Origin of the sequence: Burkholderia alba (assembly GCF_034721475.1) — a bacterium.
Classification (GTDB): Bacteria; Pseudomonadota; Gammaproteobacteria; order Burkholderiales; family Burkholderiaceae; genus Burkholderia; species Burkholderia alba.
In genome coordinates, this window is record NZ_JAWJWL010000025.1 from 1 (window position 1) to 98,758 (window position 98,758).

General features: G+C 61.7%; 116 protein-coding genes and 1 pseudogene. 71 read left to right on the forward strand and 46 right to left on the reverse strand.

Translation table 11 applies throughout. From position 1 onward, the window contains the following. The 12 genes and pseudogenes from RZR99_RS24925 to RZR99_RS24980 all read right to left on the reverse strand — a co-directional run. Positions 1-124: type II toxin-antitoxin system RelE/ParE family toxin (locus RZR99_RS24925; RefSeq protein WP_323122551.1), on the reverse strand; the 124-nt coding region annotated here is incomplete at its 3' end. Further along, on the reverse strand, positions 114-359 hold the full coding sequence (locus tag RZR99_RS24930; protein WP_323122445.1) for a type II toxin-antitoxin system ParD family antitoxin: 246 nt from the start codon (positions 357-359) through the stop codon (positions 114-116). The genes RZR99_RS24930 and RZR99_RS24925, both read right to left, overlap by 11 nt. A 433-nt stretch (positions 360-792) precedes the next feature. Next, the gene (locus RZR99_RS24935) at positions 793-1,089 is read right to left on the reverse strand and encodes a type II toxin-antitoxin system RelE/ParE family toxin (RefSeq protein WP_323122446.1); all 297 of its coding nucleotides are present in this window, start codon (positions 1,087-1,089) and stop codon (positions 793-795) included. Beyond that, positions 1,077-1,349 carry a CopG family ribbon-helix-helix protein gene (locus tag RZR99_RS24940; RefSeq protein WP_323122447.1) on the reverse strand — a complete coding sequence of 91 codons (273 nt, stop codon included), beginning with the start codon at positions 1,347-1,349 and terminating at the stop codon, positions 1,077-1,079. Before RZR99_RS24940 ends, RZR99_RS24935 begins: the two co-directional genes overlap by 13 nt. 390 nt (positions 1,350-1,739) lie before the next feature. Further along, positions 1,740-1,964, reverse strand: a complete 225-nt coding sequence (locus RZR99_RS24945) for a hypothetical protein (RefSeq protein ID WP_323122448.1) — start codon at positions 1,962-1,964, stop codon at positions 1,740-1,742. Positions 1,965-1,982: 18 nt separating this feature from the next. After that, positions 1,983-2,366 (reverse strand): hypothetical protein, encoded by a 384-nt coding sequence (locus RZR99_RS24950; RefSeq protein ID WP_323122449.1) that lies wholly within the window; start codon positions 2,364-2,366, stop codon positions 1,983-1,985. Positions 2,367-2,406: 40 nt separating this feature from the next. Further along, positions 2,407-2,571 (reverse strand): hypothetical protein, encoded by a 165-nt coding sequence (locus RZR99_RS24955; protein WP_323122555.1) that lies wholly within the window; start codon positions 2,569-2,571, stop codon positions 2,407-2,409. A gap of 13 nt (positions 2,572-2,584) precedes the next feature. Next, positions 2,585-2,842: a hypothetical protein gene (locus tag RZR99_RS24960; RefSeq protein WP_323122556.1), complete on the reverse strand. Its 258-nt coding sequence runs from the start codon at positions 2,840-2,842 to the stop codon at positions 2,585-2,587. Positions 2,843-3,096: 254 nt separating this feature from the next. Further along, positions 3,097-3,318 (reverse strand): annotated as a pseudogene (locus tag RZR99_RS24965) (FRG domain-containing protein); the annotation flags it as partial. A gap of 203 nt (positions 3,319-3,521) precedes the next feature. Then, positions 3,522-3,851: an abortive infection family protein gene (locus tag RZR99_RS24970; protein WP_323122450.1), complete on the reverse strand. Its 330-nt coding sequence runs from the start codon at positions 3,849-3,851 to the stop codon at positions 3,522-3,524. A 73-nt stretch (positions 3,852-3,924) separates the two neighbouring features. Further along, complete coding sequence (locus tag RZR99_RS24975; protein WP_323122451.1) at positions 3,925-4,065, reverse strand: hypothetical protein; 141 nt, start codon at positions 4,063-4,065, stop codon at positions 3,925-3,927. A gap of 157 nt (positions 4,066-4,222) precedes the next feature. Then, positions 4,223-4,477, reverse strand: a complete 255-nt coding sequence (locus tag RZR99_RS24980; protein ID WP_323122452.1) for a hypothetical protein — start codon at positions 4,475-4,477, stop codon at positions 4,223-4,225. Between the two features lie 865 nt (positions 4,478-5,342). Here RZR99_RS24980 and RZR99_RS24985 point away from each other — a divergent pair. Both RZR99_RS24985 and RZR99_RS24990 read left to right on the forward strand, forming a co-directional pair. Next, positions 5,343-5,606, forward strand: coding sequence for a hypothetical protein (locus RZR99_RS24985; RefSeq protein WP_323122453.1), 264 nt, complete (start codon positions 5,343-5,345; stop codon positions 5,604-5,606). 3 nt (positions 5,607-5,609) lie between these two features. Next, positions 5,610-7,337 carry a phage integrase family protein gene (locus RZR99_RS24990; RefSeq protein ID WP_323122454.1) on the forward strand — a complete coding sequence of 576 codons (1,728 nt, stop codon included), beginning with the start codon at positions 5,610-5,612 and terminating at the stop codon, positions 7,335-7,337. 506 nt (positions 7,338-7,843) lie between these two features. Here the strand turns inward: RZR99_RS24990 and RZR99_RS24995 are convergent. Then, positions 7,844-8,818 (reverse strand): ParB/RepB/Spo0J family partition protein, encoded by a 975-nt coding sequence (locus tag RZR99_RS24995; protein ID WP_323122455.1) that lies wholly within the window; start codon positions 8,816-8,818, stop codon positions 7,844-7,846. After that, positions 8,815-10,023: an AAA family ATPase gene (locus tag RZR99_RS25000; protein ID WP_323122456.1), complete on the reverse strand. Its 1,209-nt coding sequence runs from the start codon at positions 10,021-10,023 to the stop codon at positions 8,815-8,817. Before RZR99_RS25000 ends, RZR99_RS24995 begins: the two co-directional genes overlap by 4 nt. An 809-nt stretch (positions 10,024-10,832) precedes the next feature. On the opposite strand from RZR99_RS25000, the gene RZR99_RS25005 reads away from it, so the two are divergent. Further along, entirely contained in the window at positions 10,833-12,230 is a 1,398-nt protein-coding gene (locus RZR99_RS25005; RefSeq protein WP_323122457.1) for a replication initiation protein, read from the forward strand. A gap of 20 nt (positions 12,231-12,250) precedes the next feature. Here the strand turns inward: RZR99_RS25005 and RZR99_RS25010 are convergent, their stop codons facing one another. The 3 genes from RZR99_RS25010 to RZR99_RS25020 all read right to left on the reverse strand — a co-directional run bounded on the left by RZR99_RS25010 (position 12,251) and on the right by RZR99_RS25020 (position 13,915). Next, positions 12,251-12,607: a hypothetical protein gene (locus tag RZR99_RS25010; RefSeq protein ID WP_323122458.1), complete on the reverse strand. Its 357-nt coding sequence runs from the start codon at positions 12,605-12,607 to the stop codon at positions 12,251-12,253. 309 nt (positions 12,608-12,916) lie between these two features. Continuing rightward, on the reverse strand, positions 12,917-13,249 hold the full coding sequence (locus tag RZR99_RS25015) for a hypothetical protein (RefSeq protein ID WP_323122459.1): 333 nt from the start codon (positions 13,247-13,249) through the stop codon (positions 12,917-12,919). A gap of 138 nt (positions 13,250-13,387) precedes the next feature. Further along, positions 13,388-13,915: a hypothetical protein gene (locus RZR99_RS25020; RefSeq protein WP_323122460.1), complete on the reverse strand. Its 528-nt coding sequence runs from the start codon at positions 13,913-13,915 to the stop codon at positions 13,388-13,390. Positions 13,916-13,928: 13 nt separating this feature from the next. Here RZR99_RS25020 and RZR99_RS25025 point away from each other — a divergent pair, with 13 nt between their 5' ends. Genes RZR99_RS25025 through RZR99_RS25090 form a run of 14 tightly spaced genes read left to right on the forward strand, consistent with a single transcriptional unit; the run spans position 13,929 to position 28,606 of the window. Continuing rightward, positions 13,929-14,645 (forward strand): type IV secretion system protein, encoded by a 717-nt coding sequence (locus RZR99_RS25025; RefSeq protein ID WP_323122461.1) that lies wholly within the window; start codon positions 13,929-13,931, stop codon positions 14,643-14,645. Continuing rightward, positions 14,642-15,517, forward strand: coding sequence for a TrbG/VirB9 family P-type conjugative transfer protein (locus RZR99_RS25030; protein WP_323122462.1), 876 nt, complete (start codon positions 14,642-14,644; stop codon positions 15,515-15,517). Before RZR99_RS25025 ends, RZR99_RS25030 begins: the two co-directional genes overlap by 4 nt. A gap of 7 nt (positions 15,518-15,524) precedes the next feature. Further along, positions 15,525-16,799: a TrbI/VirB10 family protein gene (locus RZR99_RS25035; protein WP_323122463.1), complete on the forward strand. Its 1,275-nt coding sequence runs from the start codon at positions 15,525-15,527 to the stop codon at positions 16,797-16,799. Further along, positions 16,796-17,602 (forward strand): transglycosylase SLT domain-containing protein, encoded by an 807-nt coding sequence (locus RZR99_RS25040; protein ID WP_323122464.1) that lies wholly within the window; start codon positions 16,796-16,798, stop codon positions 17,600-17,602. The genes RZR99_RS25035 and RZR99_RS25040 overlap by 4 nt, the downstream gene beginning before the upstream one ends. After that, a complete protein-coding gene (locus RZR99_RS25045; protein WP_323122465.1) occupies positions 17,599-18,864 on the forward strand; it encodes a TrbG/VirB9 family P-type conjugative transfer protein in 1,266 nt (421 codons plus the stop codon). Before RZR99_RS25040 ends, RZR99_RS25045 begins: the two co-directional genes overlap by 4 nt. Before the next feature lie 29 nt (positions 18,865-18,893). Continuing rightward, positions 18,894-19,286 (forward strand): lytic transglycosylase domain-containing protein, encoded by a 393-nt coding sequence (locus tag RZR99_RS25050; RefSeq protein ID WP_323122552.1) that lies wholly within the window; start codon positions 18,894-18,896, stop codon positions 19,284-19,286. Between the two features lie 2 nt (positions 19,287-19,288). Beyond that, a complete protein-coding gene (locus RZR99_RS25055; protein WP_323122466.1) occupies positions 19,289-19,849 on the forward strand; it encodes a toxin co-regulated pilus biosynthesis Q family protein in 561 nt (186 codons plus the stop codon). Between the two features lie 5 nt (positions 19,850-19,854). Further along, positions 19,855-21,459 carry a secretin N-terminal domain-containing protein gene (locus tag RZR99_RS25060; RefSeq protein ID WP_323122467.1) on the forward strand — a complete coding sequence of 535 codons (1,605 nt, stop codon included), beginning with the start codon at positions 19,855-19,857 and terminating at the stop codon, positions 21,457-21,459. Between the two features lie 2 nt (positions 21,460-21,461). Continuing rightward, a complete protein-coding gene (locus RZR99_RS25065) occupies positions 21,462-22,790 on the forward strand; it encodes a hypothetical protein (RefSeq protein ID WP_323122468.1) in 1,329 nt (442 codons plus the stop codon). Then, on the forward strand, positions 22,777-23,355 hold the full coding sequence (locus RZR99_RS25070) for a hypothetical protein (protein WP_323122469.1): 579 nt from the start codon (positions 22,777-22,779) through the stop codon (positions 23,353-23,355). The genes RZR99_RS25065 and RZR99_RS25070 overlap by 14 nt, the downstream gene beginning before the upstream one ends. Continuing rightward, positions 23,352-25,658, forward strand: coding sequence for an ATPase, T2SS/T4P/T4SS family (locus tag RZR99_RS25075; protein ID WP_323122470.1), 2,307 nt, complete (start codon positions 23,352-23,354; stop codon positions 25,656-25,658). Before RZR99_RS25070 ends, RZR99_RS25075 begins: the two co-directional genes overlap by 4 nt. Continuing rightward, positions 25,655-26,788, forward strand: coding sequence for a type II secretion system protein (locus RZR99_RS25080; RefSeq protein WP_323122471.1), 1,134 nt, complete (start codon positions 25,655-25,657; stop codon positions 26,786-26,788). Before RZR99_RS25075 ends, RZR99_RS25080 begins: the two co-directional genes overlap by 4 nt. An 11-nt stretch (positions 26,789-26,799) precedes the next feature. Then, positions 26,800-27,393, forward strand: coding sequence for a type 4 pilus major pilin (locus tag RZR99_RS25085; protein ID WP_323122472.1), 594 nt, complete (start codon positions 26,800-26,802; stop codon positions 27,391-27,393). 10 nt (positions 27,394-27,403) lie between these two features. After that, positions 27,404-28,606: a hypothetical protein gene (locus tag RZR99_RS25090; RefSeq protein WP_323122473.1), complete on the forward strand. Its 1,203-nt coding sequence runs from the start codon at positions 27,404-27,406 to the stop codon at positions 28,604-28,606. Positions 28,607-29,361: 755 nt separating this feature from the next. On the opposite strand, the gene RZR99_RS25095 is transcribed toward RZR99_RS25090, so the two are convergent. From RZR99_RS25095 to RZR99_RS25120, 6 genes are all read right to left on the reverse strand, one after another. Then, positions 29,362-30,384, reverse strand: a complete 1,023-nt coding sequence (locus RZR99_RS25095; RefSeq protein ID WP_323122474.1) for a CAP domain-containing protein — start codon at positions 30,382-30,384, stop codon at positions 29,362-29,364. Positions 30,385-30,607: 223 nt separating this feature from the next. Continuing rightward, positions 30,608-30,973 (reverse strand): hypothetical protein, encoded by a 366-nt coding sequence (locus tag RZR99_RS25100; protein WP_323122475.1) that lies wholly within the window; start codon positions 30,971-30,973, stop codon positions 30,608-30,610. Between the two features lie 7 nt (positions 30,974-30,980). Next, positions 30,981-31,127, reverse strand: a complete 147-nt coding sequence (locus RZR99_RS25105; protein ID WP_323122476.1) for a hypothetical protein — start codon at positions 31,125-31,127, stop codon at positions 30,981-30,983. A gap of 40 nt (positions 31,128-31,167) precedes the next feature. Then, on the reverse strand, positions 31,168-32,367 hold the full coding sequence (locus tag RZR99_RS25110) for a FlhC family transcriptional regulator (RefSeq protein WP_323122477.1): 1,200 nt from the start codon (positions 32,365-32,367) through the stop codon (positions 31,168-31,170). Between the two features lie 50 nt (positions 32,368-32,417). Then, a complete protein-coding gene (locus tag RZR99_RS25115) occupies positions 32,418-33,653 on the reverse strand; it encodes a hypothetical protein (protein ID WP_323122478.1) in 1,236 nt (411 codons plus the stop codon). 226 nt (positions 33,654-33,879) lie between these two features. Then, a complete protein-coding gene (locus RZR99_RS25120) occupies positions 33,880-34,581 on the reverse strand; it encodes a nuclease-related domain-containing protein (protein ID WP_323122479.1) in 702 nt (233 codons plus the stop codon). A 425-nt stretch (positions 34,582-35,006) separates the two neighbouring features. Between RZR99_RS25120 and RZR99_RS25125 the strand changes: the two genes are divergently transcribed. From RZR99_RS25125 to RZR99_RS25150, 6 genes are all read left to right on the forward strand, one after another. Beyond that, the gene (locus RZR99_RS25125; RefSeq protein ID WP_323122480.1) at positions 35,007-35,345 is read left to right on the forward strand and encodes a hypothetical protein; all 339 of its coding nucleotides are present in this window, start codon (positions 35,007-35,009) and stop codon (positions 35,343-35,345) included. 136 nt (positions 35,346-35,481) lie between these two features. Further along, positions 35,482-35,931 carry a hypothetical protein gene (locus RZR99_RS25130; RefSeq protein ID WP_323122481.1) on the forward strand — a complete coding sequence of 150 codons (450 nt, stop codon included), beginning with the start codon at positions 35,482-35,484 and terminating at the stop codon, positions 35,929-35,931. After that, entirely contained in the window at positions 35,919-36,761 is an 843-nt protein-coding gene (locus tag RZR99_RS25135) for a hypothetical protein (RefSeq protein ID WP_323122482.1), read from the forward strand. The genes RZR99_RS25130 and RZR99_RS25135 overlap by 13 nt, the downstream gene beginning before the upstream one ends. 11 nt (positions 36,762-36,772) lie before the next feature. Further along, complete coding sequence (locus RZR99_RS25140) at positions 36,773-37,327, forward strand: single-stranded DNA-binding protein (protein ID WP_323122483.1); 555 nt, start codon at positions 36,773-36,775, stop codon at positions 37,325-37,327. Between the two features lie 429 nt (positions 37,328-37,756). Next, positions 37,757-38,899, forward strand: a complete 1,143-nt coding sequence (locus RZR99_RS25145) for a DUF7146 domain-containing protein (RefSeq protein WP_323122484.1) — start codon at positions 37,757-37,759, stop codon at positions 38,897-38,899. 93 nt (positions 38,900-38,992) lie between these two features. Beyond that, the gene (locus tag RZR99_RS25150; protein WP_323122485.1) at positions 38,993-39,220 is read left to right on the forward strand and encodes a hypothetical protein; all 228 of its coding nucleotides are present in this window, start codon (positions 38,993-38,995) and stop codon (positions 39,218-39,220) included. A 44-nt stretch (positions 39,221-39,264) separates the two neighbouring features. Here the strand turns inward: RZR99_RS25150 and RZR99_RS25155 are convergent, their stop codons facing one another. From RZR99_RS25155 to RZR99_RS25170, 4 genes are all read right to left on the reverse strand, one after another. Then, positions 39,265-39,519 carry a hypothetical protein gene (locus RZR99_RS25155; protein ID WP_226237397.1) on the reverse strand — a complete coding sequence of 85 codons (255 nt, stop codon included), beginning with the start codon at positions 39,517-39,519 and terminating at the stop codon, positions 39,265-39,267. Further along, positions 39,516-39,665, reverse strand: a complete 150-nt coding sequence (locus tag RZR99_RS25160) for a hypothetical protein (protein WP_323122486.1) — start codon at positions 39,663-39,665, stop codon at positions 39,516-39,518. The genes RZR99_RS25155 and RZR99_RS25160 overlap by 4 nt, the downstream gene beginning before the upstream one ends. Before the next feature lie 118 nt (positions 39,666-39,783). Further along, the gene (locus RZR99_RS25165; RefSeq protein ID WP_323122487.1) at positions 39,784-40,116 is read right to left on the reverse strand and encodes a hypothetical protein; all 333 of its coding nucleotides are present in this window, start codon (positions 40,114-40,116) and stop codon (positions 39,784-39,786) included. Between the two features lie 9 nt (positions 40,117-40,125). Next, on the reverse strand, positions 40,126-41,130 hold the full coding sequence (locus RZR99_RS25170) for a PRTRC system protein D (protein ID WP_323122488.1): 1,005 nt from the start codon (positions 41,128-41,130) through the stop codon (positions 40,126-40,128). 1,518 nt (positions 41,131-42,648) lie between these two features. Between RZR99_RS25170 and RZR99_RS25175 the strand changes: the two genes are divergently transcribed. After that, the gene (locus RZR99_RS25175; RefSeq protein ID WP_323122489.1) at positions 42,649-43,791 is read left to right on the forward strand and encodes a helix-turn-helix domain-containing protein; all 1,143 of its coding nucleotides are present in this window, start codon (positions 42,649-42,651) and stop codon (positions 43,789-43,791) included. A 90-nt stretch (positions 43,792-43,881) separates the two neighbouring features. On the opposite strand, the gene RZR99_RS25180 is transcribed toward RZR99_RS25175, so the two are convergent. From RZR99_RS25180 to RZR99_RS25220, 9 genes are all read right to left on the reverse strand, one after another. Further along, a complete protein-coding gene (locus tag RZR99_RS25180) occupies positions 43,882-44,328 on the reverse strand; it encodes a hypothetical protein (protein WP_323122490.1) in 447 nt (148 codons plus the stop codon). Next, the gene (locus tag RZR99_RS25185) at positions 44,312-44,677 is read right to left on the reverse strand and encodes a hypothetical protein (protein WP_323122491.1); all 366 of its coding nucleotides are present in this window, start codon (positions 44,675-44,677) and stop codon (positions 44,312-44,314) included. The genes RZR99_RS25180 and RZR99_RS25185 overlap by 17 nt, the downstream gene beginning before the upstream one ends. Before the next feature lie 24 nt (positions 44,678-44,701). After that, on the reverse strand, positions 44,702-45,649 hold the full coding sequence (locus tag RZR99_RS25190; protein ID WP_323122492.1) for a hypothetical protein: 948 nt from the start codon (positions 45,647-45,649) through the stop codon (positions 44,702-44,704). An 858-nt stretch (positions 45,650-46,507) separates the two neighbouring features. Then, positions 46,508-47,179, reverse strand: coding sequence for a Lar family restriction alleviation protein (locus tag RZR99_RS25195; protein ID WP_323122493.1), 672 nt, complete (start codon positions 47,177-47,179; stop codon positions 46,508-46,510). 110 nt (positions 47,180-47,289) lie between these two features. Then, positions 47,290-47,709: a hypothetical protein gene (locus RZR99_RS25200; RefSeq protein ID WP_323122494.1), complete on the reverse strand. Its 420-nt coding sequence runs from the start codon at positions 47,707-47,709 to the stop codon at positions 47,290-47,292. A gap of 53 nt (positions 47,710-47,762) precedes the next feature. Further along, the gene (locus RZR99_RS25205; RefSeq protein WP_323122495.1) at positions 47,763-49,010 is read right to left on the reverse strand and encodes a DUF1173 family protein; all 1,248 of its coding nucleotides are present in this window, start codon (positions 49,008-49,010) and stop codon (positions 47,763-47,765) included. Continuing rightward, positions 49,007-49,414: a hypothetical protein gene (locus tag RZR99_RS25210; RefSeq protein WP_323122496.1), complete on the reverse strand. Its 408-nt coding sequence runs from the start codon at positions 49,412-49,414 to the stop codon at positions 49,007-49,009. The genes RZR99_RS25205 and RZR99_RS25210 overlap by 4 nt, the downstream gene beginning before the upstream one ends. 112 nt (positions 49,415-49,526) lie before the next feature. After that, positions 49,527-49,847, reverse strand: coding sequence for a hypothetical protein (locus tag RZR99_RS25215; RefSeq protein ID WP_323122497.1), 321 nt, complete (start codon positions 49,845-49,847; stop codon positions 49,527-49,529). Positions 49,848-49,871: 24 nt separating this feature from the next. Continuing rightward, entirely contained in the window at positions 49,872-50,327 is a 456-nt protein-coding gene (locus RZR99_RS25220) for a hypothetical protein (protein ID WP_323122498.1), read from the reverse strand. Positions 50,328-50,776: 449 nt separating this feature from the next. On the opposite strand from RZR99_RS25220, the gene RZR99_RS25225 reads away from it, so the two are divergent. The 36 genes from RZR99_RS25225 to RZR99_RS25400 all read left to right on the forward strand — a co-directional run bounded on the left by RZR99_RS25225 (position 50,777) and on the right by RZR99_RS25400 (position 83,424). Beyond that, positions 50,777-51,565, forward strand: coding sequence for a hypothetical protein (locus RZR99_RS25225; protein ID WP_323122499.1), 789 nt, complete (start codon positions 50,777-50,779; stop codon positions 51,563-51,565). Between the two features lie 70 nt (positions 51,566-51,635). Then, on the forward strand, positions 51,636-54,767 hold the full coding sequence (locus tag RZR99_RS25230; RefSeq protein ID WP_323122500.1) for an SNF2-related protein: 3,132 nt from the start codon (positions 51,636-51,638) through the stop codon (positions 54,765-54,767). Further along, entirely contained in the window at positions 54,767-55,009 is a 243-nt protein-coding gene (locus RZR99_RS25235) for a hypothetical protein (protein ID WP_323122501.1), read from the forward strand. The genes RZR99_RS25230 and RZR99_RS25235 overlap by 1 nt, the downstream gene beginning before the upstream one ends. Positions 55,010-55,281: 272 nt before the next feature. Then, positions 55,282-56,961 carry a PRTRC system ParB family protein gene (locus RZR99_RS25240; RefSeq protein WP_323122502.1) on the forward strand — a complete coding sequence of 560 codons (1,680 nt, stop codon included), beginning with the start codon at positions 55,282-55,284 and terminating at the stop codon, positions 56,959-56,961. 75 nt (positions 56,962-57,036) lie between these two features. Beyond that, positions 57,037-57,483: a PRTRC system protein E gene (locus RZR99_RS25245; RefSeq protein ID WP_323122503.1), complete on the forward strand. Its 447-nt coding sequence runs from the start codon at positions 57,037-57,039 to the stop codon at positions 57,481-57,483. Positions 57,484-57,491: 8 nt separating this feature from the next. Then, positions 57,492-57,710, forward strand: coding sequence for a PRTRC system protein C (locus RZR99_RS25250; protein ID WP_323122504.1), 219 nt, complete (start codon positions 57,492-57,494; stop codon positions 57,708-57,710). Beyond that, positions 57,703-57,921, forward strand: a complete 219-nt coding sequence (locus RZR99_RS25255; RefSeq protein WP_323122505.1) for a hypothetical protein — start codon at positions 57,703-57,705, stop codon at positions 57,919-57,921. Before RZR99_RS25250 ends, RZR99_RS25255 begins: the two co-directional genes overlap by 8 nt. Beyond that, positions 57,843-58,952, forward strand: coding sequence for a PRTRC system protein F (locus RZR99_RS25260; RefSeq protein WP_323122553.1), 1,110 nt, complete (start codon positions 57,843-57,845; stop codon positions 58,950-58,952). Before RZR99_RS25255 ends, RZR99_RS25260 begins: the two co-directional genes overlap by 79 nt. 11 nt (positions 58,953-58,963) lie before the next feature. Then, a complete protein-coding gene (locus tag RZR99_RS25265; protein WP_323122506.1) occupies positions 58,964-59,692 on the forward strand; it encodes a PRTRC system protein B in 729 nt (242 codons plus the stop codon). After that, positions 59,689-60,324, forward strand: a complete 636-nt coding sequence (locus RZR99_RS25270) for a PRTRC system protein A (protein WP_323122507.1) — start codon at positions 59,689-59,691, stop codon at positions 60,322-60,324. The genes RZR99_RS25265 and RZR99_RS25270 overlap by 4 nt, the downstream gene beginning before the upstream one ends. After that, positions 60,324-61,151: a PRTRC system ThiF family protein gene (locus RZR99_RS25275; protein WP_323122508.1), complete on the forward strand. Its 828-nt coding sequence runs from the start codon at positions 60,324-60,326 to the stop codon at positions 61,149-61,151. Before RZR99_RS25270 ends, RZR99_RS25275 begins: the two co-directional genes overlap by 1 nt. Positions 61,152-61,418: 267 nt before the next feature. Further along, positions 61,419-61,880, forward strand: coding sequence for an outer membrane lipoprotein (locus tag RZR99_RS25280; protein ID WP_323122509.1), 462 nt, complete (start codon positions 61,419-61,421; stop codon positions 61,878-61,880). 85 nt (positions 61,881-61,965) lie between these two features. Then, complete coding sequence (locus tag RZR99_RS25285) at positions 61,966-62,358, forward strand: hypothetical protein (RefSeq protein WP_323122510.1); 393 nt, start codon at positions 61,966-61,968, stop codon at positions 62,356-62,358. Positions 62,359-62,366: 8 nt separating this feature from the next. Further along, the gene (locus tag RZR99_RS25290) at positions 62,367-62,840 is read left to right on the forward strand and encodes a hypothetical protein (RefSeq protein ID WP_323122511.1); all 474 of its coding nucleotides are present in this window, start codon (positions 62,367-62,369) and stop codon (positions 62,838-62,840) included. Then, positions 62,837-62,968, forward strand: coding sequence for a hypothetical protein (locus RZR99_RS25295; protein ID WP_257737063.1), 132 nt, complete (start codon positions 62,837-62,839; stop codon positions 62,966-62,968). Before RZR99_RS25290 ends, RZR99_RS25295 begins: the two co-directional genes overlap by 4 nt. A gap of 88 nt (positions 62,969-63,056) precedes the next feature. Next, positions 63,057-63,467: a hypothetical protein gene (locus RZR99_RS25300; protein ID WP_323122512.1), complete on the forward strand. Its 411-nt coding sequence runs from the start codon at positions 63,057-63,059 to the stop codon at positions 63,465-63,467. 79 nt (positions 63,468-63,546) lie between these two features. Next, on the forward strand, positions 63,547-65,067 hold the full coding sequence (locus RZR99_RS25305; protein WP_323122513.1) for a hypothetical protein: 1,521 nt from the start codon (positions 63,547-63,549) through the stop codon (positions 65,065-65,067). 13 nt (positions 65,068-65,080) lie between these two features. Beyond that, positions 65,081-65,545 (forward strand): hypothetical protein, encoded by a 465-nt coding sequence (locus RZR99_RS25310; RefSeq protein ID WP_323122514.1) that lies wholly within the window; start codon positions 65,081-65,083, stop codon positions 65,543-65,545. 255 nt (positions 65,546-65,800) lie between these two features. After that, a complete protein-coding gene (locus tag RZR99_RS25315) occupies positions 65,801-66,052 on the forward strand; it encodes a DUF3717 domain-containing protein (protein ID WP_323122515.1) in 252 nt (83 codons plus the stop codon). 117 nt (positions 66,053-66,169) lie between these two features. After that, a complete protein-coding gene (locus RZR99_RS25320) occupies positions 66,170-67,195 on the forward strand; it encodes an ATP-binding protein (protein ID WP_323122516.1) in 1,026 nt (341 codons plus the stop codon). Positions 67,196-67,294: 99 nt separating this feature from the next. Further along, a complete protein-coding gene (locus tag RZR99_RS25325; protein WP_323122517.1) occupies positions 67,295-68,224 on the forward strand; it encodes a hypothetical protein in 930 nt (309 codons plus the stop codon). Between the two features lie 7 nt (positions 68,225-68,231). Continuing rightward, entirely contained in the window at positions 68,232-69,449 is a 1,218-nt protein-coding gene (locus tag RZR99_RS25330; protein WP_323122518.1) for a vWA domain-containing protein, read from the forward strand. A 275-nt stretch (positions 69,450-69,724) separates the two neighbouring features. Beyond that, positions 69,725-70,771 carry a CpaF family protein gene (locus RZR99_RS25335; RefSeq protein WP_323122519.1) on the forward strand — a complete coding sequence of 349 codons (1,047 nt, stop codon included), beginning with the start codon at positions 69,725-69,727 and terminating at the stop codon, positions 70,769-70,771. Between the two features lie 17 nt (positions 70,772-70,788). Continuing rightward, positions 70,789-71,169 carry a TrbC/VirB2 family protein gene (locus RZR99_RS25340; RefSeq protein WP_323122520.1) on the forward strand — a complete coding sequence of 127 codons (381 nt, stop codon included), beginning with the start codon at positions 70,789-70,791 and terminating at the stop codon, positions 71,167-71,169. Continuing rightward, positions 71,162-71,473 carry a VirB3 family type IV secretion system protein gene (locus RZR99_RS25345; RefSeq protein WP_080467020.1) on the forward strand — a complete coding sequence of 104 codons (312 nt, stop codon included), beginning with the start codon at positions 71,162-71,164 and terminating at the stop codon, positions 71,471-71,473. The genes RZR99_RS25340 and RZR99_RS25345 overlap by 8 nt, the downstream gene beginning before the upstream one ends. Continuing rightward, entirely contained in the window at positions 71,470-73,947 is a 2,478-nt protein-coding gene (locus RZR99_RS25350) for a VirB4 family type IV secretion system protein (RefSeq protein ID WP_323122521.1), read from the forward strand. Before RZR99_RS25345 ends, RZR99_RS25350 begins: the two co-directional genes overlap by 4 nt. A 10-nt stretch (positions 73,948-73,957) precedes the next feature. Continuing rightward, positions 73,958-74,149 carry a hypothetical protein gene (locus tag RZR99_RS25355; RefSeq protein WP_323122522.1) on the forward strand — a complete coding sequence of 64 codons (192 nt, stop codon included), beginning with the start codon at positions 73,958-73,960 and terminating at the stop codon, positions 74,147-74,149. 11 nt (positions 74,150-74,160) lie between these two features. Then, positions 74,161-74,901 carry a type VI secretion protein gene (locus tag RZR99_RS25360; RefSeq protein ID WP_323122523.1) on the forward strand — a complete coding sequence of 247 codons (741 nt, stop codon included), beginning with the start codon at positions 74,161-74,163 and terminating at the stop codon, positions 74,899-74,901. Beyond that, positions 74,898-75,908: a type IV secretion system protein gene (locus RZR99_RS25365; protein ID WP_323122524.1), complete on the forward strand. Its 1,011-nt coding sequence runs from the start codon at positions 74,898-74,900 to the stop codon at positions 75,906-75,908. The genes RZR99_RS25360 and RZR99_RS25365 overlap by 4 nt, the downstream gene beginning before the upstream one ends. Next, positions 75,908-77,242 (forward strand): TraI domain-containing protein, encoded by a 1,335-nt coding sequence (locus RZR99_RS25370; protein WP_323122554.1) that lies wholly within the window; start codon positions 75,908-75,910, stop codon positions 77,240-77,242. The genes RZR99_RS25365 and RZR99_RS25370 overlap by 1 nt, the downstream gene beginning before the upstream one ends. Then, entirely contained in the window at positions 77,239-79,107 is a 1,869-nt protein-coding gene (gene traD / locus RZR99_RS25375) for a conjugative transfer system coupling protein TraD (protein ID WP_323122525.1), read from the forward strand. Before RZR99_RS25370 ends, traD begins: the two co-directional genes overlap by 4 nt. A gap of 10 nt (positions 79,108-79,117) precedes the next feature. Further along, positions 79,118-79,636: a hypothetical protein gene (locus RZR99_RS25380; protein ID WP_060321659.1), complete on the forward strand. Its 519-nt coding sequence runs from the start codon at positions 79,118-79,120 to the stop codon at positions 79,634-79,636. Then, positions 79,590-79,853 carry a hypothetical protein gene (locus RZR99_RS25385; protein WP_323122526.1) on the forward strand — a complete coding sequence of 88 codons (264 nt, stop codon included), beginning with the start codon at positions 79,590-79,592 and terminating at the stop codon, positions 79,851-79,853. Before RZR99_RS25380 ends, RZR99_RS25385 begins: the two co-directional genes overlap by 47 nt. Further along, on the forward strand, positions 79,843-80,448 hold the full coding sequence (locus tag RZR99_RS25390) for a DUF4400 domain-containing protein (protein ID WP_323122527.1): 606 nt from the start codon (positions 79,843-79,845) through the stop codon (positions 80,446-80,448). Before RZR99_RS25385 ends, RZR99_RS25390 begins: the two co-directional genes overlap by 11 nt. 343 nt (positions 80,449-80,791) lie before the next feature. Continuing rightward, positions 80,792-81,685, forward strand: a complete 894-nt coding sequence (locus RZR99_RS25395) for an ATPase (RefSeq protein ID WP_323122528.1) — start codon at positions 80,792-80,794, stop codon at positions 81,683-81,685. A gap of 17 nt (positions 81,686-81,702) precedes the next feature. Continuing rightward, positions 81,703-83,424 (forward strand): ATP-dependent helicase, encoded by a 1,722-nt coding sequence (locus RZR99_RS25400; RefSeq protein WP_323122529.1) that lies wholly within the window; start codon positions 81,703-81,705, stop codon positions 83,422-83,424. A 326-nt stretch (positions 83,425-83,750) separates the two neighbouring features. Here the strand turns inward: RZR99_RS25400 and RZR99_RS25405 are convergent, their stop codons facing one another. From RZR99_RS25405 to RZR99_RS25420, 4 genes are all read right to left on the reverse strand, one after another. After that, positions 83,751-84,272, reverse strand: coding sequence for a hypothetical protein (locus tag RZR99_RS25405; protein WP_323122530.1), 522 nt, complete (start codon positions 84,270-84,272; stop codon positions 83,751-83,753). A 386-nt stretch (positions 84,273-84,658) separates the two neighbouring features. Then, positions 84,659-85,066: a bactofilin family protein gene (locus RZR99_RS25410; RefSeq protein WP_323122531.1), complete on the reverse strand. Its 408-nt coding sequence runs from the start codon at positions 85,064-85,066 to the stop codon at positions 84,659-84,661. A gap of 10 nt (positions 85,067-85,076) precedes the next feature. After that, positions 85,077-85,892, reverse strand: a complete 816-nt coding sequence (locus RZR99_RS25415; protein WP_323122532.1) for a hypothetical protein — start codon at positions 85,890-85,892, stop codon at positions 85,077-85,079. Between the two features lie 122 nt (positions 85,893-86,014). Next, positions 86,015-86,623, reverse strand: coding sequence for a DUF1845 domain-containing protein (locus tag RZR99_RS25420; protein WP_323122533.1), 609 nt, complete (start codon positions 86,621-86,623; stop codon positions 86,015-86,017). A gap of 616 nt (positions 86,624-87,239) precedes the next feature. Between RZR99_RS25420 and RZR99_RS25425 the strand changes: the two genes are divergently transcribed. The 10 genes from RZR99_RS25425 (at position 87,240) to RZR99_RS25470 (ending at position 95,423) form a co-directional block, all read left to right on the forward strand. Next, positions 87,240-87,506, forward strand: a complete 267-nt coding sequence (locus tag RZR99_RS25425) for a DUF7696 family protein (protein ID WP_323122534.1) — start codon at positions 87,240-87,242, stop codon at positions 87,504-87,506. Further along, positions 87,503-88,777: a recombination directionality factor gene (locus tag RZR99_RS25430; protein WP_323122535.1), complete on the forward strand. Its 1,275-nt coding sequence runs from the start codon at positions 87,503-87,505 to the stop codon at positions 88,775-88,777. The genes RZR99_RS25425 and RZR99_RS25430 overlap by 4 nt, the downstream gene beginning before the upstream one ends. 167 nt (positions 88,778-88,944) lie before the next feature. Beyond that, on the forward strand, positions 88,945-89,430 hold the full coding sequence (locus RZR99_RS25435) for an NADAR family protein (RefSeq protein WP_323122536.1): 486 nt from the start codon (positions 88,945-88,947) through the stop codon (positions 89,428-89,430). Between the two features lie 80 nt (positions 89,431-89,510). Next, positions 89,511-90,866, forward strand: a complete 1,356-nt coding sequence (locus RZR99_RS25440; protein WP_323122537.1) for a metallophosphoesterase family protein — start codon at positions 89,511-89,513, stop codon at positions 90,864-90,866. A 198-nt stretch (positions 90,867-91,064) separates the two neighbouring features. Then, positions 91,065-91,586: a hypothetical protein gene (locus tag RZR99_RS25445; protein WP_323122538.1), complete on the forward strand. Its 522-nt coding sequence runs from the start codon at positions 91,065-91,067 to the stop codon at positions 91,584-91,586. Continuing rightward, on the forward strand, positions 91,574-93,895 hold the full coding sequence (locus tag RZR99_RS25450; protein ID WP_323122539.1) for an AAA family ATPase: 2,322 nt from the start codon (positions 91,574-91,576) through the stop codon (positions 93,893-93,895). The genes RZR99_RS25445 and RZR99_RS25450 overlap by 13 nt, the downstream gene beginning before the upstream one ends. A 78-nt stretch (positions 93,896-93,973) precedes the next feature. Next, entirely contained in the window at positions 93,974-94,150 is a 177-nt protein-coding gene (locus RZR99_RS25455) for a hypothetical protein (protein WP_323122540.1), read from the forward strand. A gap of 31 nt (positions 94,151-94,181) precedes the next feature. Further along, positions 94,182-94,367 (forward strand): hypothetical protein, encoded by a 186-nt coding sequence (locus RZR99_RS25460; RefSeq protein ID WP_323122541.1) that lies wholly within the window; start codon positions 94,182-94,184, stop codon positions 94,365-94,367. Positions 94,368-94,425: 58 nt separating this feature from the next. Then, positions 94,426-94,833, forward strand: a complete 408-nt coding sequence (locus RZR99_RS25465) for a hypothetical protein (protein ID WP_323122542.1) — start codon at positions 94,426-94,428, stop codon at positions 94,831-94,833. 86 nt (positions 94,834-94,919) lie between these two features. Beyond that, the gene (locus RZR99_RS25470) at positions 94,920-95,423 is read left to right on the forward strand and encodes a phospholipase D-like domain-containing protein (RefSeq protein ID WP_323122543.1); all 504 of its coding nucleotides are present in this window, start codon (positions 94,920-94,922) and stop codon (positions 95,421-95,423) included. Here the strand turns inward: RZR99_RS25470 and RZR99_RS25475 are convergent. The 6 genes from RZR99_RS25475 to RZR99_RS25500 all read right to left on the reverse strand — a co-directional run bounded on the left by RZR99_RS25475 (position 95,407) and on the right by RZR99_RS25500 (position 98,203). Further along, entirely contained in the window at positions 95,407-96,336 is a 930-nt protein-coding gene (locus RZR99_RS25475; protein ID WP_323122544.1) for a tyrosine-type recombinase/integrase, read from the reverse strand. The genes RZR99_RS25470 and RZR99_RS25475 overlap by 17 nt on opposite strands. A gap of 92 nt (positions 96,337-96,428) precedes the next feature. Further along, entirely contained in the window at positions 96,429-96,632 is a 204-nt protein-coding gene (locus tag RZR99_RS25480; RefSeq protein WP_323122545.1) for a hypothetical protein, read from the reverse strand. Next, positions 96,629-97,015 (reverse strand): DUF2471 family protein, encoded by a 387-nt coding sequence (locus RZR99_RS25485; RefSeq protein ID WP_323122546.1) that lies wholly within the window; start codon positions 97,013-97,015, stop codon positions 96,629-96,631. Before RZR99_RS25485 ends, RZR99_RS25480 begins: the two co-directional genes overlap by 4 nt. Positions 97,016-97,172: 157 nt before the next feature. Further along, complete coding sequence (locus tag RZR99_RS25490; protein WP_323122547.1) at positions 97,173-97,403, reverse strand: hypothetical protein; 231 nt, start codon at positions 97,401-97,403, stop codon at positions 97,173-97,175. Positions 97,404-97,505: 102 nt separating this feature from the next. Beyond that, on the reverse strand, positions 97,506-97,799 hold the full coding sequence (locus tag RZR99_RS25495) for an H-NS histone family protein (protein ID WP_323122548.1): 294 nt from the start codon (positions 97,797-97,799) through the stop codon (positions 97,506-97,508). 47 nt (positions 97,800-97,846) lie between these two features. After that, positions 97,847-98,203: a hypothetical protein gene (locus RZR99_RS25500; protein WP_323122549.1), complete on the reverse strand. Its 357-nt coding sequence runs from the start codon at positions 98,201-98,203 to the stop codon at positions 97,847-97,849. Positions 98,204-98,266: 63 nt separating this feature from the next. Between RZR99_RS25500 and RZR99_RS25505 the strand changes: the two genes are divergently transcribed. Next, on the forward strand, positions 98,267-98,524 hold the full coding sequence (locus RZR99_RS25505; protein ID WP_323122550.1) for a helix-turn-helix domain-containing protein: 258 nt from the start codon (positions 98,267-98,269) through the stop codon (positions 98,522-98,524). The last annotated feature ends 234 nt before the right edge of the window (positions 98,525-98,758 follow it).

Below are 98,758 nucleotides of genomic sequence, written 5' to 3' on the forward strand. Positions count from 1 at the left end.
CCAGGTCGCCGACGTAGCGCTCGGCCTGTTCGAGTGACCACTGCTCGAACGTATAGGTCCAGATGTCCTCGAGATCGGCCTCGGCCAACGGCGTTAGCCTGACCGCCCGGGCCTTAGCCCGCATGCTTGGCACGCATGCGCGCGAGGAACCCCTGACCGTCGAAAGCCGCCGGCTCGCCGGAGGCCTCGCCGGCGCGGAGCGCTTCCTGCAGGGCCCGCAGCTCGGTTTCCTGGGTCTCGAGCAGGCGCAGGCCCGCCCGAACCACGTCGCTGGCCGAGCCGTAGCGGCCAGACGCGACCTGGGTGTCCACAAACTGGGTCAGATGATCCCCCAGAGAGATCGATGTATTCCGCGGCATCGCGCACCTCCTCATGATGCGTCGATCATATACCAAAATTTGGTATCGCTTGCGACGATGCCACCGACAGTACTCGCGATAAGCATGGTTATCAGATGGGAAAGTTTTGGTAAGACGTCCATCGAACGGCGGGTGCCGGGCAATAAAAACCCGGCCGGGGCCGGGTGGCATGAGCGAAATCCACGGTGTGAGCGGCTTCAACGTGACGGGCCGCTCAAATCTGCTTGAGCGGATGAGCCGACTAGGAAGCGCGCTCAAAAAGACAGACGTCGCCACGGCGAGCTCCCACAAACCCGTCATGACCGCGCCGGATCCGCCCAGACCTGCCCCGCCACAAGAACAGACTCCGCGTGTTGGCCCGGATCCGAAAGATGCCCGCCGGCCTCATTCGCCAAGGAACTCGCTCCGTCAACTGGCCACGGCGGCCCGCTGTTTAGTACCCCGCCTCCCGCAGGTGACGGATCGTCAGGATCGCCACACCGTCGTCATCAACACGGTACAACACCACGTAACCACTATCTCCGAAATCGATCAACCACTCACGGAATTCTGCATCCATCTCGTCCATCGGGCGGCCCAGCCGTGGCTGGTCGACCAGGACGTTCACGCCGGCGCGGATCGCCTTCACCGCACGCTGCGCTGCAGCTGCATCCTGAACCGCCAGAAATCGGTGTAGGCGCTGTACGGCCCGCTGCGCATGACGCGTCCAGATCAGCTTCAGTTGTGGCACTCAGGCGGCTCCACGTCGTCGCCCGCCCCAAGTTTTGCGAGATATGCGTCCATTTCTTGGTGCGTGACGTGCAACCCTGTGGTCTGGTAGTCCTGCCAGGCCTGCATCGCTTCTTGTTTGAACGACTCGCGTTTTTCTTCGCGCTCGACATACTGGGCAATCGCTTCCCGCATGATCCAGTGCGGCGTGCGGCGCCGCTGTTCAGCCAGGTACCGCACTCGGTCTTGCAGACCGGCATCGAGTTTGATCGAGGTAGCCATAACGGTGGATATCCAAAGGTATTACCTAGTATCAGATTACGCCCGCGCGGGAATTGGCACAAGTACCTCGCGGACAAGTACGCCGAAGGAGCGGTGACGACGCGGTGTACGGCACCGACAAGTCAGCGCACCCGATACAGATGACTGATGCGCAAATTGAGGCATGCTGGCAGAGACCTGTCGAACATCCTCCGTCCCATGCCACCCTACCTTGCCCATCTACCAACGCACACCATGCGACTGACTTGTCCGGTTTCTACGTAGAAATCACCTCGAGTACTTTCGGTCGCCGACCGATTTCTACGTAGAAACCGCTGTTTAATAGGGCTCGCGGGTCACGAAGCCCGGACTGATCTCCCCAATCTTGAGGCAGGCGGGCGCAGGCTGAGCCTACAGATCACGCACTATCGGAAGTTCATCCTGTGGGACGGCGACAAGAATTTTCATTTCGACGAGGCGCAGCAGGCGCGCCTCGCGAATTTGGTCAAGGCCACGCGCGAGCACCCGGATTTCGCTCCCTACGAAAAGGCTGCTCGGTTGACGTGGGGGGCTATCTAAGGTTGCTTCGCGGACGCTGTCACGGCCGGCCGTCTCGGCGCAATCGACGACGTGCATCGTTCGTCGCGTCGGCGGCTATTCCACAGGAGTACCAAGTTTCCGACAAGCCAAAATCATGGCAGTGTACGCATTGTTGGTCATCGGATCCCCCCACCGTTCTGGATTGTCATTCATATATTTTTCGACGATGGCCGCCATCTGCACGTTGGTCATTCCATGATTGACAGCGCAATCATGCAGCTTTACGGCATGCGGCAAATCCTTCATCGCGATAGCCGGCGCGTAGAAGATTCCATCGAAAACTCCTTCCAGATAGCGCTGCTTTTCCAGCGTGCTGAACTGTCGATACGCGTTCCCGTCAACGAATTCTCCGGGTAGGAAGATACGTGGGGGCATGTTCTGCGCTCCGCACGCCACCGATGCAGCTGTCAGGACGAGGCCGATGCCAAGATTTTTCATGGAGTCCTCTTCGATGCTATTGGAGTAGGACGCGAGTTCGTCATGCGCCGGTGTGACCGTATGCGGAGGCATTGGAATACGCGCGCTCGTCCGAGTCGAAATTCAGGCACGCGATCGGCAGGCCTTTCGCGCGCGGCGCCGTGAACTCGGTGCGCGTGCAGGTGCGCGGCGGCGGCAGCTCCAGCTGCTGGGAACGGTTTGCCACGGAATCGGGTTCCTCAAATATTGCCGATGCCCGGAACGGGCTGATCGTCGGGATACAGGATGGCGTCCGTGATCCGCCCGGCGACGCCATCGAGATCGGGGAACAGCACGCCGCGGTTAATGCCGGCCGTCTGCAGCTGGGCGCGGATCCGGCCGAATTCTTTGCCTGGAATGCGGATGTAGCGCAGACGGTCGCGAAATTCAGGGTTGGTGTCGAGCGCGAAGTACGTCGTGTCAGCCCATTCTGCTTCCCGCGATGCATCGTGAACCAACCATCCTGAGCAGCGATGCGGCGGGATACGTGACGCGGCTTGAGCAGGTGTGTTTGGCCAAGACTGAGAGGATTTTTTCTCTCCTCGAGCGAGATCAGATCGCCATGCGTGCCTGGCAACATCCAGACCGCGCCCGGTAACACACCGCCTCCGTCCGGTGCCTCGCACGAGCAGTTCTTGCACGGGCTCTCGACGGCGGGCTTTTTCACGGCGAACCAGAGGGCCGCCAACGCACTCCCCGACCAATCTAGCAAGCGGGTCGGCATGGCGTGGTGTTGTGCGATCGCGAACCAGTCAGCATCTGTCAGCTCCACCGTCGATTCCACATGAGGAAGGGCACGCTGCTTGAACTCGTTGAGCATGCGGTCCTCGGTGTTGGGCCGCCGACGTTTGCGGTACGGCGATCGTCCGATGGCTGGCACAAGCCGCCACGCCTCGACCTCCTGGCCGCGAAATAGTGGGAAATCGAGATTCATCACGGGGACGCCGGCGAGCCATTCGTCAACGAGCTGTAGAAAGCTGGCGAGGTCAGCAGCCTCGCCGACACATTGGGCTTCGCGTCAAGATCGGACGAGGGGCTCATCGGTGAATCCTTCGTTAGTGGGTCACGGTATAGCCCTGGGACTGCGTTGTCTACGGCGCGCGGACACACTACGTTGCCAGCGCGCACCGAGCCGGCCTAGCGGGGCTCCGGGTCAGCAGCTGGGGTGGGCGCACTCACCTGGTGACGATTCAGCAGAAAGTGCGCCGCAGCCACCGTCGCATGCTTCACGAAAACTGCGTAACCGGGGTCGAGCGGCGGCAGATGGCTCGACGTTCCATGCGCGGTGCCGAAGTGCGTACGCAGCGCGCCGATTCCGCCGCAGATCGAGCGGATACCGCTGAGCAGTTGCTCGACGTCGTCTTTCAGTTCGCGCTCGGCCGGCCAATCCAGACTATTCTGGCACGCCTTGACGAGCGGCCCCATCGATTTGTCGTCCGGCAACTCGATGCCGCGCTCACGCAGCACCTTCGCGCACACCGCCTCAAGAAATCGGCTGCAGCGCGTCTGCGGTGTCGTTGTGCGTCGCCTCGACCGCTTCTTACGAGAGCCGCCCCAAGTTTTCGTCACCGATGGCGGCGAGGTTCGCGCTCATCTCGGCATCGATCAGCGTCGATTCGGTTTCGATGATCCTCTTCACCGCCCCCAACGATCCGTCGATGCTGGCCTCCCTTGCGGCCAACTATTCTCCGATCCGTTTGAACAGCGAAGCCAAAACCACGTCATCCATCAGCCGTTCGCGCCACACCGGCTCGCATTCGGGGAGGTGCATGCTCCGCCACGGCCGCTCATCCTCGGCGACCTCGTGATGGTCGGCTTGGGTTAAGACTCTGTGGAAATCAACAGGCGTCAAACCGTTGTTCCAGTTCAGCAAGCGTCAAGCCGCCATCGCACGCGGTCGAGATGGCACGGGAAAATTCGTCTCCGACTGCTGCGGTGTTCGCCGCGAGGTAATGCAACATCGTGAGCCTGTTCTGGCACAGCGACTCGGGATCGTCGAGTTGATTCGGGAGGATTGTGTGCACCGTCATCGCGTTCGCCCGGCACCACGCGTCGAGCGCCGGGTACACGCGAAGCCCCTTTGCAGCGATCATCGCTTCGGATGATCACAAAACCAGATGCAGCTGCTCGCCGTAGTCCGTGCAAACCCAGAAGTCCGCAGCCCGACTCCCTCTCGCCTCCGGGGCGAGCAGCGGTCGCTCGCAATAGGTAACCACTTGTGGGCGGATTCCAGCCGCAGCCAGAGCTGAAGCGCGCTTCGCGCCAAACAACGTTAGCCTCCTGCCGACCTTGGGACCGAACACGTCGAATCGATGCGCGCCGTACGGACGCACGTCGGTGGCCGCCTTTCGGAAACGTGGTGAACGCATCGCGCGCTCCATGCAATCTATGCACACGTTTTACTACACGAAAGGTGGGAGTGACGGATAGGGAAACCGCTAGGGCTAGAAGGCGCGTTGGTGGATCCATCAAATACTACGAAACACGTACCAAACGATACGAATTGAATCCCAACTGATGTTGAACAGGAAGAGCGGCCTTTTCAGTAGGCTTTCCGGCACTAAAAACGCGCCTCATTCAAGAAGTTCGTGAAACATCAACACATGAAACGCGAAATGCCTTTTCGAAACAATCCGTTAGGCGAAGCGCCTCTTATTTTACGATGTTCCACGAGATTGCGATATCCAGGCCGTCGAGCGACTGAGATTTCCAACATTTCCTTCTCCACAACGAGATTTCCGACTCTTCTTTCCGAAATTGGAGAAGCGAATCTTGTTCATCTGAGGCCCGCCGACCACGTTCCACATGGATCGGCTCCGTCGAGCCGGTAGAAGTTTTACTTCATCGGACGCCAGCGATCGGTTCGGCGTCATCGCCCTACCCTCGCCCCGTCGTCGCCGGTCAGCGCGCGGGACTGTATCGAACAACACGGTTTTCGTATCCCTCTCGCAATCGCCCATGCCGATCGCCAACGACCCTGACGTGCTCGATGTCGAGTTTCGCGAACTGCCGGCCGCCCCGCGCCGAGCGACCACACCGGCAGCCCGGCGCAAGTCGCGTTCGCGCCAGGCGCGGCGCGAGGCAACCGCGCAGCGTCGGATCGGCCTGCAGCACCTCTCGTTCTTTCGTGGTTACCTGGAAGGACTGGATCTCGCCGAGCTGGCCGACCAGTACCTGGAGTTCGGGCGCGACGCCCGCAAAGCCGCCGCGACGCGCAGCTAGCTGGTGACCTCGTTCGTCGCAGCGGCCCGCAAGCGCCAGGACTTCGCGACCGCCCGCCTGCTCTCGATCCGGCCAGCAGCACTCGCCGCAACGGCGGCGGCCGACACCGCGGTGTCGGCCGCGCCATCGCTGGAGGACTTCGCCGCCACCCACGATCCGGACGGCTTCTATACCGAGAAGGGGCTGCTCGACCTGTTCGCCGCGCAACACGCCGGCGCGGACACCGACGCCGGCGCGACTTTGCGTCGACAGCAGCGCAACGCGCGCCTGCGCGCCCGGCAGATGGCCGCCCTCGAGGACCCGAAACCCGACCATCACGAGCTCGGCTGGTTCGACACTGCCGTCGCGCTGCGCCTGTCCGACGTCGGCCTCACGACGATCGGCAAGCTGGTCGAGACCATCAACGCGGTCGGTTACCGCTGGTATCGACGCGTCCCGCGCCTCGGCGAGGTCGGCGCACGGCGCATCACCGCCTGGCTCGCCCACTACGAGGATCTGGCCGGCCTGCGGCTGAGCGCCGGCGTGCTGATCCACCCGTCCGAGCGCACCCTGCCGCGCCCGACGCTCACGGCCGGCCCCGTCACCGCGATCGTGCCGCTCGAGCGATTTTTGCTGCCGCCCGAGCTCGACGGATTACACGGCACGCATCGGAATCTGGTCAAGAACAACAGCCGCGCCAACGACGACCGCGAGGCGATCGACTTCTGGCTCGCCGACTACGAGAACCCGAACACCCGGCAACGCTACCTCACCGAAGCCAAACGGCTGCTGTTGTGGGTGATCTTCGTGAAGCGCAAGGCGCTATCGAGCATCGACACCGGCGATGCGCGCGACTACATCAACGGTTTCCTGGTCGATCCGCAGCCAGCTGCCCAATGGGTGATGACCGGCACCGCGCCGCGCGATGCCCTCGGCTGGCGTCCGTTCCGCGGCCCGTTGTCGCTCAAGAGCCGTCAGGACGCGCTGTCCGCGCTCAAGAAATTCTTCAGCGAGCTGGTCGAGGCGCAGTATCTGGATCACAACGCTTTCGCGAAGGTTCGCGTGTTCAGCGGAACCACACTCGGTTCTGCCGGCAACGAGCGGCGCGTCGCCGCGAAGTCCCGCCTCCAGATCGAGCACGGCCTGACCACGGACGCTTGGCGCTTCGCCCTGGGCTTTGCATACAGCACCGGCCTGCGCCGAGCCGAGTTGTGCGGAGCCTTCACGGACGACGTGCAAGAGCGCTTCGTGCCGCTGGGGCCGGCCGTACTGGAGTTGATGGGTGACTATCTGGAATCTCGAGAGCTACCGCGCGATCCACTCGCCTGTCCGGCCGCGACGCCGCTGATACCGGCACTGCTGTCCAACGTGGAGGTCAGCCAGATTCGGCGAAACGCGAAAACGAGCGGCACCGACACGGCGCCCGAACTCGCGGAGCGCGCACGTCGAACCGGGCCCATACATCCGGTGCAGCTCTATAAGGCGATCAAACAGTTTTTCGGTACAGCGGCCATCGCGGCGCTTCGCGAGGACTCGCCCCATGCGCGCGCCTTCAGCGCAGCCAGTCCGCACTGGCTGCGCCATACGTTTGTGTCGCATGCGCTCATCAATGGGATGAGCCTCGAGAGCGCACGGAATTTGGCAGGGCACGACTCGCTCGACACAACTTCGATCTATGCCACGGCGGAACTCGGCCGGCAGTACCGGAAGGCAGAGACCTTCCTCCGGCTGACTTCAACCCAACGGACGTGATCTAGATGGGCCGTGGCAATTGCCCCCTAGGCGCGATCGACGCTGATTGCGGGCGTCATTTCCGCAGGGAAACTGCCGTGCATCAGAGCACTCGTGGTGGTCGAGCTACGTAGCCGCTCAAAGGTGCCGAGGCAGGGGTTGGACAAGCTACTCCCAGATTAAGTCCGGGATACTTTTCTCGATGCCGTCAAACTCCCAGATAATCTACGACTTCAGCCTCGGTGGCTGGGTATCTCCCAGATAATCTCGGACTTCGGCACATCCGCCTGCGCATCGCACTATGCGGTGGGCGGCGAAAACTCAGTATATAAGGCTGCTGGCGTCGGGGGCTTCGCTAGACAGCTGCTGCAACACCACCGCACTCGTGTCCCAAGTTGGGACAAACAGGACAGGATGTGGCGCCAAAGTCATACTGTCCCAACTTGGGACAGCGGGGGACCGTTCGGCATCGCCCGATACGCCAGAACAAAAAAAGCCCGCATCTCGCGGGCTCATGACACCGGGGCTTACCCCGTAGTACCGAATAGCTCGGCAAGTAGGCTTCGGATCCGCTCCTCCTGCTGAGCGTCCAACATCCCTGGCCTGATCTTTACCGTGAAGCCGCTCGAATCCTTGGTAATCGACCCAGCCTGATTCTTGCCCGCGAAAATCTTTTCGATACTACGATCGCGAACCGATGCGGGTTTGCCACCGCTCTCTACGGTCAATTTGATGTTCCGACCGAATCTCGTCTGGTCCAATTCACCAGAGACGACATCAGGCCAGTGGGTCTTGGCCGCATCAACAGCGATCTCGCCATGCTTCTTTAAGACAGATACGACGGCCTCCGCAGCCGTCGCGCCAAGAAGGCTAGGCTGCAGGTCGAGGTCCTTGATGATGAAGTCTGGAAGATCCGCAAACGACAAGAGGCGATACAGATCCGATCGTGCCATACCAAGCGCGGAAGCCATCTGGCTTCGATTCGGAAACTCTTTCTCCGTCTGTCGAATCGACAACGAGATCTCGTAGTCACTCAGGCCATCTCGAACGATATTCTCGGCCAACGCCAGCATGGCCATGTCTTGATCTGAAATCTCGACCTGGACGACCCGAATCGACTCCTTCCCAATGAGTCGGTGAGCACGCCATCGCCGTTCACCAGCAACGATCTCGTATCCATCCGAAACAGGACGGACAACGATCGGTTGAATAAGTCCGCTCGCACGAATGCTAGAGGCAAGCTCATTCAATTTTCCTTCGTTGAAAACTCGACGAGGTTGCCATGGGTTCGGGCGAATGTCTGCAACTGGTACCTCGGCAGTCGCGGCGCCGGCCGCAGCCTTCTCCAACTCAGCAATTCGCTCTTGCGCGTTGGCGAGCGCGCTTGCCATTCCTGGCCCAGTCCGTGGAGCCGTTGGCTTCCGGTCCGGATCCAGGTCAATGTCTTTTGCGGAACGCAGCTCCGCAGTCTTGGCCATCATTTTTTCGCGGATGCTGCTCATTTCCTCTTCCTCCATTCCTCCACGTACGAATCATCAATCCAACGGCAGTAGTCCATCAACGGCTGCCGAACTCTCGCAACCGTCTTCGCCACGCTGTCCGAGCGACTAAGATCGAACACTGTAGAGAACGCGAGCGCCCCATTAGACATTACCGAACTGGCAGGAATCTCTGTCGTGTGCAACCAGTCACCGTACGCACGCTGTGCCCAAGACCGTACAACTGGAGCGGATGAGGTGACACCGTAGTCGACCTTCGAGAGCACAACCGAGATGAAGTCATATGTCTTCTCAACCTCATGCGCGGCAAAGCCTTGTGCAACGTCCGCGAACAGCGACCAGAAGGACACTGACGAAATAAAGTCGAGGCTCTCCGGAACGAGAGGCATCACCATGGAGTCCGCCGCCATTAACCCATTCAAGGTCATGTACGACAGCGACGGAGCCGTATCGAGCACGATGTAGTCGTAGTGCTTCCGGAGAGGCTCTAGGCCTTGCCGAAGAACTGACCAGAACTGATAGTTCGCCTTTGTCTTTTGCATCGCCGGAAGGAAGTACTCCGCGTGATGCAGAAAGTTATGCGCCGGAATGAGATCAATACCATCCCAATAGGTCGACTGGATAACGGCTCCGAGACCACCCTCGACGTTCTGGTCGAAGATGTACGGAAGAACGGTATCGTCTTCAGAGACATCCTTTTCGGCATAAAGGCCGCAGAGTTCCGAAAGGGAGGCCTGAGGATCCAGATCGATCACAAGCACCTTGCGACCACGAAGACTCAAACCTTGTGCAATGCACATAGTCATCGTCGTCTTGGTCGACCCGCCCTTAAAGTTCGCAATGGTCAAGACTTTCCCTTCATGATCCCGAGTTCCGGTTACGAGGGGCGTCTGATAGATGTCCGATACCTGTTGGACCCAAGTTCGAACTTCGGCGAGAGAGAAGAGTCTGGTACGTCCCGTCCCATTTGCAATGCCCGGCGGCAAGGTTCCGCCTTCCTTCGACGCTTCATAGTGGACCTTTGCGCGATCGATACCGCAAAGATCCGCTAGTTCCGAAGTTGTGAAGACCGGTGCGGTTTTCCGCGGCCGCGGTGCAAGAATTTGATCCCGCAGCTCATTGGTCATTACGGCCAATCGATCGGCAAACTCGCCGAGCCTTGGGAGATTCACACGGCGGTCAATTTCAGGCAGCTCACTCAATTTCATTGTGTCTAGAACCTCCGCGATAATCGGCAAGAGAGTGTTTCTACGGTTTTGATGGTGATTCGCACAAAACCGTAGAATACGCGGTGCCTCTAGCAATAGCCAGTGAATTTGTGCCTGAGTACGACAAAAAGGCTGAACCTACGGCAGCCGCGCAACACAAGGAATCTGTGCTGGCGCCCATCCGGCGGTCCTCCCGACCTCCAACCGCAGCAGGGTGTAAGGCTCCAATCGATCCATCGACCATCGTTTGATTGCACAAAACACCTCACCTTTGGAAAGAGGCCATGGGGCGAGATCGCAATGTTTTGCAAGAGCTACACAAAACACCTCACCTTTCGGACCATAGATCCGAGGTCGTTCTACAGTCAATTCGGCAGAAATTGCGCTCCGCATGAGCCTGGATGCCTAATTTTCCATCCATAGCAAAGGCTATTATGTAGATTTGTCCCTGATTTTTCGTTCGCGCCTGCAGCACCAGTGGTCTGTTTTTATCTAAAACATAAACCAACTCACAAACCACAGGCACAGCGGAATCGTTTGAAAACAATGCTTTAACCATCGAAAGGTGAGGCGAAATGTGCTGACGGTGCTGTGAATTGCTCCAAAAGGTGTGATTTTTCCCCCGGGAAGGTGAGGTAAAACAGCGCCCAAGGTGAGGTGTTTGGGCGGAAGGGTGAGGTGATTTGGTACTTGAGGTGAGAAGGTTTGTGGTCGGGTGATCGCCAAGGTGAGGTAGTCTGTGTTGACAGGTCACTATAGCGCGCATATTCTACCGGCCATATGCACAAACGACATGGAGTGGTGACCGAATGGCCGAGGCTGGGCAACTTGCGACGTCGAGGCAACTCGCGTTGGCGCTATTCGAAGATGCCACTGCCGAAGGACTAGCGGTTGATGCCGCCCGCTCCGATGTTGGATTCGCGCGAAAGAATATTCTCATTCGGATCGTGGACCTTGGAGTTGCGGCGCGGCGGTTGATCGATGCTGCGTACTTCATCGTCGCACAGGAAGATCGTGTTCACGACCTGTATGACGTCGAACTCGATTACTTCAAATGGCTGATGCGGTATTCAAGTCGGAACAATGCGCATTTGGAGCAGGTCATCACCGAGGCCCAAAAGGCACTGATTCAAGCCACTACCGCGCCGACACCGGATGGTGACAAGCCGTTTGGATCAGTGCAGCTGATCGGGCGAGTTTCGTTCCAAGGTGGGCGTTTCCAGTTTCGCATTCCCACTGACCTGATCTCAATCATCCGGGGCCCCGGCAAGTCCCATTGGTTGAGCTTGCGGATCACATCGATTTTCACTCTTAGCTACGCGCGGGTCATGTATGACCATCTGCTTCCATTTGCTGACGACGGGAGCACGGACTGGCTCACTCTCGACGAACTTCGAGGCTGGCAAGGGGAGATGGGCGCTAACGCGCTAGTTTTCAAATACTTCAAGCGGGATTGGCTTGAGCCCGCCGTCAAACAGATTAACGAGCTTTCCGACATTACATTGGAGTACGAAACAAGGAACGAACCGGGGTCACGCAAGATTGGGAGACTGCGATTTCGGATCTCTCGGAAGGACGTCGCTGAGCGGGTTCTCCACACATATGAGGAAGCCCAAGAGATCTATCGCGTCTTGAAGCAAGAGTTCGGCCTGTCAAGTGACCAGCTGAACCAGATTGGTGCCAATCGCGGCACATATACTGACGATCGGCTCCATTTAGCGATCGAGCGAACCCGGTTTAGCCTGAAACTCGGAAAGGTATCAAAGAGCCCTGCAGGTTTCTTCATGAAGGCGTTGAAGGAGGGGTGGGTCGTATCGGACGCCGAGCGGGAAATGGTTACTGTTCAACAGACGCTCGCCCTGGCTGAGCAGCGCGAGCAAGACGATAGGGCCAAGACCCAATCCATTGCGGCGCTTCAAACGGCTGCTCAGGAATCGAGCGCTCAAGACCGTATGCGAGAAGAGGCGCGCTCTGGCCGCGCGCAGTACGATGCCGCCGAGCAGAGGCAGAAAGATGAATGGCTTCGCACATACCTCTCGTCATCGGGCGGAAAGATCATGCTGCGTCGCTTGAAATTGAATCCTGACGACGTTGATGAGGCAACGGTACTCGGAGATGTCGACCTCGTTGGGGATTTCGCGCGGTTCGTTTTCAACAAAACGAAGTCGAAAGCAAAAGGCCCGGGGCCACGAGCGCGAGCCGGATAGCGAGCTGCTTGCGACTGTACCTATACCTCCAGGCGGTATTGGATGCCGGCCCGATAGGCGATTCGAACCACCGTCAGAATTTTACAGTTCCCAACAATGAACAGTCCAGCCTCCAGTAGGCGCGTCGGAGCAAGTTGGGAAACGAAGGTCTTCGCTCGGGCGTCCAGCGCATCCCGGCCGTCTCTATCTGACAGCGGCTCAATACGCTTAAGGTCTGCCGGCAGGACTTTGGCAAGAGTCAGGACGCATCCCATCACATACGCCGGCAGAGACGCGAACGCCACCGCCACCGCCAGCTTTGCCTCTTCGATCGACAACTCGCTATTTTTAGCGATGGATGCGAGCGAAGGCGCACACCCCATCGATAGCGCGCGCAATTTCAGTTCCGATAGCAACGAAGCAAAGTGAATCGCGCTTCGCTCTGTATTGCGCTACTCGCTCGGTCAGTTTCCGCGAGGAGAACTTAGCCGATCCTCTGTATGCGTCGATAGTATGCCGTACTGTCGGCTCGGGTACCCCGATCTCGCCCGCAATCTCAGCGCTCGACTGCCAAACCTCTTCCGCAACGACCTGGCAGAATATTTCCCCGACGAGCATGGCTGGTTGCTTCGATCGTACAGCCATTGTGTACCTGCTGAGGTACCGGATTCTGTCGTCGAGCCGCTTCGAAATAGAAAAGGTTGGAATCATTTGGCGCGCAGGATGGCATTGATGAGCTCGGCGATGTCCGGAGCTTCGCGAAGTACGGAGGGCGGCCTGTCGGACTCGACGACGAGGTGCCTCCTGTTTGCTGATACCGACACCGTGACCTCGTCCGGTCGTGGCGGGGCGCCGGTTAGCAACGCGTGTTCGATCTCCTTGATGGACAAACCACGCGGTTGTTTGCTGGCACGTTCAGCGACGATCGTGTCTCCCAATTGCCCGGAAAGGAAATCAAAGCTGTCTGCTACCGAAAACGTAATCCGCGCTTCGCCGCCGGCAGCATCGATGAGAGCTTTCGGAAGCCGAGCAGCAGTCATGGACCGGGATACGTTCGATGCGGACACTGTGAGATCTGCCGCCATCGTCGCTTGGCTCGACCAGAGACCCTGCTGGAGCATCGCGGTGTAAAACTGGCCTAGGCGCAATATCGAGGCTCCGTTGGCGCGCAATCGACTCTATGTGTCGAAATGGCCGTTCTCCTGTCCGGCTCGTTGTGAGCCGAAAAATCGTGTGTCATGGCGTGTGTGCTGATTGATGCGAAATTCAGGATGAATCTGGATAATATTCAGGAAAATTTCAAATATTATTGCAAATTCCGAAATAATACCCTCAACCGGTTGAGGGGTGGGAGCGACGTCGCCGCCCTTTCGAAATCCTCGGTCGAAGCGGCATAAGCATGTGTTTTTAAAGGGGGTATTTCCTCCGTTGTGATCGATCGCCGCGCTGCGGGAAGGGCAAAAGGCGCACGCAATTTTTGCAAACTGAGCGCGTGAAGGAACGTAAAACGGTACCCCACAAATGCATTGGCGTTCCTGGCAAAAGCTCACGATTTTCATAGGGCTTTTTGCCGAATGCCCGTCAACCGGTTGAGCGCTCCCGCCGTTCGACGCGGCGCGATCCCGTGTCGCGAAAAGGTCCCCGAAATGACGGCTCTTTTCCCACGTGCCGTTGTCGCCTCGGCTGTTCCAATTGATCCGTCCCAATTGGAACTCCGTGATGCGACTCCCCAGACTCTTTCCCCGTAGCAAGAAGCAGGTCGCCCTGTCGCCGGCGCCCGGCCACTACTCGAACGAAGATCCCGAAAAGATTATCTTCGATCAGGGGACGCGTCTGCGGATCGAAGCCAATCACTGGAAGACTTTCTGTTTCGTCCTCGCCATCATCGCCGGCGGTGCGGTGTACACCCGGCGGCCGCCGCCGTCGGTCGTGAAGGCCTATGGCGTTTCGTCGGATGCCGGCGGCAATCCATTGGTCAGGCAGCTGGCCGCGTTTAACCCCGACGACCAGGCGAAACGTACGGCGATCAAACAGGACGTTGAGCACTGGTTCACGATCGAGCCGGTGCTCACCGACGATATCCGCACCTCCCGCCTCGCCAAGAACATCAACGCCGTCAAAGCCAAGATGGTTGGCAACGCGAAGAACCAGTTCGCGGCGTGGATCAGCGACGACAAGCCGTTCGACCAGATCACGACCAATCCGAAGCTGGTCCGCGAACCGAAGGTGACCAACGTCTCGCTGCTGGAGGATTCGACGGTCGTCGTCGAATTCACGACCTCGACCCGGCAATCGCCCACTGACAAGCCTGTCGACGTCCGCTTCGCGCTGACGATGCGCTACCAGATCATTCCTCCGACCGCGGAAGACGTACTGGGCACGAATCCGTACGGCCTCTACTACCCGTTCTTCACTCTGCAAAAAACCGGCGCATGAAACGACTACGTTCCTTCCTGACCTGGGGCACGCTCGCGTTGATCGCAGCGTCGGCCAATGCGTTCGCTGCAAAGAATGCCGCGAGTCCTGTGTCGCCAATTCCCGGTTTCGATGTCGGCAGCATCATCGGCGACGCGATGAGCCCGGTGAACCCATACAACTCCGGCGCTGATCCCATCACCATGCCGGGCGACGCGCGCATGGCTGTGTTCCCCTACAGCCGCGACCAGATCTACCGCGTGATGACGGCACCGCTGAAGCTCACGACGATCGAGCTGGAGCGTGGCGAGAGCCTGATAAGCGAGCCGGCGATGGGCGACTCGGTGCAGTGGGTCATCGATACGGACGGCGCAAATCACGTGTACGTCAAGCCGACAAAGCCCGGCCTCGTCAACACGCTGCACCTGAGCACGAACAAGCGCGAGTACGAGCTGACGCTTGTGTCGTCGCCGCTCGGCGGATTGTTCTATCAGAACGTCCGCTTCAATTATCCGAATTCGCTGATGGTGAAAGTACGCACGCTCGGGAATGCCGCCGGCGACGATCGCGATGCCGACCACGCTGGTCAATCGGATTCCGGCCCGATCGGCGTGCCGCCGGAGAAGCTGAACTTCGAATACACCGTTTCCGGCACGAACTCGCTCAAACCGGAGACGGTCTTCGACGATGGCACGTTCATCTGGATCCGGATGCCGCCGCGTACGCCGTTTGCCGTCCCGACCATCAAGGATGGCGGCGACATCGTCAGCCCGAACTTCATCCGCCGTGGGCCGTACATCGTCATCCAGCGACTGGCGGACGAAATGACGCTCACGCGACCGGGCGAAGAGGTCACGATCACTCGCGGCCGTCGCGGTCTGTTCGGCTTCTGAGGTCGTTATGGCAAAGCAGATCGATCCGAGCAGCCCGGAAGAGAAAGCCTTGTTCAAGGGAAAGGTGCCGCGCAACGTCATGATTGCCATCGGCGCGATTGCTGCCCTTGGTATCGGCTCGCTGGGCTTCTACACGCAGACCGTTCAAGCAAACAAGGCGGAGGCAGAAGCGCTGAAGGCCAAGCGTGAACGTGCGGCCGAAGCAGTCGACAAAAGCAACGCTGACAAAGCCGACGTCGACAAGATCATCGAGCAGCAACAGGCCGAAGCCCGACGGCGCGCTGCAGAAGCTGCAGCCGCCGCAAGCGCCGCTGCGGCCGCGAATGCGAAGAAGCCGACCCTGTCGGCAGACGCGGTCCTGCCGAGTGCAAGCACCGGCGAGCTCAAGGCGGCGAACGACCAGGACACGATCTACGTCTCGCCGATCTTCCGCCCGGGCGTCAAGGTCAAGGACGCGCAGCCGCAGCAGCCGCAACTACCGAACGGCATGATCTCGCCGCAACAGATGCTGCTCCAGCAGGCGGCCGCTCAAGACGCTGCCATGAAAGAGGCGACGGCGCAGGCTGCACTCGCATCACGCGGTGGGTCGACGGCAGGACCAATGACGACGCAACAACGCGACAACGCGTTCATGCACGACGTCGCGCAGCTGAGCGACGGCGACAAGGACTTTGCGCGGACCGGCTTTGTCGGCCAATCGCACGGCTGCACGCTGTCGCCGCCGGCGAAGATTCCGGTTTTCTCGAACGAAGCGCTCAATTCAGATCGCCCGGGTACCGCGTCGCTGATCGTCGAAAGCGATGTGTACGCGAACAACGGTGATGGGCGTTGCCTCGTGATTCCGTGGGGCACCACCATCGTCGCGCCGTACAGCTCGGATATCCAACCGGGGCAGGAGTCCATTCTCGTCGCCGGCGCGGAGATGCGCCTGCCGAACGGCAAGCACGTCCCGCTGTACGGCGCACAAGGTGCTGACGGCGATGGCACGGCCGGCTTCAGTGGCGACGTGAACAACCACTTCCTGAAGATCTACTCGACCTCGTTCCTGACGGCGATTCTGGTTCGCGCCTTCAGCAATAGCGATCAGAGTACGACGACGGGCCCGCTTGGTGTCACCCAAGTAGGTAGCACGGGTGGGCAAATCGCGGCGCAAACCACGCAGTCGGTGCTCGACCGCTACAAAAACATCCCGCCGACGATCAAGTCGAAGCCGGGCGAACGGCACTTCATGATGAAGATCAATCGCGACATGGTGCTCGAACCGTATCGGGGGCCGCGATGATCAAGCGTATGGCTTTCGCGGCTGCAGTGGCATTGGCGAGTGCATACGCGCATTCGACGGTGATCGCGCAGGTGATCAGCCCGGTGAGCGTCGTCATTCAGGATGGCGCGGTGCGCCGCGTCGCGATGCTGCCGGGCAAGCCGGTCTATTACTGCGGCCTCGACGCGTTCGTCGAATGGGCGTCACCGCTGATCGGCCAGCCCGTGCGCAGCTCGAGCGAGGCGGGAATCACGGTCGCGATCGATGGGCGCGACGTCGCCCTGGACGACCTGTTTATCGACCGCGGTTGGCTCCAACCGCTCGTACTGGATGACGGCGCGCAGGCGGCGCTCGCCGAGCGTCGAGGTGGATGGGCGTGCTCGCGCGCGGTTGTCCCGTTCGAGCTGCTGCATACCAACGTCGATCCCAAAATCCTCGCCGGCATCGCGCTGAATGAATCGAACTACCGCGGCCGTGCGTGGCCATGGACGCTGAACGTTGCGGGTCAGGGCTTCTTCTTCAAGTCGCGCGAGGAAGCCTACAGGGCGATCGAGACGCTGCTCGCTGGCGGTCGGCTGGATTTCGACGTTGGCCTCATGCAGGTGAATTGGCGGTATCACGGCAAGCGTTTCGCGTCGGCGTGGGACGCACTCGCGCCCGCCACCAATGTCGCGGTCGCCGAGGCGATTCTGACCGAGAACTTTGCGCGGACCGACTCGGTGGCGAAGGCGGTCGCCTATTACCACAGCGCGAATCCAAACCCCGGTCGCTCGTACCTTGCGCGGTTCGTTCGACACCTTTCCCTGATCGAGGCAGGCCTGTGAAGCACACGACCAAGTTTCTCGCGTGCGCCGCGTCGGCGATCGTGTGCGCGGCCGCATCGGCGGCGAACACCGATCCGTTCGACTTCGACTACGACATCCTCGGAGGCATCTCCGAGCGGCCGGCGCTGATCTTCAACGACGGGGCGAAGACCTATATCCAGCCGCGCGCGGGGCAGGTCATCGTCGCCGAAGGTGGGCATACCGAAGGCCCGTACGTCGTCGTCGAAGGCACGCCGGCGTCGATCACGTACAAGGTCGGCGCCCATTCGGCCACGGCTCGATGGAAGAAGGCGAACACGTTCATCGGCGGCACCGGCGCACTGGCTGCGATGAAGGACGATCAACCGGCCGGATTCGATGGATTCACGAACCGTTTGGTGCTGATCGGCACGCGCTCCGCACTTGCGCCGGTTCGCGCGCTTCATGCGTCGATGCCGGTCGGTAACGTGGTCAAGTCGCTCGTTCCGCAGGGGTGGACGGGGTCCGCACAGAAGGATGTCGACCTGACGACCTCGGAGCTGTTCGCGACACGCGACGGCGAGAACTGGATGCAGGCGCTGGATCGCTTGATGGCGCAAACCGGGCTGTACGCGGATGTCGATTTCGGTGGGCGTCACGTGCGGCTGCATCGCGATGCGCCGAAGTCGGCTGCGTTGAACTATGCGTCGTCCGGCGGTGATGCCGACGAAGCAGGCCTGAATCGCGTCGTCGCGCGTGTGACGGCTGAACCGCCACCGGTGTCCCGGCTGGCCGAGCGCTTTGGTGCGCAGGCGATCCGTGATGGCGACGACACGCATATGCAGATCCGCTTCACGGCGAAACCGGCGAAGACCGTCGCGTTCAAGACGCCGGACGGGAAGCCGTTGCGCACCAGCTGGGATGAGGTCAAGAGCGTGATGACGATCGACCGCGCAGAACGTTTCATCGTGGCCGACGCGACAAACCGCGTCGAGGTATCGCGCGACGCGAAGACGGTCTACGACTTCGATCAGCCGAACGCGGCAAAGCTCGAAGCCGTGTTCGATCGCGAGGGCCGCACGTACTTCAAGTTCGCGGAATCGGTTGTGCGGGTCGGCGTGACGGATGCGCGGAACCTGGGTATCGGCGAGCAGAAAGGCCGCTACTTCATGTTCGAGGGAACCTCCGACCTGTTCACCGTGACCGCCGACGGCAACACGATCCACGTCAAGCGTCGCAAGGAAGTCACCTATCGCGAAACGCCGGACGCGACGCTGCAAGCGAGCGGAGGGCCGACGTCGTGAAGCACATCGTATCGATCGTCGCCGCCTTGATGTCGGTCACCGTGTTACCTGCCCGCGCTGACTGTCTTGACGACGCGGCCGCATTTCACCGCGTCAATCCGCGGCTGCTGCGCGTCATTGCGCAACACGAGTCGGGTATGCGGCCCAATGCCGTGAACCGGAACACGAACGGCAGCGAAGACATCGGGCTCATGCAGATCAACACGTCGTGGCTCCCGACGCTGTCGCGCTACGGCATCCGTCGCGAGCACCTCTTCAACGGCTGCGTGAGCGCGTATGTCGGGGCGTGGATTCTTGCCTCGAACGTGCGCCGTTTCGGGCCGAACTGGAAGGCAGTCGGTGCCTATAACGCGGTGACGCCGTCCAAGCAGCTCGTCTACGCCAGCGCGATCTATCGCCGCTTTATGCAACAGGGTCGGTAACCATGCAGAAGACACATTCGAATCAGGCGCGAGCACGCGCGATCGTAGCGGTAGCGCTGGCCGCCCTGAGCGCCGCGGCGACTGCGGCACCCCAAGCGGTAACGAGCTCGATTGATGCGGACGGCTGGCAGGTACTTGCCTCGGTACCGAAAGCGGCACCGGTATCGGCACCGGCAGCGGCCGACATCACGAAGCGGGAGCAGTCGCTGCAACCGCCGGTGAGCACCAGCGCGCCCGCGCTGTCGACCGACGTCGCGGCTGTCGAGTTGCCGGGCGCCGGTGCATCAGCTGCGAGCGGAACGCTGACGTTCTCGGTGACGCCGGCAGACGTGAATTTGCGCGACGCCCTCGACCGTTGGCTGCAGCAGCAGGGCTGGCAACTCGCGTGGAAGATCGACGACGACCTGCCGCTTGAATTCAACGCGTCTTTCACTGGCGACTTCACATCCGTCCTGCAGCAAGTGATGAAGGCGACGAACCACATGCGCACGCCGACGCGCGCGTGCCGCCACTCGAACAACGTCATCCGCGTGATCGCACGCGCGGGCAACTGCCAGGACTGAGAACCATGCGCGTTCACCTTTTGAAATCCACGGTCGCGATCGCAGCCGCTCTGATGGCCGCCGGTTGCGCCGTGACGCAGCAGGACGTCAACGACAGCTACGACGCGGCACACCGCACGATCTCCAACGCGCTTGGCAAGGGTCCGGCGCCGATGGCGCTCGTCGAGGATGTGCCGACCGCGTTCCTGGGGGACCGGCTGGTTCCGCTTGCCTACGAGGCGACGCTGCCGGCCGTGTTCCGCGACAAGACGGTCACGCTTCCGGCGAACCTCGGCATCAAGCAGATCGCCACGCTGATTTCGACCGCGACGGGCTATCCAGTTCACCTGAGCCCGGATGTGTTCGTGCCGCGCGACTCGCTGGTGCCCGGCCAAACGGAGTCGAAGGGGCAGAACAACGCCGCGCGAACCGAAGAGCCGATCTACCGGCAGGCGTTCACGGGCCGGTCCGGTACGTACATGAAGAACATGACGACCGACCTGGGCCTCGACTGGTCGTTCGACGGCAGCACGATCAACGTCAGTCGCTTCGTCACGCGCATGTACCAGATCGCTGCGATCCCGGGCAAGGTGTCGATCAAATCGACGATGAGCAAGGGCATGGACACGTCGACCGGCAATCAGTCGGGTAGCGGCGGTGGCGGTAGCTCCGGCGGCAACACGGGTTCGTTCTCGGCGCAGACATCGACGGGGCGCGAAGGCGAATTCGATCAGATCGCGGCGATCACGGCAGAAATCGAGAAGCTGAAGTCGCCGATGGGCCGGGTGAGCGTGAACCCGCAGAGCCGACTCGTGATGGTGTACGACACCAAGGAAGCGGCGGACAACATCGGGAAGCTGCTGAAGCACGAAAACGCGATCTCGACGCGTCAGGTGGCCATCACGGTCCGCACGATCCAGATCGCGCTGAACCGGGGCAGCCAGGCAGGCATGAACGCGGACGTTGTGTTCAATGCGATGCATGCCGGCCTCGCGCGCTACGCGATCAGCTTTGCCTCGCCGACGTCGCTTGCTACGGGCGGCGGCTCGGTCGGTGTGTCGGTGTTGCGCCCGGACGCGCCGTTCTCCGGCACGAACGCAGTCGTGAATGCGCTGAACCAGTACGGTCGCACGGTGCAGGACAACACGATGACAAAGATGACGCTCAACGGCCTGCCGGTCTCGGTGGCGTCGTTTAAGAGCGACGACTACTTGCGCTCGACCACGCCGTCGTCCGGCTCGCTGACGGCGACGTCCGGCGGTGTGCCGGGCCTGACGCCGGGCACCATCACGACTGGCGATTTCGTGAACGTCCTGCCCGCGGTCAACGATCACAACCAGATCGTCCTCGCGTACTGGGCGGACAGCTCGAAACTCAACGGCCCGTTCACCAGCGTGGGCGCCGGGTCCGGTCAGACCCAGCAGCAGATCCAGCTCGCGCACACGATCGGCACGAAGGACGACCAGATGATCGCACTGTCGGATGGGCAGACCATCGTGCTGTATGGCGCGATCACGGATCAGGCCGACAGCACGACGAATACCGGCATCGCCGGCATCACGGGTAGCTGGAACAAGGCGAAGACGTTCCAGATCATCATGCTGAAGGCGACGGTCGTCCCGTCGATGTGATCATGATGCACATCACGGAACCCCTGCCGACCGACAAGCGCGCACGCCTTGTGTTCGGCATCGATTGGCGGGCCTACCCGGCAAAGGGCGGGAAGGCCGAGCGCCGGCGCTATGCCGATGCCTTCGGCGCGACGCATTACGTCGAGTTCAAGGTCGGCACCGACCTGATCGGCGGCTTTGCGATGCCGGATGCACCGGAAGTGAAAGGCGCCCGCCTGTACTCGGGCGCGGCGCGCGTCGCCCTTCACGAGCGCATCAAGAGCCTGCCCGCCGCGTTGGTCCTGCTGCAGGACGGACCGCGCATCTACCTGGTGTTCGTGGTGCGCGGCGCGGTGCGCAACGACGAAGTGCTGTCCCCCGAGGCGGCGCAATCGCGGCGTTTGGAGATCGAGCAGGAATGCCAGAGGGGCAATCTGAAGCTCGACACGCTTGGTACGGGCGATCGGATCGGCGACGTCGACGAACCGTTTCAGGCGAGCGAGCTGCTCGCGAACGGCAAGGTCGGTCGCATCACGAAGCTCCCGATGTCGGTGCCGACCCTGGTTCCGGTCATCGCGATCGTGGTCGGCGCGTTGTTCGGCGTTCCCAAGCTGATGGAGGTGCTGTCCCCGCCTCCGCCGCCTCCTCGTGCTCCAACGTTCGCTGAACAGTATGCGACGGCCGTTCAAGAGGCGTTCGCGCGCGTGCAACCGCGAGCATCTGACCTCGCGCCTGCATTGCTCGCGGCCGTTGGCGGTAAGGAAACGGTCATCAAGGGTTGGTTGTTCCAGGAGGCGAACTGTCCGTCGTCTGGGTTCTGCACGATGAAATTCCGTCGGAACGGGGGGACCTTCGCTGGGTTCGCGCTGGCAGCGACTGCGGACATGCGCCCGGTGACTTTCGCGCGTGACGGTCTATCGCTCGAGTGGCGAGGCCCGGCTGTTCCTAAGGTCGCGTCCCTGAAGGAAAGCGAGTCGACGAGTTGGCCGACTTTGCAGGCGTTCATCGACATGCTCCAGACGCCACCGCAACGCATGTCGGCCAAGGTCCTGGAGCTTCGAGCCTACGGCTACGTGGTCACGCTCGATGAACCGCGGTCGCTGATTGCTGCGCCTGGCGCCGTTGAAGGGGGGCGCGTGGGGCCGTTGCTCAAACAGGGTGGCTGGACGATCGAAGGCTTTCGCTGGCAATCACCGCTGCTCACCAAGCTGCCCCCGAACATGACGATCGATTCGCTGAAGGTCGACCTGCGCCTCAATGAAGGTGCATCTGCGATCCCCAACAGGGAGACGGGCGAATCGTCGTATGGCGTTCACTTCACCGCGAAGGGTAAATACTATGTTTTCGATTAAGCACGCACTCGTCGCGGCGGGCGTTGGTATTGCCGCGTCCGCCCATGCCGGACCCGTCGGCGCCAGCCTGTCGATCGACGATATCGACCAACTGGCGCGCGCGAATCTCGCCCGCCAACTGGGTGGGGGTGCGCCCGGCGTTGGCATGTTGCCGCCCGGTGCCATGTCGCAGCCGCAGCCTGGAATCGTCGCGAGCGCCGTGACAGCTGACGCTCAGCCGAAGCCGGTAGAAAAACCACGCCGCCAGCCGCGCGCGCATGCCGAGCCGGTCTCGTTCTTGGGCGCGTTTAACGACGAGACCGGTGCCCATGTCCTGTACTCGTTCCGCGATGCGATCTACCCGGCGCGCGTCGGCGCAACCTTGCTCAACGGCTGGAGCGTCAAGGGCGTCGACGGCTACGCGGTAACGGTGGCCGAAGGCAAGCGGTCGTGGAAAGAGCCGATCCGCGGCGCTGCGCCGATCCAGTCGCCGGCGACGAATGCCGTTCGCTCGCTGGTGGATCTGGGGGCGCCGCTGCCCACCGGCGCCCCGTTGCCGGGCGTACCGCTGGGAGGTACGCAATGAGCCTCTTTGCGGAGATGGAATTGCGGGAGCCGGAGAAGCGCGGCTTGCTCGGCCGGCTCAAGGCATTCAAAGCTGGCTTTACCGATAACTCGTCGAGTGCGATGCCGATCGTCGGACGAGAGCCGGTGGATGGCGGCGAATCAGCCGTTGAAGTCGATGGTCCGCGCGAGCCGCGTTTCAAGACGACGAGCAAACCGGTGAACCCGCGCCAGGCGAATCAGGGGCAGCCGATGACGATGGGCATGATGCTGCGTCACGCGCAAGATGAAATCGAAGATGTGTCGGTGTTCGAGGAGGACTCTGCGTCGCCTTGTGCCGTCGCCGTCGATGTCCCGCCGGCTCGCGATGTTGGGAATGCGAAACCCGACAACGTGCGCGCGACTGTCAGTTCCGATGTCCCGCCTTCGACGGTCGAGGTGAGGGTTGATTCGGTGGCTTCGTCGGAACCCGAGGCGGAACCGGCGACTGCGCGAGCGGATGCCCCGGTGCATGGGTCAGCACGTGGGCCCGAGCCGTCCGAATCGCCGGATGCGGACGCAGTGCAGGAGCGTGAAGCCGCATCGTACCGACCGGCTGGATACGACGATCCGCCGACGGTGCGCCGAGTCGGCACGGATGTGACCGAGCCGCCCGAGGTCTCGATCGAGACAGGTCGGCCGCGTCTGGTGCATGCAGACGCGCTGACGTTCAAGCGGGTGTTGTGCCAGCGCGATGAAAACGCGGCGCTGGCCGTCACCGAGTCGGCACGCCGCGAGTTCATTGCGGTCGAGCTGCAGGCTGGAATCTCGATCGTGGTGTCGACGCAGCGTTTCCACGAAAGCCAGTTGTACGCGACCTATCTGAAGGATCTCGCGCGGGCCGACATTTCCGTGCACGAAGAGATGGTGGCTGACACGGACGTGATCGCAGCACTCTACAACTCGGAAAAGCATCGGGCGACGTCGAGCGTACCTGAGGCGTCCCGGGCGATCGGGGCGTTCCGGGATGTGATCGAGGCCGCGACCGCGTACGGCGCGGGAGACGTTCACTACGAGTACCGTGAATACGCCGAAGACGTCGAGCTGCGTTTGCGCGTTGACGGAGAGATGTATTCGTACCGGAAGATGCCGAAGGCGCTGGTGCGCCGGGCATTGTCGGCAACCTATCAGGATCTCGTTCAACGCAATACGAACTCTGGAGAGACGTTCCAGCCATCGGCACCGCAGTCCGCGATGATTCCACTCGTCGCGCACATGAGCCTCGTCAATATCCGTTGGCAGAGCGCGCCGCTTGTCGGCGGGTTCGATGTCGCGCTGCGCTTGCTGGACGGCAACTTCAAACACGTGAAGGTGCTGCTTCCGCACGAGATGGGCCTGGAGGCGAGCCAACTGGAGATCCTTGAGAGTCTCGGCAAGGTGACCGGCGGTGCCACGTTCCTGACCGGGGAAACCGGCTCGGCGAAGACGACGTTGCTGCGCGCGATGTCGTATCTCGTGCCGAATCGTGACCGCATCAAGCAGTTCGCAGTCAACGAGCCGTCCGAGGTGCCCGCGCCGTGGCTGTCGGACATTTCGATCCAGCGTCGGCCGAACGAGACCGAAGAGGACGCAAACCGGAAGATCGTCGAGGTGGTTCGCACCCTGATGCGAATGGATCCCGACGATCTCACGATCGGCGAAGTGCGCGACTCTGTCCTCGCGGGATTGGTCGCCGAACTCGCGCTGACCGGCCACCCGGTTCGCACGACGCTGCACGGAAACAGCATCCTCGGCGCGGTGATGCGACTGGTCGGTGGCCGGCTCAAGCTGCCGATGGATGAAGTGGCGTCTGGCAGTTTCCTGAATGCGGTCGGCAATCAGAAGTTGATCCCGGTTCTTTGCCCGCACTGCAAACGGCCGGCGCGCGACGTGTTGTCGCCGGAGCAGATCGCGACGCTTGAGCGCAAGTTCGGCCTCGACACGTCCACCATGGCGTGCCGGGAGGAGGACGGGTGCGAGCATTGCCGCCGTCCGGGTCTGTTCACGCGCACCGGCAAAGTAGCGGCGGGCATCAAGGGGCAGACGCTCGCGATGGAGCTGTACAGACCGACGCCTGAGTTCCTCGAGCGCGTTTCTGTACGCGATTGGAGGGGCGCCGAGCAAGTGTGGCGCAGCAGCCGGAAGAGCGATTTCGCGGACGCCGATATGACGGGCAAGAGCGTCTACGAGCACGCGCTCTACAAGGCGTCGCGCGGGCTCATCGATCCACGATTCATCGATGAGTCTATGTGCAGCTTCGACGCATATCGGGTGGCCCCGGACGCGGATGGAGTGTTGCCATCGTGATCAAGTCGCTCATCTACTCCATCTTCATGGTGCTTCCGGCGAAGGAGCGACTGCGCCTCGCAACGCTTCGATTCCGAGCGATGCGCGAAATGTTCTTCCGGGAGACTCGTCTCGACATCGCCAAAAAGGGGCTGCGTAACAGCGAGACATTGCTCGAACGGCTGACGACACTAGAGGTGCGGCATCGCTCACGAAAAAACCTCTCGTGGCCGGTGTTCCAGAAGATCGCCCAACGTATGCGCGCCGGTGACGATTTTGCGACGGCGATCAAGCCGTCCATCCCGAACGACGAATTCGTGTTGCTCGAACTCGCGGGACAGTCGCCCCGCGACGATGCCGCGATTCGAGGGCTGGAGCTGGCCGAGATGGCGGCGCATGCGAAGCGCGTGCTGTCCGCGACGACGTCACTGCAGATGGCGTATCCGGCCTTCCTGTTGGTCTATCTCTATTCGTTCTGTGTGCTGTTCGGCGCGCAGATTCTGCCGGCGACGCTGGATGTGAAGCCGCTTGAGAAGTGGTCGGCGTTCGGCCAGTTCATCTACGCGTTCGATACGTTTTGCGCCGACTACTGGTGGCTGACGTCTGCGGTCGTCGTGGGGTTGGTGGTCGGGTATTTCCAGACACTTAAGCATTGGACGGGTGAGCTTCGGAACCGTGTCGATGCGATGCCGCTGATGTGGCGCAATCGTCGGGATCTCCGTGCGGCGCTGCTGATCGTGTCGTTGGCGGGACTGTTTGACTCGGGCCTCACCCTGCGAGGCGCGCTGGACAAACTCACCAAATCGGCCGACCCGTGGATGCGTTGGCACCTGCGCCGGATGAGCGCGCGGCTGACGGCGAACCCCGACCAACCGATGCTCGCACTCGATACCGGGATCTTCTCGGAAACCACCATCGACATTCTGACTGATGCGGCCGGGCGGGATCAGTTTGTCGAGGCGGTGAAGGATCTTGGACAGACCTCGCTCGAGCGCGTCGTCGAGGCGGTGCGACGGAACGCAAAGATCACGCACTACGTACTACTCGCTGGGGCGGTGCTGGCGTTCCTTGTCTTCGGCCTGGGTTCGTATCTCGCAACGGGTGCTGTCGCTTTCGATAGCGCTCCGACCTCTATCAACCAGAATTTCTAGGAGCCAACGTCATGAACGAAATCAACAAACTGCGACCGCGCAAGCGTTTTTTCATCGGAAAGAGCCGTCGCAAGCAGAAAGGGGAGCTGTCGCTGGTCGAGGCCGCCGGCGTGATGGCGGGCGGCGCACTGATCGCACTTCTCGTCTACATGGGCTGGGGATACGTGATGGACCGCATTCATGCGATGCAGTTCAAGAGTGAGGCGCAGTACTTCCGGAGTGGCATTCAGGACGCGACCGCGAGCGAGATCGACTTCTCGGGCGTGACGATGCTGTCGCTCACGCAGGGGCACGCGTTCGATACGGCGGGCCGACGCCTGAACAAGACTTCCGGCGCGTTGACGGGACTCTTCGGCGGTGGTGTCGCAGCGGCGCCGGCGACCGTGACGGTTACGAATGATGCCGTCGCCGTGACGTATCCGGTGCCGTCGACAGTCTGCTCGCTTTCGGCAGATGCGGTCTCGGCGGCTTACACGATGGTCAAGGTGAACAACACGACGATTTCGAGTCCGACGACCACCTATAGCTCGACCGCTGCGAACACGGCGTGCACATCAGCTGGCGCGACCGCCAGCATTGTGATGTACGCGACGAAGAGCAACTAAGGACCGACCGATGCTCAGCATTATTGAAGTCGTGGTCGTGCTGGTTGCTGCAGGGATAATGACGTTGCAAGCCATCCAGCGCGACGTCGAGACGCGCCGGCATGACGTGCTGAGCGTCGAAGGGAGGAACCAGGCGGCAATCAACGCCGCATTGTCGAACTGGGTGACGGACAAGTACGGCACGTTGGTGGCGCAGATGGTCGGCGGAAAGACCACGACCATCACACCACCGACGTTTGCCGAGCTGCGCGCTGGTCAATATCTGAAGGCGGACTATGCGGCCGGGCCGTTCTGGGGTGGGTCTTACATGATCCAGATGAGCGTTGGTCCGGACGACTGCGCGACGGGCACGACGTCGTGCAAGGTGAGCTACGTCTTCTATTCGTCGCAGCCCGTGACGAGGCGGGGAAGCCCGGACGCTGCCGGCGCCGGGGTCGTCGTGCAGGCAGCTGGTGTTGGATTCGGGTTCTCGACGAATCAGAATCCGGCGGCGATCAAAGGGCTGAATGGCGCATGGACTGCGACGAATCCGGTCCCCGGCGCACCGGCCGGCATTGTGATGGCGACGAACGGACCGTCATCGGACGGGAACGCCGTGTTCATCCGGCGCGACGGCTCGCTGAAGTGGACGGGCAGCCAGGATGTCAACGGCGTCGATCTGCACAACGTGGGCAACATCGATGCGACCGGAACGATTGCGGCGCCGACGTTGGCCGCCTCGAATGTCGCGGCCAGCAACGCCGTGCGGACCCCCGGAACGCTGGCGGTGCAGAACGCGGATGGGACAGCGCTGGCGCCGATCGCAACCGGCGACAGCACCGTAAATGGCCAGCTGCAGGTGACGCAGACGATCACTCCGGGCGCGGTTGCAACGCCGCGCGCGTCGTGCCCGATAAATGGCGCGATCGCACAAAACAGAGATGGGCGTGGACAGGTGCTGTCGTGTCAGGACCATGTCTGGTTGCCGATCGGTGGGCCGGCGCTCCGGCACGGGTACTTCATGGTCCAGAACGGTTGGGGGGTCCCAGCTCCAAGTTGTGCGACAGGCGGGACGCCACAGATCATTTTCAGCCCGGTGAGCTTCTATGTGAATCCGACCGCGACCGTGAACGTATCTGCGTCGGGCAGCGGACCATGGACCGTGTTTATTACGGATGGCAATGGCAACGGAACAAGCGGTACCGCCGTCGTTGAAACCTATTGTTCGTATTGAGGGAGAGAAAAGTGAAAAGCTGGACGAGGTCGGTAATAGCGGTAATGTTGTCGATTGGCGCGAGCAGCGCATTTGCGGACGGATCGTGTCAGCCGGGGTTCGGGCTTCGATCGTATCCGTTCTACGACAAGGCCGGCGCATACATCGGCATGCGGCAGGCGTGCGCGCCGATTCCGTGCACGCCGGGTTATCAGGATTCGACGTGTGCGGTGCCGTTGCGTAATGGGGCGATCCCGCAGCCGCAGTGTCAGACCGGGGCGGGGTGGACGACGGTAGCAGCGTCGGTTTGGCAGGGGTCGAGATGGTCTCAACCGCAGTGCAATTACGCTGCTCCTCCCCCGGGTTGTCCGAATGGTTGGGGGACGGCGAGTCCCGCGACGTGGACCGGTACAAACTGGACCGCGCCGGTTTGCACGGCGCCCGCGCAGGATCCTTCTACGCGTGATTGGGCGAGTATCTGCAACGCGGCGTTCCGGACATATTCAGGCGGCAGGTTCAAGGTCACGTTCCAACCTGGGGATTTCTTGCGATACCAGTTTGGGACTGGTGTGTGGGCAATGAATGGCGAGACTTGGGGTACCGGACCGCTTTACGTAGCCGGCGACTATCGAGGTACCGACCACCAAATGTGGTGTTCGGTTCGAATTGACGACGGATCGATATACCAAATGTGGGCCACCCAGAATTCTGGTTATCAGGGGGGATAAAAAAAAGCGCCCGGGATGGGCGCTTTTGCATTTCAAATGGCTTGTCGATCAACCGACGACGTTACCGGTCGTAAAGCTGAAATTCCGTGAGAAAGCGGTGCCATTGCTTGTCCCGTCGATCGTGACGCTGTACGTGGTGTTCGGCAACAAAGGGGACGTCGGATAGGCGACGGCCTGGTACTTCCCAAGCAGCTTGTTCGGATCGCTGTCGGAATTGAGTACCTGGACAGCGACGGCGCCCGACGGCCCGGTAATCGATGCAGATTGCAGGATGATCACGTCGGGGAGATTGCCCATCACGCTGATCGGGGTTCCCCAACCGGTGTTCGATACGTTCGGCGGCATCGGGATTTCACTGGTTTCCTTGTACGGTACGCTCGTCACACCGTCGCACGGGAAGGTTGCGGGTGCGTTCGAGACACTTTTGCTCGCGATGTTCAAGAGGCTCATGGACAACCAGGAGCTCGTGAACTGGTAGGTACCACTGCTGGCTTGCGTCTGGTACTCACCTATGCCGACCGTGTCGATCGGGAACGTTGCGACATCAGAGTGATATACGCCGCCAACGAGCGAGTAGACCGCTTGCCGACCGTACTGCGTGTCGCTGAAACTGCCAGTACCCGTTGCGACACCCACGCTCACACCGAGACCGATGGCTCCTGCAGGAAATTTAGCGGCTGCGGCACGGTCGACATACGTTGCACCAGTAAATCCCTGATTCGTCGACACTTCCGTATCGGTTACTGCACCATTGAGACCGATGTACTTGGCGTGATTCTGGGCCGCTTGATCCAACACGGTGTTCTGCTTGAGCGCGGGGAAGCCGCATTGCGTGCGGTACTGGTTCAGCAGGTTCAGTGCTGCCAGTTGGGCGCTGCCGGCGGGGTACTGAGCGCTATCGACCATGCCCGGGGCGCTCGTCGACGGGGTGCCGGGGTTGGACGGGTTCGGATTGTTGCCAGTCGAACCGGTGTTCGTGCTGCCGCCGTCGCCACCGCCTCCGCAGGCGGCGAGCGCGAGCAGCGATGCCGCCGCGAGTGCGGAAAGGCTGATGGTCGTGAGCTTCTTCATTGTGTTGGTCCTCGTATTGTTGTTGGGCCCGCCCACCGCGAACCCTCGATTCCATCCTACCGACGCGGCCGCGAAGTCAAGTTCGCGCGGCCGACGGCCCACTTTTTGAAATGGCGTGGGCAAGCCAAAAAACGCCAATTCTAAATTACGGAAACATTTCATCAGACTTAAGGGTGTCCGGACAAAAAAATCCCGCCATCTGGCGGGAGTCAAGGTCTGTCGGTCATCTGGACTTGCGCCGCTTCCAGTGGAATACCCGCAGCCCGATGAAGGCCACGCCCAGCAATACGGTCGATTTGTACGGAATTGCCGACGACACGACGGGGACGGCTGCTGCACCAACGTACGTGCAGGTGAGGGCGACCAGAACTTTACCGAACCACGGCCTGGCCAGCATTCCAAGCACTGGCGGCGGCTGACTGCCAACCCAATCGGGATAGGCTTCGTTGACCTGCTCGAGTTCGAACGACTCGGCCCTCGTCTCGCGCTGCGCCTGATAGAACCGTTCATACCTCTCGAACCGACCGTCGCCGCGGCCGTCGAGCCAGGCGGCGTTGCTTTCGGCGACGAGGTAGGCGAGGTCGTCCATGTGCGCCCTAGTGAACGTAGGCCGCTGCCCACGGCAGCGCCGCACGGACGTCGACGATGACTTGGCCGTCCGCCTCGGAGTGGTACTGCTCGGTTTCGGCGTCGTACCACGCGAATTGCGGCCGGCGATCGCCGTTGATCACGATCAGGCTCACAGGCAGGTCCAGGAGGGCGGGAGGTGCCGCGCGATCGTCGTTATTCGCCACTTCGCATCCTCGCCTTGGTGCTACGCCGCTTTGCGCCGAGTTGTCCCGTGCAGGCCGGGCAGTCGAAGCTATGGTGCATCTCGATCTTCGTATCGTTGTTGCTGACGATGTATTCAGTCCGGCAGGTTCGGCACGGTGCGATCGTGAGCCGGTTGTCGGCGGCCATCGCCCGCGTCAGGTTGCAGCCGCGGTCGACGGAGATCGCGTGCTGGCCGCCGAAGATTTGCTGATAGACGTCGTTTGTCGCGATCAGCGCCTGCGGCGCGTTGGCGCCGGACGCGAGCGCAGCGCGGTACAACCACGTGAAGATCGTTCCGTGCAGGCGATTGGTCGGCGTCTCGACGAACCAGTTGAGCGAGTTCGGTGTGTTGCCACACGGCGAGCTGGTGCCGTGCATCTCGACATACCTCTGACGCATCGCGTTCTGGTTCAGACGGAACAGGCTGGCGGCGGTCGACGCGCGGCATCCATATGCCATCAGTGCGCAGGCGTATGTCTCGTTCTTGTCGCGCGGCAGGCGCAGCTCGCTCCAGCCGGCCTTGCCGGGCGCGCTGTTCATCCGAATCGGGGAGGTCGCCATGATCTGGTGTGCCACCATCTCGTCGGTCAATTCGCTGGCGGTGAACTGATACCAGAAGGTCGGCGTGTTGAAGCGCCAGCGAAACAGCGGCAGTCCGTTCATCCGACCGAGTGCAATCCGCAGTTTGTAGGTCGGCACGGACGCGAGGTAGGCGACCACTTCGGTCGTGACCCCGAGAAGCGGAGCCGCCAGTACGCTGAGGTGAATGACGCTCGTGACCAGGTCGAGGAAGACGCGGTTGTGCTGCTCGACCGAGAACTTCGCGAGCGCGTCCAGCGGCGGAAGCTTGCGAATCAGCTGGTCGACTGCGACGGTAGTGGGGGTGTCGTCGACGAAGCAGCGCCAGTCCTCCACCGACTCGAGGGTCGGGGCGACCATCAGGAACGGCGTGCGCAGGAGGTTGCGCAACGACCCCTCGTTGTGTTTGACGTGATCGATCTCTCTTCGCTCGACGGCCAGAATGTCGTTGAAGGCGCCGTCCATTTCCAGCAGCCACTTCATCTGGTCGACGAGGTCGAAGTTTGTCACCTGGATGCGCTCGGTCAACCAGTTGGGTACGTACAGTCGCTCGATCGAACGGTAGGTCTCGCGCGAGTTTTTCTTGTCCATTTTTTTGAGTCTCTCTTCTACTGCACAACAAAAAGCGTGGCCCGTGCGTATCAGGCTCGTGCGGCCGCCGTCACCTCACCGTGGAACTTGCCGATCAGGTCGCTAAACGCTTGAAACAGCGGTTTGAAGCGGGTCGGGTTTCCGTCAGCGGTCGCGAGCAGCTGCGCGTTGTGATAGTCCTGCACGAAGGAACTGAAGGTCTCGATCAGCCCGCGGATCCTCTTGTCGAGCACTTCGCTCGCTTCGATCGATGCGCGCTGCTCCTGCGCACGTGCTTCGAGGTCCGACAATTCCGCCTTGGCTTGTTGAAGCTGAAGGTCGACGGCCTCGTGTTCGGCGAGCTTGTCCTTTACCGCTTCTTGCAGGCTCGTGTAGGACTCGGGCAGGGTCGGCACTGGAACTTCGGTCTTCACCGGGTTCGATTTGAGCTTGACGATATCGGCGGTGAGCTGCTCGACCTCGCGTTCTTTGTTGGCGAGCGTCTGTTGCAGCGTGCTGACCTGCTTGCCGGTCGACGCGAGGGAAACCTGCGTCTCTTGGGCCCTCACTTTCTCGCGAGATTGCTCCTGTCGCACGTTGCTGAGTTCGGACGAGAGTCGATCGATCTCTTTTTGGGCGTCGTCCAGCCGGCCGATGGTGGCATGTAACTGAGAAGTCGCTTCCTCAATGCTGTTGTCCTTCCCGGCGATCTGGTCTTCCAGCGTCGCGATGAGGCGTTTGACTTCGTTCTTGGTGAGCGTGGGGTCTTCGCGCTTCGCCTCGATCACCTTCTCGATGATGTCGTCACCGATGTGGTTGTGGACGAGCAGCGACATATCGCTGTACGTCAGCATTTCGACGGCGCCGATGTTGTTCGAAAACTTGTTGTAGCACCGGATGTAGAGACTGACGGACGACTTCGACTTTTGGAAAACCTTGGTGAGGAAGGAGTAGACGAGCTCGGCCGCCCGGTTCTTGACCTTCTGATTGTCGCCTTGGGTGCTGACGAAGTGGCCGATGACGGATGCATGGATGTGCGCAAAATTGCCGCCGATCCGCATGTGCTCCTGCAGGATCTTGCGCGTCGAGTGGGCGACTTCCTCACTTTCCTGAATGATTGTTCTAATCAGACCGTCTGGCAGACCGGTGAACATTTCACGGGCGGCGGTGGTGAGTTCAAGCTGGTCCGGGACATGCGCGAACGTGGCTTTCAGTTCGAGATCGGCGTCCGCCGGCGTGGCATTGTCAGGAACGGTAGGGTTGAAGTTCTCGTCGTCTTCGGGTTTCTTCGGCGGTTTCTTGGACACGGTGTTCTCCGTTGGAGGATGCCTTCCCTGGCACGGGTTAGGCGACTAGTCGGATCGGGGAGGCCCGTCCGACGGAAATGAGACCTGGCGGCCTGCACCAGCTTACGCGGCGCTTTTCAGCGCCAAGGGGCGAAAGCTGCACGAAACAATGTGTCTTTCGCCAAATGACGCACGCCAACAAGCTGAAACGAATTGTTTCAGTTTGTTAATAAATGTAACGCGGTGGTCAGTTGTTTACGGATGAATTTCGGGCAACTTTATGGCGGTGTGCCGATAGCGCCGTTCCGGTCAGGTCAGCTACGCTCAGCCGATTCACGGCGCCCCACGCAGCCGGCACGTTGATGCTCGGATTTCCGGACTTCGCGTGCCGATCCCGTTGGGTACGCAACCAGTAGCCCAGATCGCGCAGGGTGACGAGGGCAAGCGGCAGGTAGGGGGATAGCGAGCAGTTGTCGTTCGCGAAGACGCCGAGGCCCTGGACGTTCCAAACCGAAGGCAACGTGCCGCGGAGGAAGGCAACCTTGGCTCGGTTCTGGCTGATCGGCGAGCGACGCTCCTCGAGCTTGTCGCTAGGCAGGTGGCACACGACCGTATCGGCGCTGCTGCCAGGCGCGATGGCGCCTGCCCAGTTCTTGGTCTCGATCACGAAGATGCCAAACGGCGTGACGACCAGATGGTCGATCTCTGCGGTCGGGAACTCGGTGCCCGGCGCGTGCAGCAGCAGCAGCGCAGTGGGGTGGACGTAGAAGTCATTTCCGCAGAGCTGAGATAGGACGCGGCGCAGCTCGCCGAGCAGGCGAGCCTCGCCGGCATCGCCCGATGCCTGGCTACGGGTAACCGGAGGCGTCGATTGGCGACGCGGGTGGGATTTCGCGTAGTGCTTGGCCAGTGCCCAGGCACCGGCGACAACGATGAGAATCCAGAACATTGGAATGCGCCTCGATTGATGAAGTGACGCGTCCAGTTTGTCTCCGATTTTTCGAAGTCAAGTTCCGGAGAAAGCTATACGATTTTCTGGAGCATTCTCGGTTTTTCCCAACAACCGGTTGCGTTCGGACCGTGCGGCCAAAGCTGTACGCGATTGGCGAGCATTCCGCGTGCACCGCGCATTGGTGCGGCTTACCCTACCTCTATCACGCGTTTTCGACGCATCGACCTTCCTGAGCCAACCGGCTCTGCCATTTCGCGGCTTGCCCGCACCTTCCCTGCAATCGGCCCTGAGCGATTTCGTGCGCTGACCAACGAGGTCGCAGACGAAAGCGCTTCGCGTCGATTTCCTTGCTCGTTCCGAGCATCGAAACCACCGGGCGTTGTCCGGACATCCCCCTTGTTCAGTTTTCTCTGGAGAGAAACATGTTGAAGTCCCTGTTCAGCGGCGCATTCAAATCGCCGGTCAAGTTCCTCGCTCTGTGCTTGGCGGTCTACATCGCGGCGCACTCAATCATCGTGGCGCTGTTGATGGTAGGCGCTGCGTACAACCACTTCAAGAACGGTGCGAAGAACGCTTCGCGTCAGTCGGATCGCGACTCCGCGGATCGCCACGATGCTGACGAAAGTCTGCGGCACGCAAAGAGCAGTCCTGTCACGACGGCGAATGCCGAAGCTCAGGCACTGGCAGTCTCCCAACGTCAGTATGCGAAATCCGCTGTTGTCATCCCTATCAACGCTTCGTCGAACCGGACGAATGCCTAACACCTGAGAACGGGCACGCAGTAAGTCGCCCCAGTCCGCCCGTGCGAAGCAATTCGCGCGGGCACCCCATCTCCCACCGGGAACCACGTTCCCGGTCAGGGGAATGAGGTGCCCGTTCGATATCCGGAGCACGCTCATGAAACCGCATGTAGCTGGTTGGCAGCTCGACATGTTCGACGGTGATTCGCCGATTCTCATCACCCCACCTAAACTCGATCCCTTGCCGGACCCCGATCGCTGGGAGCCGCACGTTCGGGAAAAACTCGCCGAGGCCGTGGTCTTCTTTGCCCTCGACAGCCGGCATAGCGACAACGTCCCGGAGGCGTTGATCGACTGCGCAGAAATGCTTCATCAACGGTTGTGCAACCGGCCGGTGGATAAGGTCGATTACTACGCAACGCTCGGCTGGATCATGGAGCTTTGGACCGGGGCGATTCCGTACTCGGTCGTCTGCGCGCTCGGGCGTGTACGGCCGCGAGCGATGCAGGACGCGATCCGCGACGTTCCGTTGCTCAACTATGACTTCGAACGACTCAGTCGCTGGTGCAGCGGTCAACTGTCGCTGGAGGCGCAATGGGCGGCGTAGCCATGTTCTTCACGCGCGTGCTCGCTCACGCCTTCCCGGGCAGCCCTCGGGCATCGGCGTCGACGGTCGAAGCGCCCGCGGCATCATGCAGCAGCGCGAAAGCTGTCGGCACTGGCGCGGACAACGAGACGCTCGTGACAATCGCGGGAATCGTCCATCTGTTCGTCGACGAGGGCGACTGTGTCGTCGAGTTCGTACCGGCATTCGATGACGCACCTGGCGACACGATGTTCGGCACGAAGATACTGCCGGCCCTCGCGCCGCATTGGGCGATGTTGCAACAGCACCGGGCGCCGCTGAAGGACGCGCTCGCTACAGCGATCCGCCGCGCAAGCGTACCGGCCACTGGCGCGATAGGCATCGCATCACCCACCGCAGATTCGGAAGCTCGGTCGGCACGCTCGTTGGACGCGGCGGAAACGCCAGCCGACGTTGAGCGCGAAGTCGGTCGCCAGACGTCTGTAGGTGAATCGGGTGGATTCCGTTCTCCACGTCGAGGTGGCGATGCCGAATTGGGCCGTTCCGTTGCGGTCGTAGGCCGGATTAACGGCTGGGGCGAAGAAACCTTCCCCGACCGTCGACCAGGCAAATCTCGAAGCTATCGGTCGTTTGCTCTTCGCCTCGAAACGAGAGAGGGTGAACAGACCCTGCAGGGCGAGGGCCTGAAGGATGCGATCAGCGAATGTGGTTGCCACGTCGGCGACCGCGTCTCGGTCAAGCGCCTCCGCAAGATCAAGGTGCCGGCCTTCCGCAAGGAAGACGGCTCACCCATTATGAAAAACGGCCAGCAAGTCATGTGGGACAAGTGGCTATGGTCGATTACCAAGTGAAGGAGTTCTAGATGGCATCTGTCAATAAAGTCATTCTCGTCGGCAATCTCGGCGCGGATCCTGAAGTGCGGTATTTGCCCAGTGGTGACGCGGTAGCAAATGTGCGTCTTGCGACGACCGATCGCTTCAAGGACAAGGCGAGCGGCGACTTCAAGGAATTGACCGAGTGGCATCGCGTCGCGTTCTTTGGCCGCCTGGCCGAGATCGTGAGCGAGTACCTGAAGAAGGGCAGCTCGATCTACGTCGAAGGCCGCATCCGCACCCGCAAATGGCAAGGCCAGGACGGGCAGGATCGTTACTCGACCGAAATCGTCGCGGACCAGATGCAGATGCTCGGTGGTCGTAATGGCGGCGGTCGCGGTGACGGCGGTGGCCACGGCGACGATAACGAGTTCGAGCAGGGTACGCATCGTCATGCGAGCGGCCCGGCCTCGCGCCAGCCGTCCGGTCAGCCGCCGGCAAACGCTGCGGCGCGTCCGCAACACTCGGTGCCCCAGCCGGCTCAGACGCAGTCGTATGGCGGTGGTGGCGGCTTCGATGAGATGGATGACGACATCCCGTTTTAGGATCGCACCCCATTTAATTCGGTTCGATTCGAACGCGATCCCGTAAGGGCTCCCGCTTCTCACTCCCGTTTTCTCTCACCTATAGCGTGCGACGTGCCTTCGGGCACGTCACACGCCGTCTTCCTTCCCTCCCGCATTTCCCTGTTCCGCTGACGTTGCTGAACCAAGCCGACGCGCCCGCGCGAGGCTTCGTTGAGCAAGCGATTCTGCGCCTGTCTCAGGCATCGAACAACCCGCAGTCCAACTGGAGAGATCCGTGAACGTGAAGTGTTTTTGCCTTTCGTCCCGCTCGGGGCTCTCCCTGTCGCGTCGATTCGACGTGCCGTTGGAGCCCGCGGCGGTAGGAAGGTTTGTTGATCCATCAGTGCTGGCTATCCGATGGGTAGCGAATGCACGCGTTTTCGCCGTTGTGCGAACGGAGGACGAATCATGGGGGAGCTGAAGAAGCTGGATCTCGCGGCCATCGGCTGGCCCAATGTTTTTCCACACTACATCGATAGTCGGTTCCTGAGTGGGAAAGGGCGTTGGTGGACGTGTCCGCTCTGCAATGGGGAAGAGACTTTCCGGCTCTACCCCGCTGAGAAAGACCCTAGCGGTGGTTGGCATTGTGCGCGCTGCTTGAAGGGTGGTACGGGCGTGCAGCTGATTCATGAAGTGACGGGCAAACCGTATCGCGAGATCTACTACGAGCTCAGGACCGGCAACTACAACGGTGGTATTCCCGTCGCGGTGGTGCGCAAGGCCAAGCCGGTCCCGGTCCGGCCTGAAAAAAGCGACGAGCAGAAGTGTCGCGACATGCAGGCTGCGTGGGACGGTGCCGCTCCGGTGACTATCGATTCGCCCGCCTGGACATACCTGTCGACGCGGATTCCCGGACTACGGCTCGATTGGATCGGGCGCGACGTGCGCTGTCACCCTGGCTTGGAGTACGTCGATGCCTTCGGCAAGAAGCAGGGGAAGTTTCCCGTAATGCTTCAGCGCGCGCGGTCGCAAGCCGGGAAGCCGCGGCGTGTCCATCGCACCTACCTCACGGCCGACGGCGAGAAGGTTCCCTTTCTCACCAAGAACGGGAAGCCGCGAGCGAAGCTGGAGATGAGCGCGCCGGCCGGCAGTTTCGGTTCGTCGGTGCGGCTCAACACGACGCGGTCTCGCACGCTAGCGCTGGTGGAAGGCGCGGAGACTGGCTTTGCGGTCGTCGCACGGTACGAGAATCGCATCGAGGTCCGCTGCCTGCTGAATTGCGGTGGCCTGGAGCATGCCGATATCAACTGGAACGACTACGACCACGTGATCATCTACGCCGATCGCGACAAGGTTGACCAACGGCGCGGCTTCCGTCCGGGCGAACATCATGCGCAGCTTCTTGCTGATCGCATTCGTGCGCACGGCAAGCGCGTTTCGATCGTTAAGTCGGTAGTCGAGGGCGTAGATTTCTGCGACGTGTGGAAGTTGCAGCACCAGCGGCGGGCACAAAAGCGTGACCTCGTGCGGGCCAGGCAACTGGCGCGGGAAGAATCGCGGAGGCGGAACCTGACACGAACCGGCAGTAGCGGAATGCGTGCAGCAATGTGACTTCGATGCCGGCATTCGCCGGCACATTTTTTCTTACCCGGTGGGGATACGTCCCCTCCGGGCCGTATTGCGCCGGGCCACATCACGAGGTGAATGATGGGCTCGTTTCGACTGGTGCTGGATGAGTTTGAAGTGATCGAGGTACCACCCAAGGTGGCGTCTGAGGGGGCAGCGGTCCTTTCCGAAGGTCCGCGTTTCGACGTGATCGACCGGCTGCTCAAAGGCGACGATCGCTACATCCTGCGGGATGAAGCGTTTCAGCCGGCGGTCGATTTTTGTATGGCGTGGCTCGAGGAAAAAGAGAAGAGCCGAGCGCACTAAACCTGAAGACAAGCGACTTCCCACGGGAAGTCGCTTTTTTTTGCTTAGTCGCCCACGATAACCAGGACGAGAAGGAGGATGACCTTGAAGACTCGCCACGCCCCGCCGGCCCAAAACGTGCCGATTGCGCCAACTAGAAGAAACAGACTGGCGATATCGCCCGCGCCGTGGTTGTGCATGAAGGCGCCGGCCATGAAGATCAGGGAGTACACCAAGACCAGAACGAGGCGACGCAAAACGAACGGCAACGCCCTGTAGCCACTGGCGATGGCGGAAGGGAGGCCACCGATCATGCTCATTCGTCACCTTGGCGCTGCGCGGCCTTGAGCGCGCCCGCGCAGTAGTAGCCCGCGATCACGAACGCTGCCGCGCACGCGAGAAACAGCGGCGACGTGAGCTTGTCCACGATTTCACCCGTCCGAATCCATTCGATCAGTTCCAGCATTTTCTTCTCCTTATCTATCGGTGCAGGACGTGTCGAACGTCTTGAACACCTACCTCGTACTGCTATTTTCTCAGGTCTACGCGGAAAGCAAGTCGCGATTTGGCGAGCCGCCCGCGAGTCACATCCACGCCCCGAGCTGGTCGTGCAGTGCGTCGTCGAAGCTCGTCCGATCATGGCTCCCATCCCCGACGCTGAGTACCTGAAATTCATCGTTCTCGACCGTGCTGACCTGGCGTGCGAGAGCATCCTGCCGGGGTGGGGCATCACCCAGGATCGCCGGCGGCGGTGCGGTGACGACATGCCCCGTCAATTCATGGCGCAACGCCGATTCCGCGAGCGCCTTGAGGACGGCGGCCCGGCGACGGGCCGAGGAGCACGTGCTCAACCGCTCGAACAGCAGCGGCGACACGAGCTCGTTGATCGTGATGGTCATCTCGATCTTGTCGCTCATGCCGGCTCCTTAGCGCCGCTCGCGCGCGAGGCTGGACTCGCCGACCAGCAGGAAGCCACGCACGTTCGCAAGGCACGGTGCGTCGATCACCTCGATCACGACTCGGGGAAACGCACGTCGGATGACCGCCGCATAGAGCGCGGCACCGCCGCCGGACAGGATGATCGAACGGACGTTCGCCAACCGGCCGACGTTGTTCTGCATCTCCTTCACGACGCCCGAAATCAGCGGTTGCGCCATCTCGAGATAGGGTGCAAGGTCGATGTTCGAGCCATAAAAGAAGAACGGCGTCTGTTCGCGCAGCGCCTTGTCGATGCGCTCGATGTCTTCCACTTCGTCGCCTTGGTCGCGGGCGATCAGGGCGGCGATGCGCTGGTAGATCTGCGATGCGCCGCCGGGCATGCCGCCGCTGCGCTTGTCGTCCATCGTGAAGCCGTTCGCATAGACCCAGTCGGTGGTGAAGTAACCGACGTCGACGACGAGATGTTCCACGTCGCGACCGAACCCGCCCTGACGATTGCTGGATGCGAGGACGAGCGAGCCGAGCGGCTGCGGGATCACCATAACCTTGTCTATCTTCACGCGGCCTGCTCCGAAGTCGAGCTGACCGGTAAACCGCTCTTTGAGCTCGGCCGAGTACTTCTTCATGTTGTGAACGGGCAGACCCAGCACGAGCCGCTCGATGTGGTCTACGCCGGCGAAGTGGATCGCGCCGAACAGTAGAGCGGCATAGTTTGCCGAAAGCACGTAGTCGTCCGCCAGCGCGCGGCCGGTGTTCCCGTAGGCGGCGGTCAGCGACACATCCGGGCCGACCTCGTATTCGACCTGGTCGATCACGATCGTGGCGACCTTGCGTGCGGTGAGAACGCTTTCGCCGTAACCGGCGATCGAGCGACTGGCCGCAAGCGGCGCCAGCGACGGGAACATGCCGGATGCGACGGAGTTGGTTGCGGCACGGTGGGCGTACTTCGTGTTGCCGTAGCCGACGTCGATAGCAAAGACTGCAGTTTTCAAGGGCGACTCCTTTGGTCACTGATTCATGGAAGGCTGGTGCAACGTCGAACCTGGAGTCGAACTTCGGCGCTGCCACAGCACCAAAGTCCTAGATAAAGTCGGACATTGAGAACGGGCCGCTATCGAAGTCGGACATAAAGTGGGAGATTGCAACGGCGAGCCCTTGAATCTCCCGGATAAAGTCCGAGATTGCGTGATTCAGTCTATCGAGCGGTACGCAAAGTCAAGTTTTGGAAAGCGGCGCACTTCCCGCCAGCTTTCGCGCGGCCGAGCGTGACAAAACGGCCTATTCTGGGCATCACCTACCGCGTCATCGACGCATCGAACCTGAGCGCCAGGCGCTCACACGTCCCTTCTGGCCCGTTCTGGGCCTCCTACGCAGTGAAATGTCCGGGCCGCACATTGACGCGGCCTTTTTCTGAAGTAAATCAAGTACACAGTGGTCCACCTTGAGGACCCCTGGACAGTGCGATATCCATACGATTGGCGGCGGTTTGCCGCAATGGGACGCAATGAGGACATGTGGACACCGGACACCGGACACCGGACACCGGACACCGGACACCGGACACCGGACACCGGACACCGGACACCGGACAGTCCACACGGCCTCTATTGCGTCTATCCACGCCCTTTCAGCGAATGAGCTGGGTGCGTTCAGGAAGCCCGACACGCCGCGGCCGACATGAACGTGCTTGGGGGCGGGGGAAGTCTTGCGAACCGGAGAGACCGGCGTCGCGATTCCCTGATCGGAAGAACGAACGGTAGGCGCAGCCGTAACCCAAATGCGCAACAGGAATTGCCCGGCACATAGCCCGGCGCCGGCGACCGCGAGGATCGTCGACGTCGAGACGCGCAAGCGTCAGGCTGGCAGGGTAGCCACGATGCCGGACTGGGCGGAGGCAATCCGCGCAGCGCGTCCGACAAGCGGGCGCGAAATGATCGGTGACGGTTTGCGCGAAGCGCGGGCAGCGTCGGTCATGGCAGCAGGATGGACAGTCGGATTGCATGCTCTTCCCATGCAGCGGGCTGATCGGATGGAATCGCTAAAGGACAGGAAGCAGCAAGACCGCGCCGGCGGATACCGGCGGAGCCATTCGCGCGAGCGAGGGCGAGAGAAGTAGTCGTTGTCGCGTCAGGTAGGGGCGCGCAACGGACTGCAAAGGTGAACGTCTATGGGGTCGCCGCGCGGAATCCAGACCGACCCGCGCCGATTGATGTGGGGAACGTTTGCGCGGAGCGAGGGCTGCTGGCTGATCGAAGACCTATTGCGCCAGCGGAATCGGCCGATCAACGGCGGAGCCCGGCAGAGCGTTTCTTGACCGAGCCGCCGCGCACCGTACGATGGGTTCGCGAACGGTATCGATCACTGGGATCGTGGTCGACGATTTCGCGGAGCGCGATTGGCGGGCCGCCGCCGCGGAGGCATGCGGCACGCTCAGGACGATCGATTGACGACAGGAAGTGGCGGGTGAATTCCGCCGGGTGTAAGCGGCATCGACCGCAAGGAGTAAATGGATGGCTGCGATCCTCAACGTTCGGGCTGTTGTGGGACGCTATCGACTGTCGCCCGAGTTTCGCGACGCGTTGCTGGTGCTGTTCGATCAGCATGTCGCTGAAATCCACAGCACGACGCGGATCAGCAAGCGAGCGCTGTCGATCAAGACGCAGGAATACCGGGCGACGGCGATCTGCAAGGCGTTCGTCGAACTGCGCGAGGGTGGGTTCGCGCTGCAGACGCCGTGGTCGCTGAAGACAAAGCACGTCGAGTACCTCGTTGACCGTTGGGTCAAGGATCAGCAGTCGGGCGGCACGATCGAGAACAAGCTCACGTATCTGCGAGCGCTCGCCCAGTGGCTGGGTAAGGCGAACCTGGTTGGCACGCTCGGCGACTATGTTGATCGCCGTGAAGCGGGCCTTGAGCGCAGCTACGTGGCGACGGAAGACAAGTCATGGGCGGCGAACGGGGTGGACGCGGTTACGAAGATCGAAGAGATCGCGCGGACGTGTCCGTACACCGCGGTGCAGCTCAAACTGCAGGCGGCTTTTGGGCTACGTGTCGAGGAGAGCTTCATGCTGCGCCCGGCAGAAGCGGTGCGCGATCCGCACATGCTTGCGGTGACGCGAGGAACGAAGGGTGGGCGACCGCGTGAGGTGCCGATTGAAAGGAAGATCGCGATCCTGGAGGAAGCGGCGTGCTTGAGCAACGGTGTCACGGGATCCACGATTCCTGCCGGCCGAACGCTGAAGCAGTGGCGCGACTGGTACTACTACGTGCTCGCCAAGCATGGCGTGACGAAGAGCGGTATCGGCGTGACGAGCCACGGGCTGCGCCACGAGTATCTGCAGACGCTCTATGAGCAGGTGGCCGAGGTGCCGGCGCCGATCAAGGGCTTGTCTGCGCGGCCCGATTCTGCCGCGCATGAGGATGCGAAGCGCCGGGTCGTCGAGGCCGCAGGCCACAGCCGACCGTCGAAGGCGAACGCTTACTTGTCGACGTTCGCCCGACAGACGGACCTGAAGAAACCGCTGCCGAGCGTTGACGAGACGAAGGCTGCACTCGAGGCGGCTGGCGGCAACAAGAGCCACGCTGCGGCAGCGCTGGGGATTTCGAGGCAGGCGCTGTATCGATTGCTCGCGTCGCCCTTGCCACGTCAGTGACGGCCGCAGCGGGTTCTTGCTGGAGTCGGTCAGCAGCGTACAGCTCCGACTCAGTCGGGACATCAACCAGGTGATTCCTATCGGCTGCAGTCATTCGCTTTCTCCCGTCACTGCGACGTCGAACAGGTCCCCAATCGCTTTACGTGCCCGGCGCGTTGCTGCGGCCTTGGCGCGCCGATGCTCGGCGTCGTGGGCAAGGCCGCAGCGCTGACAGAGCGCCTTGAGGTTGTCGTCGCTGGCGTGCTCGGGCGAGTGGTCGAGGCGGACAATCGTGAGAACGATCCGCGTCCACTTGCAGCCGCAATATTCCGACGCCTTGCAGTAGCCGAGCAGACACCCGTCGTCGACCGCGAAAACCTCACCGTCGCCTTCGAGGCGTTGGAACGTGCCGGCATCCTTGTCGATGCCGCGCACGATGTCATCGCCATTCACAACGTGGCATTGCTCGCACCGATTGCCGGCCCGCGCGAGAATGCATGCGCGCGTCGCGGGCCATGTCGCCGGGCAGAGACTGCGCGTTTCAGGTTTGATCGGCATCGATCCCTCGCTCGGGCGTCTGGATGCTCGCGATTGGGGAACCGTCAGGCACATTCGCGCGTCCGGCAGTGACGACTTGTTCTACCGGATTCGGTGACGTTGTCGAGGCTGACTTGGGCACTGATTGCCCGTTGTCGATGGCATGCGCGAGGTGTCGAGCATACGTGGACACCGCGCGCCAGTAGGCTGCCATCGGCCCTTTTCGACGGGACCAGGCGATTTCCGCCTCGGCGTTTGCTTGCGTGCGCAACGCGCGAAGTACCGACGCGACCGCGCGACGTGATTCGGCAGGAAGGGCGAGCAGATCGCGAGCTGCGGGGAGTTGCAAGAGAGGATTGATATATCCCATTACGTTCTTCTCTCGATGGTTTCTTCAGGTATCGCCGCGCCGGATATCGCGGACCGCGTCGGTGTCAGCAGACTGCGGCTGCGCGACTGTCCTGTTGTCGGGTCGAGTGGCAATGCGGTACGTCTTGTTCACGCCGATCTCGGTGAGGTACCCAAGAGCCTCGCCGGCGAGCCCCTTCCATTCGGCCGTGCGGCGCAATGCGGAGATCATGCGGAACATGAACGTCGCCATCTTCGTGACGCGCGGGTCACGAAGCGGATCGCTGGCAGACGCCGTTTTCACGGATGGCACCCCTGCGTGACCACCGAGGATGTATTCGCGAATCACCTTCATCGAATGCGAGTCCGCGGCAGCAGTCGCGCCGTCGAGCACCGACTCGTGGAGCGGCGTGCTCATTCGATCGAGCGCCGTTAAAACGGCGGTCGGGACGGCGCCGCGAGCCCGCACCGACACGTCGCCGTCCGCCAGAGGCAGGGCTTGGTCCGCGTCAATCGGGATCGGTCGAGCACCAGCCTTGCGGGGATCGCCGTCGCGTCGTGCTCGCATCGTCTCGTGCGGCTTCTCACGGGCGAACAGAGCGTAAGGGCCTGCGTCCGTGTCGTAGATCTCGAGAAGCTGCCACCCCTCGCCGGCCGGCATAGTCGGGATCCACCAACTGCAGTTGAAGTCGCCGGATTCGAGATGTCGTTCGAACGCGTCGATATCGACTTCGCTCTCCATCGAGACGAAAGCGGATTCAATGCCAAATGCGGCGAGGAACCGATCCGCACGGACATCTTCATCGCACGCCGGGAATGCCGGATGCGTCAGCCATCCGTTCTCGTCGCGCACGATCGCGCGGGGCGCAAGCAGCGCTCTGCGCAGCCCTTCCAAATTGGCGTGCTTTTGTGCGGGCACCCGGCGTGTGTCGTCCCGCCGCTCCGCGCTTCGGTCAGCAACCGATGCAGGGCTCTTTTCGTTCAAATTGCTCATGAGGTGTGCTCCACTAGATTGAGGCTGGCGTGCTCGACACGTCATCCGAACGGGTCGAGGGCAACAGGTCTAGCGTAGCGTCCTGCCGGGGAAGTCAAGCGAGGCGCGACGGGATTGAAGTTCGCGTCTGCCGTACAGAGTGAAGTCGGGGCGTCGTGGGCGAACGCAGATTGTTGCCGCTATCATCTTCGCGCCCGGGCGATGCGCACTGGGGCCACAAAGCGTCTGATTTCCGATCGCTAATCGAGGTGGATTGCAACAGGAGGTTGGGAAGCTGGGAGTGCCGGCATGCTGATGCTGACGACTGGAAGGGGTGGTCGGAAAATGAGGCGAGAAATCGCCGGTGTAACGCCTGATGCGCGAGAGACGGGCTCGGTAACATAGCCTTGTCTCTCAGGTTCTGGCACAGGCCCTCGGAAATCGCTAGAACCATTGTTAAGCCGGCGCAAGCCGGCTTTTTTTTATTCAATGCGGGCGTCGCCGAACACTGCGCCGGCCGCTGGTGCTGCCCAATTACTCGGGCTTGTCGTCGTCCGAGTTCGTCCGAAGCGGTAGCACACCCGTCAAATAAAGAAGCCCGGCCACACCGGCGACGACGGAGACCATGATGGGGTAGGGTAATAAGCCCGGCTCCAACCAAGCAGCGAACATTGGCGCGTCCATCAAGCTACCGGGAGGATATGGTTTGGCGAGCCATCCTAGCATCCAGGCCCAAAGTACTGCGCAGAATGCGAGCAGGGATAGTCCAATCAGTCGGTTCGCAATTCTTCTGGTCATCGCGCTTTCCGATTCAATTCGGTATCTAAAGGTGATTTGGCGATTCTGGCTCAATCTCGCGGGATCCAGTGTGGCGATTGATTACCATCGATCTCGGTCTGGCATGGCATCGACGGCGGCAGCGATACGGTCCTCGAACAAGAAATCGCGATGCTCGTTCGGCGAGTGGATTTTCGGGAACTGGACATAGTCCTGGCCGTCGACCTCGATCCACTTCGCCAGCTGAACGAGTTTGCGATATCGTGCCGCGTCTTCGAGCACGGGTGCGATCGGCCACGTGTCGAAGGTGACGACGGTAGCCTCGACGAGGCGCTGCGCCAGCATCTTGAAGATCGGACCGATCTCGTCCCAGTCCCCTTCTACTCGGGACAACATGTCGAGCACCAGCTGCGTATCGCAGGCGCCGAGCTCTCTCTCGATCAGGTTTCGCAGGTCCTCAGCCGTTGCCTTCGGTCGACTCAAGCGCCGGTTCCATGTTTCGGCGCATCGGTCTTTCGCGGCCGCTTCGTCATCACCGATCACTTCCCACTGCGTCGACATGCCGCAACCTGTGCAATAGATGCAGACCAATGGTTCGGTCAGCGGAGCCTCGGGCGGGCGGGGAAGTACGTCTCCGATGTTCGGCGGGCCGCCGAAGCGGCCGAACCGGCTGAAATCGAATCGACGATTCTCGTCGCACTCGACGAGCCGCTGCGATCGGCCGACGGTCGGCCGGCCGCCACAGTGCTCACATGGATAGAGCTGTTCGATCATTTGTCGGAAGGTTGTAAGTTTCTCGTCGCCGGCATTATTGCTGTTTTTGCAAGCCGGCAAAACCGAGAAAAGCGCGAATATTCCTTCCGGTTATTTATCACCCGTCTGAGTTAATCGCGTGCAGCCCGCAGTTCCGCAACGCGAATAAGGGACAGGAGCGAGTCGGTGGACGTGCTGGATGTATCGCTTGATTCGGAGGATGCGACTACGATTTGATCGGAATCGGTAGGAAATACTCGTCGCGCCGATTGGAGATCGTCGACGAACCAGAAATGCCATGTTCGTGCGTAATGCCACCAGGTGCCGGCGCGTTCCAGTTCGTCCCACGACGCGCGGAACTCGAGGATGGCGCCGAAGCTCGCGAAGACTGCACAACGCAGGCCGCGAGCGTCGGTCACCGCGACGGCGAGCTGCCGGCCGCCGGAGAACGAGTCGGGCCGGCGGCATGCCATGGAGAGGGCGGGAAACTGCGGACCCCACTGATCGGTGCGGGAGACCGCGCGATGGAGGAACAGCGACTTGCCGTGCATAGGAGGCATCCAGGTTGAGAAGATGCCTTCATCTTGCCGGCGGCGCGGCGATGTCAAGGTCTGGTGCTTCGTCGCGCAATGGGAGGGAAACGGACATCTGCCAGCGGAAACCTGTCGATATCCCACTCCACGGACTGGATTCCGCGTGCCATACGAAGACGTTGCTTTTCCCGCTTGCGAGTCTCGTACTCGGTCAAGCCATTCATCCCGTAGACCTCAATGTGGGTCGGCTCCGCAGTGTCCGTTAGGACGAAGTCCGGCAGCATGTCGGCGCCCTCGTCGAGCCGGATCGGCTTGTCGAAGCTGCGGCCTTCGACAACGAGCCGATTTGCCATAGCGACTTCGTGGATGGAATCGCACGTGATGTACGTGGACGAGCAAAGCATTGCTGCGAGATCGACTACAACGTGATGGCCCTTCGGTGTGCGCTCGATCACGAGAATCGCGACAACCTTGGCATCGCGGTCACCGAGCGCGCGCATCGCGTGGCTGTATCGCTTCTCGGCAAGCGCGATTAACTCGCTATTGCAGTAGTACCGTTTTGCGCTCTGTCGCAATGTGATAGAGCGGCCGTAAGGGGTCACGCCAATTTCCGCGATCTCGCCGACGACCAGGCCGCGATGGTTCGTGCCGTCGCGCTGTCCAACGAGCGCGAGGAACGCGTCGAATTCGGCGTTGATCGCGGTGCGATCCGCTTCCTGGAACCTGCGCATGACGTGCAGGACCTTCTCGGCGGGTTCGCCGTTGATCACGGCGTCGCCGACTTCGGCGAGGACACGCGCAATGCAGACGCCCCAGTTCCGCGCGCGGTCAACACCGGACCAGCGATTGAGCCCGGCGACTTGCCAGAGCGTCTGCAGGAAGCCGAGGAGCGGCGCCGAGCGGCGCGAGGTAGTGGGTGAGCCGGCTTGCCGTGGGCCCTTTGATACTGCACCGACGGTGCGCTGTGTGAGGGCGACGTCGAGCTTCGCGCGCAAGCCCGTCGCGGTTGCCACGATGCCCGGCAGGGTCTTTCCGGATTCGCTGGTCCCATCACTCGGATCCTTGTGGAACGGACAGGACTGGCGATCGTGCATCGGGCCTTCTTCGGGCCAGCCGGCGAGGTGTAGCAGGCTGCCGTATCGGCGAATCTGGAGGCGGAGCGGCGCTGCGCCGCCGCGGCATAAGCACCGCGCGTAGCCCGGGTTGATTTTCGCGCGCTCGAGCTGACGGACGAAGGTGGCGGGGTTTTCCTGGACGTCGTCGAGCGGGATGGCGATTCCCGAGAACGAGACCTTGGCCGCTGATTTGTCAGTCGTCATGGGGCACTCCGTTTAGATGATCCGGTGCTGTCGCTGGCCTTGCCGTACCGAGCCACCAGTCGATCTGCTCCCGGTGTCGAATTCACCACGGGTCGTTCGGCGCGCCGCTGCTCGACGATGCGCAGATCGATTTTGGTTAGGGTCTCGATGGATACGTAACCTCGGACCAGATACTCGACCGCGACTTCTTCCTTGGCCCACTCTGGAATTAGATCGCTATCAGCAATCGCGCCGAGCATTCGATCGGTGAGGGTGTTGCGGTAGATTGCTATCCGGGACGCGGCACGGGACGCAATGGAAAAGGTGACGATCCCGGCCGGAATGAGTGCCGCCGCAATTGTGGTGTTCCGACCGAACCCGGAGGGCGTGATCAGCGACAGGACTCCGAAGCCAGTGATGATCATGCCGGCGATCCGTACTGCAGATGCCGATGAGTCGCGTTCGAGTTGCCTTGCGAGGCGGCCGAGTGTTATGCCACTCGTTGACGGAGTGCTGTTCATGGTAGTCATGCGTGGTCTATATCCATTCGTTGATGGGGGGATGCGAGAGCCGCGGCGGGATGTACACCGTTCCGGTGTCTTTGTCGATCAGCAGCCACTGCCCGTTGGCGAGCCGTTTCACGTGGCAGTGGGGATGCCACATCTGCATGATTCGCGCGGAGCGGCCGCGCTCGTAGCGCCGAATGGTGGCCATGACGAGTCGGACGGTACTGGCGGCCGCTATAAGCAGCCCGGCTACTGCCAGGATCGAGAGGCATGACCAGGCCATGCCGCCGCCGAGCTGGGTGACCAGTCCGGTGGCGATGGAGGCCGGCGCCGATAAGGTCGAAGAGAACACGATCGAGAACTGAAGCGTCCGGACTTAGCTAGCGAGCTGCCGGCGAAGCGCGGCGCGATCGCGGCCGAAGACTCCGAGCCCGATCGCGAGTGCTGCGGGAACACTCACGACAATCGCATAGGCCCACCAGAGGCGTTCGCCAAGATCCCGAGCCAGTGCGGCGATCGGCCGCTGCTCGAACCCTTTCGACTGGCAGATCGGAGACGCCGGAAGCGCATGGTCGGGAATTTTGTCCTTGCATACCTGGATCGAAAGCGAGCCGGGCTGCGCGGGTGGGTTGTTCGCTGTCTGCGCGGCGAATTCCAAGACTTCACGTGGGATCGTCTGAAACGAGAAGTTGCTGTACAGCGCGAGAGCGCCGCAAAGAATCACGCTCGGAAACACGAAGAAAATGTAGAAGGCCCATTTCCCCACGAACAGGGTCTGGCTGGCGAGATAGTGGGCGGGGTCCAGAGGTGCGCGTATGGATTGGTTGCTCATTGTGCGGGTGCCTGGTTGGTTTGACGGAGGCGGCGGATGCGCCCACCACAACCATGCAGCCGGTGGGGACCGGAGATGGTTGAGAAAGCGCACCATTTTTTTGGAGCTTTCTTCCAAAGTCCCCTCAACCGGTTGCGTCCACCCCTGTTGCCTGGAAATTGGGCATCTGGTCGACGGCCCCGGCCCTACAGGGTCTGCGCCCTTTCTCCACAAGGTTGTCCAAGGTTTTTGGGGAAAACTCGCTCGCGTCAACCGAGATGAAAGCAGCACGGAAACAGTTGTCATTTCCACCTTATGGCCCGAAATGATGCAGCTACGATCGTCGTGCACTCCGCGTCTTCGACGCATCGACAACCAGCCACCTCGCGTGGCACCAAATCTTCCTACACAACCCGATCGGGGCATCCCCGGTCTGGGCGGTGCTCCGTCTTCTACTGGTGGAGCACATCATGTACAACGCTTTGATCGAGCAGTTCAAGTTGGCACAGGCGACTGCGGCCGATGCATATCGCGCTGTTGCCGGCGCAGAAATTTCACTGTTTCCTGGCTTCGAGGATTACGAGCGTGCCACACGCTCGCGACACGAATACAAGGTCGAGTGCGAGCTCACGAAATTCTGCGTGGACCTCTCCGAGGTGGTGGTGAGAGTCGCGCGTCGCGAAGTGGCTCCAGCGGGTACGCGGATCGAGATCGATCGGCCGGTCGAGTTGGTAGCGGCAGGCATCGATATCGACGACGCGATTCGATCGGGCACAACGCCGGATCTGGACGCTTTCTGGTCACACCTCAAGCGGAAGTTCGCAGGAGATGCCGGCGCATCGATCGCTTATCAGCAGGCCGCCAAGGCAATCATCGACGGGCTTTGGCTGAAGCCGACAACAGAGATGAAGCGCACGAACAGCGGCATTGTGATCGAGGCGTCGGTGGGAAGCGAAGCCTCCTTCAGCAGCAGCGGGTGGCGTCGTGTTAGCTACTACTCGCAAAGTCGCGTTGTAGCACTGGTGACGGGGCTTACGACGTTTGCGGTGCAATCTGGGTGTGCGGCACTTGCAGGCGAGCTGAGGCATTGCCGCTTCGTGAGTGACGAGTATCGCTCGCGAGACAAGGCGAGCTTCACCGGTCTGGAAATCGTCCGCTACAACGACAAGTGGCAGTTCAAATTCGCGCACGCGGTCGGCGATGCGTTGTCGATCTTCATCAGTGAGTTCGGGGCCGAGTATCTCGCATCACGCGGATAGTACGGCACCTCCTACCTTCTTTCTTCGGCCCGCCTTGGCGGGCCGTTTCTATTTCTATCGAGAGATTTTCATGCAGACTGTATTTGATTTCGAAGCCAGCGACTGGTACGCGCCGCTGCGGGCGATGAAAAGCCTCGGTTCGCTCGACGTTGGCGTGGCTCACCATGGTGAGTTGGCAGCAGCGCGACGACGTCACCTCGGGCAATTTTTCACGCCGGACGAAGTTGCCCGGTACATGTGGGGATTCGTCGAGCGCTTTAACCCGAAGCGCAAAGTCCACGTTCTCGACAACTCGATCGGCTCGGGTCGCCTCCTGCAGTTTGGTGATCCGGAGCGCCATTCGATCTACGGTGTCGACGTGCACGATCCTGCTGTGGCGGCATGTCAGTCGGCATTCGAGGGAGCAGGGTTCAAGGTATCGATTCGTCGGGCCGGGATGGAAGAAATCCGACCATCCGGGTTCGACGTTGCGATGATCAATCCACCGTTCTCGCTGCATCTCGAGTCGCCGCACCTGTATCCGTTCGAATGCACCACGATCGGACGATATGGCCCGAACACCAGTGCGTTGTCCCATGACTATGCGTTGGCTCAGGCTTTGAAGGCTGCCAACGTGGTCGTTGCCTTGTTACCTGCAACGATGGCCGAGGCGATCGCGGGCGCGACGTTCGGGAAGCCGTTCCACTACTACGGTGCCGCGAAACGATTGGCCGGCTACTTCGAGCTGCCGGACGACGCTTTCCAGTTGGAAGGCGCAAACGTCCGGACTGCGGTCCTCGTGTTCGATCGATACCGCACGCGTCCGGGCGACTTCGTCCGCGCGGCCGCTGACCTCGGCCGACCGGCACCGCTCCTAAGCCTACATTGGGAGGAGCGGTCGTTCGACCGGCCACGGCTGCAGTTGCAGACGCTTGATGATTCCGTGCCTGCAATCACACGGCCGGTAACCGGAGACGCCCGGGTTGTCGTCGCGCATGACGGTCGCTGGATCCGACTGGGCTTCAAGTGCGGATTTATCGAGGCGATCGTGCTGAATGCCATCTACGAACATCGCATCTTCTCGACGGATGGCCATCGGTTGCCGCGCGGGTTCCGTTATGCGGGTCAGGGGCTGCTCGACCTGGAGGTGTATCTGGTCCAGGGCGATCCTCAAGGCGCCTTCGATAGGCTGCTGGAGCGTATCCGAGGCGCAGGCGGGAATCCTACCGTGGCGCCCGGCCTGCGTGAGCATCTGGCCATCCGAGCCCGGCGGTCACTGCGTCAGCAGACGCCGTTGCGGCACGTCGTGTATACGGCGGGTGCTGGATCGGCGTCGTCGGTGGTTGGCCGGGCGCGCGCTACGCATAAGGTTGATGACCGGATGTGGGCGAGTCCGCTCATCAAGGCCGGAGACGAAGTGGCGTTCGAGCGAGAATACGATGGCGCGTACGGGTACGTGTTGAAGGGCACCAAGTACCGCCTCGCGGTCGACGAGTTGAACGCGCGATTCGCGGTTGAAAACGTCGCTCAGGGGTGGGAAGTCGTCCACGAAGGGTTGGCGGCGCGCTTTCCTGATCACGCCGCGGCGCTTCGCGCTCGCGTCAGTGCACTCGGGATTCCCAGGTGGTTGGACTGGGAATTCCAGGTCGACGATCTGATCGAGACGCTGATGAAGCCGTCTGGATGCGTGATCGCTTGGGAGCAGGGCTGCGGCAAGTCTCGGCTCGCGCTCGCGCTTATTCTGGCGGCCGGCGTCAAGCATGGGCTGATCGTGGTGGAAGCACGCCTGGTTTCGGAGCTGTTGGCCGAAGCTGCGCTGACGCCGATTGGTACGGACGAAATCAAGGTTATCGAGTCGCCCGCCGATCTGGACGATCTGCGCCGCTTCAACCTGATCTCGTACGAGCGCTTGCGCATGGTGGTCGATCCATCGCAGTCGAGACGCGCGACGTATGCGCACCGCCTGCGGCGCCGAATTGGCCTGCTGGTCGCCGACGAAGGGGAGCGTCTTGCGAACCCGACAAGCGACCAAAGCCGCGCGCTGTGGCGATTGTCGGCACGCCGGCGGTACGTGCTGACGGGTAGCCCAATTCCGAACTACCCGCGAGACGCGTTCGGTCTGATCGCATTTGCAGGTGGCGATGGGACTGCTGCTCAACCGTATGGGTACCGTCGCGGTTACCTCGAACAGAACTGGCTCCAGTCGGTCGAGTACGCCGACCGCGGCATTGATCGATTCCGGGACGATTTCGTCGTGACCGAGTGGGTCACGTGGCAATTCGCGGAGAACCTGCAGGATGGGGCGAAGCGCGAAGTGCCGAAGATCGGAAACCTGTCGCTCTACCGCGCGATGCTCGCGCCGCACCTCAAGCGTCGCTTGGTGTGCGAGCCGGACGTCGCGAAATACATCCAGATCGAGGCGCCCGAAATACACGTTCATACCGTGGACTGGGAGCCGGACCATCTCGCGATGTACTTGCGCGCGGCCGACGACTTCGCATCTTGGTACCGAGATCGCCAGAAGGACGGCACATCCTGCAATCTGGTGACGATCCTCGCGAGAATGCGGGCGGTGCACTTCGCCGCAAACTATCCGCAGTACGGGATGGAAGGCATCGAGCGGCGGAGCGGACTGACCAGCAAGCAGAGTGCGGTGATCAACCGGATGCGGGAGATTGCTGCCGAAGGAAAGCAGGCGATCGTATTCGCCGAAAACCCCGGCGTGCTGAATCTGATCGCCCGCGAGCTCGACGCGAGCAAGATCGACACGGTACTGTTCCATGGCGGTATCTCGATAGCCAAGCGGGTGAAAGCAAAGGACCAACGGTTCCTTACCGGACTCGCAACGGGCCTGCTGTCGACCAAGGAGTCGGGTCGGGCAGGCTACAACCTCCCGAACGCGGACTATGTCTTGTTCTACGACCGGTCATGGACCTGGCGTGCGGAGTACCAGGCTATGCGGCGGGCCTTGCGGTGGAATCGCAAGGGACGGTTGCGTGTCGAGTACTTCCACCTGCCCGGGAGCATTGACGTCTATCAGGACCAGATGGTCGCGCACAAGCGTGATGCGATGCAGGCAGGTCTGGACTGGGCGACACCCGAGCTCGAGGACGAGGCGTTTCTGCACATGGACACCTTGTTGGACGCGTTCGTTGAAGACGTTGCACGGCTTCACGGCGAAAAAACGTACGCCATGCGCAAATTGTTGAAGGAGGCAGTGTAATGAAAGCAGAACGGAGCGTGACTGTTTCGATTGGTGATGGTGTGGTGACGATCAAGCGGGATGGGTCGAGTACTGCGACCGTTGCGGGTGTTCTCGGGAAAGTGATGAAGGGCGGCGCGGAAGTGGTATGCCTCGACCGCCTGGTTCACCAACCGTACGAGACCGAGTTTGTGGGATGGATGGTCAGCGGCGCTGTCACGACTTTGCTCAGTCGCTCCGTCACTGGAGAAGTTGCAGCGTAGCGTTCTGTGGACGTCCCCAGCTCTTTTACTCAGGCCCGATCGTTTGATCGGGCCTTTTTTTTCGATCACCGCGGGAGCCGCGTTGCGCAACCGGCGAAAGCTAGCTCGTTCTTTTGGGCTTTTCGCCGGGCCCCCGAAAATTCAAGCGGTATCTTTTCCTCATCTACCGCGTCTTCGACGCATCGACTCAGCCGGTGCCGCCGGCATTCCTTTCCAACCCCATCGGGAACCACTCCCGATCGGGGGCAGGTTCCCTCTTCGGAGATCCTGCCATGCAACAATTCCCTCTGCAGCAACCTACTATCAAGCTCGGACGCATCAAGCTGGGCCGGAACCCTCGCACGTACTTCGATGACGCCAAGATGGCCGAAATGAAGGCGTCGATCTCGGCTCGCGGTGTTGATACGCCGGTTATCGTCCGTCCCCTCGACGACGGATTCTTCGAACTGATCGCCGGCGGCCGTCGGTACAAAGCCGCGCTCGAAATGCGTGGCGATGACTACGACATGCCGGTGAACGTCAAAGACGTGGATGCGGTGGAGGCGGAAGAAATCGCCTTTACCGAGAATATCCAGCGTGACGACATGTCCCCCGGTGACGAGGCAGTCGAGGCGGCGCGCCTCCTCGGCCGCTGTCAGGGGGATCGCGAAGAGGCTGCCAGGCGGATCGGCTGGAGCCTTCCCACGCTCAACAGCCGTCTAGCGCTGCTGAACTGCAGTAATGAAGTCCTCATCGCCCTGAACACGCACCAGATTCTTCTGGGTCACGCGGAGCTGCTTGCCGCGCTGTCCAAGGAGAATCAGGATCGCGTGCTTCCGGTGATCATCTCCGAGAAGAAGTCCGTTACCGACGTGCGAAAGCTCGTCGAGAGTGCGGCATGCTCTCTGTCCGCCGCGATTTTCGACAAGACCGATTGCGCGGTGTGCCCGCACAACTCGGCGATGCAATCCGAGATGTTCGGCGAGTCGATCGCGACGGGTAACTGCACGAATCGCCAGTGCTACAACGGGAAGACGGACAAGCAGCTCGAGGTCACGGCCGCGGGCTTGCGTGACGAGTTCCCGACCGTGCGTATCGTGCGCGCCGGCGACAATCACACGCGGGTTCAACTCGCGGTCGATGGGGCGAACGGCGTTGGCGCCGAGCAGGCGAAGGCGTGCCACGGCTGCCAGAACTACGGCATCGCGGTCAGCGGATTGCCGGATTCTCTCGGCAAGACCTTCCGCGGCCAGTGTTTCGACACTGTCTGCAATATGCGAAAGGTTGCGGACCGGATCACGGCTGAGAAGGCGGCGGCGAAAGCTGCGACCTCTGACGCCAAGGGTTCGCCCGTCTCGACTAAAGCAGCGGGCAAGAGCGCATCGAGCTCCGACGCCGCGGCGCCGGCTGAGGTAACCGTGGTCGCCGAGTCCGACCGGGTGAAGCAATACCGTGAGGCACTTTGGCGCAAGGCACTGCGGCGCGACGTCGGCAAGAACGCGGCGCTCGCGCGACAGTACCTGATCGCGATTGTCCTCTCGGGCTATGCGCGCCAGATCAAGGAAGAGGTCTTCCGCTCCGTCTACGAAAAGGTGACCGACGAAAAGGCTCCCGCTTCTGATTTTCCGAAATCCCTCTTGCTCGCTGGCGCCACGTCCGATGAGCAGGCAGCAACCCTGGTCACCGGCATGTTCGTCGCGGCGGTCGAAGGTCTCGACGTCTCGTATCTCAAGCAACTCTGCAAGCACCACAACCTCGATCTGACGCAGTACTGGACGCTCGACAAGGTGTTTCTGGATCTCGTCACCAAGGCCGAGATGATGGTGATCGCCGACGAGCTCGGGCTGCGCGCGGCGATGGGCGACAACTTCAAGAAAGTCTTCTCGAAGTCGAAGGCCGAAGTCATCACGGCGTTGCTCTCCGTCGAAGGTTTCACCTACGAAGGCAAGCTCCTGAAGGTTCTCAAGTTCTAAGCAGCGGGCGGCCCCTGGCCGAGTCGCATCGACATTCTGCGCCGCCTCGAGCGGCGTATATTTTTGGAGATTCATATGTTTCAAGCACTCGAACCGCTACTTCGTTCCGCGGAGAAACTGGTTTTATCGCTGACGATGGATGGCGACAGCATCGTCGTGTTTTTGACGCCGGCAGGTGGCAAGGACTCGATGCTGCGACAGCCGTTGATCCTGAACGCGACGGCCGCAGAGCTCGACGAGGGCTTCGCGGCGGCGATCGGCAGCTTTACCGCTGCGCACCGGTCACTCGGTGAACAGGTGGCGGTCACCAATGCCATTCTCGAGTCCCAGCAGCAGTCGCAGGCGACGAAGGCGCAGAAGGCATTGTCGAAAGCGTCGACGCCTGCGGCCGCGAATGCGGCTGTGGCCGAAGACGCTGATGCAGACGAGGAAGGGGCCGGAACGGCCGGCGCATCGCCCGATGCGATTCCCCCGGCCGACGAGATGCCGGCCGGCACGGATCTGTCCTCGTTGCTTCTGTGAGGTAAATCATGTCGATCAGCATTTCTGCACTGGTACGCGAGTTCACCTACAACGGTATGGCGCTCATGGATCCCGGGCCGGCATTCTCGGCGGACCAGGTGCGTGATCTGTACACCGCCCAGTATCCGGAGCTGACGACCGCTGCGGTCGACGGCCCGGACATGAAGGGGGAGGTGGCGCACTACAAATTCGTCCGCGCGGCGGGTGCCAAGGGCGCCCATGCGTAAACGCGATCTGCTCAAAGCCTTGTCTGATCCGGATGGTGGCTTCAACCAACAGGAACCGGCCGATAGGCCGGTTTTTTTATGTGACAAGGAAATGCGGAAATGTTCTTCGATCCTGCACTCCCTGATTCAAGCATCACAGCTGGCTCGGCCGCAGTCCGGCAACCGCCACGCGCTGCCCCTGCCCGACGTCGACTTGCCGCTGATCTTCTGACGCTTCCCTCCTTCTCGGCAGAGGTGCCGGGGGCGGTTCGGTTGAAGTGGCGTGAAGACGTGAACCTGTCGGATTTGGTTCTGAAGCATTTCCAGTATGGGCCTTTGCGCGCAGGTGATGTTCAGGATCCGGCCGACGCCGGCGACGCGCTCCAGCAGGCGTTTCATGCGTGGACGCGACGCCAGTATGGGCTTCTTTCTCGGCTCCGATTCGCGCCGCATCTGTTCGACGCGCATGCGGTTCGAGATGTTCTCGATGGCCTCGGTAACGGGAACAACGATGACGACGCGACGCCGCTGTTCTTCGGGTTCGGCCTTGAAGATGAGTGGGTGTACTCGCTTGAAGGGGCGATCGAGACACTGCGGTCGGCCCACCCGTTGCTGTTCCGGACGGTGATGGCCACGTTGCACCGCGCATCGGCTCGGACGATGTTCATCCGCCTGCCAGACTGGTTCATGTACGAATTTTCGTGCTGGTACTGGGACGGCGATCCGAACATTTCGGACAAGGATGCGGACGAAGCGCTGAAGGAACGGTTCGACGACGACACCGAAACCCGTTCTGTGTATCTGCCGTCGGTTGTTCGGCCACAGCTTTGTCCGGACGACGCTGATCCGTGTGTGTTTAGCGGCGGTAAGTGGCGTGATCGACGTGCCCTGACGGACCCGGAGCTGTTGCGTCTTCGCGCTCGCAGCAGGGGCATGCCGAGGCCCGTCTGCACCGAGGTGCTCAAACTCCGCGCGCTGATGCGCCGTAGCCGTAGTCGAGATCTGCTTCACGTGAGCTACACCGCAAACCCTGTCTACGCGCTTTGCTCGGTGGTCGTTGAGGACAACCAGTTTGTCGGCGACCTTCTCGATTGTCACTTCGACAATGAAGCCCAAACCGGTGATGCGACCACCTACAGCGGATTTTCCCGTTTGGCGTCGACTCCGAAGGCTATCCGCCGCCAGTACGCCGACCTGGCGCTGGCGTTTCGCATTCTCACTCACCTTGACCGGCTTCTGGCGCTGGTGAGTCATCCCACTTAAAGGAGTGTGTTATGTCTGGTATCTCCGCCGGTAGAACCGGCTCGGATGTCGCGTTGTCGCAAGCGTTGTTGCTCTATACGGGCAAGGACGGTGCGCATTTTGCGACAGCCCACGCTGTCATCGCTGACCGCCAAAGCGGCCGACCCGTCATTGGCGCCGGTCGGCCGCTCGACCGGAAGGTGCTTGTTCAAACGCTTCAGCAGCTCGCCGAGCACGTCGCGCCGCGGGCGGAGTTTTTGCCAGCGACGGTGCTCGGGGTGTCCCCTGAAGCAGTCACGTGGTGGTGTCCGCCAGCGATGCGACGGGTGTTCTTCGAATGCGAGAACCTAGGGAAGCGAAGCGCCGTTGTACCGCATCCGGGGCTGGTGTTCCAGGCCTCGAATCAAGGCTTTCGCGTGTTCGCGGTGGCATGCAGCGATCGCCCCGTTCGCGAGACACCGTTGTTCGAGCCGCCGTACTTCAACACCTGGGACGTGGGGCGAATCTGCATCGGCAGTGCGCAGGTTCCGAAGCGCGTGGATGTGGCGTCGATTGGCGGCTGGGAAGCCGGGTTCTTCGATTCGGCGTTCACGCATCCGAACGCCGGCGGCAAACGGATCGAGTACAAGGACGGCGAGTACGCATTCTGGCGAGACATGCTCGACGGCAAGTTCGGCGAGACGTTTCCGCTCAACGCGCTGGTGCCGATGAAGCGGACGCTCGAGCAGCTGGTCAACGGCCAAGTCGGGAGGGGCGCATGAATCCGCTCGATACCGTTCTCCAGCAATCCTTCCCGTCGGTGATGGTTCCGTCGCGGGAGGTCGTTGTCCCGATGACGCGGTCGGGTGAGCGCCTGCTCATCGCATCGGATGGCGTCTATCTCGAAGTTCTGCGTCCCTGGGTGCGCGTGGTGCGTCGCATCGCGCAATACGCAGTCTCGACAGCTGTCCCGTACGGGAAGGCCGAAGAGACGACGGCGCTCTTGTGCGGGCAGATTCCGGCCGCGCTGGTCGCGGAGTTTTATGTGATGGCCCGGGCGGCGTTGCCAAACGAGGTCGGTGCGTGGATTGTCTGGAACAGCGTGACCTGTGCGTTCCGCATCGTTGCGTTGCCTTCGCTGTCGCACGGGCCAGGGCATTTGGTCTATGAGCGGCCGCGACTGGCAGACGGCGAATGGCTGGTGGTGGATTGCCATTCCCATGGCGCGGGCCCGGCGTTCTTCTCGCGCACGGACAATCAGGATGACAAGCATGACGTGAAGTTTGCGTTCGTGTTGGGCCATTGCGATCGTACGCCCTCAGTCGCGCTGCGGCTTTGCGCGAAGGGGATCTTCGAGAAGTTCGAACGCGTGCCCGAGTCGTGGGCGAGTGCGCTGATGATGGAGGTGGTGTGATGAGCGAGGTGATCACTCATACTATTCCGGCCGACATGCTCCGCCGGCCGTGGCGCGTCGTAGTGGTTGGAGCCGGCGGGACCGGGAGCGCATTTCTTCCCAGTCTCGCGCGGCTGCATCACGCCATGATCGAGCTCGGCCACCCTGGCGGGATCGAGTGCACGGTGTACGACGACGACACCGTCAGCGACACGAATGTCGGACGGCAGGGGTTCTATCCCAATGACGTCGGACATTACAAGGCACTGCTGCTCGTGAATCGGCTCAACAACCTGATGGGAACCAACTGGATTGCGGAGCCGCGGCGTGTCGATTCGTCGGTGCGGATCGTCGCCGACATCGTGGTAGGTTGCGTCGACTCACGTCGCGCGCGGCACGTCATCGTGCAGGCAGCGAAGCGCGGGAAGTGTCGTTACTACCTCGACTGCGGCAATGAGACGGATCGTGGTCAGGTCATTCTCGGGGAGTTCGGCAAGGCCCGGCATGACCGATTGCCCCACGTGGGCGATCTGTTCCCGGAGCTGCTGAACGCCAAGAACGACAGGGGCGACGACACACCGTCCTGCTCGATGGCCGATGCGCTGCGCAAGCAGTCCCTGGTCATCAATCAGGCGATCTCGATACAGGCATTCAACCTGCTCTGGACGCTTTATCGGACGGGGTCGCTGAAGTACTCGGGCAGCTTTGTGAACCTGGAGACGGGTCGCACAAGCCCCATACCGATCGATCCCGCCGCATGGGCGCGTTTCGGGTATGACGCGCCAAAGCCGAAGAAGTCGAGGCCTCGCAAGCGCGTGGACCCGATGGATCCGCATATCCCGTGGTAGCTTGCCAACACAACTTCAACCAGCGCCACCCGAGTCATCGGGCTGGCGCTTTTTTTCGTCCAGAGGAAAGCGGGGCGGTTTTCTCGATGATTCTGGCGCGCGGCGCCGGCGCGCAGTCCTACACTGATCCTGTTTCTCGCGCTTCTGCGCATCGACCCACCCGCACCGGCTCCGCCCGTGCGTATTTCTCTCACCGACCACGCGTCGGCTCCTCTGTCAGGGCAATTTCCCTGACGGGCGATTGCCCTCTTTTTTGAGGCAATCGCCATGTTCAAGCTTCTCATCTCTGTTCTGCTCCTCGCTTCGTTGACCGCGTGCGCTTCGTACGACTTCGGTTCCCCCGACGTCTACCAGCGCTACGACGTTCAGCGCGCGGGAGAAATCGAGGCGGCCACGGTCGTCAGCGTGCGCGGCGTCACGATCAGCAACGAGTCGGACCGTTCCGGTCTGGCATCGCTGTTGAGCGCGGGTGTCAGCGCATTTCTCGGTTCTCGCATGATCGGCGGCGGCAACGGCCGGTACATCGCTGGCGCGCTTGCTGGCGCCGGTGCGGCCTATGTGTCGCAGCGTCTGTCGGAATCGCTCGCGCGTCACGCCGGCCTTGAGGTCGTCGTGCGCACGGTGTCCGGCCGCACGTTGGTCGTCGTTCAATCCGACGAGCAGCGCTTCGCTCCGGGTGATCGCGTGATGCTCGTCAGCAGTTCTTCCGGCTTACGCATCACGCGCTGAGCCGTTCATTCGCCGGCAGCCGCCGGCTTCTTCCTGCATAGCGAGGTTCCCGTTCGGGGCCTCGCTTTTTTATTCCGAGGGCAAGATGTTCAAGGTACCGAAAATTCTGTACGCGGACCGGCGCGCGGGTGGCGTTGCGTCCGACGCTGCGCTGACCCACCATGCGACGCGGCGGCTGCATCGTGTTGCGCGCGACCTGCGGTTGCGAGCAGGTGAGCACGAGGTCGTAGCCGAGCCGGCGAAGGCCGGCCGCGGCTGCCGTGTCACCCTGCGCACCAGTCGGATGATGCTCGAGGTTGTGGATTCGACTTCGCGCCAGCATGTCGCGGTGTCGTTTCGCACTCGACGAGGTCACCGAGACCTGTCGGGCGGCGGTGACAATGTCGTGCCGCTCACGCAGCTCGACACGGACGAGGGCTACCAGGCGTTGCTTGGCGGCCTGCGGCTCGTGGATGGTCTCGATGGCGACCGGCGATAGGGGGCGTGATGCAATTCGTCGACGTCTGCATCGAGTATCCCTCCGGGATCTCGATCATCGATCGCGGGTCCTACGACGCGGAATTCGGCATGGTCTATGTTTCGGCCCGTGTCCGTGCTTTCCTGGCGGTCGTGCATGAGAGTGAATCGCCGCCGGCGATCACCGCATCCTGGGATGGGAATGAGGCAAAGCTCATTCAATCGACGCTCGACAGCTTTACTGTCGTCTCGGTAGAGCAGCCGGCCGCCTTGCCGCGGTCCCGGCTGGGAGCGCGACTGGTTCGCGCGTCCTGGTCCAAGGACCAGCGGCAGCAGTTCGGACGGTTCTGCCATACGCTGACGGTCTCGTCGATCGTTGGTGTGGTCGGCTACGTGCACGCTATCTCCGAATTCTCGATCTGGGCCGCGATGAACGTTGCCGCTCTGGTCGTGATAGGTGTGGTAACTTATATCGTCGGCATGGATTCCATGAACGGAGAATGAATATGTACTTCGGTCCTGTTGCACTGCTTCTGACGCTGGTGTTCTGCGGCTACGGCATCGTCGCATGCGAACGCGGTCGCAAGGCGGAGCGCGACCAACGTCGTTCTCTGCGTCACCACACGCACTAAATCGATTTGACGGCCGCCCGTCTGGGCGACCGCCTTCTTATCAAGGGCTGCACCTCACGGTGTGGCCCTTTTTATTTTTGGGGTTTCAATGTCTGAAGTACTGGAGCGGCCGGTATCGCGGTCGCAGGATGCGTTCGAACTCGAAGGTAAGACGGTCGACGAGGTTGCTCGATGCATCGAGGACTCACTTCGTGCTACCGAGCTCGAGCCGGAATGGGTGTTCGTCGCCAATCGGTCGATGTATGCGAACGAGGCCGTTTTTGGTCGAAAGCCATGGTCCAAATGGCCGGCTGCTGGCGAGAATAGGCGGCGTTGCTGCGTGTCGATCGAGCGGGGTCAGTCGGAAGGGTGGATCGTCCGTCTCGACACTGTTTGGCTCGATGCGGCGTTGGGCGTCGGCCACTGGCGAACTCAACCGCTCATTCGCATCAAGACGCTGACGCGTTCCCATGGCTGGGCCGTTGCAGCGGTGGTATCGAACCTGCTCGACATCGACTGACGCGTCACCTTCAATTTTTCCCAATCCGGGGCAACTGCCCGGATGGGGTGGTTGCCCCTTTTTGCAAGGACAACCACTGATGTACACGATCCAAACTCCCGACGCATCGATCCACGTCGACACCCTCGCACACGTATTCCGCGTGTTCTTTCACGACGCAGCGTTATCCGCGTACGAAACGACCGAGATCTCGCTCACGTGTGACGGCGCGCCGCTGCCGATCCTGCGCTATAACGGCATCTTGACCGTTCGGCAGCCAGGCACGGCCGAAGCGATCTTCACCGCGCTTTTCGAAGAAATCCGCAACCGCTGGTTTAGCCGGGACGGGCGGCAGCTGCAACCTTGGCAAGTCACGCGCAAGCGCTGGGAGGTCTTCCAGTTCATGTTCGAGCTGGCGACGAAGCCGGCATGGATGCTGTCCGGCGAGCAGCTCGAGGCCGAAGTCGAGGCCGCGCGTGGCGCCGGTCGGCGCTTCCACTTGCCGGATATCTGTGAGCGCGTCGCAAACGCGCTGTTCGGCTTCACGTCGCAAGGGCCGTGTCTCCCGCTCTCAGGCGGCGTAAACGGTCGGCACGAGGTTCATGTGGCCTATGCGCTGTTTCTGGATCGGCCGATTCCTGATTCGGTGCTTGCGGACTACCGTGGCGACGCTAAGCGTTTCCAGTACGACCTGCAGTGGTTCCCCGTCCTCCTGGACGTGCCAGTTCTGCGCAACACGCTCCCGTACGACGTCATGCAGTCCGCGGTGGCGATCTACCGTCACGAGAAGAGGCAGATCGACGCCGAGCTCGGTGCCGGTATCGTCGCGGCGCTGCAATTCGCGCCGGCCGGCATCTCCTACGTGGAGGTAGACGACCGGCTGTTCGCCGCAGGTCTCGTGGACAAGCCGGATCTTCCCGAGCAGTACCAGCGTCCGGTGGACGTCGGCACCGCGGTGTCACCCGTAGCCGAGCGCCTGCGTGATCTGATCGGGGACACCGTCCTGAAGAAGTCGCTGGACAGGCTCGACACCGACCGGCAGAAAGGGCGGATCTCGCTGCGGCAGTACACCCTGCAGGTTCAAACGGCGAAGCTGGAGCGAGGCCGCATGACGTTCGAAGGGGCCAACCTGTTTGCCGCCGATGTTGAGGCGCGTAACGTTGGCGCTTTGCTGTCAGTCCTGGACCACGCGGCCGGCTGGAACGACCAGAGCAAGCGGGTAATGCGTGAGCAATTCGGTGTTTCATTGCGCGGTCTGAACTCGACGCGTCGACGGCGCGCGATTTTCGCGTTCTGCGGCTACGACGAGGCGGCACAAGCCAAGTGGGAGGCAAAGCAGGACGCCGCCCGCGCACACCGCCGCGCCGAAGAGGCCGCCAACGATGCGAAGAAACAGGCAGACCGAGCCCGGTACCGAACGCCCGGCAACGTGCTGATCACGGGCGTCGAGCACGTCGACCAGGCGATCGCTGACGGCTACTCGGAGATCCGAAGCTTTTGCCATGGTGCGGCGACGCGCTATGCGTTGGCGAAGCCGGGTTCGACCGAAGGGCGCACGCTCCACGCGACGAACGGCACGCTGGACTATGCGCGCTCGCGGCTCACGCAGCTGGCAGCTTGATCGAGGGGGGATTATGCGTTTCGATCGAACTATCCGTTACGAGGACTACATCTGGACGCGTCGCAAGGAACTGGCCTTCCTGAATCGGCACAAGCGTATTGTGAAGAAGCTCGAGCGTGACTGTCCCTTGTTCGCGGACCAGCTCGCGCCAGCGCCTGAAACGGACGTCGATGCAGAGAAGGCGTTGCGCACAGAACGGGCCCGGAAAAGCGAGCAGCGGATGCGCGACCACGACGCGCGTGTCTGGCGCTCGGGGCGTGCTGCATATTTCGCGTGTCCCCCGGAGATGCGTGGCCGCATCATGGCCGAATGGCGAGCATGGCCGGGGCCGGCGAAACCGCAGTACTTCGTTTACGTGGTTGAGAAGCACAACGGTGTTGGCGAGGAGCGAACGCGAAAGATGCGTGAGCGGGACGCCGAGGGCCTGGCGAAAGCACTTCCGATGGTGAGCGTCCAGGGCGATCTGCTTGGGATGTGAGGGAGCTTCACCACTCGTTTTTGAACAACCGGCGCCACGTGCGCCGGTTTTTTTTCGTCCATACGGAACTGGGTGGTTTCAAAGCCCCGTGAATTTCTCGATCTTTCCGGCCTGCACGCAGGATAGCGGCTCCTACACTGGCTTTACTCACCGCGTCACCGACGCATCGAATCCGCCGCAATGCGCCCACTTTCAGCCCCAGGGAATCACGTCCCGCCGGGCGTCTTTCACGGGGCGACACTTCTGAGGTCACCCGTGAACCAATCTGAAACTTCCAATCCATTGCCACCTGATGCCTTGTCGATCGTCGAGATCGAGGTGGCAATCAACGTGTGGCGCAACCGCTCGCCGGCGCCGACCGGGCCCGACGAGCTGATCGTTCTCTGTGCCGAGGCCCGGGTTCTCGCCGACGTCTACGGCGTCATGATCGTGAACCGCGCGACGTGCGTCCCGCGATCATCGCTGACGTCGAAGCAGGCCGCAGCGCTCATCGGAGCTCGTTCGTAGGCATCAACTCGCGTCTCAGGACGCATCGAATCGCCGCATTGCGGCATCTTCAATCGCCCCGCAGGGTCACGTCCCTGCCGGGCGTGATCACGTGGGGCTATTTCATTCAAGGCCCCCATGAAACTCTCTCCCGCACGCCTCACCCAGCTGCTCGCCACCTACATCCCGAAGCGCCTTCCGGTGCTGATTACCGGCCGGCCTGGTATTGGCAAATCCGACATCGTCGAAGCTGCCACCGAGGAGGCGGAGCACGACCTGCTCATCAGCCACCCGGTTGTCGAAGATCCGACCGACTCGAAGGGTTTGCCGTTTCCGTTGGCCGATGGCAGGCATGCTCGATTTTTACCTTTCGGCGACCTCGAGCGCGCGCTGTCGGCAACGCGCCCGCTCGTCTGGTTTCTCGACGACCTCGGGCAGGCGTCGCCGGCGGTGCAGGCGGCCAAGATGCAGCTGCTGCTCGCACGCCGCATCGGTGAGCACCAGTTGCCCGACTGCGTGACGTTTGTCGCGGCGACGAATCGGCGCAGCGACAACGCGGGTGTCACCGGGATCCTCGATCCGCTGATCTCGCGTTTCGCGGCGGTCGTCGAGCTCGAAGCCACGGTCGACGACTGGACGGCCTGGGCGGTACGGCAGAACGTTCCGCCCGAGCTGATCGCGTTCCTTCGCTTCCGACCGGACTTGCTCTGGGAGGCGCGCAGCAGCCGCGATATCGTCGCGTCGGCAAGTCCTCGGAAGTGGGGATTTCTCGCAAAGACGATGCCGGCTGTCTCGGCTGATTTGCTGCATGACGCAATTTGCGCGACGGTCGGTGAAGGCGCCGGCGCCGAGCTGATCAGCTTTCTTTCGATCTACCGCGCTCTGCCGTCGGTCGACGCAATCCTGTTGGACCCGAGCCGGGGCGCAATCCCGGACGAGCCGAGCATCCTGTACGCCCTCACTGCGGCGCTCGCGCACAAGGCGAGCGATGGCAACTTCGAGCGAGTTCTGCAGTATGCAGGCCGGCTCGCCGATACCGGGAACCGCGAGTTCACGGCGGTGCTGGTCCGTGACTCGATCGCGCGCACGCCCGATCTGCAGAACCACCATGCGTTCATTCGTGCGCAAGGTGGGGCGATCGGAAAGATCATCCGCGGCGAGTAACCGCCTTCAAACCCTGTAGTGCGTTTCCCTGTTGCCACGGCCGATTCCGGTCCGTGGCTTTTTTTCGTCTCGACATTTTCTATCTATCTGGAGCTATCCATGAACATTACCGATCTGCAATCGAAGGTCATGCTGTCGTCCGTCGCGATTTCCACGTGGGTCGCCCGTCGCTACGACGGGAAAGTCACCGAGGAGGTCGAGAAAAGCCATAGTGCGCGCGGCATCGGGCGCTTCAACAAGCGCCTGCTGCCGGAACATGCACCGAGCTATGCCGAAGTGCTGTCGATCGGCAACCGGATCCGCTCGCACTACTACAGCCGGACGCTGAAGTACGACCAACTGGGCGTGCGCCTGCTGCCGACCATGGTCTACATGGAACTGGCCGATCGGCTGCGCGCGATGAAAGACGAGTTCGATCTCGCCGTGTCGATCTTCCTGACGAACTACCTCGACCTGAAGGAGCAGGCGAGGGCAGAGATGAACACCCTGTACAACGAGGCGGACTATCCGAGCCTGGCGGAGCTGAAGGGCAAATTCGGCGTCAAGCTGTCGGTGCTGCCGTTCCCGGACGCCAGCCAGTTCGGTGTCGATCTGCCGAACGATGTCCTCGCGACATTGCGCACGGAGATCGATGAGCACGCGGTGGCATCGATCCAGACCGCGAACAACGACCTGGTCGGGCGGTTGTACGAGGCCGTTTCGACGATGGCGTCTCGCCTGTACGCGACCGGCAACGTCCGTCTCGACGTCGCGAACCATGTGCGCGAGTTGTGCGACCTGCTGCCGAAGCTGAATTTCAGCGACGACCCGAAGCTTGCGCACATCCTCACGGAGGCGAAGCAGCATCTCGCCGCGCACAACGGTGCGGATCTGAAGGAGTCGCGAGTGCTCCGGTCGCAGGTTGCCAGCAAGGCAACCGAGATCGAGGGGTTGATGGCTGCCTTCATGGGCGGCACGCCGGCGGCGCCGCTGACTGACCAGATTCCGGTTCAGTCGGCGACGGGGCTGTCGTTCCTCGCCGCTGCATGAGGTCGTCATGGACTCACGCATCGCGAAGCAACGCACGGCGCTGGTGCTCGACCATCCGTTCATCGGTGCCTTGGCGCTACGGCTCAAAATCCGCGAGGACCTGAGCTGCAAGACGTTCTGGACGGACGGCGAGACGCTGGGCTACAACCCGACCTATGCCGAGCGCCTGAACGATCTGGAAGTCCGCGGCGTGCTCGCCCATGAGATATGGCACGTAGCCAGCGGCCACTGCTGGCGACAAGGTGATCGTGACCCAAACGGCTGGAACGAGGCGTGCGATTACGTCGTCAATCTGATGGTGGAGGCCGCCGGGATGCAGCTTCCGTCGGGCGCGCTCATCGACCACCGCTTCAAAGGAATGTCTGCCGAGGAGGTGTACGGCGTCCTCTCGCATGAGAAGCGCCAAGCGGCGAAGCAACCTGGTGGTAAGCAGGCAACCGATCCGCAGTCGGGCGGTAAGGCGGACAAACCGGCAGGTTCGGCGGGCTCGCCCGGCGCTCAACCGGCGGATTCTGACGACGACCAGTCGTGCGAGCCGGCGCCTTCGTGCGGTGAAGTCCGGCAGTACGCCGGACCCGGCAAGGCGGCGAAGGAAGCTGAGTGGAAGGTGGCCGTGCTGCAGGCGGCCAAGGCGGCGCAGGCCTGCGGCAAATTCGGCGGCGCGCTGCAAGCTGCGGTCGCGCAGGTCGTTTCGGCGGTGGTCGACTGGCGTTCGCTCCTTCATCGTTTTGCGCAGGACGCGGCGCCGACCGACTATACGTGGGCGCAGCCGAACCGCCGCTACCTGCACCTCGGGATGTATCTGCCGTCCCTGAACGAGCCGGCGGTGGGCGACGCGGTCTTTGTACGCGACGCCAGCGGCTCGGTCTGGGATGAAACGCAGGCGCAGTTTGCGGCCGAAATCCTGGCCGTCGCCGATGCGGTTCGCCCGCGGCGGTTGATCGTGCTGGATTGCGACGTCCGCGTTACGCAGGTTCAGGTATTCGAGCGCGGCGAGCCGGTCGAGCTGGCGCCGCTGAAGGGCGGCGGTGGCACCTCGTTCATCGATCCGTTTCGGCGGATCAAGGGCGAAGACATCGAACCGGCGTTTCTCGTGTACCTGACCGACATGGATGGTACGTTTCCGTCCGAAGAGCCGGCTTACCCGGTTCTATGGGCGTCGACGACACCGCTGAAGCGCGCTCGGCGCGCGCCGTTCGGCGAGACGATCGAAGTCGTCTGCTGAGCGGCTGCAATGGCTCGCTATCTCCTGAAACACACCCGGTCCTCGCGACCGGGTTTTTTTTCGTCCTTCGCAAACGCATGCCACTAGTCGAGACGTTCGAGAACGGAGAAAGCTATACGTTTTTCTGGAGCATTTCGGGTTTGCTCCCTCAACCGGTTGCGCGCGATACCGCGCATTGAGCGCGTCGCGACGCGGTTCGACACACGCGCGAAAGCTGCTCAATTTAGCTGTTCTTTCGGGCGATTGGCGGATGTGCCAGCTTGAACAATAGCTGCATGTCTGAAATTGCCGAAAGTCCCTTCCTGAAGGTCGCGCGACTCGAAGAGAACGCCGTGAAGCTGTTCTTCGAGTCGTTGAAGCTGATCGAAGAACCGCTACATAACCCGAACGTCGCCGAAGTGTTGATTAACAACGCAGGCAACATCTGGGTCGAAGAGCGGGGTGCGATGCATCGCCTGGACGCTCAGTTCAATCCGATGACCTTGACCGGCGCTATCCATTCGCTCGCGGCCTCCGTCGAGAAGTCGGCGCTGCGGGGGACCGCGCAGGGGATTATCAACGCAGGGCACGACAATCTCCGGATCGCCGCAGTAATGACACCGACGGCCATCGACGGAGATGCGCTCGCGATACGTCGACATCGTGAAACGAATCTGGCATTGGGTGACTATACCCGGCTGGGGGCGTTCTCTCGTGTGCACGCGAGACGCGCGACCGAGCGGGCAATCTTCCCGCCGGGCGCTGAGAACGAGGTGCTGGAAGAAGCATTTGCCGAAATGGTGAGGAGCCGCGCAAACGTCCTGGTAGCAGGCGGAACCTCTACCGGCAAAACGACGTTCCTCAACGCACTCAATGGCGCGATTCCGGATGACGAGCGTGTCATCACGATCGAAGACACGAAGGAACTGAAGCTAACGGTTCCGAACCTTGTTCGCTTGCTCTCGAATCTGGATAAGGGCGTGACCGCGCAGGTGCTCGTTGCACTTTGCCTGCGGTTCCGGCCCGACCGAATCATCGTCGGCGAAGTGCGCGGCGGGGAAGCGTACGACTTCATTCAGGCGCTGAGCACTGGTCACGACGGCGGCATGGGTTCGATTCACTCGAACGATGCGCGCGGCGGCCTGAGCCGCCTCGAGAGCCTCGCAATGTTGGGTTTCCCGCCCGGCAGCCGCTGGGAGCTCACGGACATGCGCAAGGCGATCGCCGACTGCTTCCACTACGTCATTCACCTTCGTCGCACAGGCGAGCTCCGCCACGTGTCCGAAGTGCTGGCCATCAAGGGTTTCAAAGACGGGGACTACGTCCTCGAACGCGTTTTCTAACCACACGGGGTTTTTCGATGAAGAAGCACATTCAAACGTTCTGTTCGCTGATCAAGAAAGAGGCGCTGGGCCCCACCCGCTATTTGTTCGGGCGGGGCCAGCGGATCTCGACTCTGATCGCACTGGTTCTCACGTTTGTGGCGCTACCCGCAAGAGCGGTTGACTTGGGCGACCTGGGTAATGCCGCCAACTTCATCTGCCTGATTCAGGCGTACGTCAGTGGGCCGTGGCTGTTCGGGATCGGCATCGTGCTGATCATCGTCGGTGGCGTCCTGATCGCCAACTCGGAAAGCAACTTCGGGAAGCTGCTTTCGACGGTGATCGTGGGTCTCGGCTTTGCGTCGTGCGCGACTGCGCTCGTCAAGAACCAGCTGAAGATCAACTACACCTGTGCGTGAACAGAAAAAAGTTAGCCGCTCGCTTTCGCTGCCGCGCCAGATGGGCGGCGCCGATCGCGGCCTCGCTATCGCCAACGGGACCCTGACAGCGTTGCTCTGCTACAGCAGCATGTCGCCGATCTATCTGGTCATCGGCATCGTCGTGCACTGGGTGCTCCGTTGGCTGTCGTCGAGCGATCCGTGGTGGAAAGAGGTGCTGGTCGTCTACAACCGGTACCCCGATGTGCACGAGCCGTTGCCTACCGCCGATGTCGCCGCCCGATTCCGGCGGCCATATGGATTTGATCAGGAGCTGCCGCTGTGAGCGCGAACCCGAAGCGTCGTGCGATTCAGGAAATCGCCCCGTGGGCGACCATGGTGACCCCCGAAGATATTCTCAACAAGGACGGGTCACTGTTGACGCTTTACACGTTCGAAGGCGTGGACGCAGATAGCCCGAACTCCGACGAGATCTCGGCCGCGCGTGACAATCTCGACCACGCCTGCAAGAACTTCGATCATCGGATCACGGCATGGTGGCGCATGTCGCATCGACGTGTCCGGGGCGAGATTGGTGGTCAGTTCGCGTCCGAGATGGATCGGCACGTCGACGCGATCAACCAGAAGAGCGTTGGGAGTGGAAGGTACTTCCGGAACACCCACTCGCTCGCGCTCGCGTACACGCCTGAGACGGGGATCAACAAGCTTTTCGAGAAGATCGCCTATCACATCACGGTGGGGGGCAAGTCGGTACCGATCGCCTTGCTCGAGACCATCAAGGATATGGTGTTCGCGCGCAGTGCATTCGTGTTCGACATGGAGCGGATCGCGTCGGATATCAAGCGCTTCGAAGGGATCCTGGACGCGTTCAAGGGTGGGGTGGCGCGGCTCAAGATGAAGCGGCTCCAACTTCAGAACGCGCTCGCCTTCCTCCATCAGACCGCCAATCCGTCTGTTCCTCCGCGGCGCGTGCGTTACCCCGTGACGATGCTCGACACGCACCTGACGGAAAGCTTCGTGACGTACGGTGCGGAACACATCATGTTCGAGTCCGCATACGGCACGCGGTACGCGAAGATCATCGCGGTGAAAGAGTGGATGGGCTTCCAGGAGGCCGCGCTCGATGTGCTCGCGGACGTCGATTCCGAGTTCGACGTGTGCGTGATGTTTCGATTCCTGTCGACCAGCAAGGCGCAGGCGTACATCGAGAAGATGCGCAAGTTCTACAAGGTCGCTGCGTTTAGTCCGGTCAAGGTACTGAAGAGCTTCTTCTCGAAGGATGAGAAGAAGGAAAGCATGGAGAACGAGAAGGGGCGCGAGATTCTCGCCGAAGAGGCGGAGAACGCCCTCGCGCGCCTAATCGCCGACGGACAGCAATACGGCTTCGCAAACATCTCGGTAGTCGTCTATGGGGACACGATCGATGAGTGCGACGACAACGCGCGCGAGATCGTCGGCCGCATCGGTAACGCCGGTTTCGGTGTGCTCGTCGAGAAGCGGAACCTCGCCGCGGCGTGGGCATCGACGCTGCCCGGTAGGTGGGACCAGCAGAAGCGGCTGCAGTTCGTCGAAACGCCGGTGGTCTCAGACATTGCGCCGGTGCGCGGTGTTGCCGAAGGGACCGACGTCAACCAGTGGCTTACGCAGCAGCTCGGACAGAAGGTCGGCCCGCTGACGCTTCTTCCGACGCGTCATCGGACCTTGCAGCGCGTCACGTTGCACGACCCGAGCGGGAAGTCTCATACGCTGATTGTCGGCCCGATCGGCGCCGGCAAGACCATCTTCCTCAACTTTCTCGTTTCACAAGCCGGGCGCTTCCAACCGCGCCGCATCAAGTTCGACAAGAACCGGTCGACGCGCATCCCGACCGTGTTTGCCGACGGCAAGTTCGTTGATGCAACCGGCAAGTTTGCGGCTGCGACACAGGTCAACCCGCTATCCCTGCTGGCCGATCCCCGACACTACACGTACGTGTCGGACTGGGTCCAGATGGCGATCGAGGGGGATGGCGAGGACTTTATCTGCACCCCGCAGCAGCAGCGAACGATTTACGAACGGGTCGTCACGCTGGCGCAAGGCTATGGCGGCGAGTACTGGACGCTTTCGTTCCTGACCACGCTGTTGCCCGTCGAGCTGCGCGAGCGCCTGCAGATCTGGACGAAGGGGGAGAAAAACGGCCGATTCTTCGATCACGTCGAAGACGCGTTCTCTCTTTCGGACGACCTGGCGATCGAGATGGGCGAGCTGTTCGAGAGCTACCCGGTCGCGGCGGCGCTGTTCATGGACTACGCGTTCTACCGCATCTCGCAATGGCTGGACGGCAAGCGCGTCACGATCATTGAGGTCGAGGAGTGTGGCTTCTTCTTCCGATACCCGCGCTTCTATGCACGCCTGGAAATGTGGGCAGTCACGATCCGCGGGCTGAATGGCACGCTCGTGATGGCAACGCAGTCGCTGAGCCAGCTTGAGCGTGTCCCGAACTTCGAAATCTTGAAGGAGAACATCCAGAACTTCTTTTTCCTGCCGAACCGCGACGCGCGGAACAACAAGCGCCTCTATCGCGATGTGTTCGGGCTGACCGACGACCAGATCGACATGATCAGCGAGGGCGTTCCCAACCGCGACTACCTATGGGTTACGCCGGATCACTCGCGGATGCTGCAGGCGAAATTCCCGAAGGAAGCGCTCGCGATCTTGCGTGCTGACGGCGCGGCCCAGCGCACGCTCGACAAGCATCTGGCCGCCGGCTCGCCGACCTGGCGCGAAGACTATCTGCAGGAAATGGCCACCGTCGACTGACAGGAACCCAATGAAGCTCAATCCGACTCCCAACCTGCAGTCGCTGTACCGCGACCTCTTCGCGCTCACTGCAGACGAAATCAACCAAATCGCCATCGGGACGCCCGTTCGCGTGCGTCTGGTGGCGCCGCCCCGGCAACAGTCGCAAGACGCACCCACGACGCCGTGCGCCGTTCATACGGCACCTCGATTCCTCGACTGAAAGGTCCCACGATGAAACTCTTGCCGTCCCTTCGCGCCGCGGCGTTCGCGGTTTCTCTCTTCGTCGCCCAGCACGCGTCGGCGTTCGAAGTGTTCGACCCGATCAACTACGTGCAGAACGTGATCTCGGCGGCCAAGGCCGTGAAGGGCGAGATCTATCAGAACACCAACATCCTCTACCAGTACCAGATGATGGTGAACGACCTGTTGCAGGCGAAGAACCTGAATCCGGTTGCGTGGAAGGCTGCGTATGACCAGATCACGGGCGATATCAACAAGGTGAAGGGGTTGGTGGGCACGCTCCAGGGGCTTTACGGCGACCTCAAGAAGGGTGGTGAATGGGTCACCCAGGTGCAGGGGTTGGTCACGCGATCGGGCAAGACGAACGCGCAGTGGTTCGCCGACATGAACACGTTGGTCCAGCAGAACGACAAGGTCGCGCGGAACCTGTTCCAGATGGGTTCGAACATCATGCAGCACACCGACGAGATGGCAAAGCGTCGTCAGGAACTGCAATCCGAGCTGTCGATGTCGCCGACCCAACAGGCGACGGCCGAGATCACGACGCACTACCTCGATATCGTGACGAGCCAGAACGCGGACATTCTGCAGCTGAATGCGGCGAAGGCCCAGAAGGACGCTCAGAAGGACGCGCAACAGGCCGAGGACGACAAGGAAAAGGCTGCTGACGCAGAGAAGTTCATTTCCAAGCAGCAGGCTGAGCGAGCAGCGTACGGGGTCACCGCGCAATGAGTGCCCGCGTGTTTCGTTCGTGGCTCATGCGTTGCTTGATCCTTCTCGCTTTCGCGCTGCCCACCGCCGCGAACGCGTCGACGTGGGAGGATCTCAAGAACATGATGCCGTCCGGCTGGAGCTCGAGCTACGTCAAGGGCGAGGTCGCGAAGGGCGCTACCGCGGCGATCGAAGAGATCACGAAGCTTTTGAAGGACTTGATCGATCTCGCGGTTGAGCTGAGCAAGACGCTCGACAAGTATTCGGACAAGATGGCCGGCGGCCTCGCCGTGATCACTGTCGTGTTGGCGTGGATTCGGTTCGCGGCGACCCGGGATCCGGTCGCGGCTTGGGGAAGCGTATTTGAAGATCTCGCGATCCTCGGCATCTTTGCGGCGGTGTACGTGTCGTACGGGAAGTGGGCGCCGGGCTTCTACAAGTGGTTCAACGAAATGGCGGTCGCGGTTTCCGGAACGGACGCGGAGTCGTTGCCGATGGCGATGGTGAAGTCCGCGGGCGCGATTTTCGACGCGGTCATTGAAGCGTTGAAGGCAGAGCACTGGTGGAACTATATGGCGCTGCTGATCAATCTTTTGCCGTTGCTGATTTCTTGGGCGTTGCTGATGGTCGCCGCCTTGGTCTTCCTCTTCTTCATCTCGCTTGGGACGATCCAGATGGCGGTCGCAATCGTCTTGGGAAAAATCGCGTTTGCGCTCGGCATGTCGGATTTTACGAGAGGCTATTTCAGGAGCTGGCTGGATTTCACGATCGGCGCGGGTATGTACATGGTCGTCGCCGCGATTCTCCAGCGGTTGATGACGGCGACATTGGCGACGTCGTTCAGTAACACGATCTCGAAAGGCTTGACGACGCCTTATGCCGGATCCTTGACGCTGGATCTCTCGATCTTCGTGTTGATCCTCGCATTCGAGATTCCGAAGTTCGCTTCGATGTTTGGCGGCGGTGCGAATGCCAGCGGCGGGGCGATCAAGGGGCTGACGAAGCTTGCAACGAAGGGCATGGCTTGATGACGGATGCACGCCTTTTCGAGCCGGCCGACGCCGGAGAGCTGACTGCCCGCAACGAACGCCGCATCGACCTCATCGCGCAATGTGCGAACGAGTCGTCACGCACGGAGTTCGAGCGGAAATGGATGGTGCTGATCCGGCGGTGTGCGGACTGGTTTTCGTCGGTGCCGTTCAGCCCGGAGTTGTACCGGGAGCCCGCCGGGGCGTTCCGCTGGACAGTGGAAACCGCGTTCTACGCGATGCGGCTCTCGGGCGGGCTGAAGTTCGGCACGAACCTGACGTCGGAGCGCCGTCGGAGGATTGAGCCGCAATACAACTACGGTGTTTTCCTCGCGGCGATCTGCTCGGGCCTGGACGAGCCGTATCGTCATTTCGACGTAGAGCGCGCGACGGACGGCCAGGTCTGGAATCCGTCCGTCCATGGTGCAGTCGGGCCGTGGCTCGCCGGCGCGAGCTACCGTGTAACGCGTCGCGCTGCGCCGCTTCCCGTCGAACGGATGCGGACCGGCATGCTGGCGCATGCGCTGGTCGGCACCGAACTGCTCGGCGGGCTCGATTCCGAAGTTCAGGCCGAGATATTTGGCGCGATCAACCCGACGCAGAGCCCGATGAGCGTTGAGTCCCTGACCCACAAGGTTGTGCGGCAGGCGGTCGCGAGGGCTGCGGATTTCGATCGGAAGGCGCAGCGGGCGGTTTTCGAGCCGGTGACGTTTGCGGTTCCCTCCGCTATCCACGTGGCGGCGGAACTGGAGCCGAAGGTCGAGGCGGCGCCGACGGCGGCCGCGCCTACGCCTACACCGCTACCGGCACCGGCGCAGCCGGCGACAGCAGATCTTGCGCCGGCGCCCGTTGTTGGCGGCGGTAGCACGCCGTCGGTTCCAGGATCGTTGCCGACTGCCGCCGCTGAAAGTACGACGACGGCGGCGACGCCAGCGGCGCCGGCTGCGCACGGGGCACCGAAGGACCCAGATGCCCGGCAGATGGCGCTCGAGCTTCCGCCGCCGGCCGCGGCGGTTAATCCGGTAGAGATTCGCCGCGAGCCGGCCGCCGCCGCGCCGAACGGCAACCACTTCGATGAGGTGCTGAAAGGCGCACCCCGGATGATCGTGGACTTCTTTTCGGCGCTGCAGCAGGACGTTGCGACGGCGAAGGCGAAGGTGCGCTGGACCGATCAGGGACTCGTGCTGTCGAAGCGGACCATCGGCAGCTATGGCGTCGCGAGCGACACCCTGATCGAACACATGCGACGCCGAAGCCTGCTCCTCGCCAACGAGCCGTCGGAAGTCACGTTGGCGCCGCGTATCGGTGAGCTAATTCAGGAGCGTGGTGCATGAGAGGCTATATCAACCACTTTCGGCCGATCTACGAGGTCAGGGCTGCGTTTGGGTGGCTGGTTGCGCTGCTCTTTCTTCCGTTCTCGGGCATGCCTTACGGCTGGGCGTTCGCGATCGTGGCGCTTGCATTGTGGGCGTTCCGCTCGGGCCAGGTCTGGCGCGCGCTGAAGTTCCGGATGGGGCTGTCGACGAAATGGCTGACGACGCTTGCGGTACCGGCGTTGCTGGCGATCCAGACGCGGATGAAGGCTGAGGCGGACGCGATGTTTCTCGGCACGGGCTTCGAATGGACACAGAAGCATTGCCAGATGGCCCACGACATCTTGCGGATGCCGACAACCGAGATCCCGGGTCTGCCTAAGTGGCTGCCGAAGACGCAGACGGGGCGTGCGTTCGAGGAGATGATCGAGAATTTGTTCGCACCAAAAGACAGTATCCGAGACCGGACGCCGCAGGGCGTGTCCTGGACACACGGGCTGGAGGCCAACAAGGGATACGTGCCGTTCCATTACAAGGCGATGGGCGGCCATACCGCGGTGGGCGGCACCACTGGCTCGGGTAAGACGAGGACGTACGAAGTCATCTCGACGCAGGTGATCCACTGCGGCGACGTGCTGATCGATATCGATCCGAAGAACGACAAGGAGTGGAAGGCACGCGCGGAGCGCGAGGCGAAGCGAACCGGGCGAAAGTTCCTCTACTTCAACCAGGCCAAGCCGTCCGAGTCAATCCGTCTCGAGCCGCTCGACAGCTGGTCGCAGCCTTCGGAGATTCCGAGTCGCATCGCGCAGCTGATGGAGGAGGGCCCTTTCCGGGATTTTGCGTACCTATTCATCAGCCGCTCGGTGAACGGCGAACTGTACATCGGCGACAAGCCGAACCTGCGGTCTATCCTCAAGTACGCGCAACTTGGCATTGACCCGCTGCTGGAGAAGGCGCTCAAGCGCTTCTTCATCGAAAGCGGACTGAGCGACTGGGAGGAACTGGTCACGGCCGACACCGTTAAGATCGCGAACAAGCCGGGTTCCACACGCGTCGACGCGATGATCTCGCTCTATCAGGCCCGCTTCGGTGCGAACGACCGAGGACACGAAGCGATCGACGGCCTGATCGCGACGCACGTGCACGATCGCGAGCACTACATGCGGATCATCGCGTCCGCATTGCCGCTGCTGCAGATGCTTGCCACGGGCGAAACCGGCCTGATGCTCGCGCCGAAGGTGGACGATTTCGAGGACGAACGCGAGATCTGGACGATCGAGAAGGTGATTCGCCAGAAGGCGGTCCTCCACATCGGCCTCGACTCGCTGTCCAACAGCATCGTCGCGAAGGCAATCGCGTCGATGATTCTGGCCGACGTGTCGGCGGTGTGCGGCTCGATCTACAACTTCTACGACAAGGCGCCCAAGGTGGTGCTGATCATCGACGAGATCGCCGAGGCGATCAACGAGCAGGTGATTCAGATCCTGAACAAGGGGCGTGGCGCCGGCTTCAAGGCGTTCGTAGCGTTTCAGACACGCGCTGACCTCGAAGCCAAGCTGGGGAATGCCGCAAAAATGCTGCAGGTTTTGGGGAACCTGAACAACCAGATCATCTTACGCTTGGAAGATACCGACACGGCTGAGTGGTTCTCGAAAAAGGTGGGGGATACCGCGATTCGAAACCTGATCGTCTCCAGCAGCACGAGCAAGGCGAGTGAAGGCCATGTCGGCGAGTTCACCGGATCGGTAACGCGGTCGCAGCAGCTGGAGGCCGTGCCGTTGATTCCGACTCGCCTGATCCAGAGCCTGCCGAACCTGCAGTACTTCATGCGGATTTCCGGCGGTGCGGTGTACCAGGGACGTATTCCAATTCTTACAGGCTAAACAACCAAGCATGTCTGCCGTATTCAAAAAAATCATTCGCGAGCACAAACTTTCCGCCCACCTGACCCCGGTGTTCACCCTTGCGCCTGAGCTGGAGCTGGTGTGCACGCGTGTCGCGGAGTTCGTCGGTGAGCATTTCATCGGAAAGGCGGAGCCGCTCGTCAAGGAGATGTTCGTGGACGGCCTTGCTGCGTTCAAGCGCGTGCGCAAAACCGGCGATCCGCACGTCGCGTTCATGCAAGGCCTGTTCGGGTCCGCCCATATGCTGTACGCGCGGCGCTTTGTCGTGCGCGATGGCGAGCGCTGCCACGTCTGGTCGCCGATGTTCGAGCCGGTGACTGTGTTCGAGTCGCGCCACAAGCATGCGCCGGAGATGGTCGACGAGCGCTGCCCGGAGAACATCAGCCAGCGATCGGCGGCGTTCCAGCTTGCGGCACGCGCGCTGACAGGTGAAACCTTCCGACTGTACTTCGAGGAATACGATGTCGCTCACGCATATTCTGATTCGGACACTGACGCGGGTCGATGACCACACCGTGCATCGCGCGATCACGACTGCAGCGGCGCAGGACGACCCGACTGCACGGCCGCCGCAGGAGTTCCAGCGGGGCCGTAACGCGATGGCGTACGCACTGGCGATGTTCATCGAACGCCGGCCGGCGCGATTCTATGTCGGCCTTGCCGGCCTGATCGTCTTGCCGATCTATCTGCTCGGCGGCCTCGTGGGGGAGCTGTATGGCCGGTAGCCGCTTTGTCGGCCACATCAAGATGTGGTTCTTCTTTGTGCCGCTGCTCTCGGTTGCACTCATGCCGGCGCTGCCCGACCCGTCGTTGTTCGCGATCCCGGATGCCGAAGCAGAATCGGTTGCGGCGAGCCTTGGAGGGGCGCGAACCGCGGATGCCGTCGACGCGACGAATCGTATGTTCAAGCGCTACTTTGTCGAGACGGGGCTGGTACAGGCGTCGGTGGAGTCGACGAGCGATTCGCAGATCGAGGACGGTGGCATGTCGAACTTCGCCAGTCGGTGGGTCCACAATTTCTGGCGGCTGGTGTACCGGATGGTCTATCGGCTCACCGTGATGAAGTACTGGCTGCTCGGTGCGCTCGTCTTCGGCATCGCGATGTTCATCGACGGGACGGTTCGGCGCAAGGTGAGGGCCGCGGCGGCCGGCTACGTCAGCCCTCTGTCGTTCCATCTCGCCGGGCATGGGATCTTGCTGGTGTTCGGTGTGACGTTCACGGTGTTGATCGCGCCGGTGCCGCTTCTCGCACCGTACTGGCTGGCGATCGCCGGAAGTCTCGGCGCGTTGCTCTGGAAAGCGGCCTCTTCATATCAGTAGCCCCGGAAAGCTCAAGCTTTTCGTATAGCTTTCCGCCGAAAGACCCACAACCGGTTGCGCGCCGCGTACCGGGAAAAGGTTGTCGAAATAGCTGACGATTCGCACCGAACTGGACGGCCCGGCCGCGCAACAATGAGTCATGGTCTACGGTCCTCAGAAAGCTCGACTCCCCGTAGAGCTTTCAGCCTGGCCCCCTCCTCGCGAGGGGGCTTTTTTCGTCCAGCGTACCGCGGCGGTCGCGAAAGCCGCTCGAAATCGCTCACGTTTTGGACGTCTGTCGCAGCATAGGGCCGCAAGAATAGACGCAAGCCGCACGTGCGGTTAGTCAACCGATAGGATCCACATGAGCACGATCAACGAAGAAGCGCACGTCGGCACCGATGCCGCGGACGTGGCGCCTGGCCAAGTAGCCGTACTCCAGCCGGCGGGCGACGATGCATCAGCAGTCACGGGTAACCTGGCAGTGAGCGACACCCGGCAGACGACGGACGGCGCGGACGATGGTGAAGTCGAGCGCGAGCTCGACGAGATGGCGAATTCGGCCAACGTGTTGCAGCGCGAGGGGCTGATCAGCAGCGATGAAGCGAAGCTCAAGCTCGAGGAGGTGGCGCGCACCCGCACGCTGTTCCGCGACCTGTCGCCCACAGAGCGCGCGCGAATCATCCAGCGCCGTCGCGAGATCGGTCGCGAGCTGATGAACAAGCAGCTGTCGGGCGCCGCGGTCGTGACCGCGCGGGTCACGATGAAACACACGCGCCTTCGGCCGCTGTTCGAGCAGTGGTGGCCGTACCTGAACCGGATGACGATCAACATGCAGCGCTTCGGTCGCGCGACGTACGGCGCGAACGAGCAGGGAATCGTCAGCACGTGGTTCGAGAAGCAGCTCGACCAGCTCGAGGCCTATGTGAACGAACAGCTCGACGTCGCGCAGGGCTTCCGCGAGAAGACCGAAACGGAAATGCGCGATCGGGGCGAGACGGTCTTCGCGCCGACCGTGACAAAGCCGTCGCTCGATATCGAAGTCGAGGCGTACTCGCGGTTCTCGATGCGTCTGCTCTCCGTGATCCTGAAGTTCGACCAGGTGATGGATCACTTCGACTTCCTCGTCTGGAACGGGATTCGTGACCAGTCCGACGTCGACGACGAGACCGCGCGCTTCCTGCGCAAATTCCACCCGGTCGGCCTGCGCGGCTACACGACTCACCTGAAGCTGATGAACACCGTTCGCGGTAACTGATCGGGAAGACCGGTGCCATGCTCGACGAGTTGAATCCCCAACAGCGCGAGGTGGCACTTATGCGCCGCCACTGCCTCGCCATCGCTTGCCCGGGCGCGGGCAAGACCAAGATGAGCGCGACGAAGGCCGCGTTCTTGCTGCAGGATCCGACGGCGGTGGTGGGCGCCGTCACCTTCAGCAAGGATGCGGCCGTCGAGCTACGCGAGCGCATTCTCGCGCTGGCGCCGCCTGATGCCAAGCGCCGGCTGATCGCCGGCACCTTCCATTCCCTCGCATACAAGCAGCTGCAACGGCCTGGCCGCGGCCGGCCCGATATTGCATCGGAAGGCGATCGCCTCGGGATGCTTGGGCGCGTGCTTGCCGAGCTCGGGTACGACTGGAAGGTTGAAGAGGCGGTACCGATCGTCGAGCGGATAAAGACGAACTTCGGTCGAACCGATGAGGGTTCGGCCGAGGCCACGCTCTACGCTGCCTACCAAGACGCGCTCGAACGCAACGGCAAGATCGACTTCCAGGACATGTTGCGCCTTGCGGTGGAGCGGATGCAGAGCGAGGACATCAAGCCATATCGGTTCACCGACCTGCTCGTCGATGAGTTCCAGGATACCGATCCCCTGCAGTTCCGGTGGGTCGAGCTGCACGCGCGCGCCGGCACGCATGTCACGGTCGTGGGCGACGACGACCAAAGCATCTACGGGTTCCGGGCCGCACTCGGCTTTCGTGGCATGGAGAGCTTCGCGAGCACGTTCGAGGCGCAACGCGTGGTGCTGGGTAGCAACTATCGCTGTCGCGCGGAGATTCTGGCAGCTGCCGACCGGGTGATCCAGAACAACGTTGATCGGATGCCGAAGGTCCTTTATGCCGCGCGGGGCGCCGGCGGCGCGATCGCGGCGCGGCGATTCGACGATGAGTATGGCGACGCGGTGGCCGCCGTCGAGGCGCTTCAACCGAGACTCACTGTCGGCGCAAGCTGCGCGATCCTCGCGCGAACGAACCGGATCCTCGATCCGATCGAGGCAGTGTGCCGATCACACGGCGTGCCGTACTACCGGGCGTCGGGCGGATCGGTGCTCAACAAACCACAGGCCGCGCTGATGTGCAACCTGCTGCAGGTGGTCGAAGGCCACAAGCAGAACGGCATCGACGCCGTCTTGGGCTACATGGGCATGAGTTCCTACGACCTCGGCGCGTTGCACAAGCGCATGGGTGCCGCCTTCGTCCAGATGCAGAAGCAGGAGCTCGTCGGTCTAGGGCTGCGCGAGGACACCGCGACTGCGTACCGAGCCTTCATGAAGCGTCTGGGCGAGTGGCAGGCGCTCTGCCAGCGATCGTTCCACTCGCTCGCGTTGGAGGGCGTCTACGAGTGGATGATGACGTATGCCAAGGGCGACGTCGCGATCCGGGCGATCCAGTGCATTTACGACGTGGTGAGTCGCCTGAACGGTTCGTTTACCGAGCGTATCGAATTCCTGAAGCGTGACAACAACAAGCCGGGCGACGGTGTGCTCGTCCTGACGACGATGCACAGCTCGAAGGGGCTAGAGTACGACCACGTGTGGATCAGCCGATCGGAGGAGGGGGTGGTTCCCGACGACAAGAGCCCGGAGTCGGAGGAGCGGCGCCTGTTTTACGTCGCGATGACGCGCGCTCGCGATAGCCTGACTATTTCGTCGATCAAGAAGAACGCGGTTTCACGGTTTGTGATCGAGTCTGGGATCGAACAAAAAACGGCCGCTTGAAGCGGCCGGATACACGCGGGGTGCTGAGCCGTCAGTCGCCTTTGTTACTCTCAGCTAATAGACTGGCCAACGCACCTGCGAATGAGATGCAGGCCAAGGTATAGAACAGGCCGGCAGAATTGGTGCCAGCTGGGATTCACCTCGACTGATAGTAAGCCCGGTGATCCCGAGTCCTGATGCACACGCTATAAGCAGGAATGCGAGAAGGTGCAATGGTTTCATGATCGTTCTCTACGAGTTGAGCTGGTTAAGGTCAATCGGAAACGTCCGAGCGAGCCGTCAATTTCCTGGATGGCGCCGGCATCCGACGACATATAGCAATGCACCTATTCAGAGTCGATCCGGACCCTCAAGGTCAATGCGTAATGCCCGTCCGGGAAGGAAATGGTAGTCGCGCCGTGGTCCGGAAGATCAACAGATAAAGTGGTGGCGGGAAGTCCTCCGGTGACCGGAGACATGGAAATGCAGGCGCCGTGTTCCGTCGACTTGACCGAACGTACTTCGGTATCTTCAGCTTGAATATCCAGATGAATCGCTCCGCGCGGTGTTCGCGTCGGCTTCAGGAATAACGTGCGTCCGATGGGCAGCTGCTTAGCTTGGAATGTCGGGGTGGTGCCATCGAGGGTGCACGTCGAGTAAGGGAACTGCTGCTGGAACGATACCGCGAACGGTATGAGGCTCCCGGACGTATCCGCGAAACGGTGCGTGCCTTGTACAAGCGTTTGTCCTTCCTTCGCCCAGTTGATATCGACAACCGGAGGTGTACCGGTGCCGGCGATCGCTTGAGCCGCGGCCAGTAACGCCGCGATCACGACGACTGAATTCTTCGAGAGGCTGTCCTCACTCAAATGATTGGGTTGTGGCGTATCTCGGCCGACGCTTCAAGTCGCGGGGGCGTTCCTGCCCGAACTGGTTTCGCCTTGGCGCAGAAGCCACCACTCGATGGCTATTCCTCCAAAGGCGACGGGGAGAATTCAGAGTAGGAGGTAGGTAAAGAGCGCGATCGGAGCTTGCAGGAACCACAGGTCTGCAACCTGTTGGTTTCCGTTAGACAGCCAGTCACCGGCAACGTCAACGACATGTCCGATAATCTTGGTGACCATGTTGTCGGGAGCCCCCCTTAGAGGAGCCAAGCCGTTCTACGCGAGGCAACAAGTGGTCATCACCGACGTAACGGCGATTGTGATATGCGCGCTTTGCTGAGCGATCGCACCGAGGCATTTTCTGTGCTTGTTCATGACGTCGGTAGTGCCACAGTGTCGGTAGTTCCGTTGAGCGGGGTGGCGGTCGTTGGTGCTTCAATGACCAGTTCGCGCGGCACGCGTTTGAGCTGACCGTTGAGCGCGGCTTTCGGGCCGAGGCGAATCGTGCCGCAGTAGTACACGCTCCCGTTCACTCGGCCGTTGATTTCGAGGGTGTCGCGTGCGTGGACGTCGCCTTCCACGGTACCATCGATTCGGACGAGCTCGCCCTGCACCTTGCCTTTTACGATGCCGCCGGAGCCAATGTGCAGTAGGCCGGCGGTTGAGATGATGTCGCCGTTTGCGATGGCGAAGACGCTCAAGCCATGGTCGAGAATCATAGTGCCCTCGACGACCAGACCGGCCGCAAGGATCGTCACGTTGATCGGTTGCGCTTTCATAGGAGGCATCTCAGAAGAGTGGAACGTCGCTGGTCTTGGCGGGCGTCGAAGGTTTCGGAGGGTGTTCGGTCTTCGTGGGTTCGTTATGCGGTGCGGACGCAGTCGCTTCGGTGGTGGCTGGCTCCTGGTGCTGACGAGCGGGGGCGCGGCGGATCCGGTGCGGCGCGGGTTTCGGCTGCTCAGCCGATTGCACGGTGGGTTGTGCTGCGACGGGCGCTGTCGACGTTGCGGGCGGTGGTGGCGACGCGGTTTGGCCGGCCGCGGCCTGTTGCTGGCCGGCGGCCCGGTTCGAAGCCGCGCGCGCGGCTCGGATCGGCGACGCGGCAGCCTTTTCCAGGTCGGTCGCGGCTGCGGGCGTTGCGGCACTTGCCGGCGCCGTCGATCCACTGGACTCGCTGGTCGGCAGCGCTTGTGCGTTGATTCGTGCCGTGGCCGCCGGCGCGCGGTCAGCTGGCTCTGCAAAGTCTGCTCCGGTGAGTTGTCGTTGGGAGCCGGGCGGCGTCGAGGCCGCGGCGGGCGCCGGCGGATTGGCCGCAGTATGTGCAGTCGACCGCTCAACGTGTGCAATGGCCTGCGGCGGATGGAGCGCGTGCCAGAGCTTCGCCGCGCTGATGCCCGTGAGTCCGGCCACTGCTACGACACCAAGGACGATGGCGACCGGCCGGCCGACGTTTCGACAGGCCGAAGAGAGTCGGGCGGTGACGCACTCGCGCGCCGATTCCTGCCGGTCAGGAGCAGGGAGCGCCCGCACGTGGCTGTCGATGTCGATGACGACGGGTTGCGACGAGTATTGGGCGTGTAGCGCCTGGATCTCTCGAATGTCCAAGATTTCCTCCGTGGATGATCGGCATACCGCGACAGCGTTTGAAGGCGCGGCAGGCTCAAGACGAGCTTATTCACCGGATTCCAATGTCAAGCCGGTGGGGTCGAGCTGCAGGTGCTGTCGCGTCAGTCGCGTGCGGTGCCGTCGGCGTCGTATCGGTCGTTGTCCGGGATGCACACGGTTCTCACGTGCAGGATCCGGCCTTCGGCGTTCTTGAGGATGTTGGCCCGATCCTGCGGCGTGATCTTCTCGGCGAGCTGGGCCTCCATCGACGCGACGAACAGGCGGTCGTACTGGGTCAGGCACCTGACCAGTAGGCCCGCCAGCGGCCGCGTCACCTTCAATTCGATCTGCTCGTACGGAAACGTCAGCGCGCGCGCGTTGTGGCGTTCGACCCACGCGGTGGCTTTCCGCATCCAGTCGGCGGTATCGCGCAGTGCGGTCTGGACGGCCATTACCTTGCCGCCGCGGGCAACAGCGATCTTGGCCGCGCAGAAGTTGTAGTCGCTCCGGATGAACGTGCGTGCGAAGACAGAGCTGTAGTGCAGGATAGTGACCGAGTCGGAATCCGGCACGATCTTGTCGATACGGCTGTCGCTCGTCAGGCGCTGGATTGGCTTCAATCCGGTCGACGTGGCGAGGCGCACCGGCGGCTCGTCGGTGAGTGGGGGGCTTTGCGTGGGCGTGTCAGGTTGCCCGCACCCTTCGTGCGGTGGTTCGAGAACGGCAGACATGATTTTTTCGGGTGGTCTCTCTCATCGATGATTCTGAGCGAGGCACCGGATGCGCGTACCGGCAAAAGCGAGCCTGTTTTCGTGAGCTTTTCGGGGAGAGCATCCCGGAATTACCGCGATACTGACTCTACTTCTCGCGTCCCTGACGCATCGACCTTGACTTCGCTGGCCGAAGTCCATTTTTTGTACAAGCCGTGCCTATGGGCATGCTCCGACTGGTTGGCAACCAGTGTGGAATTCCTTTCTGATGAGCGCCTCGCCCGCGCTCCCCATTTCAGTCATAAAACTCGTTGCTGGCCGCATTCGTTTGCGCCGCGACGTCGTTCGAACCCGGATCTCGGGTGTCTCTCTCCAAGCCTCTGTCTGGGTAGAACGACTGTAGTCGACTGAGCCGTGAACCTGCGTCGGAATGGCACTTCCGAAAATGGGCTGTAGCACAGCGTGACCATGCAGTGCGAGGACGACCTAACGTCCTCTCTATGAGCCAACCGGCTCCCTGAGCACCACGTCCCCGGAAGGGACGTGGTGCTTGGGTCATTTAACCGAATCCACGAAGCGCGTTCCTCTGCCGAGGAACGCGCTTTTTTTTCGTCTTTTTTCTGTCCCGGAGGTGCGTGTGCTTCCCGATCGTCTCGATTCCCGGATTGCCGACGTGATCAGTCAAACGATCGCCGAGGAAAGGTCTGCCACCGACACGACGTCACCCGCCTGGCGGGCGCGTTGCGAAGTGGCGCAAGTCGCGATGTTCACCGACTCCGACCGCCGGATTTTTCTGTCCAGTATCGCCAACCGCCGCGGAGAGGCGGCCGTCAACGCGCTCGAGCAATCGGCGGATGCGTTGCGCACCCAGGCGATCTTCAAACTTGCAAGGAAACCATCATGAATGCAGTTGTCAGTTTGCCAAGCGGCCCCGTACGGAGCGTCGTCGAAGAGCGGCCGATGCGCCCGCCCGTGATCGGGAAGATCCGGCCCGGCATCAAGGTGCTGACGTCGTCCGCCCGAGGCAACCCGGATGCGGTTGTGCTGTACGAAGCGATGGTGGCCGCCGGTGACTCGTTCGAGACGATCGGCAAGGCGATCGAGTCCCGTTGTCGGCTCAGGAATGCGCTGGCGCCGCGTAACACCGATTACTTCACCTGCCGGTGCTCGGACTTCAACAATCCGGCCATCGCTGACGAGATCCTTCGGCTCTACGGCGAGGATCGCGGGCAGGGCGTCAGGCTCTACCGCTTCCCGGTACTGTTCGCCTTCAACGATTGGATGCAGAACATCCCCAACCAGATGGCGGCGTGGGGCACGAGTGGCCGCAAGTACTTCTCGGAGTACGGGCATGACGGGCTCCGATACTGCAAGACGTACGCGAAGGTCGAGCGCGATCCGCACGCGACGCGCGCAGTTCGCCAATTCGGCGGCCGCGACGTGATCTTCCGTCAGGATGACGTGATTCCCGACGGAGTCTGCAACCCTGAGCAATGCCCGCAGTACCAGGGGCGGCAATGCAACCTCGGCGCGCAGTTCATCTTCGCGATTCCAGACATCAAAGGTCTGGGCCTGATCGAGCTTCCGACGAACTCGATTTACGTGCTGCAGAAAGCGTATGCGGCGATGAAAACGGTCCAGCTGGCCCGCGGCAAGCTGACTGGTACGAAGTTCTGGATCTCGAAGCGGGAATTCGACATCACGCGTATCAACGAAGCGGGCGACGCGGTGCGTCAAATGCAGATGTTGACCGTGCTCGATGCGGACATCGATATCGGCGCGCTGCTCGACGGCGCCGAGGACGTGCCGTTGGCGATCGAGGATTCGGAAACGAACATGCAGAGCGATCCCGGCGGCACGGTGATCCAGCTTCACCCGGCATACGGCGGGAGCGCAGCTGGCCACGCTGGCGGTGACGCACCTGAGAATGGCCCTCCGGAGACCATGGACGGGAAGCGTCATCGCATGCAGGACCTGCTGCAGCGTCTTCGCTTCGTTGAAGAAGAGCAACGCAAGTCGTTTCGCATCTACGGTCACTCCCGATTCGGACGTGGCTGGACGGAGCGGCCCGCCGATCTCGACAAGATGATCGCGCGGCTGACAGTCGCACTCACGGATCCGCAAGCGCTTGATCGCGAGATCGGTGAGGCGGTCGCCTCCTTCCGCAACGCGTAACTGATACCCCTTTCGCCGGCCCTTCGGGGCCGGTGTCTTTTTCTACATCGCGCACCTGAGAGTCCTTCAGCAAAGCAATTTGCTCAAGTGCTTTCGACCGCGTGCCTCATGCATCGAAATCGTCCGCGCAAGCGGCCATCTCTTGACCAATCCCCTTGGAGGATCCTATGCGCCGGATCGGCAACATCACGGCGTTTTTCGGCGCCGCCGACGTGTTTAGCAATTGGCACCCGTGCAGCTTCACGTTCCACGAAGTCACATTCAACTGTGTCGAGCAATTCATGATGTACGCGAAGGCCATGCTGTTCGATGACCACGCAACTGCGGAAGCAATCCTGTCGTCGACATCGCCGCGTGAACAGAAGCGGCTCGGCCGTTCGGTACGCGATTTCGACGAGGCGCGTTGGCTAGCGGCCCGCGAAAAGATCATGTTCGTCGGCTGTCGCGAGAAGTTCCGACAGAACGAAGCGCTCGCGATCGCGCTGCGCGCGACGGGGACGTCGGTCCTGGTCGAGGCGAGCCCGTATGACCGGATCTGGGGCGTCGGGCTCGGCGACCAGGACCCTCGCATCGCTGATCCGTCCGCCTGGCAGGGGTTGAACCTGCTGGGCAAAGCGCTCATGCACGTGCGGGACGCGCTTTCTCGGTCGTAACTTTCCTTCTTGCGCCGCACGCCGGCGCATACCTTTCTCTGGCTGCCTGCGGGTGGCCTTTTCTCTTTCTGGAGGCGTTGATGAAAATCGCGCATTTTTCTGACCTGCATTACTCGCCGGGAAACCTCGACGAGGCGGACAGGTGTTTCTCGCACGCGGTAGGTGACGCGATTTCACGGCTAGCTGGTGTAGCGGTGATCAGTGGCGACTCGACCGATCATAGACTCGACGCGCATTCGCCGGCGCTCCATGCGCTCGCGAAGCAAGTGCACCGGCTGGCAGAAGCGATGCCGGTTCTCATGCTTCAAGGCACGTTTTCGCACGAACCGCCGGGAACGCTGGACAATTTCGCGTTGATGGGTGCGCGATATCCGGTCGCGATTGCGGACCGGCCTTGCCACGTGGCGCTCGTTGAAGGGGAATTCTGGTTCTCTCAGGGACCGGTGTTCACCGACGAAGAGCTTCGTTACGCAATCGATGGTGGTGCGGGCGCGATATTCACGTGCCTTCCGACCATGAACAAGGCGGACTTGGCGTTGCGTGTTGGCGCGTTGGCGGCGTCGACGAGTCTCGGTGACTCGCTGACGGACTTCCTGTCGGCAGCGGGCCGGATCAACGCCACGGCGCGGGCAGCCGGTGTGCCGACCGTCGGTGTGTCGCACGGGACGGTCAACGGGTGCGAGACCGAGCACGGTGTCACGATGGCGGGTTTCGATCACGAGTTCAGCCTCGGTGCGCTGTTTGGCGCGGAGTGCTCGGCGTTCATGCTCGGACACATTCACAAATATCAGACGTGGGGGCGCGAGGGGCGCGTGGTGGGCTATCCCGGATCGATCGGGCGGTTTCATTACGGCGAGCTCGGCGACAAGGGCTATCTGGCGTGGGACGTGTCGGCTTCCGATGCGTGCACCACGTTGATCCCGACGCCGTCTCGCGAAATGGTCTCCGTTGCTTTTGACGGGCCGCCTGACACGAACGAGCTGGAAGCACTCGCGGCGGCATCCACCGGGAAGTTCGTGCGTATCCGCTGGCAGATCGACGAAGAGCATAAGCAGCTGGTCGACCGCAAGGCGATCGAAGCAATGTTCTCGACGGCCGCCGGCGTGAAGCTCGAGCCGCGCGTGCTTCCTGTCATGCGCAGCCGGGCAGAGGGGATCAGCACGGCGCCGACGGTCGACGCGAAGCTGTCCCGATGGTGCGAGCTGGCCGACGTCGATGCTGTTCCGCTGGTTGACCGGTTGCAGCTGCTCGAGGCCGGGGAGCCGGACGCGATCGCGCAAGCAATCCTGGCGCGTTTAGCCACTGCTGACGAGCCCGCTGGTGGCCAAGCCGGCACGCCCGTCGTCGCGCCGGCTTTGTCGCTGGCCACAATGGCGACTATCGCGCCGGCCGCTGACGAACCATCCTGGCTCACCGACGATCTGTTTGCGGCGTAGCTTTGCCCACGGACGGTTTGCATTCCGTCACTTTCGAACACCAGCCGTGTTCCGATAGCCCCCGTGGCTATCGAAACGAGGTTCACCCCGCGCCCGTTGGCGCATCGAACGCAGCAGCGCTGCATCCATTTTCTTTCTACCCTGACGGGAAGTGTTCCCCGTCAGGGGCGCACTCCGTCTCAATTCTGGAGTGTGCTCATGTTTGGTCTCTATCCTGCTGGCGTCCGTTGGGCGCAATCCTATACCGCGTCCACCGACGCCAAGGCGTTGCAGAAGTGCCTCGTCGACCACGGCGGGTGCACTGCAGCCCTCTTTCATCAACCGTTCGGTGCTCAACGCGGCGCTGTAATCGCACAACGCGATGGCCTGTTCATCCTGACCCATGTGATCGAAGCCGACCAGGCTGAAATCGTGGTCACGCCGGGCGTCGAGCTGCAGAACCTGCTCTGGTCGTTCGACTCGGGCTACTCGGGTCAGTGGTCGGGGCGCGAGCTGCAGATCCTCATGGGTTGTCCCGATTGGGACGCGGTGCTCAAGCAGACGTCGGACGCGTTCCGTCGCCTCTGCGGGACAGTGCAGGCTGCCGTCGATGGCACGTTGGGCAAGCCGGCTTCCCGGCCCGAGCCGACGCTGACGATCGACGACGATGATGTGCCGTTCCTGCCTGACGACTATCTGCAGCCCATCACGCTCGCGGAGATCCAGTCATGCGACCACTGAAGCTGTTGCTCGAAGGGTTCCATGGCGTGCGGGACGGGATGAAACGCGACAGCGTCGAACTCGATCTGGAGTCACTGCCCAATGGATTGATCGCGTTGACGGGGCCGAACGGCGCCGGCAAGACGACGATCATGGACAACCTCCATCCGTACCGGATCATGCCGTCGCGTGCGTCGAAGCTCTCGGTCGATGCGTTCTCGTACTGGGATCACATCTGCGGAGTGCAGGCGCGCAAGGAGTTCGAATGGGAGCACGATGGCTTGCGCTATCGGTCGACCTTCGCGTTCCGCAAGCCGGGCAAGACCGGCAAGGCGGACTACTTCCTGTTCTATCGCTCGACCGATGGCGAGTGGCGGCCGGTATCGCTGCCGGATGGCACCGTTTCGGATGGCAAGGGCGAAACCTACGATCGATGTGTTGACGCGATCTGCGGTTCGCTCGAGTCGTTCTTCACGAGCGTGTTTTCGGCGCAGAACCGCCGGCCGCTCGCGTCGTACGGTGCGAGCGAGATCAAGGCGTTGCTCGCTGAACTGCTGAAGATCGATCACCTCCGTGCGTTGTCGACGAAGGCTGCAGAGGTCGCGAAGGTGCTGGCCCGGCAACTCGGCGTGGTGCAGCAAGACCTCACGGCATTTTCTGGAAAGCGTGAGCGGGTCGATCAGACGCGCAAGGCGATCGTGATGGACGTTTCTGAGATCGCTGCCGTGCGCGAGCAGCGCACGACTGTCCAGGCGGAGATCGCGACGCTGACGCAGCAGCACGCCGTACTGGTTGCCAAGCAAGGCGAGAACGCAGGTGCGGCGGCGCGACTCGGGGAACTGGGGGCGCGTCGCAACGAGCTGCGGACTTCGCTTGATGCCGTGGAGCGTGACGGGCAGGCGGAGCAGCAACGGTTGCTGCAGCGCGCGACGACGATTCGTAACACGATCGCCGGCCATGCAGCGGTTGTTCGGCAACGCGAGTCCATTCTTGGCGCAGCAGCGGATCGTGACGATATTCAGCTGCGTCTCGGCAAGGCCGAAGCCCTGATTGAACCACTCCAGCGAGCGATCGACGAGCTCGACGCGAAGCGACTGCGGGCAGCAACGGTCGGATCGACGCTCTCCAGTCTGCAATCGGAGGGCACGACCAAGGCCGACCTGATCAAGACCCTGACCGAACAATCGGCGGTCATCGGGTCGGTGCCGTGTGGAGGGATGGACATTCACGCGACGTGCCCGTTGCTCGCGCAAGCGAGGAGCGCCGCACAGCAGGCGGACATCCAAACCATCTCGTTGAATGACCTTCGGGCCCGGTACCGCGGCCACAAGTCGGAACTGGAGCAACTTGCGCCGGCTGTCGAGGTGTTGTCTGCGAAGCGCGCCGAACTGCAGCGCGTCAATGCGGAAATCACAGCGGCCCGGCAGGCGCTGCAACGTGCAACCGAACTCGCCGCACGAAAACCGCTGCTCGACGCAGCTGAAACCGGGATGCAACAGGGCCAAGCGGAACTTGCCTCGCTCGAAGTTGAGCGGGGCGAGGCGTCGAAACGTCGGGAGACGGAGGCGGCGCGGCTCAATGGCCTGTTGCGCGAGGTCGAAACGGAAGTTTCGCGTCTGGCTGCGGTCGACGTGGCGCAAGCGATTGCGGATGTCGATCGTCAGTTGGCTGCTCGACGCGAGACCTGCACGGGGCTGGACGCCAGGATCGAAGCATTGATCCGGCGTCAGGCTACGGGAGAAACGACGCTGGTGACGCTCGAGCGCGAGCTCGAGGGTTTTTCAGCGACGCAGGCACTCGCCGAGCGCATCTCGGACGAGATCGCGAAGTGGAAGCTGGTGGCGAAAGGGCTGGGCAATGACGGCGTGATCGCGCTGACGATCGACGACGCGGGCCCGGCGCTGACGCAGACGGTGAACGACCTGCTGCTTGCGTGCTACGGCACGCGGTTCACGGTCGAGATCCAGACCCAGCGCACGTTGGCCAACGGTGACACGCGCGAGGGATTTGAAATCCTCGTGCACGACGCCGAAAGCGACAGCAGCAAGGCGGTCGGCGTGATGTCCGGTGGTCAGAAGGTGTGGATCAACGAATGCCTGACACGCGGCGTCGCCCTGTATATCGCGGGTAACGCGGGACAACCGTACGAGACGCTCTTTAGCGACGAGTCGGATGGTCCGCTTGATCCCGATCGCAAGGTGCAGTTCATGTGTATGAAGCGCGAGGTGCTGCGTCAGGGCGGGTATGCGCGGGAGTTTTTCATCTCGCAAACGCCCGACCTGATTGCGGAGGCCGATGCGGTCATCGACGTGGCCGCACTCGCGAGGTAGTGCAGCACACATTTTTAACCCTGGTGGGGAACGTTCCCCACAGGGGCGTTCCTCGCCTTTTTTTATTCGAGGAACGCAATGAAATTGAAGTCCAATGCTGCTGCTCTGCATCGAAGCCTGACGGTTTCGATCCGCCCGAAGCCCATCCGCATGGGTACGGAACACGTCTACGAGCTGAACGGCTCGCGGCTGCGCGACGCGCTGGTTGATGGGCGCTGGGTGACGGTGGCCGCTACGGCTGTCGTTGTGTCCTGAATCGTCGACGGAGGAACGTTCGATGAGCGGGATGACGAACCTGGTGATGCTGTTGATCGCGATGCACGGCGGCTCGGAGCCGCCGGCGCCGGCCCTGCGCTACGCGGTGGCTTCGCAGGCCGTGAATAGGCGGCCGCCTATTAAAACGGACGCGGTCATCTGCAAGGATGGCCAAGTCCACACCTTTCCCGCAGGGCATCCCAAGCCGTGCATTTAATCCGTTGACCGACGGCCCCGCTCTCGCAAGAGAGTGGGGCCTTTTTTGAGGCCCCTATATGCCACTTCTGAATGTTGATCTTGTTCAGCTTGCGTCCAGTGTCGTGCCAGAAAGCGTGCGAGATTCGTTCGACGCGATGTCGGTTCGGGCGCGTCTGGCGACGCTCTCGATCGTTGCAGACCAGGTTGGAAATGCGTCAGTGCGCGATGTTGCACTGCATGCGCTGACGGTGATCGACGCCCCGGCCTATGTCGGGCTTTCGGCGGTCCGAATCGCGCTCGAATCCAGCTGCGCGCTACTGCGCATTCCAGCCGATCGCTTCGGCTTTCTCGTTGCGGTTAGTAGTTCTGCTGTTCCGCAGAAGGAGGGGAACGCGGAGTTTGCCAAGTGGCCGCGGAAGGACAGCGATCGGTGGCTCTTGACTGTCACCGAGCGTGATGTGGCGAAAGCAATGGCGAACCGCTAATGCATTCGTCACAACGTTTCGATGCCGCATCTCGACGTTCCGCACGCGACTGGAGCGGGGCCTTTCATTTTCGTTTGGAGATACCTATGAAGAAGCAAATCGGTTGGGCCGTACTGGTGGCGGGGCTGTGCTGTTTCGTTGCGATCGCGCTGGGCAGCCGCGCGCAGGCGGAGACCCGGCCGCGGGTTGAAATTACGTTCTCGCTGGATGGCGGCGCTGAAGCGCTGGTGCTGCGGACGATCGGTGAAGCTCGCCGGTCGATTCGCGTGCTGGCCTACTCGTTCACCGCACCGGCGGTAACCCGGGCGCTGATCACCGCGAAGCGGCGAGGCGTCGACGTCGCGGTGATCAGCGCCCGCAGCAACCTCGACGAGGATCGCAGCGGCCGAGCACGTGCCGCGCTCGGAGCGCTCACGTACGCCGGGATTCCGGTTCGTGTCGTGAGCAGCTACTCGGCCCAGCACTCGAAGGTCCTGATCGTGGACAACGTGACGGTACAGACGGGCAGTTACAACAATAGCGAAAAGCCAGCGAACTTGCTGGCTTTTTCAGGCTATCGAGGCGGAGAGGAAGTCAAGTCTGGGGGGTAGTTTGAGGCCCGGTCGGGATCGTCGCCCGAATGCGGATCACAGTGCGCTGGCTCGTCAGGCCCAAGAGATGCATGACGTCGTCGTTGCTTCTGCCGGCGAGCAGCAGGCGCCTGGCGAACGTGTTCCGCAGGGTGCGCGGGCTCATATCGGGGAGCCGAACGTCGATTGCGAGGAGTTCGTCTCGAACGATGCGGCCGAGCATCTCGTCGGTCATTGGCCCGCCTGCACGGGGGGACGGGAACAGCAGTGGGCTGTCGGCGGCCACAGACAGATTCTGCCATCGAGCGAGCGCGGGTTCCGCAAACGCGTCAACGTTGACCCGACGTGCTTCGCGTGGGCCGCGTTTCGGTACAAGGAGGTGCGGCCATGCCGGCGACAGGTCGAGGTCGACGGCGGCCGCCTGTCGGATTTCCTGCGCGGTGATGCCGGTCGAGAGCAATAAGCCAACGATGGCGCGGTTCCGCAGCGCGCGATCGTCGAGTCCGTCGATGGCTCGGATCGACGCCTGCAGGCGAAGGTCGTCGGCCTCGAGCAAGTGCACCGGGACGGGTTCGTCCTCCGGCCACGTCAGCGTCAGCGTATAAGCGGCCGCTGGATTGGTCTTACGCACGCCGACGTCGACGAGGTGCCGGCCGAGCCGGTCGAGGAGCTTCTGGTACCGCAGGCGTGTCGTGGTACCGGGTTTGCACCGGCGATCGAGGTCAGCAAAGAACGATTCGAGGTGGTCTGGGCCGAAGGTGGCCAGCGACCGTTGTGCGGTCGCGAGATGGCGCATGAAGCGTTCGAACATCGCTTCGTGCTGGACAATCGATCGAGGGGAAAATGCCCGTCGATTCGCGCCGGCGGCATCTGTTTGCTGCCAATCGCGAAATGCATCGGTCGGTGCCGTAAGCCAGGATGTCGCCTCGTCCATTCGAGCTTATATACTGAATTTATGAGGTTTCCAGTATCACGCGAATCTGCGATTCGCGCTCGGGTCTTGTAGGGGCGTGAGGGCGAGGGGCGTCAATCCGAAAGACCGTCAAAGGCGGACTGGGCCGCTTCGAAGCTTGAGTAGCGGTCATGAGCTCGACCATCTGGGCGCCAGAGGAGAAACGTCTCGCGTCGCTCCGCGATGTAGCGGCCGATTGCCCAACCCTTCGGTCCCGACCAACCGTATTCGCCGGCCCTTGTCCAGCCGTCCGCGGAACCATCAATTTCGACATTCATACATGCTCCCTGTCGACCGCAACCTGGGTTGCTGCGAGAACCTCCCGAACGCACTGGTAGACAACCGGAAGGGACGGGATGTCGTGCATCCAGTCCACCGGCCGGGCAAAGTTCCCAGTCGCAAGAAATGATGGTCGGATCCGGGCGAGTCCGTCGATGACGGACTGCTCATTCCGGCTTTGAAACCCGAGGTCAGAAAATGCCTGCTCCTCGACATCAAGCAAGTCCGCCCAGGTCAGCAGCCGTGCCGCCGGCATCCCGCTTGGAAAACGAGAGACTAGCGACCGGGTAACACGGCGCAAATCGGCCGCCGCGTTCTCGAGAGCGTGCTTGTACGCAATCGGGTCGAACTCCGCGATGGTGCTTTCTACCCGTTCTCGCATGATTGAAGAGTCGCAGGTGGATGTTGCGGCGGCAGGGAGCGCAAACAATCCCTGCGGTGCCGCCGCAACTGAATGACTGTGAATATATACAGTATCGTGGATTTGCTCAACCCCTCACGGTCGGGGGCGTAAACTCGAACAGCGAGCTGACACCCCCTCAGAATACGGTCCGAACGAGCGCGGCCACCTCTTGCCACGCGGTCGTCAGACCGTCTCGGGACAGCGCCCACTGCTCGAACCATAGATGGCGATAGAAGCGCTCCATGGTGTCGTCACTGATCAGCCGCTCCCCACTGAGTCGTTCTTCCGCAGAATAGACCTCGCTGGCCATCCGTTCGAAAGCGGTCAGAACAGGCTGTCGCACCCACGGGTAATTGTCTTTCTTCAATGCAGAACCTTCCCCGACGTCCTTCACGAAAGAAATCAAACCGGCCGGGGAAGGTGCCCGGAATTCAGGTGGCAGCCCTACGCTCGACGGCCGCGTATTGTGTCAGGACTCAGGCAAAATCAGAAACGCCGTGCGATCCCTGCCACGAATCCAGGTAGGTTGGCGCCCGCGTCCGCTCCAGGTCACGCCGGACGCCGGGTCGCGATACTTGGCTGGGACACGGGGTCGACTTCGAGGGCGCAATGCCCGTCCAAACACTTCAGATTGATCCAGTTCAAATTCCGCAATCAAACCGTGGATGTGTTTGAGCGCGGATCGGCGCTCAACCGTGCGTGCTTCCGCAATGCGTTTGGTCAGTTCGATTTGTTCGGCAAGGAGTTCCTGGTAGGTTGGCATAAAGGGAAGCGGTTTCCAGATTAATTGGGGTATCAATGACGAACGGCTTATTCGCAGGTCGTCCGGTCCATGGGAAAGGCATCGTTTTGCAAAGCAGCAAAACACGCATTGAAGATCGGGATCGAAATCAGGTCGTGCTGACGTAGGGCCAGTAGACGGGAGCGGCGTAGGCAGGTAGGGGAGGATGCATCGCCCACCATCTGCCAGACTGCAGTGATCAACCGACGCCGTGCGAAATACCGGCAGATCAGATACGCAGCGCCCGCGAATGGTCCAGTCACAACGCTGGCGAGACACCAGCCGATTCTGGACAGGCCCGCGTGGTTAATCCTGAGCCAGTCCATATCCAGCACAATGCCGGTTGCTGTACCGATGACGGCAAGCAACCCCAACAGCACGATCATTGAGCCCTCATTATTCTATATGCGCGTATAGAATATAACGTATGTGCATGTAGATTGCACGCCATGACCCATCCCATTCACGACCACCGCTATCCGTTCATCGCGAAACTGCTGGTTCAGATTCGCGTGGACCGAGGCTTACGTCAGCAAGATCTGGCCGATCGGCTCAAGCGGACGCAAACCTTCGTGTCGAAATACGAAAGCGGATCGAGACGCATCGATTTGATCGAATTGCTGGATATTCTGCGTGCGCTCGACGCCGATCCGCATGAATTCATTGACCGGGTGCAGGCTCAATCATTGTCCCGATTGCCTCGATAATGTGGCGCAGGCAGGGCCTTGGTTTGCGAACTATTCTGGCGTCGTGGGAAAAGTCGGCTGATGGTCGGAGGCCTGATAAAAGCTCCGACGGCTACTACGTAAGGCACTGGAGACTATCGTCAGCCAGCAAGTTGTATAGGAGAAATTTAGATGTCGCTAATGCTTATTAGCGGCATGGTATTTGATGGGGTGAAATGGGGGAAATCCCATCGTGTCTCGGGTAGCGTAATGACA

Bases quoted from the DNA above. Each gene is read 5' to 3' on its own strand.
- RZR99_RS24930 (WP_323122445.1), bottom strand. From the start codon at position 359: ATGCCGCGGAATACATCGATCTCTCTGGGGGATCATCTGACCCAGTTT.
- RZR99_RS24940 (WP_323122447.1), bottom strand. From the start codon at position 1,349: ATGGCTACCTCGATCAAACTCGATGCCGGTCTGCAAGACCGAGTGCGG.
- RZR99_RS24945 (WP_323122448.1), bottom strand. From the start codon at position 1,964: ATGCACGTCGTCGATTGCGCCGAGACGGCCGGCCGTGACAGCGTCCGC.
- RZR99_RS24950 (WP_323122449.1), bottom strand. From the start codon at position 2,366: ATGAAAAATCTTGGCATCGGCCTCGTCCTGACAGCTGCATCGGTGGCG.
- RZR99_RS24980 (WP_323122452.1), bottom strand. From the start codon at position 4,477: ATGATCGCTGCAAAGGGGCTTCGCGTGTACCCGGCGCTCGACGCGTGG.
- RZR99_RS24985 (WP_323122453.1), top strand. From the start codon at position 5,343: ATGCCGATCGCCAACGACCCTGACGTGCTCGATGTCGAGTTTCGCGAA.
- RZR99_RS24995 (WP_323122455.1), bottom strand. From the start codon at position 8,818: ATGAGCAGCATCCGCGAAAAAATGATGGCCAAGACTGCGGAGCTGCGT.
- RZR99_RS25000 (WP_323122456.1), bottom strand. From the start codon at position 10,023: ATGAAATTGAGTGAGCTGCCTGAAATTGACCGCCGTGTGAATCTCCCA.
- RZR99_RS25005 (WP_323122457.1), top strand. From the start codon at position 10,833: ATGGCCGAGGCTGGGCAACTTGCGACGTCGAGGCAACTCGCGTTGGCG.
- RZR99_RS25015 (WP_323122459.1), bottom strand. From the start codon at position 13,249: ATGACTGCTGCTCGGCTTCCGAAAGCTCTCATCGATGCTGCCGGCGGC.
- RZR99_RS25025 (WP_323122461.1), top strand. From the start codon at position 13,929: ATGCGACTCCCCAGACTCTTTCCCCGTAGCAAGAAGCAGGTCGCCCTG.
- RZR99_RS25030 (WP_323122462.1), top strand. From the start codon at position 14,642: ATGAAACGACTACGTTCCTTCCTGACCTGGGGCACGCTCGCGTTGATC.
- RZR99_RS25035 (WP_323122463.1), top strand. From the start codon at position 15,525: ATGGCAAAGCAGATCGATCCGAGCAGCCCGGAAGAGAAAGCCTTGTTC.
- RZR99_RS25040 (WP_323122464.1), top strand. From the start codon at position 16,796: ATGATCAAGCGTATGGCTTTCGCGGCTGCAGTGGCATTGGCGAGTGCA.
- RZR99_RS25050 (WP_323122552.1), top strand. From the start codon at position 18,894: ATGTCGGTCACCGTGTTACCTGCCCGCGCTGACTGTCTTGACGACGCG.
- RZR99_RS25055 (WP_323122466.1), top strand. From the start codon at position 19,289: ATGCAGAAGACACATTCGAATCAGGCGCGAGCACGCGCGATCGTAGCG.
- RZR99_RS25060 (WP_323122467.1), top strand. From the start codon at position 19,855: ATGCGCGTTCACCTTTTGAAATCCACGGTCGCGATCGCAGCCGCTCTG.
- RZR99_RS25065 (WP_323122468.1), top strand. From the start codon at position 21,462: ATGATGCACATCACGGAACCCCTGCCGACCGACAAGCGCGCACGCCTT.
- RZR99_RS25070 (WP_323122469.1), top strand. From the start codon at position 22,777: ATGTTTTCGATTAAGCACGCACTCGTCGCGGCGGGCGTTGGTATTGCC.
- RZR99_RS25075 (WP_323122470.1), top strand. From the start codon at position 23,352: ATGAGCCTCTTTGCGGAGATGGAATTGCGGGAGCCGGAGAAGCGCGGC.
- RZR99_RS25085 (WP_323122472.1), top strand. From the start codon at position 26,800: ATGAACGAAATCAACAAACTGCGACCGCGCAAGCGTTTTTTCATCGGA.
- RZR99_RS25090 (WP_323122473.1), top strand. From the start codon at position 27,404: ATGCTCAGCATTATTGAAGTCGTGGTCGTGCTGGTTGCTGCAGGGATA.
- RZR99_RS25095 (WP_323122474.1), bottom strand. From the start codon at position 30,384: ATGAAGAAGCTCACGACCATCAGCCTTTCCGCACTCGCGGCGGCATCG.
- RZR99_RS25100 (WP_323122475.1), bottom strand. From the start codon at position 30,973: ATGGACGACCTCGCCTACCTCGTCGCCGAAAGCAACGCCGCCTGGCTC.
- RZR99_RS25110 (WP_323122477.1), bottom strand. From the start codon at position 32,367: ATGGACAAGAAAAACTCGCGCGAGACCTACCGTTCGATCGAGCGACTG.
- RZR99_RS25120 (WP_323122479.1), bottom strand. From the start codon at position 34,581: ATGTTCTGGATTCTCATCGTTGTCGCCGGTGCCTGGGCACTGGCCAAG.
- RZR99_RS25125 (WP_323122480.1), top strand. From the start codon at position 35,007: ATGTTGAAGTCCCTGTTCAGCGGCGCATTCAAATCGCCGGTCAAGTTC.
- RZR99_RS25130 (WP_323122481.1), top strand. From the start codon at position 35,482: ATGAAACCGCATGTAGCTGGTTGGCAGCTCGACATGTTCGACGGTGAT.
- RZR99_RS25135 (WP_323122482.1), top strand. From the start codon at position 35,919: ATGGGCGGCGTAGCCATGTTCTTCACGCGCGTGCTCGCTCACGCCTTC.
- RZR99_RS25140 (WP_323122483.1), top strand. From the start codon at position 36,773: ATGGCATCTGTCAATAAAGTCATTCTCGTCGGCAATCTCGGCGCGGAT.
- RZR99_RS25145 (WP_323122484.1), top strand. From the start codon at position 37,757: ATGGGGGAGCTGAAGAAGCTGGATCTCGCGGCCATCGGCTGGCCCAAT.
- RZR99_RS25150 (WP_323122485.1), top strand. From the start codon at position 38,993: ATGATGGGCTCGTTTCGACTGGTGCTGGATGAGTTTGAAGTGATCGAG.
- RZR99_RS25155 (WP_226237397.1), bottom strand. From the start codon at position 39,519: ATGAGCATGATCGGTGGCCTCCCTTCCGCCATCGCCAGTGGCTACAGG.
- RZR99_RS25160 (WP_323122486.1), bottom strand. From the start codon at position 39,665: ATGCTGGAACTGATCGAATGGATTCGGACGGGTGAAATCGTGGACAAG.
- RZR99_RS25165 (WP_323122487.1), bottom strand. From the start codon at position 40,116: ATGAGCGACAAGATCGAGATGACCATCACGATCAACGAGCTCGTGTCG.
- RZR99_RS25175 (WP_323122489.1), top strand. From the start codon at position 42,649: ATGGCTGCGATCCTCAACGTTCGGGCTGTTGTGGGACGCTATCGACTG.
- RZR99_RS25180 (WP_323122490.1), bottom strand. From the start codon at position 44,328: ATGCCGATCAAACCTGAAACGCGCAGTCTCTGCCCGGCGACATGGCCC.
- RZR99_RS25185 (WP_323122491.1), bottom strand. From the start codon at position 44,677: ATGGGATATATCAATCCTCTCTTGCAACTCCCCGCAGCTCGCGATCTG.
- RZR99_RS25190 (WP_323122492.1), bottom strand. From the start codon at position 45,649: ATGAGCAATTTGAACGAAAAGAGCCCTGCATCGGTTGCTGACCGAAGC.
- RZR99_RS25195 (WP_323122493.1), bottom strand. From the start codon at position 47,179: ATGATCGAACAGCTCTATCCATGTGAGCACTGTGGCGGCCGGCCGACC.
- RZR99_RS25200 (WP_323122494.1), bottom strand. From the start codon at position 47,709: ATGCACGGCAAGTCGCTGTTCCTCCATCGCGCGGTCTCCCGCACCGAT.
- RZR99_RS25205 (WP_323122495.1), bottom strand. From the start codon at position 49,010: ATGACGACTGACAAATCAGCGGCCAAGGTCTCGTTCTCGGGAATCGCC.
- RZR99_RS25210 (WP_323122496.1), bottom strand. From the start codon at position 49,414: ATGATCATCACTGGCTTCGGAGTCCTGTCGCTGATCACGCCCTCCGGG.
- RZR99_RS25220 (WP_323122498.1), bottom strand. From the start codon at position 50,327: ATGAGCAACCAATCCATACGCGCACCTCTGGACCCCGCCCACTATCTC.
- RZR99_RS25225 (WP_323122499.1), top strand. From the start codon at position 50,777: ATGTACAACGCTTTGATCGAGCAGTTCAAGTTGGCACAGGCGACTGCG.
- RZR99_RS25230 (WP_323122500.1), top strand. From the start codon at position 51,636: ATGCAGACTGTATTTGATTTCGAAGCCAGCGACTGGTACGCGCCGCTG.
- RZR99_RS25235 (WP_323122501.1), top strand. From the start codon at position 54,767: ATGAAAGCAGAACGGAGCGTGACTGTTTCGATTGGTGATGGTGTGGTG.
- RZR99_RS25240 (WP_323122502.1), top strand. From the start codon at position 55,282: ATGCAACAATTCCCTCTGCAGCAACCTACTATCAAGCTCGGACGCATC.
- RZR99_RS25245 (WP_323122503.1), top strand. From the start codon at position 57,037: ATGTTTCAAGCACTCGAACCGCTACTTCGTTCCGCGGAGAAACTGGTT.
- RZR99_RS25250 (WP_323122504.1), top strand. From the start codon at position 57,492: ATGTCGATCAGCATTTCTGCACTGGTACGCGAGTTCACCTACAACGGT.
- RZR99_RS25255 (WP_323122505.1), top strand. From the start codon at position 57,703: ATGCGTAAACGCGATCTGCTCAAAGCCTTGTCTGATCCGGATGGTGGC.
- RZR99_RS25265 (WP_323122506.1), top strand. From the start codon at position 58,964: ATGTCTGGTATCTCCGCCGGTAGAACCGGCTCGGATGTCGCGTTGTCG.
- RZR99_RS25270 (WP_323122507.1), top strand. From the start codon at position 59,689: ATGAATCCGCTCGATACCGTTCTCCAGCAATCCTTCCCGTCGGTGATG.
- RZR99_RS25275 (WP_323122508.1), top strand. From the start codon at position 60,324: ATGAGCGAGGTGATCACTCATACTATTCCGGCCGACATGCTCCGCCGG.
- RZR99_RS25280 (WP_323122509.1), top strand. From the start codon at position 61,419: ATGTTCAAGCTTCTCATCTCTGTTCTGCTCCTCGCTTCGTTGACCGCG.
- RZR99_RS25285 (WP_323122510.1), top strand. From the start codon at position 61,966: ATGTTCAAGGTACCGAAAATTCTGTACGCGGACCGGCGCGCGGGTGGC.
- RZR99_RS25290 (WP_323122511.1), top strand. From the start codon at position 62,367: ATGCAATTCGTCGACGTCTGCATCGAGTATCCCTCCGGGATCTCGATC.
- RZR99_RS25295 (WP_257737063.1), top strand. From the start codon at position 62,837: ATGAATATGTACTTCGGTCCTGTTGCACTGCTTCTGACGCTGGTGTTC.
- RZR99_RS25300 (WP_323122512.1), top strand. From the start codon at position 63,057: ATGTCTGAAGTACTGGAGCGGCCGGTATCGCGGTCGCAGGATGCGTTC.
- RZR99_RS25305 (WP_323122513.1), top strand. From the start codon at position 63,547: ATGTACACGATCCAAACTCCCGACGCATCGATCCACGTCGACACCCTC.
- RZR99_RS25310 (WP_323122514.1), top strand. From the start codon at position 65,081: ATGCGTTTCGATCGAACTATCCGTTACGAGGACTACATCTGGACGCGT.
- RZR99_RS25320 (WP_323122516.1), top strand. From the start codon at position 66,170: ATGAAACTCTCTCCCGCACGCCTCACCCAGCTGCTCGCCACCTACATC.
- RZR99_RS25325 (WP_323122517.1), top strand. From the start codon at position 67,295: ATGAACATTACCGATCTGCAATCGAAGGTCATGCTGTCGTCCGTCGCG.
- RZR99_RS25330 (WP_323122518.1), top strand. From the start codon at position 68,232: ATGGACTCACGCATCGCGAAGCAACGCACGGCGCTGGTGCTCGACCAT.
- RZR99_RS25335 (WP_323122519.1), top strand. From the start codon at position 69,725: ATGTCTGAAATTGCCGAAAGTCCCTTCCTGAAGGTCGCGCGACTCGAA.
- RZR99_RS25340 (WP_323122520.1), top strand. From the start codon at position 70,789: ATGAAGAAGCACATTCAAACGTTCTGTTCGCTGATCAAGAAAGAGGCG.
- RZR99_RS25355 (WP_323122522.1), top strand. From the start codon at position 73,958: ATGAAGCTCAATCCGACTCCCAACCTGCAGTCGCTGTACCGCGACCTC.
- RZR99_RS25360 (WP_323122523.1), top strand. From the start codon at position 74,161: ATGAAACTCTTGCCGTCCCTTCGCGCCGCGGCGTTCGCGGTTTCTCTC.
- RZR99_RS25365 (WP_323122524.1), top strand. From the start codon at position 74,898: ATGAGTGCCCGCGTGTTTCGTTCGTGGCTCATGCGTTGCTTGATCCTT.
- RZR99_RS25370 (WP_323122554.1), top strand. From the start codon at position 75,908: ATGACGGATGCACGCCTTTTCGAGCCGGCCGACGCCGGAGAGCTGACT.
- traD (WP_323122525.1), top strand. From the start codon at position 77,239: ATGAGAGGCTATATCAACCACTTTCGGCCGATCTACGAGGTCAGGGCT.
- RZR99_RS25380 (WP_060321659.1), top strand. From the start codon at position 79,118: ATGTCTGCCGTATTCAAAAAAATCATTCGCGAGCACAAACTTTCCGCC.
- RZR99_RS25385 (WP_323122526.1), top strand. From the start codon at position 79,590: ATGTCGCTCACGCATATTCTGATTCGGACACTGACGCGGGTCGATGAC.
- RZR99_RS25390 (WP_323122527.1), top strand. From the start codon at position 79,843: ATGGCCGGTAGCCGCTTTGTCGGCCACATCAAGATGTGGTTCTTCTTT.
- RZR99_RS25395 (WP_323122528.1), top strand. From the start codon at position 80,792: ATGAGCACGATCAACGAAGAAGCGCACGTCGGCACCGATGCCGCGGAC.
- RZR99_RS25400 (WP_323122529.1), top strand. From the start codon at position 81,703: ATGCTCGACGAGTTGAATCCCCAACAGCGCGAGGTGGCACTTATGCGC.
- RZR99_RS25410 (WP_323122531.1), bottom strand. From the start codon at position 85,066: ATGAAAGCGCAACCGATCAACGTGACGATCCTTGCGGCCGGTCTGGTC.
- RZR99_RS25420 (WP_323122533.1), bottom strand. From the start codon at position 86,623: ATGTCTGCCGTTCTCGAACCACCGCACGAAGGGTGCGGGCAACCTGAC.
- RZR99_RS25430 (WP_323122535.1), top strand. From the start codon at position 87,503: ATGAATGCAGTTGTCAGTTTGCCAAGCGGCCCCGTACGGAGCGTCGTC.
- RZR99_RS25435 (WP_323122536.1), top strand. From the start codon at position 88,945: ATGCGCCGGATCGGCAACATCACGGCGTTTTTCGGCGCCGCCGACGTG.
- RZR99_RS25440 (WP_323122537.1), top strand. From the start codon at position 89,511: ATGAAAATCGCGCATTTTTCTGACCTGCATTACTCGCCGGGAAACCTC.
- RZR99_RS25445 (WP_323122538.1), top strand. From the start codon at position 91,065: ATGTTTGGTCTCTATCCTGCTGGCGTCCGTTGGGCGCAATCCTATACC.
- RZR99_RS25450 (WP_323122539.1), top strand. From the start codon at position 91,574: ATGCGACCACTGAAGCTGTTGCTCGAAGGGTTCCATGGCGTGCGGGAC.
- RZR99_RS25455 (WP_323122540.1), top strand. From the start codon at position 93,974: ATGAAATTGAAGTCCAATGCTGCTGCTCTGCATCGAAGCCTGACGGTT.
- RZR99_RS25460 (WP_323122541.1), top strand. From the start codon at position 94,182: ATGACGAACCTGGTGATGCTGTTGATCGCGATGCACGGCGGCTCGGAG.
- RZR99_RS25465 (WP_323122542.1), top strand. From the start codon at position 94,426: ATGCCACTTCTGAATGTTGATCTTGTTCAGCTTGCGTCCAGTGTCGTG.
- RZR99_RS25470 (WP_323122543.1), top strand. From the start codon at position 94,920: ATGAAGAAGCAAATCGGTTGGGCCGTACTGGTGGCGGGGCTGTGCTGT.
- RZR99_RS25475 (WP_323122544.1), bottom strand. From the start codon at position 96,336: ATGGACGAGGCGACATCCTGGCTTACGGCACCGACCGATGCATTTCGC.
- RZR99_RS25480 (WP_323122545.1), bottom strand. From the start codon at position 96,632: ATGAATGTCGAAATTGATGGTTCCGCGGACGGCTGGACAAGGGCCGGC.
- RZR99_RS25485 (WP_323122546.1), bottom strand. From the start codon at position 97,015: ATGCGAGAACGGGTAGAAAGCACCATCGCGGAGTTCGACCCGATTGCG.
- RZR99_RS25495 (WP_323122548.1), bottom strand. From the start codon at position 97,799: ATGCCAACCTACCAGGAACTCCTTGCCGAACAAATCGAACTGACCAAA.
- RZR99_RS25500 (WP_323122549.1), bottom strand. From the start codon at position 98,203: ATGATCGTGCTGTTGGGGTTGCTTGCCGTCATCGGTACAGCAACCGGC.
- RZR99_RS25505 (WP_323122550.1), top strand. From the start codon at position 98,267: ATGACCCATCCCATTCACGACCACCGCTATCCGTTCATCGCGAAACTG.